At 35.3% G+C, this 115,343-nt stretch carries 107 protein-coding genes, 1 pseudogene and 1 riboswitch (2 of these 109 running past the window's edge); of the genes and pseudogenes, 32 read left to right on the top strand and 76 right to left on the bottom strand.

Features of this window, described 5'->3' with window-relative positions; all coding sequences use genetic code 11:
- The 6 genes from SPB_RS00885 to rapZ form a co-directional block, all read right to left on the bottom strand.
- Window positions 1–132 carry the start of a GntR family transcriptional regulator gene (locus tag SPB_RS00885; protein WP_003105407.1) on the bottom strand. The gene continues 600 nt to the left of window position 1, outside the view, so only the first 132 of its 732 coding nucleotides appear in the window; its start codon is at window positions 130–132; its stop codon lies beyond the left edge, outside the window.
- A 104-nt stretch (window positions 133–236) separates the two neighbouring features.
- Window positions 237–1,796: a zinc ABC transporter substrate-binding protein AdcA gene (locus SPB_RS00880; protein ID WP_003104443.1), complete on the bottom strand. Its 1,560-nt coding sequence runs from the start codon at window positions 1,794–1,796 to the stop codon at window positions 237–239.
- A gap of 160 nt (window positions 1,797–1,956) precedes the next feature.
- On the bottom strand, window positions 1,957–3,354 hold the full coding sequence (locus tag SPB_RS00875) for a C69 family dipeptidase (RefSeq protein WP_003105466.1): 1,398 nt from the start codon (window positions 3,352–3,354) through the stop codon (window positions 1,957–1,959).
- 80 nt (window positions 3,355–3,434) lie between these two features.
- A complete protein-coding gene (gene whiA / locus SPB_RS00870; protein WP_003103234.1) occupies window positions 3,435–4,346 on the bottom strand; it encodes a DNA-binding protein WhiA in 912 nt (303 codons plus the stop codon).
- Complete coding sequence (locus SPB_RS00865; RefSeq protein WP_003104267.1) at window positions 4,343–5,320, bottom strand: YvcK family protein; 978 nt, start codon at window positions 5,318–5,320, stop codon at window positions 4,343–4,345. Before SPB_RS00865 ends, whiA begins: the two co-directional genes overlap by 4 nt.
- Complete coding sequence (gene rapZ / locus SPB_RS00860; protein WP_003104863.1) at window positions 5,317–6,210, bottom strand: RNase adapter RapZ; 894 nt, start codon at window positions 6,208–6,210, stop codon at window positions 5,317–5,319. Before rapZ ends, SPB_RS00865 begins: the two co-directional genes overlap by 4 nt.
- Window positions 6,211–6,570: 360 nt before the next feature.
- Here rapZ and SPB_RS00855 point away from each other — a divergent pair, with 360 nt between their 5' ends.
- Complete coding sequence (locus SPB_RS00855) at window positions 6,571–7,008, top strand: nucleoside hydrolase (protein WP_003105888.1); 438 nt, start codon at window positions 6,571–6,573, stop codon at window positions 7,006–7,008.
- A 22-nt stretch (window positions 7,009–7,030) separates the two neighbouring features.
- On the opposite strand, the gene asnS is transcribed toward SPB_RS00855, so the two are convergent.
- The 3 genes from asnS to SPB_RS00840 form a co-directional block, all read right to left on the bottom strand.
- Entirely contained in the window at window positions 7,031–8,377 is a 1,347-nt protein-coding gene (asnS, locus tag SPB_RS00850; RefSeq protein WP_003105539.1) for an asparagine--tRNA ligase, read from the bottom strand.
- A gap of 24 nt (window positions 8,378–8,401) precedes the next feature.
- Window positions 8,402–9,601 (bottom strand): pyridoxal phosphate-dependent aminotransferase, encoded by a 1,200-nt coding sequence (locus SPB_RS00845; protein ID WP_003102759.1) that lies wholly within the window; start codon window positions 9,599–9,601, stop codon window positions 8,402–8,404.
- Between the two features lie 124 nt (window positions 9,602–9,725).
- Window positions 9,726–12,188, bottom strand: a complete 2,463-nt coding sequence (locus SPB_RS00840) for a bifunctional DnaQ family exonuclease/ATP-dependent helicase (protein ID WP_037621076.1) — start codon at window positions 12,186–12,188, stop codon at window positions 9,726–9,728.
- A 173-nt stretch (window positions 12,189–12,361) separates the two neighbouring features.
- On the opposite strand from SPB_RS00840, the gene SPB_RS00835 reads away from it, so the two are divergent.
- Window positions 12,362–12,997 carry an MBL fold metallo-hydrolase gene (locus SPB_RS00835; protein WP_003104512.1) on the top strand — a complete coding sequence of 212 codons (636 nt, stop codon included), beginning with the start codon at window positions 12,362–12,364 and terminating at the stop codon, window positions 12,995–12,997.
- Window positions 12,998–13,036: 39 nt separating this feature from the next.
- Here SPB_RS00835 and ftsX read toward each other — a convergent pair whose 3' ends face one another.
- From ftsX to SPB_RS00805, 6 genes are all read right to left on the bottom strand, one after another.
- Window positions 13,037–13,966, bottom strand: coding sequence for a permease-like cell division protein FtsX (ftsX, locus tag SPB_RS00830; RefSeq protein WP_003104828.1), 930 nt, complete (start codon window positions 13,964–13,966; stop codon window positions 13,037–13,039).
- Complete coding sequence (gene ftsE / locus SPB_RS00825) at window positions 13,959–14,651, bottom strand: cell division ATP-binding protein FtsE (RefSeq protein WP_003105787.1); 693 nt, start codon at window positions 14,649–14,651, stop codon at window positions 13,959–13,961. The genes ftsX and ftsE overlap by 8 nt, the downstream gene beginning before the upstream one ends.
- Window positions 14,652–14,680: 29 nt before the next feature.
- Window positions 14,681–15,782, bottom strand: a protein-coding gene (gene prfB, locus SPB_RS00820) for a peptide chain release factor 2 (protein WP_139058228.1) whose coding sequence is annotated in 2 segments (ribosomal slippage) — window positions 14,681–15,709 and window positions 15,711–15,782 — 1,101 coding nt in all. Because the reading frame shifts where the segments join, the coding sequence is not laid out codon by codon here.
- Window positions 15,783–15,830: 48 nt separating this feature from the next.
- A complete protein-coding gene (gene queG / locus SPB_RS00815; protein WP_003104278.1) occupies window positions 15,831–16,949 on the bottom strand; it encodes a tRNA epoxyqueuosine(34) reductase QueG in 1,119 nt (372 codons plus the stop codon).
- A gap of 122 nt (window positions 16,950–17,071) precedes the next feature.
- Complete coding sequence (locus tag SPB_RS00810) at window positions 17,072–18,988, bottom strand: fructose-bisphosphatase class III (RefSeq protein WP_003105441.1); 1,917 nt, start codon at window positions 18,986–18,988, stop codon at window positions 17,072–17,074.
- Between the two features lie 145 nt (window positions 18,989–19,133).
- Complete coding sequence (locus SPB_RS00805) at window positions 19,134–19,778, bottom strand: HAD family hydrolase (RefSeq protein WP_003102596.1); 645 nt, start codon at window positions 19,776–19,778, stop codon at window positions 19,134–19,136.
- Window positions 19,779–19,848: 70 nt separating this feature from the next.
- Between SPB_RS00805 and SPB_RS00800 the strand changes: the two genes are divergently transcribed.
- On the top strand, window positions 19,849–20,733 hold the full coding sequence (locus tag SPB_RS00800; RefSeq protein ID WP_003103829.1) for a metallophosphoesterase: 885 nt from the start codon (window positions 19,849–19,851) through the stop codon (window positions 20,731–20,733).
- Entirely contained in the window at window positions 20,723–21,097 is a 375-nt protein-coding gene (locus SPB_RS00795; protein WP_003104910.1) for a hypothetical protein, read from the top strand. Before SPB_RS00800 ends, SPB_RS00795 begins: the two co-directional genes overlap by 11 nt.
- A gap of 75 nt (window positions 21,098–21,172) precedes the next feature.
- On the opposite strand, the gene SPB_RS00790 is transcribed toward SPB_RS00795, so the two are convergent.
- The 4 genes from SPB_RS00790 to SPB_RS00775 all read right to left on the bottom strand — a co-directional run bounded on the left by SPB_RS00790 (window position 21,173) and on the right by SPB_RS00775 (window position 26,447).
- Window positions 21,173–21,916 carry a glycerophosphodiester phosphodiesterase gene (locus SPB_RS00790; RefSeq protein WP_003105867.1) on the bottom strand — a complete coding sequence of 248 codons (744 nt, stop codon included), beginning with the start codon at window positions 21,914–21,916 and terminating at the stop codon, window positions 21,173–21,175.
- Between the two features lie 290 nt (window positions 21,917–22,206).
- Window positions 22,207–24,891 carry a cation-translocating P-type ATPase gene (locus SPB_RS00785; protein WP_003103161.1) on the bottom strand — a complete coding sequence of 895 codons (2,685 nt, stop codon included), beginning with the start codon at window positions 24,889–24,891 and terminating at the stop codon, window positions 22,207–22,209.
- Window positions 24,892–25,121: 230 nt separating this feature from the next.
- Complete coding sequence (locus tag SPB_RS00780; protein WP_003103359.1) at window positions 25,122–26,039, bottom strand: cation diffusion facilitator family transporter; 918 nt, start codon at window positions 26,037–26,039, stop codon at window positions 25,122–25,124.
- Between the two features lie 21 nt (window positions 26,040–26,060).
- Window positions 26,061–26,447 carry a YwiB family protein gene (locus tag SPB_RS00775; protein WP_003103787.1) on the bottom strand — a complete coding sequence of 129 codons (387 nt, stop codon included), beginning with the start codon at window positions 26,445–26,447 and terminating at the stop codon, window positions 26,061–26,063.
- An 87-nt stretch (window positions 26,448–26,534) separates the two neighbouring features.
- On the opposite strand from SPB_RS00775, the gene SPB_RS00770 reads away from it, so the two are divergent.
- From SPB_RS00770 to SPB_RS00755, 4 genes are all read left to right on the top strand, one after another.
- Window positions 26,535–27,836, top strand: a complete 1,302-nt coding sequence (locus SPB_RS00770) for an HD domain-containing protein (RefSeq protein ID WP_013793757.1) — start codon at window positions 26,535–26,537, stop codon at window positions 27,834–27,836.
- Window positions 27,837–28,001: 165 nt separating this feature from the next.
- Window positions 28,002–28,811 (top strand): sugar-phosphatase, encoded by an 810-nt coding sequence (gene yidA / locus SPB_RS00765; protein ID WP_003102714.1) that lies wholly within the window; start codon window positions 28,002–28,004, stop codon window positions 28,809–28,811.
- Window positions 28,811–30,037 carry an aminoacyltransferase gene (locus SPB_RS00760; protein WP_003103860.1) on the top strand — a complete coding sequence of 409 codons (1,227 nt, stop codon included), beginning with the start codon at window positions 28,811–28,813 and terminating at the stop codon, window positions 30,035–30,037. Before yidA ends, SPB_RS00760 begins: the two co-directional genes overlap by 1 nt.
- On the top strand, window positions 30,037–31,269 hold the full coding sequence (locus SPB_RS00755) for an aminoacyltransferase (RefSeq protein WP_003104255.1): 1,233 nt from the start codon (window positions 30,037–30,039) through the stop codon (window positions 31,267–31,269). The genes SPB_RS00760 and SPB_RS00755 overlap by 1 nt, the downstream gene beginning before the upstream one ends.
- A 34-nt stretch (window positions 31,270–31,303) precedes the next feature.
- Here the strand turns inward: SPB_RS00755 and tpiA are convergent, their stop codons facing one another.
- From tpiA to ppc, 4 genes are all read right to left on the bottom strand, one after another.
- Entirely contained in the window at window positions 31,304–32,062 is a 759-nt protein-coding gene (gene tpiA / locus SPB_RS00750) for a triose-phosphate isomerase (protein WP_003104880.1), read from the bottom strand.
- Between the two features lie 213 nt (window positions 32,063–32,275).
- Window positions 32,276–33,472: an elongation factor Tu gene (tuf, locus tag SPB_RS00745; RefSeq protein ID WP_003102427.1), complete on the bottom strand. Its 1,197-nt coding sequence runs from the start codon at window positions 33,470–33,472 to the stop codon at window positions 32,276–32,278.
- 264 nt (window positions 33,473–33,736) lie between these two features.
- On the bottom strand, window positions 33,737–35,017 hold the full coding sequence (ftsW, locus tag SPB_RS00740) for a cell division peptidoglycan polymerase FtsW (RefSeq protein WP_003105476.1): 1,281 nt from the start codon (window positions 35,015–35,017) through the stop codon (window positions 33,737–33,739).
- A 139-nt stretch (window positions 35,018–35,156) separates the two neighbouring features.
- Window positions 35,157–37,973 (bottom strand): phosphoenolpyruvate carboxylase, encoded by a 2,817-nt coding sequence (gene ppc / locus SPB_RS00735; protein WP_003104241.1) that lies wholly within the window; start codon window positions 37,971–37,973, stop codon window positions 35,157–35,159.
- A 194-nt stretch (window positions 37,974–38,167) separates the two neighbouring features.
- Here ppc and pepF point away from each other — a divergent pair, with 194 nt between their 5' ends.
- Entirely contained in the window at window positions 38,168–39,958 is a 1,791-nt protein-coding gene (gene pepF, locus SPB_RS00730; protein ID WP_003105575.1) for an oligoendopeptidase F, read from the top strand.
- Window positions 39,959–39,991: 33 nt separating this feature from the next.
- Here the strand turns inward: pepF and SPB_RS00725 are convergent, their stop codons facing one another.
- Together SPB_RS00725 and SPB_RS00720 are read right to left on the bottom strand one after the other, a co-directional pair.
- Entirely contained in the window at window positions 39,992–40,366 is a 375-nt protein-coding gene (locus tag SPB_RS00725; RefSeq protein ID WP_003105997.1) for a DUF4430 domain-containing protein, read from the bottom strand.
- Window positions 40,350–40,853, bottom strand: a complete 504-nt coding sequence (locus SPB_RS00720) for an ECF transporter S component (RefSeq protein ID WP_003106399.1) — start codon at window positions 40,851–40,853, stop codon at window positions 40,350–40,352. The genes SPB_RS00725 and SPB_RS00720 overlap by 17 nt, the downstream gene beginning before the upstream one ends.
- 331 nt (window positions 40,854–41,184) lie before the next feature.
- Between SPB_RS00720 and SPB_RS00715 the strand changes: the two genes are divergently transcribed.
- The 5 genes from SPB_RS00715 (at window position 41,185) to SPB_RS00695 (ending at window position 44,378) form a co-directional block, all read left to right on the top strand.
- A complete protein-coding gene (locus tag SPB_RS00715; protein WP_003103465.1) occupies window positions 41,185–42,027 on the top strand; it encodes a glycoside hydrolase family 25 protein in 843 nt (280 codons plus the stop codon).
- A gap of 83 nt (window positions 42,028–42,110) precedes the next feature.
- Window positions 42,111–42,207: riboswitch (TPP riboswitch) on the top strand.
- A gap of 41 nt (window positions 42,208–42,248) precedes the next feature.
- Window positions 42,249–42,812: an energy-coupled thiamine transporter ThiT gene (gene thiT, locus SPB_RS00710; protein WP_003103174.1), complete on the top strand. Its 564-nt coding sequence runs from the start codon at window positions 42,249–42,251 to the stop codon at window positions 42,810–42,812.
- A gap of 75 nt (window positions 42,813–42,887) precedes the next feature.
- Window positions 42,888–43,361 carry an aminoacyl-tRNA deacylase gene (locus SPB_RS00705; RefSeq protein ID WP_003105631.1) on the top strand — a complete coding sequence of 158 codons (474 nt, stop codon included), beginning with the start codon at window positions 42,888–42,890 and terminating at the stop codon, window positions 43,359–43,361.
- Between the two features lie 2 nt (window positions 43,362–43,363).
- Window positions 43,364–43,729, top strand: coding sequence for a YccF domain-containing protein (locus SPB_RS00700; RefSeq protein WP_003104382.1), 366 nt, complete (start codon window positions 43,364–43,366; stop codon window positions 43,727–43,729).
- 16 nt (window positions 43,730–43,745) lie between these two features.
- Window positions 43,746–44,378, top strand: coding sequence for a histidine phosphatase family protein (locus tag SPB_RS00695; RefSeq protein ID WP_003103583.1), 633 nt, complete (start codon window positions 43,746–43,748; stop codon window positions 44,376–44,378).
- A 31-nt stretch (window positions 44,379–44,409) separates the two neighbouring features.
- Here the strand turns inward: SPB_RS00695 and SPB_RS00690 are convergent, their stop codons facing one another.
- On the bottom strand, window positions 44,410–45,312 hold the full coding sequence (locus SPB_RS00690) for an HAD family hydrolase (RefSeq protein ID WP_003102444.1): 903 nt from the start codon (window positions 45,310–45,312) through the stop codon (window positions 44,410–44,412).
- A gap of 173 nt (window positions 45,313–45,485) precedes the next feature.
- On the opposite strand from SPB_RS00690, the gene lysS reads away from it, so the two are divergent.
- The gene (gene lysS / locus SPB_RS00685) at window positions 45,486–46,976 is read left to right on the top strand and encodes a lysine--tRNA ligase (protein WP_037621072.1); all 1,491 of its coding nucleotides are present in this window, start codon (window positions 45,486–45,488) and stop codon (window positions 46,974–46,976) included.
- Window positions 46,977–47,095: 119 nt separating this feature from the next.
- Entirely contained in the window at window positions 47,096–50,134 is a 3,039-nt protein-coding gene (locus SPB_RS00680) for an ATP-binding protein (RefSeq protein WP_003104042.1), read from the top strand.
- Window positions 50,135–50,187: 53 nt separating this feature from the next.
- Here the strand turns inward: SPB_RS00680 and hutG are convergent, their stop codons facing one another.
- The 8 genes from hutG to hutU all read right to left on the bottom strand — a co-directional run bounded on the left by hutG (window position 50,188) and on the right by hutU (window position 60,339).
- Entirely contained in the window at window positions 50,188–51,198 is a 1,011-nt protein-coding gene (gene hutG / locus SPB_RS00675) for a formimidoylglutamase (protein WP_003105379.1), read from the bottom strand.
- 194 nt (window positions 51,199–51,392) lie between these two features.
- Complete coding sequence (gene hutH, locus SPB_RS00670) at window positions 51,393–52,934, bottom strand: histidine ammonia-lyase (protein WP_003104492.1); 1,542 nt, start codon at window positions 52,932–52,934, stop codon at window positions 51,393–51,395.
- Between the two features lie 25 nt (window positions 52,935–52,959).
- The gene (locus SPB_RS00665) at window positions 52,960–54,297 is read right to left on the bottom strand and encodes an APC family permease (RefSeq protein ID WP_003104568.1); all 1,338 of its coding nucleotides are present in this window, start codon (window positions 54,295–54,297) and stop codon (window positions 52,960–52,962) included.
- Window positions 54,298–54,322: 25 nt separating this feature from the next.
- Window positions 54,323–54,937, bottom strand: a complete 615-nt coding sequence (locus SPB_RS00660; RefSeq protein WP_003104208.1) for a HutD family protein — start codon at window positions 54,935–54,937, stop codon at window positions 54,323–54,325.
- Between the two features lie 11 nt (window positions 54,938–54,948).
- Window positions 54,949–56,622, bottom strand: a complete 1,674-nt coding sequence (locus tag SPB_RS00655; RefSeq protein WP_003103279.1) for a formate--tetrahydrofolate ligase — start codon at window positions 56,620–56,622, stop codon at window positions 54,949–54,951.
- An 11-nt stretch (window positions 56,623–56,633) separates the two neighbouring features.
- Window positions 56,634–57,260 carry a cyclodeaminase/cyclohydrolase family protein gene (locus tag SPB_RS00650; protein ID WP_003105769.1) on the bottom strand — a complete coding sequence of 209 codons (627 nt, stop codon included), beginning with the start codon at window positions 57,258–57,260 and terminating at the stop codon, window positions 56,634–56,636.
- Between the two features lie 13 nt (window positions 57,261–57,273).
- Window positions 57,274–58,173 (bottom strand): glutamate formimidoyltransferase, encoded by a 900-nt coding sequence (ftcD, locus tag SPB_RS00645; protein ID WP_003105782.1) that lies wholly within the window; start codon window positions 58,171–58,173, stop codon window positions 57,274–57,276.
- A gap of 132 nt (window positions 58,174–58,305) precedes the next feature.
- Window positions 58,306–60,339, bottom strand: coding sequence for a urocanate hydratase (hutU, locus tag SPB_RS00640; RefSeq protein WP_003103707.1), 2,034 nt, complete (start codon window positions 60,337–60,339; stop codon window positions 58,306–58,308).
- 206 nt (window positions 60,340–60,545) lie between these two features.
- Between hutU and hutI the strand changes: the two genes are divergently transcribed.
- Window positions 60,546–61,814, top strand: a complete 1,269-nt coding sequence (gene hutI / locus SPB_RS00635; RefSeq protein ID WP_003102583.1) for an imidazolonepropionase — start codon at window positions 60,546–60,548, stop codon at window positions 61,812–61,814.
- A 34-nt stretch (window positions 61,815–61,848) separates the two neighbouring features.
- Here the strand turns inward: hutI and SPB_RS00630 are convergent, their stop codons facing one another.
- Window positions 61,849–62,610 (bottom strand): TspO-related membrane protein, encoded by a 762-nt coding sequence (locus SPB_RS00630; protein WP_003105214.1) that lies wholly within the window; start codon window positions 62,608–62,610, stop codon window positions 61,849–61,851.
- A 123-nt stretch (window positions 62,611–62,733) separates the two neighbouring features.
- On the opposite strand from SPB_RS00630, the gene SPB_RS00625 reads away from it, so the two are divergent.
- Complete coding sequence (locus SPB_RS00625) at window positions 62,734–63,768, top strand: DNA glycosylase AlkZ-like family protein (RefSeq protein ID WP_003104362.1); 1,035 nt, start codon at window positions 62,734–62,736, stop codon at window positions 63,766–63,768.
- A gap of 25 nt (window positions 63,769–63,793) precedes the next feature.
- Complete coding sequence (locus tag SPB_RS11310) at window positions 63,794–63,934, top strand: hypothetical protein (protein ID WP_003103556.1); 141 nt, start codon at window positions 63,794–63,796, stop codon at window positions 63,932–63,934.
- 19 nt (window positions 63,935–63,953) lie between these two features.
- Here the strand turns inward: SPB_RS11310 and SPB_RS00615 are convergent, their stop codons facing one another.
- Complete coding sequence (locus tag SPB_RS00615) at window positions 63,954–65,603, bottom strand: peptide ABC transporter substrate-binding protein (protein ID WP_003103889.1); 1,650 nt, start codon at window positions 65,601–65,603, stop codon at window positions 63,954–63,956.
- Between the two features lie 204 nt (window positions 65,604–65,807).
- A complete protein-coding gene (locus tag SPB_RS00610) occupies window positions 65,808–66,020 on the bottom strand; it encodes a YdbC family protein (protein ID WP_003102937.1) in 213 nt (70 codons plus the stop codon).
- 121 nt (window positions 66,021–66,141) lie between these two features.
- On the opposite strand from SPB_RS00610, the gene SPB_RS00605 reads away from it, so the two are divergent.
- Window positions 66,142–66,453, top strand: coding sequence for a hypothetical protein (locus tag SPB_RS00605; protein WP_004234593.1), 312 nt, complete (start codon window positions 66,142–66,144; stop codon window positions 66,451–66,453).
- Window positions 66,454–66,479: 26 nt separating this feature from the next.
- Here the strand turns inward: SPB_RS00605 and SPB_RS00600 are convergent, their stop codons facing one another.
- Both SPB_RS00600 and SPB_RS00595 read right to left on the bottom strand, forming a co-directional pair.
- A complete protein-coding gene (locus SPB_RS00600; protein ID WP_003105933.1) occupies window positions 66,480–67,769 on the bottom strand; it encodes a peptidase U32 family protein in 1,290 nt (429 codons plus the stop codon).
- A 50-nt stretch (window positions 67,770–67,819) separates the two neighbouring features.
- Window positions 67,820–68,746, bottom strand: coding sequence for a peptidase U32 family protein (locus tag SPB_RS00595; RefSeq protein ID WP_003105218.1), 927 nt, complete (start codon window positions 68,744–68,746; stop codon window positions 67,820–67,822).
- A 156-nt stretch (window positions 68,747–68,902) separates the two neighbouring features.
- On the opposite strand from SPB_RS00595, the gene SPB_RS00590 reads away from it, so the two are divergent.
- Window positions 68,903–69,187, top strand: a complete 285-nt coding sequence (locus SPB_RS00590) for a DUF3270 domain-containing protein (protein WP_003103271.1) — start codon at window positions 68,903–68,905, stop codon at window positions 69,185–69,187.
- 29 nt (window positions 69,188–69,216) lie between these two features.
- Here the strand turns inward: SPB_RS00590 and SPB_RS00585 are convergent, their stop codons facing one another.
- From SPB_RS00585 to SPB_RS00515, 15 genes are all read right to left on the bottom strand, one after another.
- Window positions 69,217–69,747: a YtxH domain-containing protein gene (locus SPB_RS00585; protein WP_003102478.1), complete on the bottom strand. Its 531-nt coding sequence runs from the start codon at window positions 69,745–69,747 to the stop codon at window positions 69,217–69,219.
- On the bottom strand, window positions 69,740–70,147 hold the full coding sequence (locus SPB_RS00580) for a DUF948 domain-containing protein (protein WP_003105569.1): 408 nt from the start codon (window positions 70,145–70,147) through the stop codon (window positions 69,740–69,742). The genes SPB_RS00585 and SPB_RS00580 overlap by 8 nt, the downstream gene beginning before the upstream one ends.
- 15 nt (window positions 70,148–70,162) lie before the next feature.
- Window positions 70,163–70,942 (bottom strand): prolipoprotein diacylglyceryl transferase, encoded by a 780-nt coding sequence (lgt, locus tag SPB_RS00575; protein ID WP_003104954.1) that lies wholly within the window; start codon window positions 70,940–70,942, stop codon window positions 70,163–70,165.
- Complete coding sequence (gene hprK, locus SPB_RS00570; protein WP_003102519.1) at window positions 70,939–71,871, bottom strand: HPr(Ser) kinase/phosphatase; 933 nt, start codon at window positions 71,869–71,871, stop codon at window positions 70,939–70,941. The genes lgt and hprK overlap by 4 nt, the downstream gene beginning before the upstream one ends.
- A 190-nt stretch (window positions 71,872–72,061) precedes the next feature.
- Complete coding sequence (locus SPB_RS00565; protein ID WP_003103187.1) at window positions 72,062–72,334, bottom strand: PspC domain-containing protein; 273 nt, start codon at window positions 72,332–72,334, stop codon at window positions 72,062–72,064.
- Between the two features lie 60 nt (window positions 72,335–72,394).
- Entirely contained in the window at window positions 72,395–72,835 is a 441-nt protein-coding gene (locus SPB_RS00560; RefSeq protein ID WP_003104778.1) for a SprT family protein, read from the bottom strand.
- Window positions 72,822–74,954, bottom strand: a complete 2,133-nt coding sequence (locus tag SPB_RS00555) for a Tex family protein (protein WP_003105367.1) — start codon at window positions 74,952–74,954, stop codon at window positions 72,822–72,824. Before SPB_RS00555 ends, SPB_RS00560 begins: the two co-directional genes overlap by 14 nt.
- Window positions 74,955–75,057: 103 nt before the next feature.
- Window positions 75,058–75,711, bottom strand: coding sequence for a phosphate signaling complex protein PhoU (gene phoU / locus SPB_RS00550; protein ID WP_003102956.1), 654 nt, complete (start codon window positions 75,709–75,711; stop codon window positions 75,058–75,060).
- Window positions 75,712–75,726: 15 nt separating this feature from the next.
- Window positions 75,727–76,479, bottom strand: coding sequence for a phosphate ABC transporter ATP-binding protein PstB (pstB, locus tag SPB_RS00545; RefSeq protein ID WP_003103629.1), 753 nt, complete (start codon window positions 76,477–76,479; stop codon window positions 75,727–75,729).
- Window positions 76,479–77,297, bottom strand: coding sequence for a phosphate ABC transporter permease PstA (gene pstA / locus SPB_RS00540; RefSeq protein WP_003105386.1), 819 nt, complete (start codon window positions 77,295–77,297; stop codon window positions 76,479–76,481). The genes pstB and pstA overlap by 1 nt, the downstream gene beginning before the upstream one ends.
- Entirely contained in the window at window positions 77,290–78,153 is an 864-nt protein-coding gene (pstC, locus tag SPB_RS00535) for a phosphate ABC transporter permease subunit PstC (RefSeq protein ID WP_003104511.1), read from the bottom strand. Before pstC ends, pstA begins: the two co-directional genes overlap by 8 nt.
- 66 nt (window positions 78,154–78,219) lie before the next feature.
- Window positions 78,220–79,101 carry a substrate-binding domain-containing protein gene (locus SPB_RS00530; RefSeq protein WP_003104127.1) on the bottom strand — a complete coding sequence of 294 codons (882 nt, stop codon included), beginning with the start codon at window positions 79,099–79,101 and terminating at the stop codon, window positions 78,220–78,222.
- A gap of 159 nt (window positions 79,102–79,260) precedes the next feature.
- On the bottom strand, window positions 79,261–80,598 hold the full coding sequence (gene pnpS / locus SPB_RS00525) for a two-component system histidine kinase PnpS (RefSeq protein WP_003102343.1): 1,338 nt from the start codon (window positions 80,596–80,598) through the stop codon (window positions 79,261–79,263).
- Window positions 80,582–81,301: a response regulator transcription factor gene (locus SPB_RS00520; protein WP_003104099.1), complete on the bottom strand. Its 720-nt coding sequence runs from the start codon at window positions 81,299–81,301 to the stop codon at window positions 80,582–80,584. The genes pnpS and SPB_RS00520 overlap by 17 nt, the downstream gene beginning before the upstream one ends.
- A 171-nt stretch (window positions 81,302–81,472) precedes the next feature.
- Window positions 81,473–81,856 carry a VOC family protein gene (locus tag SPB_RS00515; protein ID WP_003104707.1) on the bottom strand — a complete coding sequence of 128 codons (384 nt, stop codon included), beginning with the start codon at window positions 81,854–81,856 and terminating at the stop codon, window positions 81,473–81,475.
- Window positions 81,857–82,047: 191 nt separating this feature from the next.
- Here SPB_RS00515 and SPB_RS11305 point away from each other — a divergent pair, with 191 nt between their 5' ends.
- The 4 genes from SPB_RS11305 (at window position 82,048) to SPB_RS00495 (ending at window position 85,460) form a co-directional block, all read left to right on the top strand.
- Window positions 82,048–82,206, top strand: coding sequence for an SPJ_0845 family protein (locus SPB_RS11305; RefSeq protein ID WP_003105237.1), 159 nt, complete (start codon window positions 82,048–82,050; stop codon window positions 82,204–82,206).
- Window positions 82,207–82,291: 85 nt separating this feature from the next.
- Window positions 82,292–83,197, top strand: a complete 906-nt coding sequence (locus SPB_RS00505; protein ID WP_003105936.1) for a permease — start codon at window positions 82,292–82,294, stop codon at window positions 83,195–83,197.
- Window positions 83,194–84,009, top strand: coding sequence for a TIGR03943 family putative permease subunit (locus tag SPB_RS00500; RefSeq protein WP_003103478.1), 816 nt, complete (start codon window positions 83,194–83,196; stop codon window positions 84,007–84,009). Before SPB_RS00505 ends, SPB_RS00500 begins: the two co-directional genes overlap by 4 nt.
- Window positions 84,010–84,104: 95 nt before the next feature.
- Window positions 84,105–85,460 carry an MFS transporter gene (locus SPB_RS00495; protein WP_003104312.1) on the top strand — a complete coding sequence of 452 codons (1,356 nt, stop codon included), beginning with the start codon at window positions 84,105–84,107 and terminating at the stop codon, window positions 85,458–85,460.
- 27 nt (window positions 85,461–85,487) lie between these two features.
- Here SPB_RS00495 and SPB_RS00490 read toward each other — a convergent pair whose 3' ends face one another.
- From SPB_RS00490 to yycF, 9 genes are all read right to left on the bottom strand, one after another.
- Window positions 85,488–85,976 carry a YkgJ family cysteine cluster protein gene (locus SPB_RS00490; RefSeq protein WP_372236788.1) on the bottom strand — a complete coding sequence of 163 codons (489 nt, stop codon included), beginning with the start codon at window positions 85,974–85,976 and terminating at the stop codon, window positions 85,488–85,490.
- 40 nt (window positions 85,977–86,016) lie between these two features.
- On the bottom strand, window positions 86,017–87,630 hold the full coding sequence (gene ftsY, locus SPB_RS00485) for a signal recognition particle-docking protein FtsY (RefSeq protein ID WP_003105727.1): 1,614 nt from the start codon (window positions 87,628–87,630) through the stop codon (window positions 86,017–86,019).
- Window positions 87,630–88,457 (bottom strand): Cof-type HAD-IIB family hydrolase, encoded by an 828-nt coding sequence (locus SPB_RS00480; RefSeq protein ID WP_003103220.1) that lies wholly within the window; start codon window positions 88,455–88,457, stop codon window positions 87,630–87,632. Before SPB_RS00480 ends, ftsY begins: the two co-directional genes overlap by 1 nt.
- On the bottom strand, window positions 88,450–89,256 hold the full coding sequence (locus tag SPB_RS00475; RefSeq protein ID WP_003105546.1) for a Cof-type HAD-IIB family hydrolase: 807 nt from the start codon (window positions 89,254–89,256) through the stop codon (window positions 88,450–88,452). The genes SPB_RS00480 and SPB_RS00475 overlap by 8 nt, the downstream gene beginning before the upstream one ends.
- A 16-nt stretch (window positions 89,257–89,272) precedes the next feature.
- The gene (gene smc / locus SPB_RS00470) at window positions 89,273–92,818 is read right to left on the bottom strand and encodes a chromosome segregation protein SMC (protein WP_003104847.1); all 3,546 of its coding nucleotides are present in this window, start codon (window positions 92,816–92,818) and stop codon (window positions 89,273–89,275) included.
- The gene (gene rnc, locus SPB_RS00465; protein WP_003103277.1) at window positions 92,819–93,511 is read right to left on the bottom strand and encodes a ribonuclease III; all 693 of its coding nucleotides are present in this window, start codon (window positions 93,509–93,511) and stop codon (window positions 92,819–92,821) included.
- A 97-nt stretch (window positions 93,512–93,608) separates the two neighbouring features.
- A complete protein-coding gene (locus tag SPB_RS00460; protein ID WP_037619792.1) occupies window positions 93,609–94,418 on the bottom strand; it encodes an exodeoxyribonuclease WalJ in 810 nt (269 codons plus the stop codon).
- Between the two features lie 4 nt (window positions 94,419–94,422).
- Entirely contained in the window at window positions 94,423–95,784 is a 1,362-nt protein-coding gene (gene vicK, locus SPB_RS00455; RefSeq protein ID WP_003103813.1) for a cell wall metabolism sensor histidine kinase VicK, read from the bottom strand.
- A complete protein-coding gene (gene yycF / locus SPB_RS00450; protein WP_003102576.1) occupies window positions 95,777–96,487 on the bottom strand; it encodes a response regulator YycF in 711 nt (236 codons plus the stop codon). Before yycF ends, vicK begins: the two co-directional genes overlap by 8 nt.
- A gap of 247 nt (window positions 96,488–96,734) precedes the next feature.
- Between yycF and SPB_RS00445 the strand changes: the two genes are divergently transcribed.
- The 4 genes from SPB_RS00445 to SPB_RS00430 are packed head-to-tail and all read left to right on the top strand — an operon-like array spanning window position 96,735 to window position 99,722.
- Window positions 96,735–97,514 carry an amino acid ABC transporter ATP-binding protein gene (locus SPB_RS00445; RefSeq protein WP_003102773.1) on the top strand — a complete coding sequence of 260 codons (780 nt, stop codon included), beginning with the start codon at window positions 96,735–96,737 and terminating at the stop codon, window positions 97,512–97,514.
- A 12-nt stretch (window positions 97,515–97,526) separates the two neighbouring features.
- Window positions 97,527–98,342 (top strand): transporter substrate-binding domain-containing protein, encoded by an 816-nt coding sequence (locus tag SPB_RS00440; RefSeq protein ID WP_003105408.1) that lies wholly within the window; start codon window positions 97,527–97,529, stop codon window positions 98,340–98,342.
- A gap of 13 nt (window positions 98,343–98,355) precedes the next feature.
- Complete coding sequence (locus tag SPB_RS00435; protein WP_003104614.1) at window positions 98,356–99,060, top strand: amino acid ABC transporter permease; 705 nt, start codon at window positions 98,356–98,358, stop codon at window positions 99,058–99,060.
- A 14-nt stretch (window positions 99,061–99,074) separates the two neighbouring features.
- On the top strand, window positions 99,075–99,722 hold the full coding sequence (locus SPB_RS00430) for an amino acid ABC transporter permease (RefSeq protein ID WP_003104005.1): 648 nt from the start codon (window positions 99,075–99,077) through the stop codon (window positions 99,720–99,722).
- 7 nt (window positions 99,723–99,729) lie between these two features.
- On the opposite strand, the gene SPB_RS00425 is transcribed toward SPB_RS00430, so the two are convergent.
- The 5 genes from SPB_RS00425 to dhaK all read right to left on the bottom strand — a co-directional run bounded on the left by SPB_RS00425 (window position 99,730) and on the right by dhaK (window position 103,610).
- Window positions 99,730–100,752 carry a DUF3114 domain-containing protein gene (locus SPB_RS00425; protein ID WP_003105201.1) on the bottom strand — a complete coding sequence of 341 codons (1,023 nt, stop codon included), beginning with the start codon at window positions 100,750–100,752 and terminating at the stop codon, window positions 99,730–99,732.
- A gap of 186 nt (window positions 100,753–100,938) precedes the next feature.
- Window positions 100,939–101,649, bottom strand: a complete 711-nt coding sequence (locus SPB_RS00420) for an MIP/aquaporin family protein (RefSeq protein WP_003106064.1) — start codon at window positions 101,647–101,649, stop codon at window positions 100,939–100,941.
- A 12-nt stretch (window positions 101,650–101,661) separates the two neighbouring features.
- The gene (gene dhaM, locus SPB_RS00415; protein ID WP_003104071.1) at window positions 101,662–102,036 is read right to left on the bottom strand and encodes a dihydroxyacetone kinase phosphoryl donor subunit DhaM; all 375 of its coding nucleotides are present in this window, start codon (window positions 102,034–102,036) and stop codon (window positions 101,662–101,664) included.
- Entirely contained in the window at window positions 102,036–102,611 is a 576-nt protein-coding gene (gene dhaL, locus SPB_RS00410; protein ID WP_003105739.1) for a dihydroxyacetone kinase subunit DhaL, read from the bottom strand. Before dhaL ends, dhaM begins: the two co-directional genes overlap by 1 nt.
- 9 nt (window positions 102,612–102,620) lie before the next feature.
- Window positions 102,621–103,610: a dihydroxyacetone kinase subunit DhaK gene (gene dhaK / locus SPB_RS00405; RefSeq protein ID WP_003102442.1), complete on the bottom strand. Its 990-nt coding sequence runs from the start codon at window positions 103,608–103,610 to the stop codon at window positions 102,621–102,623.
- A gap of 151 nt (window positions 103,611–103,761) precedes the next feature.
- Here dhaK and dhaS point away from each other — a divergent pair, with 151 nt between their 5' ends.
- Both dhaS and dhaQ read left to right on the top strand, forming a co-directional pair.
- The gene (gene dhaS, locus SPB_RS00400; protein ID WP_003103591.1) at window positions 103,762–104,301 is read left to right on the top strand and encodes a dihydroxyacetone kinase transcriptional activator DhaS; all 540 of its coding nucleotides are present in this window, start codon (window positions 103,762–103,764) and stop codon (window positions 104,299–104,301) included.
- 8 nt (window positions 104,302–104,309) lie between these two features.
- Entirely contained in the window at window positions 104,310–105,299 is a 990-nt protein-coding gene (gene dhaQ, locus SPB_RS00395) for a DhaKLM operon coactivator DhaQ (RefSeq protein ID WP_003105411.1), read from the top strand.
- Window positions 105,300–105,356: 57 nt separating this feature from the next.
- On the opposite strand, the pseudogene SPB_RS11620 reads toward dhaQ, so the two are convergent.
- From SPB_RS11620 to ccpA, 6 genes and pseudogenes are all read right to left on the bottom strand, one after another.
- Window positions 105,357–105,443 (bottom strand): annotated as a pseudogene (locus SPB_RS11620) (IS3 family transposase); the annotation flags it as partial.
- Window positions 105,444–105,998: 555 nt separating this feature from the next.
- Window positions 105,999–107,945 (bottom strand): threonine--tRNA ligase, encoded by a 1,947-nt coding sequence (thrS, locus tag SPB_RS00390; RefSeq protein WP_003102812.1) that lies wholly within the window; start codon window positions 107,943–107,945, stop codon window positions 105,999–106,001.
- Window positions 107,946–108,287: 342 nt separating this feature from the next.
- Window positions 108,288–109,619, bottom strand: a complete 1,332-nt coding sequence (locus tag SPB_RS00385) for a glycosyltransferase family 4 protein (protein ID WP_003103699.1) — start codon at window positions 109,617–109,619, stop codon at window positions 108,288–108,290.
- Between the two features lies 1 nt (window position 109,620).
- On the bottom strand, window positions 109,621–110,619 hold the full coding sequence (locus tag SPB_RS00380) for an LTA glycolipid anchor biosynthesis glycosyltransferase, IagA/BgsA family (protein WP_003104452.1): 999 nt from the start codon (window positions 110,617–110,619) through the stop codon (window positions 109,621–109,623).
- 72 nt (window positions 110,620–110,691) lie between these two features.
- Window positions 110,692–112,158, bottom strand: coding sequence for an alpha-amylase (locus tag SPB_RS00375; protein WP_003105718.1), 1,467 nt, complete (start codon window positions 112,156–112,158; stop codon window positions 110,692–110,694).
- 43 nt (window positions 112,159–112,201) lie between these two features.
- Window positions 112,202–113,203: a catabolite control protein A gene (gene ccpA / locus SPB_RS00370; protein ID WP_003102466.1), complete on the bottom strand. Its 1,002-nt coding sequence runs from the start codon at window positions 113,201–113,203 to the stop codon at window positions 112,202–112,204.
- 171 nt (window positions 113,204–113,374) lie between these two features.
- Between ccpA and SPB_RS00365 the strand changes: the two genes are divergently transcribed.
- The gene (locus SPB_RS00365) at window positions 113,375–114,460 is read left to right on the top strand and encodes a M24 family metallopeptidase (protein WP_003103188.1); all 1,086 of its coding nucleotides are present in this window, start codon (window positions 113,375–113,377) and stop codon (window positions 114,458–114,460) included.
- Between the two features lie 56 nt (window positions 114,461–114,516).
- Here SPB_RS00365 and SPB_RS00360 read toward each other — a convergent pair whose 3' ends face one another.
- Both SPB_RS00360 and SPB_RS00355 read right to left on the bottom strand, forming a co-directional pair.
- On the bottom strand, window positions 114,517–115,233 hold the full coding sequence (locus tag SPB_RS00360; RefSeq protein ID WP_003104285.1) for a CPBP family intramembrane glutamic endopeptidase: 717 nt from the start codon (window positions 115,231–115,233) through the stop codon (window positions 114,517–114,519).
- An 11-nt stretch (window positions 115,234–115,244) separates the two neighbouring features.
- Window positions 115,245–115,343: the end of a TetR/AcrR family transcriptional regulator gene (locus SPB_RS00355; RefSeq protein ID WP_003104899.1), read on the bottom strand. Its footprint extends 465 nt past the window's final position; the window shows 99 of its 564 coding nt (coding positions 466–564); its start codon lies off the right edge, out of view; its stop codon occupies window positions 115,245–115,247.

Below are 115,343 nucleotides of genomic sequence, written 5' to 3'. Positions count from 1 at the left end.
AATACGGCTGACTTGATAGGCTTCACTTAATTCTCGCTCAGACAATAACTTATCATTAGGTGACATTTGTTCTCTAATTTTTATTTCGAGAGTATCAACTAGTTGAAGATATAACGGTTTTTCCTTTTTCATATTTTTCCCCTTAACTTGTTATAACCACTTATAAGTATAATATAGTATATCCAATATGTCAACATAACAATTAAAAAAGATTGAGGTTCTCACCTCAATCTTTTTTAATGTGCATTTATTTCTTGTGCAATTTCGCGTCCAGATAAATCTGAAGGGTAATATGTTGGCCAATGTTCTAACTCTTTAAGAAGTTTATCTTGGCTTTCTCCACCCCAATAAATATGGAAATGTTCAGCTTTTTCTGGTGCAATTCCATGATCAGAGAATTGAACATATTTGAATTCACCAGCATCTGCTTCTTTAGCTTCAAACATGAAACGGACACCACGATTACCTTTTTCATAAGTCAGTACTTTTTTACCAGAATATTTATAAGTAAAAGTCTTCTTTTGACCATTACGATCAAATGTAATCGTTTTTTTCTTGCCGTCGATTTTGATATTATTGACATCAGTTTTGTAACCAACGTCATAATAGTCTTTATATTCTTTAACAGTCATTTCACCTTTAGATTTTTTTGCTTTATAATCCATAACTTGGTCTAAGGTGCCATCTTGTAAGAATGGATAGACTGATTGCCAGTCTCCAGACCAGTCACTCAATTTGCGGTCTTTAACAGCAGAATCTTTGAAGTAACCGTTATAAACTGATTTGCTTGTAACTTCTTCTGGTTGAATTTCTTTACCTTCACGTTTTGTTGTCAATTCCAATGCTTTTAAATTTTTACGCATAACAGAGAAATAATCTTTGCCATTTTTGATTTCTTTTTGAGTCAAACCTTCTAAAGGACTAAGTACAACCGCTTTAACACCAGCCTCATCTGCTAGAGTTTTAGCAACTTTATTAGAAGCATTTTCTTCAAAGTAAATGTATTTAATATTATACTTTTTGACGTATTTAGATAATTCGCCAATACGTTTCGCTGATGGTTCATTCTCTGCTGATACACCATTAATGGATACTTGATTCAATCCATAGTCAAGTGCTAAATAACCGAAGGCAGCATGCTGAGTAACAAAACTCTTAGTTTTTGCATTTCCTAATTGGCTAGCGTATTCTGAATCTAATTTTTTCAATTTAGCAATATAAGCATCGGCATTTTTCTTGAACGTTTCTGATTTATCAGGATATTTTTTAGAAAGTGATTCACGAATATTTTCGACTACAGTAATACTACGGTAAGGTGATAACCAAACGTGTGGATCAAAAGCATGACTATGTCCTTCTTCACCATGTTCTTCATGATCATTTTTATGTTTATCTTCACCTTCATGTTCATGTTCGTGCTCAGACTCTGAACCAGCTGCCAAAATCATATCGCCTGTTCCTTCAATATAATCTACATTTTTAGATTTGATTGATTTTTTAACTTCAGGAATCCATGTTTCCATATTGTCATCCATGTAAATAAAGGCACCTGAATCTTGAATTTTTTTAACATCCTTTGTAGATGGTTCGAAATCATGAGGTTCAGTTCCAGCTTTCATTAACATGGTGACTTCGCCATCATTACCAACTACACCTTTTGTGAATTCATATACTGGATAAAAAGTTGTTACAACTTTTACTTTGCTATCGTCAGCCTCTACTTGTTTGGCTTGACTTAATTGCCAAGCAGATGTTAGCCCGACAAAACTCATTAGCAATAGAACTTTCTTTTTCATGATTCCTCCTAAGTTTCTTTTTAATTAACTTCACCGGTACTTTACCAGTTAATAGTTCACCAGTTAATAATATCATAATGAAAATAATTTGCAAGTATTTTATTTATTTTTTCAAAAAATTAAAAAAGTTTAAAGGACAAATCTCCTTTAAACTTTGTCATTAATCACTTAAACTAAAACGGTTTGTCATTAAGTTACTTTCGTCGAAGAGTATTTTATTTAATAATTGTTGTGTTTCTATTTGAATATAATCACTCATTAATTGATTTTGTTCTGTCAAATCAAGCTTTTCACCACTAGCATATGCTTCTTCAATTTTATGAAGCATTTGGTGACCATAGCCCATTGTTTTCTCTTGATAATCTTCAAGTAAACTACTATGGTGAGCATAATGACTATCTGCAATAGCTGCAATCAAACGATTCATCCAATAAAAATTATTGGTATTGACATCTTCTTCCGTATTTTTAAAGTATTCTGGGAAGTCCGTTACCTGCGTATATAAAGGCACCATCGTATTAAAAGGCATTGCACCGTAGGCCATCCATTGGATAGCAGCAATTTCTTTTGGCATGTCTGGTCTAATTTGTAAGATAGCCGTTTGACTTGTTCGATTAATTCCAATCGGACGGAATGACTTCTGACTAATCTTATCTCCCTCAGGACCATATGGGTCATAGACAGTATCTTGATAATGACTACTAAGGACATATTTGATATCTTCAATTGTAATTTTACGATAGGGTTTTTGACACCATGGAATTGCAAAGCTACGAGGATTTTGTTCTATTTCTGGGTTCAAAAATTTTTGCATAATCCATGCACGGGGAGTGTTATAGTGACGGTCTTTATCACGTTGACTGCCAAATGCATATCGTGGATTAAAATGTTTATTTGAATATGTTAAATCAAGATTATTCTTTTTAATAAATTTTCTCAAATCATCAGAACAAAGATAGTCATCAGGATTATTAAATTCAAAATAATCGATTCCTAATTGATTAGGATTAGTTACATAAGCATCATCTGGTACTCGGCGAGCAATCCAGTGGTGACCACCAATTGTCTCTAGCCACCAGATTTCATCCGCATCTGAAAAGGCAACACCATTTGATTCGTAAGTCCCAAATTGACTTAATATTTGACCAAGTCTTAATACACCTTCACGCGCTGAATGGATGTAAGGAAGAACTAAAGTAAGCATGTCTTCTTCCCCTATACCAGATTCAACAAGAGGATCAGCACCTAAAACACGCGAATTAGTTGTGATTGTTTCAGTTGCACTCATCCCAATATTTTCTTCATTAACACCAGCTTCACCCCAAATACCATCTTTTCCTAAGGCATCTGGAACAGAACTATATGCCATTGGATTTTCTGGTAAATCAATTTCAAAACTTGATAACACAGATTTATAGTGTTTTGGTTGCATCTGACTTGTAATGTAAACCATTTTTTTGGGAGTAAAATCTCCATTTTGTGAATCTTCAGTTCTAGCAACCAAAGTTGAGCCGTCGTAGCTTACTCTTTTACCTACGAGAATTGTCGTACATCCCATTAAATATCTCCTTATATTCTATATTTTTCAATAATTTTAGTTAACTCAATAAATACATAAAAGAAAGAGCTTCCTCTTTCTTATAAATCTTCGGCTATTTTATTTATTTTTCTCAGTCGATGATTAACACCACTTTTAGACAGTGGAGAGTCTAAATTATCCGCAATTTGTTGGATTGAGTAATCTGGATGTTTAATACGAATCAATGCAATTTGTTGTAATTCAAGAGGAAGTGATTCCAATCCATTTGTATCCATAATTTTGATAATGTTATTGATTGTTTTCATACTAGCAGTGATTGTCTTTGCTATGTTTGCCGTCTCAGCATTATTAGCACGATTGATATCATTGCGAGCTTCTCTTAATAATTTTACTGATTCAAATTCTTCTTTACATGTCATAGCGCCAATAATTATCAAAAAGTCCATGATATCTTCTGCTTTTTGAAGATAAGTAACTGCACCACTTTTTCGTTCAATCGTTTTAGCATCAAGCATAAATTTTTGCATTAATTCTGCTAAATCTTGGGCATGATCAAAATAAACAGAATAAATTTCCAACTGATATTTCCCAGACTCTGGATCTCTTACTGTTCCAGCTGCTAGAAATGCTCCTTTAAGATAAGATCTTCCTAAATCATCATCAGTCAAGGTCTCAGATTCAATCCCAGTTTCAAGTCCAAAAAAAGAATCAGCTAACTTTAAATCAGCTAATATTTTATCAACCTCTTGATTGAGAAAAACAGTATAAACACGATTTTTCTTTAAATTAGTTTTTTGATGATATCGGATTTCAGGAAATATTCCATAACTTTTTTCAAATATAGAATAGATATAACGAGCAATTCTAGCATTTTCCGTTGTAATTGAAAGATGTAATCCCTGATTTGACAGCGTTAAGCTTCCCGACAATTTAATTATGGCAGATAATTCAATTTTATCTGATTCTGCCAATTGAATCAGTTCTTCTTTAACTTTGGTAGTGAAACTCATAGGCGTCGTTCCCTTACTAAGTTCATAATTTCTTCAACAACCAACTGACCATCATGAAAGGCACCGCCATTTTCCAAAGTAAGAAAATTTGAGGAAATAATTTTTTTTGCTTCCATTTTGAGACCTGCAAAGTCATGCTCAACTTGGATTAAATACTCATCAAATTTGTGGGTATCCATATAATCTTGAGGAACTTTTTCAATGTTTACAAGAATTGTATCAATTAAATCTTGACCTAAATGGCGATTTAAGACTGATACATGATCTGCATCTGAGAACTGTTCAGTTTCACCGTACTGGGTCATAATATTACAAATATAAACGACTTCTGCTTTTGTATTTCTTAATGCTTCATTAATTTCTGGAATGACAAGATTTGGTAAGATGGACGTAAATAGTGAACCAGGCCCAAGCACAATCATATCACTTGTCATAATTTCGTCGACTACTTTTCGACTTGCCTTTGGCTCATCATCATTGTATGTATTTGTAACATAAACATGGTCTATCATGCCTTTGTATTTGGCAATAGAGCTTTCGCCTATAACTTCATGACCATCTTTAAAGACCGCATGGAGTGTTAAGGCATGTTCACTGGAAGGATAAATTTTACCAGTTGTGTGAAAAAATTTAGAAAGAATTTGGATAGCATTGTAGGTTGAACCTTGCATTTCTGAAATTCCAGCAATAATCAGATTCCCTAAAGGATGACCAGCCAGGGGTCCGTCATTCTCATTGAAACGGTACTGAAAGACATTTTCATAAAATCGAGGCATATCACTCATGGCTACTAGTACATTTCTTAAATCACCTGGAGGTGTCTGTTGCATGGCATTGCGAATTTCTCCAGAAGACCCACCATCATCAGCCGCAGTTACTACAGCTGTAATATCGACATCTTCTGTTCTTAAACTATTGAGGATGACAGGTATTCCAGTTCCACCGCCAATAACAGTAATTTTGGGTTTTCTCATGATCTATTAACAGTTTCCTTACGTTTATTTCTATCTCTGTGACTTTCATTTACTGGCCACTTCTCTTCGATACTTTGGGCCAATCTATGAGCGAAAGCAACACTTCTATGCTGGCCTCCAGTACAACCAATAGCTACCGTAAGGACAGATTTACCTTCTTTTTTATAACCTGGCAAAATTGGTAATAATAAAGCTGTTAAATGATTGTAAAAATCTTCTGATTCGGGATGACCCATGACATAATCATAAACTTCCTGATCAAGTCCAGTTTTTTCACGCAATTGTGGTATGTAATGAGGATTTGGTAGGAAACGAACATCGAAGACCAAATCAGCATCTAGTGGTATGCCGTATTTGAAACCAAAACTCATTACTTCAACTCGGAAAGAGACTTGACTTGATTCATCAGAAAATTGTTCAGAAATAGTTTGTCGCAGTTGTCTTGGGGTTAATTCACTAGTGTCAACTACATTTTGACTTAAACTTTTTATTGGAGCTAATAACTCACGCTCAAGCTTGATACCATCTAGGACCCTACCTGTAGGTGCTAATGGGTGACTTCGACGCGTTTCTTTATAACGAGAAACTAATTCATTATCCGTTGCATCTAAGAAGAGTATGCGTAGATTGAGATTAGGATTTGTCTCGATAGCATCCAAAATCATATTAATTTCATTAAAGAAAAGTCGGCTTCGCATGTCGACAACTAAGGCAACACGTTTATTCTCATTTGTTTGCTCGATGATTTCTAAAAATTTAGGAACTAATGTTGGTGGCATATTATCAATTGTAAAATATCCTAAATCTTCAAATGATTGGATTGCAACTGTCTTACCTGCCCCACTCATCCCTGTGACAATAACGAGTTCAATTATCTTCTTGTCTAGCATTTCCAAAATCCTTTCTGATTACTTATATACTCTCTTTTATTATAACATATATCATTATAAAGCTTAACTGATTCTTTCGACCCAAAAATTATATTAAGCTCTCTTAATTATTCAAATTCATAAGAAATCCTTTTCAAATTTCATAAAAGACTATCTTAGCAGCCTTAGCCCCAGCCCCATTAACCAACATCGGCAAAACCTTAATGAAAATCTCGATTTAGGAAAAAAATGCTGGCATTTTATGACAATGTGCGGTGCTTTCGCAGTCAGTGGCAACACGTCTCTGGTCACTGACTACAAATACTATTGTGACGCGATGCAGTAGCCTATTTCTATCAAAATTTTGGCAAAAAAGTGGAGATGATTGCCCTCGACGGAACTAGAGAAATTGTGCTGACGCCAAAACATTTGGAATACATAAAACACATCAATCCTGAAATGGCAGAATTCATCCGCCTAATCACAGCTAAGCAATTTGTCTTTTACTGGGAACAAGAATATCGGATTGGAAGTATCATCAATGACCCTCTATCACTTTTTAAAACTCTCTTTCCAATCTGTCAAGGATTTAAAATATACACAGAAGTTGTCTTCGAAGACTTAGCTAATGGTCTATCAATTGTTGATCTAGATAATTTTCACCAAAATGAAGCAAATAGTATTATTTATACAGAAATTGACATCTTCCAATTTTGGCCAGAGTTTCTCACAATTACCCTCGAATGTGAGATAGAAAATTCAGAACACGATTTAGGACATTTCAAAAATTTTAAGATAATTTATTCTAGCAAAAAATAGCTGATAAAATCAGCTATTTTTATTATGGTTTAATACGGTGTAACATACGTGGGAATGGGATAGCTTCACGAATATGCTTAGTTCCAGCAACAAAAGTTACCATACGTTCAATACCAATACCAAAACCACCGTGAGGTACAGATCCATATTTACGTAAGTCAAGATAGAATTCGTATTCTGATTTATCCATTTCTAATGCATCCATTTTGGCAACAAGTGCTTCATAGTCATCTTCACGCATAGAACCACCAATGATTTCACCATAGCCTTCTGGTGCTAATAAGTCCGCACATAAAACACGTTCTGAGTTACCAGGAACTGGCTTCATATAGAAAGCTTTAAAGCTTGCTGGATAGTTAACTACGAAAGTCGGGACACCGAAGTAATTTGAAATCCAAGTTTCGTGTGGTGAACCAAAGTCATCACCATGCTCAACATGTTCATAGTCTGTATCTTCATCAGCTTCATGTTCTTGAAGAAGGCTAATGGCATCATCATAAGAAACACGTTTAAATGGTTCTGTAATATAACGTTTCAAAGCATCAATATCACGTTCCAAAATTTCAAGAGCGTGTGGTGCGCGCTCAATAACACCTTGAATTAAGGCTTTAACATAGGCTTCTTGTAAATCAAGTGATTCATCATGATTTAAGAATGAATATTCAGCATCCATCATCCAGAATTCAGTTAAATGACGACGTGTTTTAGATTTTTCAGCGCGGAAAACTGGACCAAAGTCAAAGACACGTCCTAAAGCCATTGCTCCTGCTTCAAGATATAATTGACCAGATTGGCTTAAGAATGCTGGTGTACCAAAATAGTCAGTTTCAAACAACTCAGTTGAATCCTCAGCAGCATTCCCTGATAAAATAGGGCTATCAAATTTAATAAAACCATTTTGATCAAAAAATTCATAAGTAGAGTAGATAATGGCATTACGAACTTGCATCACAGCCATCTGTTTACGAGAACGTAACCAGAGGTGCCGATTATCCATTAAGAAGTCTGTTCCGTGTTCTTTTGGTGTAATTGGGTAATCAACAGATTCACCAATCACTTCTAAGTCAGTTACATCTAACTCATATCCAAATTTTGAACGCTCGTCTTCTTTAACGGTACCAGTAACATAAACGGAAGTTTCCTGACTCAAACGTTTGATAGTGTCAAATTTAGCAGCACCTTCTTCTTCGCCAAATTTTTCAATGAAATTAGGCTTAAAAGCAACTGCTTGGAAAAAAGCAGTCCCGTCACGTAATTGTAGGAAAGCTAATTTCCCTTTACCAGATTTATTAGCAACCCAGGCACCGATTGTAATCTCTTGGCCGACATGTTTTTTAACATCAATAATTGATACAAGTTGTTTTGACATATTTTCTCTTTTCTTTTCGTATATTTATTTTTTAGAATGGCTGTGCTTAGACATAAAATCAGTCAATCTTTGCATAGCATCTTTTAAAGTTTCTAAATCTGTTGCATAGCTTAAGCGAATATTATCAGGAGCTCCAAAACCGGCTCCAGTCACCATGGCAACCCCAACCTCTTCTAAGATAGCATTTGTAAATTCGGTAACATCTGTATAACCTGTCATTTCCATTGCTTCTTTTACATTTGGAAATAGATAGAAAGCACCTTGTGGTTTGACAACCTTAAAGCCAGGAATGGCAGCTAATAATGGATAGATAATATTTAATCGTTCCTCAAAAGCTTTTCTCATTTCTCCAACCGGCGTTTGGTCCCCAGAAAAGGCCTCAATGGCAGCAAATTGTGCTGCAGTTGTCAGATTTGAAGTTGTTTGACCAAGAATTTTACCCATAGCAGCAATGATTTCTGGATCTCCAACAGCAAATCCGACACGCCAACCAGTCATGGCATATGATTTTGCAACCCCATTAACAGTTATGGTCTGACGACGAATAGCCTCAGATAAGGTTGAAATTGCTGTAAATTGATTACCATTATAGACAAGACGACCATAGATATCGTCAGCTAGGATAAGGATATCATTTTCCACTGCCCAATTTCCAATTGCTTCAAGCTCCTCTTTACTATAAATCATTCCCGTCGGATTAGAGGGAGAATTGATTAGGAGTACTTTTGTTTTCTTTGTTTTGACAGCTTCAAGTTGGTTAACAGTAACTTTGAAGTCATTTTCATCTAAGGCTTCCACAAAAATTGGTTGACCATTTACCATTTTTATCTGATCAGCATATGAAACCCAATATGGTGTCGGAATAATCACTTCATCACCAGGATTTAAAACAGCCATAAAGAAACTGTAAAGGATAAATTTAGCACCTGTACCAGCCACAATATTGTTGACCTTGACAGGGTATCCATAGAAATTTTCCATATAAATGGCAATAGCTTTTTTTAATTCAGGCATGCCACTAGCTGCTGTATAGAAACTAGCTTTCCCATTTTCAATGGATTCAATCGCTTTTGCTTGAATATTTTTAGGTGTTACAAAATCTGGTTCTCCAAGCGTCAAACTTAAGATGTCTTTACCTTGTGCTTTAAGCTCTTTTGCACGCGCACCTGCGGCCATTGTAACACTTTCTTCCATTTCTAAAACACGTTTAGATAACTTTGTCATTGTTTCTCCTTTATCACATGACAAGACTCTTAAAAATCAATGGTCAATCGTTATTTGGCTATTATCAGTCAAAATAAAATGATATTGTTTGGTTTTTCTAAAAAATAACATGTGATCTTTTCTATTATAGCAGAAAATGGGCCATTTCACCTAGGCACTTTTCAAATTTTTCATCAATAACAAGAAATTCTTGATCCAAACCTGCTAAAACTTCCGGACCATATGATTTAACAATAATTCGCTTATCCAAAATAAGCACACAGGATTTCTGATTATGTCGGCGCATTGTACGGCCAATTGCCTGTTTTAACTTGAGAATTGTCATCGGTAGGAAATAATCTCTAAAAGCATGTTTGCCTTTTGAACTAATATAATTACTCATTTTTTTGACAAATAAATCTTTAGGATTATCAAATGGCATCCGTGTAATAACTTCAATCATCCGGTCAGCATGGATAAAATCAACACCTTCCCAGAAAGCTCCCATGCCGAGTAAGATTGAGTGCTCCCCACGATCAAAACGACGTTTAATATTATAAGCTGAACCGTTTTTTTCCTGACTTAAATGAGGAACTTTCCATTGGTCTAACAGTTCAGAAACCATAAAGAGATGGTGTCGTGAATTAAAGAGGACCAAAATGGGATAATTCAAGGACCTTAAGTGATAGATGCGCTTAGCAATTTCTTGACTATAATCATGGTCTGAAAGCCCATCCAAAATTGGCATGTCCTGATCAATAATGACTAATTGGCTCTGCGATTTTTCCTTAACAATAATGTCATAAGAAAAAGAGTCAAATCCTAATAAGTCAGCCAGTGAAACTTGTGGACTAATCTGTAAAGTAGCTGAGATAAAATAGGTTTTAGTCGTTTCAGGAAGGAAATTTTTAAAATTAATAAACTGCTGATTGGTTGCATTAAGATAGGTTACCCGCTTGTCTTGATTGACCTTACTTGATAGCCAATAGTCCCCATCTTGATAGCGAAAAGCATCCGATAGTTCAATTAAGTCAGTATCACCAATTTCCTCGACCAAATCTTTCAAGGACTTAATTTGCTCCTTGGAAATTTCTATTTTTGGAGAATGGTAGAACTGACTGGTAAGTTGTGATAACTCAAAAGCAAGACTTTCGTAAAGACGTTTTTCCAGTAATGACCCAGTAAGATTGATTTTTTCCTGAATATCCAATAAAGTTTGGGTTAAATTAACTTGTTGTCTTGAAAGATGATCTAATTGTATCATCAAACCTTGCGCTTCATCAAAAACTAAGATTTTGCCTTTGGCAAAGTTCTTATCATCCTCTACACGATGTAAAAAATAGGCATGATTTGTGATCAGCAAATCGGCTTTTTTTGCCTTTTCATATGATTTTTGCCAATAATCGTAATCATAAAATGGGGATGATTGAGTCAACTGACCATCATGTTTGATAGCTTCAAAGTAAGCTTCATAGCGTTGTTTCTGCTTGATTTCATCCAAATCACCTGTTTTTGTTTCTAATAGCCAAACTATTAATTGCATCTTATAGCGATTTATCAAACGGTTATCATGAATTTCTTCTAAACTGGCTTTAAAAGTATCAAGTTTAATGTAATTACCTGGTCCTTTTAAACTGTGTGCTTTGATGTGGTATTGATCTATCAAAGATTGCAATTCCTTTGCCATCATCTGATCTTGCAGGATTTTAGTTGGGACACTTACCAAAACCTGATTACCATCTGCTTTAGCTAAGAGTGGTAACAAATAGCCATAGGTTTTGCCTATACCTGCTTGAGCTTGAATAAAACTAGCTTGAGGCTGATTAAAGGCGTCTTCAACTAAACTAGCAAACTGGTTTTGTAAAGGTCTATTCTCAAGACCCAATAAAGCTGTATTAATTTCAAACGACTGTGATAATTTTAAAGCATCAAGCGAAGGTTGATCCTTCCGAATAACTAAGTCATCGATTAATTGAAATTCCATGGCATCTAAGGGCTTAGCATGTTTGAGTCCTTCTTCTATGAGCAAATCTGATTCAAAAATAAGACTATCCGAGTAGCGAAGGATATATGCTAAACTTTCTTTTGGAAGAGATTTTATTTTATCTTGTAGAACTAAGAGTAAATTGGCTGTAGCCATTGCATCTGCAATTGCAGTATGAGCATCCGATAACTCTAAATTCAATTCTGTTGAGAGATAAGTTAAATTATATTTTTCCAAGTGTGGGAAAAAGACTTGGGCTAATTCCACAGTATCAACCCTAGGTGTTCGTAATTCAAAGCCTTCAAAAAACAATGCTTCCGCAAGTAAATTAGCATCAAACTTAACATTATGAGCAACAAAAATACAATCTTTAATCAAATCAAAGATAGTTCCTGCTATTTGTGAGAACTCAGGCGCACTTGCTAATTGTTGATCAGATATACCAGTCAATAATTTTATATGGTCAGATAAATCTTCATGCGGATTTACATCCGTTTGATAAGTGTTAGTAATCTTTCCACCTTCAACAATAACAATACCCACTTGAATAATTTTTGCTGCAGTTCCGGCACTCGTAGCTTCCAAATCAATCACAGCATATTTGGGATTTTTTTCTTTTGTCATAATACTAATATTATACCATGTTTTTATTAGCTCCATTAACATAGCGAGTTAAAGTTTTGAGATAAGAACTTCTAATGAGTGATTATCAAAGTATGCAACATTTTCTTATTAAAAATCTAAAAATTGATATCTTTTTCTTAGGTATTTTACCTTAAATTTGATACACTAAAAATATGAAGATAACAACGATAACAAACGAAATTGCAAGTGAAAACACTTATATCCTTGAGAATAAAAATTCTTTAATAATCATTGATCCAGGTAGTAATGGGCAAGATATTTTAAGTTCTATTGCCAGAATTGATAAACCTATAGCTGCAATATTGCTGACGCATACTCACTATGATCATATAATAAGTTTAGATTTAGTTCGAGCACACTATGACTGGCCATCAGTTTATGTATCACCTAAAGAAGCTTCTTGGTTATTCACACCGAAGGACAATCTCTCTGGTTTAATTCGTCATGCAGATATTCCAGATGTGATTACAAAACCTGCTGAAGAGTTATTCATTAGTGGTAAAAACTATCATGTCGATGACTTCAATTTCACTGTGCTAGAAACACCTGGCCATTCTATTGGAGGCGTGTCTTTTGTTTTTGATGAGGAAGAAATTGTCATCACTGGGGATGCTTTATTCTTTGAAAGTGTCGGACGGTCCGATTTACCAACAGGCGACTTCGACCAATTATCAAAATCTATTAAAGAAAAATTATTCACCTTACCAAACCACTATCAGGTCTTTCCAGGTCATGGTAAACCGACAACAATTGGCCATGAAAAAAATTTCAATCCATTCTTAAAGTAAAAACACTTCAGATTATTATCCGAAGTGTTTTTTTATTTATTAAAATTTAAGATACCGTCTCATAGATAAGACTGAACCAAGTGACCCAATAATAATCCCAATGACAAACAATGCACCAATCAAAATGTAGAGGTAATAATTAATTGGATACATTGATAATCCATTTAATTGTAGCTCAGGGGTAAATTGGCGATAGGCAAATACATATAAGAAGTAAATGATAACTGATGGAAGAATAGCTCCTAAAAATCCTACCCAAGCACCTTCAAAGAAGAATGGTCCGCGGATATAAGAATTTTTTGCTCCAACCAGACGCATAATTTCAATGTCTCGTTGACGACTCATAATAGTCATGCGGATTGTGTTAGAAATAAGGAAAATAGCAATTATGATCAATAAGCCAGTTCCCACAAGTCCCCATGTTTTGATAAAGTCTGAGAACTTAAATAGTTTTTCTGAGTTAACACCACCGTAGTCAACAGATTCAACACCAGTGATCGTTTTGATTTGCTCACTAGCTGACTTAACTTGTGTTGACTTTTTAGTCTCCACAATATAGATGTCTTGTAAGGGATTTGTATCTTTATCATACATTTTCCAAACATCACCCATAGTGTCTTGTAATTTTTTCAACTGTTCATCTTTACTTGAGAAAGTAACTTTATTAACACCAGGCACTTGCACAATTTGATCATATATTTCATGGTATTTGTCATTCTTGACTTGTTTACCAGCTGTATTTTGAATTATTTTAGCTGTATCAGTTGAATCAACATCTAAATAAGTATTAATTCGAATATTATTTTGAACACCAGATGCAACTCGCTGAATATTTAATAAAGTTGCAGCAAAGATACCAACTAAAGTTAAAGTAATTGCTACTGAACTAACTGCAGCAATGGTCATCCAAATATTACGTTTGAGATTCTTTATTGATTCCCAAATATGACGGAAAAAGTATCTAATCATCGTAACCGTATTCTCCTTCCTCATCATCGCGGACGATACGTCCATCTTCAATCGCAATTACGCGGTGACGAAGCGTGTTTACGATATGACTATTATGCGTTGCCATTAAAATTGTTGTCCCTTGAAGGTTAATTCTTTCAAGCAATTGCATGATTTCCCATGAAATTTCTGGGTCTAAGTTACCCGTTGGTTCATCAGCAATCAATAGTTTAGGATTATTGACAATTGCTCGCGCGATAGCAACACGTTGTTGCTCCCCACCAGATAATTGATTTGGGAAAGAACGCATCTTATGTTTCAAACCAACAAGTTCCAAAACCTCCGGAACTCGTTTTTTGATATTGCGACGTTTTTCACCAATAACTTCCATAGCATAAGCTATATTTTCAAAAACTGTTTTCCTTTCTAACAGTTTGTAGTCCTGGAAGACAACCCCAATATTACGACGAAGAATTGGAATATCTTTTTTCCGAAGTTTTGTTAAGTCAAATTCTCCAACATAAAGAGAGCCAGTTGACACTTTTTCTTCACGGTATAATAATTTGATGAAACTAGATTTACCTGCACCAGAAGGTCCAACCAAATAAACAAACTCACCTTGATCTACAGAAACTGTAAGATCACGCAAGGCTGTTGTTGATTTGCGATATTTCTTAGAAACATCCTTCATTTCAATTAAAGCCATTATTTTCTTCTTTCTATTTTTTTAGTATCTTAGTCATCATTCATACGCCACTTAAGGTAAGCATCAATGAAGCCATCAATGAAGCCATCCATTACTTTATCAACTTGAGCAACTTCAAAGCTAGTTCGATGATCTTTAACCATTGTATATGGCGTAAAGACATAAGAACGAATTTGGCTTCCCCAGGTAATCTCTTTTTTATCACCTTTCAAAGCATTAACTTCCTCAGCTTTTTTCTCTTGTTCTAATTGATATAGTTTGGCCTGCAACATCTTCATTGCTCGGTCTCTGTTTCCGTATTGCGTTCGGTCAACAGTTGAAGCAACCACAATTCCTGTTGGGATATGTGTCAAACGAACCCCAGTCGATACTTTGTTGACGTTCTGTCCACCGGCGCCACCCGAACGGAAGGTATCCATTTTAATATCATCATCACGGATATCCACTTCAATCGTGTCATCCAATTCAGGCATAACTTCAACGGAAGTAAATGAGGTGTGACGGCGCTTAGCTGAGTCAAAAGGTGAAATTCGAACTAAACGGTGAACACCCATTTCTGACTTGAGAAAGCCATAAGCATTTGGACCTTCAAAAGACAAAGTAACAGACTTGATACCTGCCTCATCACCAGCTTGGTAATCCAAAGTTTCCACTTTGAAGCCTTTAGCATTACCAAAACGGGTATACATTCGAAAGAGCATATCAGCCCAATCTTGAGCTTCCGTTCCACCTGACCCTGGATGAATTTCAAGAATGGCATTATTATGATCATAAGGCTCTGATAAGAGTAAGGTCATTTCATAACTTGATAAAATCTGATCAAGTTTTTCTAAACTTGCTTCTAATTCCTCTTGAAGTGAATCATCTTCATCTAACATTTCTAAATATAGTTCAGTCTCTTCAGACAAGTTCTGCATATCATGGTATGTATCAAACTTAACTTTTAACTCATTCAATTCTTGAGATGTCTTTTGAGCAGCAATATTATCATTCCAAAAATCAGGCTCAGACATTTGATTTTCTAAGAGCGCAATGTCTTCTTCCAGACGATCTAAGTCAAAGAGACCTCCTGAAGCTAGTCAACTTCTCTTTATTTTCTTCTATTTTTTGGCGTATTTCTGCCACTTCCATACGTTTACCTTCTTCTCTTTTTATCTTCCCTATTTTAACACACTGCCTTTAGAATTGCCATTTTGCACGAACTAATTCAAATTCTTTTTTAACCTGCTCATCCGTAATAGCAATAGTTGCCATAAAATCAATCATTACTGAATCAGGCTTCTTAACTATTTCACCCAGCGCCCAAATTGCCGTTGCCGTATGAATCGGATTATTATTCTTATCAATGATTTCCATTAATTTGACAATGGCTGTGCGGTCATGTCCATTAGCTAATGCGATAATGGCATTGCGTTGGAGAATGTTTTTACCACGCCAAGAGGCAGCTATCTGACCAAACTTTTCTTTGAAACCTTTGTTTGACAACTCCAAGAATGGAATTAGTTCTGGCAGTGCTAAATCCGGGTCAATATCACTTGCTAAGGGATTGGAAATCCCCTTATTATAAGGGCAAGAAATCTGACAAATATCACAACCATAAATGACTGTTTTAATTTTTTTACGAAACTCGAGGTCCATCATCCCTTTATCTTGCGTTTGAAAGGATAAACACCGTTTGGCATCCATGGTGCCGTCACCGATTAGACAAGAAGTCGGACAGGCATCTAAGCACCTTGTACAATCACCGCAGCCATAATCAACTTCTTGATCAGGTTCAATCTCTAAATTAGTGATTAATTCACCAAGATACATGTAAGAACCAAATTCTTTAGAAATAACTAAACCGTTTTTTCCAATAAAGCCAATTCCTGCTCTTTTAGCTACTGCCGTATCGACCAGTGCCCCAGTGTCAACCATACCTTTATACTCAAAATCTGCTGTCAAGGCTTCAATACCCTGAGCTAATTTTTCTAATTTATCAGCAAGGACATGATGGTAATCTATACCCCAAGAATTAGGCGTAATTTTACCTCTTTTATATTCTGTTTTCTGCGGAGCTATTGGTAATTTGTGGGGATAGGCAACTGCAATCGAAATAATCGTTTTTGCGGATTCCAAGGATAATTTTGGACGGATTCTTTCCTCGATATTTTTATGTTCAAAACCTGAGTTTCGTCCCTCTTCAATACTCAAGCGCAGCGATTTTTCCAAATAAGCAAAATCATCTGCACTTGTAAAACCAATTTTTGAAATCCCAATTTCTTGGGCTAATTGTTGAATTGCCACCTTAATTTCCATACTACTATCATAATCGAATTTTATAAAGAGTTCAAGACGAAGTGATTACGAATTATGACTTTTATTAAAAAGTTATAACAATAAAAAGGAAGTGGAGGTTAGTCACCCGTCTTCCTCTTTCTTTAGTATAAATCAAAGTGATGGAAAAGATAATCGAGCTCCGAAATTTCTTTCAAAATTGCTTTCCCGTTGTCTGTTTCTTTGACCAAGGTCCGTTGCGAAACTTCCTCAACCAGTCGCTTGATGAAAATGATATCACATTTACCCTCTAAGACATCTTCTACTGAAGAAAATGGTTTATGGGCGACTAATTCCAAGCCGTATGAATTAGAAATCAAGGTGTAGCCAGCAATTCCAGTTTTTTTCTGATAGCCTTTAGCCAGACCACCATCAATAATGATAATCCTACCATTTGCCTTAATTGGAATTTCACCAACTTTTTCTTTAACTGGCGTATGGCCATTAACAATATGAGCTGTTTCATCAAGACCAAATTCATTCAAGAGCCTCAAACAGATATCTTCTCTCTCTCGCAATTGATAATAAGCATTTTTTATTTCAACATGTGTTTCTTTGTCAGCTATATAATACCGTTCAAAGGTCGTCATTCTGTCTTTTCCAAAGAGTGAAGAGACTTCTCCACACCATAAGTACCAAAATAGATCTGTTTCAAAATCATCATGTTTACCTTTATTTTTATAGGATTTTATGACTTGTTTTTGGAAAAAGTTCATTAAATCTTTTCCACAGTAAACTTGATTCCCAAAACGCATGGACTTGAAATCACCATTTGAATGCATGGGCATACCGCCATGAAAAAGGAGATTATTATTGGTAACTTTATAAATGGAGCCATTTTCCATTAAGAAGTCGATTTGCTGATTTAAACGGTTTGAAGTCTGGAAACGATGCATTAATCCTGAAAGAATTCGTTCTTCTTCATCAGTTAATTGTTCAGGGCTTTCCCAATCTATCATCTGGTATGGGAATGACTGTAAGGGATAAGTTTTCCCTTTGATTTCAATTGTTTTTTCCTCACGATTAATCTTTGTAAAGAGGTTTGAGGCTTGCATATCAAAATCAGGGCGTCGTGCGATTAATTGGTGTTCTAGTTTAAATTGTAAGTTTGCAGTTGCTTGTTGTAATTTATTCAACATGACTTTATCCGACTCAGAAATATCGTCACCATCTAAAATCGGGTTAAAGACTTCCTCAGGTTCAAAATTCTTTTGCGAATACTCGATTAAGCTCCGCAAATTTATGCCATATCGATCTTCAATCAAAGCTATACTATTATATCTGGCAGCAATTCGGATTACATTAATCATACAAATTGTTGAGCCTGAAACTGCTCCAATCCATGTTATATCATGGTTTCCCCATTGGATATCAATTTTATTAAACTTTTGCAGACGGTCAATAATTAAATCTGGATATTTTCCACGGTCAAAAATATCACCTACAACATGTAAATGATCAATTGACAAATCTTGGATTAATGTTGCAAAAGCAATAAACAAGTCATCCAATTGATCTAATTCAATAACCTTTGAAATGATTGCATTATAGTAGGAAATTTTATTTTCATCTGGTTGTTCAACGATTAATAATTCTTCCATAATATAGGCATAATCAGCTGCCATCATTTTACGGACCTTAGATCGGGTATATTTTCCACCAATATATTTGACCAGTTGTAATAAATCTGGAAGAAAAAGGGTTAGTTCTTCTATGAGTCCATTTGAACTTAATACTTCTTGTCTAACTTCAATTTTTTCTTTTGGATAATAAATGTACTGGCAAAGAAATTCAATTTCCTCGTCTGTTCTATCAGTAAAACACTCAGCAACTTTCTTTTTTATAGACCCAGACCCATTTCTAAGCAGATAATCAAAAGCTTCATACTCACCATGCAAATCACTTAAAAAATGCTCTGTTCCTTTAGGAAGGTGACAAATAGCATCAAGGTTTATCATTTCTGTAACCAGTGATGACTTGCTTGGGAATTTTTCTTTCAACAATTGATAATAGTTAGACATTTTAAGTTATTTTTTCCTTTCGTTAGAAGTACTATTTTTGAAGTTAAAAAAGACTCCTAAAATCATTGTAAAACTTCTCAAAAAAAATGCCAACCAAAAAGTGTAAAGGCTTACAAAAAAATACTTCAATTAAGAAGTATTTTTATTATTTATCAGTTATTAATGAAATCAACTCTGAAATATTATCGATTATGTGATCCGCTTGATCCTGATCAATCCCATAGCGATAATCTTTAATGCCATATACCTGATACCCTGCGGCTTTTGCAGCAGAAATCCCCTTTTGACTATCCTCAATAACCCAGACTTCATACTTTGGTAAACCTAATAAGTGACCAACTTTCAGATAAATATCAGGGGCAGGTTTAGGATTGTCAACATCTTTAGCAGTTAAGACATAGTCAAAATAGTCTTTCAATTGGCAGGACGCGATAGCTCGCTGAACATCACTTGGACTAGAATTAGAAGCCAAAGCTAGTTTAATATTTTTCTCTGTCAATTGTTGCAATGTCTCTTTTATTTTTGGAAATAGAAGTTCAGTATAGGGAACTGGGTTATTTTTCTTAAATTCTTCATAATCATCACTTATTGCTTGAACTTGCGCTGCTTGAAAATGCTCACCCAAGAGTTGATGCCATACTTGTTGTAAATTGCCACCAATAAAATCTTTAGGTGACATATGACTAATGGAAATACCCTGACTGTCCAAGAATCGTTTGCGTCTTTCAAAATAATAAGGCTCCGTGTCGAATAATACACCATCCATATCAAATATAATTGCTTTGACCATAGCACAACCTCTCTTTTTAGTTATTTTATCATAAATAGCTATATTATGTGAATTTTGATAAAATGAAGTCATGAAGAAATTAGCTATTATGAGTGACTTACACATTGATATCAATCAATTTAGTCAAGAAGATATCGACTGTTTAAACCAAGTCCTACACGATCAAAATATTGACCATCTCCATTTAGCGGGAGATATTTCGAATCATTATGAACGACAAACTTTGCCTTTTTTTCAAGAAATTGATTCGCGTGTAACTATTAGTCACAATCTTGGCAATCATGACCTCTTAGATATAAATGAGGATAGAATTGAAGAGCTCGATTTTCAAGTAATTCCCTTATCCGGACAAGTTACACTCGTAGCTTTTCATGGTTGGTATGATTATTCATACTTCCCAGAAAGATCAATTGCAGAAAATATTACTTTTAAAAATACCTTTTGGTTTGATCGTCGTTTGAAACGACCTCTGTCAGATATTGATTTGACCCAAAGCTCTTGTCAAAATCTTGAAGAGACACTTGCTTCCTTATCAGGTGATATTATTATTAGTATGCATTTTGTCCCACATAGTGATTTTATTTTACAACATCCCAAACTCCTACCCTTCAATGCATTCTTAGGGAGTCAAAAATTTCACGACATCTTTCAAAAATACCAGGTTAAAACGGTCTATTTTGGTCACAATCACCATCGCATGGTTCCACAGCAAATTGATGATGTGACTTACCACTCTCGGCCGCTCGGCTATCAAAAGGAATGGAAGATCAGTAATGATTTTTTAGTTAAGCACCCTGACTTAATTCCTGAAGATTTTTCGAATTTAAATAAACGCTTCGCTGCTATTCGACGTCTACCTGAATTTGAGAATTTCCGCAAACAAGAATTAGCAAAGGAATTCCAGTCAGCTATGTCCATTTTTGAGATTGAGGATGAAAAAGATAATGATTATTAAACGGGAAACCCATTTTGCTAAAATTGGCACAAAAATTACAATTTACATTGGCAATACTTACACTGCAAAGCTTAAAAATAATCAAGAAATTAAGTGCAAAATTGATAAACAAGAAAAGCTGAAAGTGAAAGCTAGTCTGCAGAAAGCAAAAGTTGTCGACAATCAGGATCTAGTTATCATTCAAGACAATCCTCTTAACCTTCTTCTCTTCTGGCTTGGGGTAGCTACTATCTTAATAAGCCATTTATTTCTGTCATATAATTCATCGGTTCTATACTACATCAGTCTAGTTTCCATTTTGCTAATATTTGTTAGTTATTTATTACCTCAAGTAAAATTAACCATCAAAAAAACCAGTAGATGATCTAAAAAGAACCTCCTTATATAAACAGTATACATTGCTTTTTTATACTATCCATTATAAGAGGTTCTTTTCAATCTATTGGTTTTTGTTTTGCCAAGTTTGTCTTAGAGCCACTGCTAGCTCAGGAAAATCCGTCATAAATCCAGCCAGTTCGTACTTATAGGCCAGGTTCATTTGTTTTTCTTTATTTAAAGTCCAAGGTCGAACCGATTTGGAAAAACTTTTTGCAACTGTTAAATCATTTAAAAACCATAACTTATTTGGATGAATTGCACCCACAAATGGTGTTTTTCGCCCTAACCAAATGTGAAATGGGTTTTGTTTCATCAAAAAGGCTAATTCTATTCCAGGATCTTCCTGGGCCATTATTTCTAAGCTTTTGAAATTAAAACTACAGTATAGATAGTCAAATGGCCATTTTTGAGAGTGCATCACTTGAGCCACATCGTGTTCAATCCCCGGATAGTGGTATTTATCTGTTTTTATTTCAATATTTAGTGTTCCGCGGAAATCTTGTTCGACTAAAAAATGCAGGACCTCTTTTAAGGTTGAAATTCTTTCACGAAAATACTCTGAAGCAAACCAAGAACCAGCATCCAGTTCTTTTAATTGTGCCAATGTTAAATTTCTAACTAAACCAATTCCATTAGTTGTTCTGTCAACAGTTTCATCATGTATGACAACTAAATGATTATCCAGACTACGGTGGACATCTAACTCAATCCCGTCTGCCCCTACTCTTAATGCTTCATAAAAAGAAGCAAGTGTATTTTCAGGTCTATTTGATTTACTCCCACGATGGGCAAAAATTACTGTCATGATGACTCCTAATGTATATTCTAGTTTTAGTTTACCATATGATACCTTATTTAGTATTGCAAAAGCTCGCAAATACTGAATAAGGTGATTTGATAAATAATAGGTTCTTTATATGTCAATTGCAATTCAGGTAAATTTTCAACAGGTACAATATTTTTATAATCAAATACATCTACGAATGATTTATCAAACTGCTCATTACTTCTTATTGTTTTGTGGCTACTTATTCCTAGGTACAAATTTATATTAAAAGAAAAAACAGATTTTTAAAAAATCTGTTTTTTTATATATTAAATTGCTTTTTCGTCTTGTCCCATAGCGCGTTGAACAGCTTTTACAATTTCAACAAGAACAACCATTAATAATGAACCTGTAATGACAACTAACCATTGAGTCATACTAAGGTGTGAAACATGGAAAAATTTATTAAAACCAGGTACAACAACTGTCACCATTAGCATAATGAAGGCAGCTGGAATAGAGTAATTAAATAATTTATTCCTAAATAATCCAACTTTGAACATTGATTGGTAAACAGACTTAACATTATAAGCGTGTACCAATTGGATTAGTCCAAGAGTAACGTAAGCCATTGTTAGGGCATCAGCATGAATTTCTTTATTTGTAGCATGCTCTGGGAAGAACAAGGCAAATGCATAAACTCCTAAAACAAGCATTGTCTGGAAAGCACCTTGGTAAAGGATAGCTTCCTTAACACCACCGTCGAAGAAACTTGATTTACGTCCACGAGGTTTGTGTTTCATAACACCTGGTTCTGCTGGTTCAACACCTAAGGCAATGGCAGGTAATGTATCTGTAACTAAGTTAATCCAAAGTAAATGTACTGGTTGTAATACATCCCAACCAAATAATGTTGCCAAGAAGATTGTAAATACTTCGGCCATATTTGCTGAGAGCAAGTACTGAATTGTTTTTTGAATGTTTGAGAAGACTTTTCTTCCTTCTTCAACAGCAACAATAATTGTAGCAAAGTTATCATCAGCAAGGACCATGTCAGAAGCTCCTTTAGAAACTTCTGTACCAGTAATACCCATACCAATACCAATATCAGCTGTTTTAAGTGAAGGTGCATCATTAACCCCATCACCAGTCATGGCAACAACTTTACCTTCGTTTTGCCAAGCTTTTACAATACGTACTTTATGTTCCGGTGAAACACGCGCATAAACAGAATATTGCTTAAAGACTTTTTGGAATTCTTCATCAGAAATTTCATTCAGTTCAGCTCCAGTAAAGACGTGATCTTCATTGTCTGTTTCATTTATTATTCCTAGACGTTTAGCAATTGCTTCTGCAGTGTCTTGGTGGTCACCAGTAATCATAATTGGACGAATACCCGCATCTTTAGCAACCTTAACAGCTTCTGCAGCTTCTGGACGTTCAGGGTCAATCATCCCTACAAGTCCTGAGAAGACTAACTCAGATTCAACGACAGCTGATTCTAATGTTGGTACAGCTTCAGTGTACTTGTAAGCCATCATCAAGACACGAAGAGCTTGTTTAGCTAGGCTCTTGTTTGTATCAAGGATAGTTTGTTTATCTTGATCAGTAATTGGGCGAACTTGACCATTTTCCTCAATTTGAGTAACACGTTTTAATAATTGATCAGGTGCACCTTTAACTGCTACGAAATATTTGCCATCAGCTTCTTTATGAATTGTTGACATTAATTTTCTATCTGAATCAAATGGTAACTCAGCAACACGTGGTTCATTCATCATATAGTCACGAACATCAAAACTATGATCTAATCCATATTGTACTAAAGCTGTTTCTGTTGGGTCACCAATTAATTTACCAGTTTGGTCAATCTTTGTGTCATTTGCATAATTCATAACACGAAGAGTATTATTTTCAGCAGGAATTTCTTGAGCTGAATGTTGTAAACTACCATTTGTATAAATTTGCTCAACAGTCATTTGGTTCATTGTCAATGTACCAGTTTTATCTGAAGCAATGATTTCGGTTGAACCTAATGTTTCAACTGCTGGTAATTTACGAATAATGGCATTACGTTTGGCTAATACTTGTGTACCAAGGGAAAGTACAACAGTAACAATTGCAGGTAATCCTTCTGGAATAGCTGCAACCGCAAGTGCGACTGAGGTCATTAAACCTTCAAGCATTCCTTCACCACGCATGAATACACCAACGGCAAATGTCACTGCCGCAATAACCAAGATAGCATATGTCAAGATTTTAGATAAACTATCTAAGTTTTGTTTTAATGGTGTATCTGTTTCATCAGCATTTGCAAGCATACCTGCAATATGACCAACTTCAGTAAACATACCAGTGTTTGTAACAACACCTGTCCCACGACCATAAGTCACGTTTGAGTTTTGGTAACCCATATTGACGCGGTCACCAATACCCGCGTCAGCTACTACAGTAGCATTCAAATCTTTTTCTACGGGTACAGATTCACCAGTTAGGGCTGCTTCTTCAATCTTAAGCGAATTAGCTTCTAAGAATCTCATATCCGCAGGGACAACGTCACCAGCTTCTAAGAGAACAATATCACCGGGCACCAATTCTTTAGAATCAACTTCTACGACATGCCCATTACGACGAACACGAGCGATTGGGCTTGACATTGATTTCAGGGCTTCAATAGCGGCTTCAGCTTGACCTTCTTGGTAGACACCAAATGCGGCATTTAGGATAACAACAGCTAAAATGATAATAGCATCTGTTAAACCTTCTGCACCTTCAGTTACTACTGAAAGTATTGCGGCAACGATTAAAATAATAATCATTAAATCCTTGAATTGATCAATGAATTTCATAAATAGACTTCGTTTTTCACCCTCGTCTAATTCATTACGACCATATTCTACTAAACGTGTTTCCACTTGCTCTGTACTTAAACCTTCTCTGCTGGATTCTAGCAAGTTTAAGACAGATTCCTCTGACTCTACGTAAAAGGCTTGTTTCTTTTGTTCCTTCGACAAATTAGTCTCCTCCTTGGTCTCTCAAAAGTATCTAAAAAGACCTGTTTATTTCTTAAACAAGTCTCGCTGTTTCAGACTGTGCCGGAAATCGAAATTCCGTACTGACGACACAAGCCACGGTAAACCGTCTGCTACTCCCTTGAATTACGTCTATTATATTAAAAATCTTTGAAAAAAACAAGTGAAAACCCTGTAATTTTCAAAAATGCAGGGCTAATCGTCTGATGATTTTAAATAAAGGGACGACTGTAGTTTTCATCGAATTGGTCTAATTCTATATAAATATAGGCTTTTTTATCAGTTAATCCTTGCCGAATAGTTGCCTCAATTTGATTAATAAGGTGTGATGACTTAGTAATGTGATTTTCAGTCAATTCAATCTTGGCTGTAATCAAAATATCAATAGCACTTAAATGTATAGTCTTTATATCAATTACTCGCTGGACATCCGGATATTCAAAGGCAGACTCAATTATTTTCAAATCGGTATCTGTTACACTTTCACCAATTAATAAACCATAAAACTCTTTAGCTAGCAATACAGCTACTAGACAAAGCATAATTCCAATAAGTAATCCCGAGAAGGTATCATAGAAGCTATTATGAGTTACCATTGATAAAATTGTTCCTATAAAAGCCATTGCAAGTCCGACAACTGCACAAAAATCTTCCGCAAAAACAATTATTATTTCACTCTGACGACTTTCCCGAAGAAATTTTAGTATTGGTAAATTATCATTATTTAATTCTTTGATTTCTTTAAAAGCAACTCTCAAGCTACTTCCTTCAACAATAACCCCAAAAACAAGGACTATTAAAACTAAATAAGGATTTTCAATGGAGTGATTGCCTTCAGCAATTTTTTTTATAGCTTCCATAATACCAAGAGCTCCCCCACCAAAAAAGAGCATCATTGCCACAACTGTACTATAAAAATATTTGGCTCTTGTTTCCCCAAAAGGGTGGGTTGAAGAGGCTAAATTTTTTGACTTTTTATCACCAATTAAAAGTAGAACCTGATTTCCACAGTCAACTAAACTATGAATCGATTCATTCATCATCGCTGTTGAACCCGAAAAAAGAAAAGCAACAAACTTTGAAATTGCAACTACTAGATTAGCTAATAATGCAGCAGTAACACTGCCCATGCCATTATTTTTCTTTTTTTTTTAAGTCCATTCTATTTCTAAATGGTAATCCGCAAATTCTAATTGACTACTTTCTTGCAGAAGTTTATAAGATATATGTACTTTTTGTTGTAAGCTATCTAGAGTAAAGGAACTTGTATCAGTCAGAAATTGTTGAATCCCTACAGGCGTTGGCACAGCAATTAATGCTTGTTTACCATTTTTAAATTTCATGATCGATTGTGGTTTTGAAAAGCGACTAATCGTCATCTCCTCTGAATTAAATTTAATCACAACTTTCTCATCCTCAGCATTCTGATAGATAAGATAATTATGATTCCCTTTTTCTAAAAATTGGCATGGATACTCTTCTCTTATTTTCTCAACTTGATTATCGTATCTGATTGTGTTTTTTATTATGATTGTCATTCTTATCTTTCTACTCTTAAAACAATTTTTAATCAGTCTATTTTACCAATTTCTGTGTATTTTAGCAATTTTTGTTATAATAAACTTATGAACGAAAAAGTATTCAGAGATCCTGTCCATAACTATATTCACATCAATCAAAGAGTCATCTATGATCTCGTCAATTCTAGAGAATTTCAAAGACTCCGTCGTATAAAACAAGTTCCGACTACGGCCTTTACCTTCCACGGTGCAGAACATAGTCGTTTTTCACATTGCCTTGGTGTTTATGAAATTGCTCGACGCGTTACAGAAATCTTTGATGAGCGATATAGCGACGTTTGGAAATCCGAAGAATCGCTATTGACGATGACAGCTGCGCTACTCCATGATATTGGTCATGGTGCTTATTCTCACACCTTCGAGAAATTATTTGATACTGATCATGAGGCAATCACACAAGAAATAATTTGTAATCCAGATACAGAAATTAATCAGATATTAATCCGGGTTTCTCCGGAGTTTCCTGAAAAAGTAGCAAGTGTCATTAATCATACTTACCCAAATAAACAGGTCGTTCAATTAATTTCAAGTCAAATCGACTGTGATCGGATGGATTATCTCCTGAGGGACTCGTATTTCTCTGCAGCAAACTACGGCCAATTTGATTTAATGCGCATTTTACGAGTGATTAGACCAGTTTCAGATGGTATCGTCTTTGAAAAAAATGGTATGCATGCCGTGGAAGACTATATTGTTAGTCGTTTCCAAATGTATATGCAAGTCTATTTCCACCCTGCAAGTCGAGGTGTTGAACTCAACTTACAAAATTTATTAAAAAGAGCTAAAAAATTATTTTTGACTGATCAAGTCTATTTTGAAAAGACCGCTCCTGGTTTAATTCCTTTTTTAAGCGGTGATTTCATCCTAAGTGACTATTTGAAACTTGATGATGGTGTCATGAATACTTATTTCCAAAACTGGATGGCAAGTACTGATGATATTTTAGCCGATTTAGCTAGTCGCTTTATAAATCGTAAAATATTTAAATCAGTAACATTTGATAAAGACTCAGAAAAAGACTTAAAAAAACTAACTGAATTAGTCGAAGCTGTTGGCTTTGACCCTGAATATTACACTGGTGTTCATGTCAATTTTGATCTTCCATATGATATCTATCGACCAAGAACAAAAAATCCAAGAACTCAAATCGAGATGATACATAAGGATGGCACTCGTTCGGAATTATCACAGCTTTCACCTATTGTAAAGACTTTAACTGGTACCATTTACGGTGATCGCCGCTTCTATTTCCCAAAAGAAATGTTATTTACTGATGATTTATTTGCACCGATTAAACAAGAATTCAAATCATACATGGCAAATGAGCATTTCCAATTTCCAAATTAAAGGACAAGTCTGTCCTTTTTTATGTTGACAAAAATCTTTAATTTAAAACGTTTTCTTTGTCAATTTAACCTTGCAATTCGATGACAAATTCATTCATTTTTAGTATGATAGAAGGTAGATGTTTTTTTAACAATATAATTATTTAACAATTACAAGGAGAATTCCATGTCTGTAAAACTAGTTGCTGTTGATATCGATGGCACACTCATTACTGATGATCGCAAAATAACAAGTGAAGTCTATCAAGCTGTACAGGATGCTAAGAAAGAAGGTGTCCACGTCGTTATTGCGACTGGCAGACCAATTGCTGGGGTAACCCAACTATTGGAAGAATTAAATTTGAATCATCAAGGTGATTATGTAATTACTTTTAATGGTGGATTAGTTCAAGATGCTGCTACTGGTGCAGAAATCGTAAAAGAAACTATGTCTTACGAAGATTATTTGGATATTGAATTCCTAAGTAGAAAACTTGGGGTTCATATGCATGCTATCACAAAAGAGGGGATATACACTGCAAACAGAAACATTGGAAAATATACTGTTCACGAAGCAACCCTTGTTAACATGCCAATATTCTACAGAACTCCTGAAGAAATGCAAAATCGAGAAATTGTCAAAATGATGATGATTGATGAACCAGAAATCTTAGATGAGGCAATAAAAAATATTCCTGATAGTTTTTATGAGAAATATAATATCGTCAAATCAACTCCCTTTTATTTAGAATTTATGACAAAGTCTGTTAGTAAGGGAAATGCTATTATTCATCTAGCTAATAAACTAGGACTGGATATGAGCCAAACAATGGCTATTGGTGATGCCGAAAATGACCGTGCTATGTTGGAAGTTGTTGCAAATCCTGTTGTCATGGAAAATGGTGTCCCAGAATTGAAGAAAATAGCCAAACATATTACCAAATCAAATAATGAAAGCGGCGTAGCACATGCTATACGCGAGTGGGTTTTAAATTAATGTATACTTATAAAATTGGGATTTCTGAAAAAGAACATGATGAATTTTTGCTAAACAACAAACAATGTAATCTCTTACAAAGTTCTAATTGGGCTGGCATCAAATCAAATTGGTCGACAGAAAGAATCGGTTTTTATGAAGATGACCAATTAGTTGCTACTGCCTCACTCTTAATCAAGAACTTGCCGATGAATTTCACTTTAATTTATATTCCCCGTGGTCCAATCATGGATTACACTGATTATGAATTAGTCGATTTTGTCATCTCCTCATTAAAAGAATTCGGAAAAAGTAAACGAGCTATTTTTGTTAAATTTGACCCTTCGCTTTTCCTCACTCGTTACCTGGTTACAACAGACCCTGAAACTAATGAAGAAGAGGATGAAGTAACAATTACCCTCATTAAGTTTTTAACAAGATTAGGCGTCGAGTGGACAGGCCGTACCAGAGATATCGGTCAAACTATCCAACCTCGTATTCAAGCCAACATTCATGCCAAAAATGCAGATTTTCAATTACTTCCAAAGAAAACAAAACAGGCCATTCGTACTGCTCAAAATAAAGGGATTGATTTAACCATTGGTGGCCCAGAACTTTTGGAAGACTTTGCTACTTTAATGAAGAAAACCGAAGACCGCAAAGGAATTAATCTAAGAGGAATTGATTACTACCGCAAACTAATGGACACATACCCAGATGACTCTTATATCACAATGACTAGCTTAGATTTAGTGAAACGTCAGCGAGAATTAACAAATCAACTGGAACAAGCTAAGTTAGCAAAAAGTAAATTTACTGATAAAACAAAACCAGGAAAGATAAAAGAAACTGAAAATGCTATTGACCGTTTTACTGGTGAGATTAATTTCTTAAATGAGCATATTCAAACTGGTGTCACTACGGCTCCTTTAGCAGGTACCTTGACAATTGTTTACGGAAAGACTTCAGAAAATTTATATGCTGGTATGGATGAGACATTCAGAAATTATCAAGCTGCACTTTTAACTTGGTATGAAACTGGCCAGGAAGCATTTAAACGCGGCTGTGCTTGGCACAATCTGGGTGGTGTCGAAAACAACTTGGATGGTGGTTTATATCAATTTAAGTCAAAATTAAATCCGACCTTAGAAGAATTTGCTGGCGAATTTAATATTCCAGTCAGTCCACTCCATGGTCCAGCAATGTTAGCTTATAACCTACGAAAACAAATAAGGAGCAAACACTAATGGCATTAATTACTTTAACTGAAGAAATTTTCGAAAAATTCGCTGATTCAGTTGATCGTCGATTTTTTGAACAATCTATTAGTATGAAATCTCTACTTGAAAAACGAGGTCATCATACTGATCTGCTTGGTTTAAATGACAGTTCTGGAAAATTACAAATAGCCGCACTTATTTATTCAATACCAATGTTTGGTGGCAACCATATGGAAGTTCATTATGGCCCAATTTTCGAAGATAAAAAATACTTACACGATTTTCTTGTTGAACTTCGTGCTTTTGCTAAACAAAAGAAGGTTATGGAACTTGAAATAAAACCATACGAGGTCTTCCAAAAATTTGATGATCATGGTAATGCTATCAGTGAAGAGAACTTTTCAATAACTGACATTTTTAAAAAAGCTGGTTTTAAACACGAAGGTTTAACAAAAGGTTATGAGTCAATTGACTGGCATTACATCAAGGATTTATCTCAACTTACTGAAAAAGATTTAATAAAGTCTTTTAGTAAAAAAGGTAAACCATTAGTTAAAAAAGCCAAAACATTTGGAATAAAAATCCGTCCTTTGAAACGTGATGAATTACATCTCTTTAAAGATATCACTTCTTCTACTTCAGATCGTCGTGATTATAATGACAAATCACTTGAATACTATGAATATTTATTTGATAGTTTTGGAGAACATGCAGAATTTTTAGTAGCAACTTTAAATTTTCAAGAATACCATACTAATTTAGAAAAAGATCAAGCAAAATTACGTGTAAAATTAGATAAATTAGAACATGATTTAGAAATCAATCCTAATTCCGAGAAAAAACAAAACCAACATAAAGAAATTTCAAGTCAATTTCAAACCTTTGAAGTCCGAAAAAAAGAAGCTAAGGACTTTATAGAAAAATACCAAAATCAAGATGTCATCCTAGCTGGGTCTGTGTTCATTTTTACCAAACAAGAGCTAGTCTATTTCTTTAGTGGTTCTTACACTGAATTCAATAAATTCTATGCCCCCACTGTCTTACAAGAATATGCTATGTTGGAAGCAATTGATCGAGGAATTCCACGATATAATTTACTTGGTGTTGAAGGAAACTTTGATGGTAGCGATGGTGTGCTTGGGTTTAAACAGAACTTCAATGGTTTTGTGGAACGGGCTCCCGGAAAATTTACTTACTACCCTAATCCAATAAAGCACAAATCAATTTCCTTTGTGAAAACTATTTTAGGAAGAAAATAAAAAAAGCTCCAGTCAGATGACTGAAGTTTTTTTATTATTTTACGAAATCAAGTAAGGCTAAGAAGCTTTCTGCTTCAAGCGATGCTCCACCTACTAAAGCGCCATCAACATCAGGACAAGCCATATATGATGCAACGTTTTCAGGTTTAACAGAACCACCATATTGAACACGAACTTTATCTGCTACTGCTTGACCAAAGTCAGCCGCAACGACATCACGCACTGCTTTACACATATTTTGAGCATCATCTTGAGTTGCAGATTTACCAGTTCCAATAGCCCAGATTGGTTCATAAGCAATAACAAGTGAAGAAACTTGGTCTTCAGATAAGCCAGCAAGTGCTTTAGAAACTTGAGCACCTACAAATTCAACTGCTTTACCTTCTTCATAAGTTTCGAGTGTTTCACCGCAACAAATGATCGGAGTCAAACCGTTAGCAAAAATTGCTTTTGCTTTTTTATTGATATCTTCGTCAGTTTCGTGGAAATATTCACGACGTTCTGAATGTCCAATAACAACATAATCAGTACCCATTTCAGCTAATACTTTAGGGCTATTTTCACCAGTGAAGGCACCAGTATTTTCAAAATAAGAATTTTGAGCTGCAATCTTAAGTTCTGAACCTTTAGCAGCTTCAAGAACTGTTGCTAAATCAAGTGCAGGAGCTGCAATCCCAGCTTCAACTAATTCTGATGAAGGCAATTTAGACGCTACTGCTTCAATAAAAGCTTTAGCTTCTTCAGGATTTTTGTTCATTTTCCAGTTACCAGCAATAAATGGTTTACGTGACATTTCACATACCTCTTCTTTTTTTATTTACAATTATATTTTATCACATTTCACTATCTAATAAAAGAATTTGAGTGGAATTTAGGAATATATTCACAAGTTTTTTTCAGAAATTTTCTGAAAACATATTATTAACAAAAAAGAGCCTCCTAAGAGACTCTTTACAATTAAATTGTTGTCTGACAAATAATTGTTAATCTGGGAACTTAATTTTAATTAAGCTTCGATTTCTGAAACGATACCTGAACCAACAGTACGTCCACCCTCACGAATTGAGAATGTAGTACCTTGTTCTACGGCGATTGGGTGAATCAATTCAACTTGAATTGCCACGTTATCACCAGGCATAACCATTTCTGTACCTGCTGGAAGTTCGATAGAACCTGTTACGTCAGTAGTACGGAAGTAGAATTGTGGACGGTAGTTGTTGAAGAATGGAGTATGACGTCCACCTTCTTCTTTAGAAAGGATATATACTTCACCTTTAAATTTAGTATGTGGGTTGATTGAACCTGGTTTAGCAATAACTTGACCACGTTCGATTTCGTCACGTTGAACACCACGAAGAAGGATACCTACGTTGTCTCCTGCAAGACCTTCGTCAAGTTGTTTACGGAACATTTCAACACCAGTAACAACAGCTTTTTTAGTATCTTCTTTAAGACCAACGATTTCGATTTCATCGTTGACACGAACTGTACCACGGTCGATACGTCCTGAAGCTACTGTACCACGACCAGTGATTGAGAAAACATCTTCGACTGGAAGAAGTAATGGTTTGTCAGTGTCGCGTTCTGGTTCTGGAATATATTCATCAACAGTTTTCATCAATTCCATGATGATATCTTCATGTGCTGTATCGCCTTCAAGAGCTTTAAGAGCTGAACCTTGGATAACTGGTAGGTCATCACCTGGGAAGTCGTATTCTGTAAGAAGATCACGAATTTCCATTTCAACTAATTCAAGCAATTCTTCATCATCAACTAAGTCAACTTTGTTCATGAAGACGATAAGGTGTTTAACACCAACCTGACGTGAAAGAAGGATGTGCTCACGAGTTTGTGGCATTGGTCCGTCAGTTGAAGCAACTACAAGGATAGCTCCGTCCATTTGGGCAGCACCAGTGATCATGTTTTTAACATAGTCCGCGTGTCCTGGGGCATCGATATGCGCATAGTGACGTGATTCAGTTTCATACTCAACGTGTGCAGTGTTGATTGTGATTCCGCGTTCGCGTTCTTCTGGAGCAGCATCGATAGAAGCATAGTCTTTAGGTTGGTTAACTGAGCTTGGTAAGCGACGTGCAAGTACTGTTGTAATTGCAGCAGTTAAAGTAGTTTTACCATGGTCAACGTGTCCGATTGTACCAATGTTAACGTGGGGTTTACTACGATCGTATTTTTCTTTTGCCATTTTGGGAAAAGCCTCCAATAAAATATATTTTATAGATAGACGGTAGGCAATACAGTCTAACTTTACCTTACTATTGTAGCAAATTCTAAGGAAAAAGCAAGTATTTTATGTTTATAGCCTTTTCTTTATTTAGTTTGATGATGATAAGGTTGAATTTTATCTGACACACCAATATTTAAAGTGAATTACTCAAAGTTTTCTACAACTTTAATTTAGTTGTAATATCAAAACTAGCTGCAAAAAAATCCCCCCCTAAGGAAGATTTTATTTAAATTGATTTAAGTTAATCACATTTGTGTCAGCCTGTTCTTTGCGAATGGTTCTTCTGTATGATAGCTCCGCTTCTTTCATAATCTCATCTCGCTTCTCACTGGCATCAATATTTAGTACAAAGCCAATGGCTACCGAGAGGACTAACAAACTATTCCCTCCCTGAGAGAGAAATGGGAATGTAACCCCTGTAGAAGGAATTAGTCCTGAAATACCACCGATGTTAACAAAAACTTGCATCAAAATCATTCCACCAACACCCAAAGCCATCATTGAGTTAAAAGGATTTTTTGCCTTAATACCAACATTTAAAATTCTTAATATTAAGAAAAAGACAAGTGCAAGAATTAAGGTAGCACCTATTAAGCCTAGTTCCTCAATAACGATTGAGAAAACAAAGTCAGTTTGAGCTTCTGGTAGATAGCCACGTTTTTCAATTGAATTACCAAGACCAACGCCAAACCATCCACCATTACTCATGGCATAATAAGAATGAGCAAGTTGGTGTCCTGAACCCGTCAAATCATGGAAGGGGTTAAAGAAGGCACTGAAACGCTTAGCAACATAACCAAATACTGGAATCTTGGCAACTCTTTCAACACCAATCACTGAAATACTACCTAAGAAGATAGCTGAAGTTATTGTAATCAGCGTTAACAAAGCTGAGAACCACTTATAACCAATACCACTCACTGAAATCATCATAATTGTTGTCAAAACAATAATCGCAGCATTTCCTAAGTCGGGCTGAGCAGCTACCAATAGTATTAGCACCATCGAATAGACACGCCAATCCTTTAAGTCACTAAATTGGTTTGGCCACCATCGATTTCTCGTTAATGCCTGATAGTCATAAGTGGCTATTTCTTTTTGTCTTCTAGAAAATGTTGAGGCTAAATACCAAACGATAATAATTTTTAAATATTCCGCTGGCTGAAAACTAATTGGTCCTAAGACAATCCAACCATGGGCTCCATTTACCTCTTTAGTAAAGAAACGAGCCACAATTAATAAGAATACTTCAATCATCATAACTAAAGTTAGTACTTTAGAATTATTCAAAAAGTTTAGTTTGAGTTTATATATAAAGGATATCGCCGTTAATGACAAAAGCCAAAAAGCTCCTTGGTTTAAAACTGAGCGAAATGGGCTCAAATTATATTGAATTAAAGTCGCACTCGTAGTCGAGTATACCATAATCAGTCCTAGAACTGAAAGGATTAAGTAAGGCAGTAAAATTGAGTAATTTAACAGATGCCTTTTATCAATTTTCATAGTTTCCCCTGTTTATATCAGATAATCTTTAAGCATTATATCATCTTTCCCAAGCAAAAAAAAGAGAAAAAGAACTAGTTAGCAGACAGTTTTGAAATGTCGATACAATAACTAGTTCTCCTAAAAATACTTAAAGTTATCAGCCTGAATTACGGAGTCCAGTAGCAATTCCATTAATTGTTGTATGAATCAATTTCTCATAATCTTTGTCTAACTGGTTTTGACGAAGACGTTTAATTAATTCAATTTGGATATAATTCAAAACATTGAAGTATGGTAAGCGGAAATCTAAACTGTGTTTAAGAGAAGGATTGTCTTCTAATAAATCTTCATGCTGTTCAATTGATAAAATAACATTTTTGGTTAATTGCCACTCATCAAGAATTGCATGGTAAACATCCCTTACTTCCTCTTTTTCTGCTAGTTGGGCATATTGGAAAGCAATGTTCATGTTTGATTTTGATAAGACCATGTCTACATTTGATAAAAGTGAATGGAAAAATGGCCAATTTTCATACATGTCTTGTAACTTAGCTAAATTACCATCTTCTTGATCAATATAGTGTTTAAAGGCTGAACCTACACCGTACCAGCCAGGAAACATGATTCGGTTTTGAGACCAAGAGAAGACCCAAGGAATCGCGCGAAGCCCAGTGATTTCAGTAATTGTTTTACGAGCAGCTGGACGTGATCCAATATTTAAACTTGATACTTCTTTAATTGGACTTGCTTCAAAGAAATAGTCATAAAAATGAGGATTATCAAAAACCAACTCACGATAAACCTGATTACTATAATCAACAATGCCATCCATGCGAGAACGATATTCATCTATATCAGAAGAATTGGTAATCATTTTTGTGACCATCCGGTTGATTGATGCTGAAATTAACATTTCTAAATTATAATAGGCAACGTCTTTATTGCCATATTTGTTTTCAATAATTTCACCTTGCTCAGTCAAACGAATCCGATCCTTGATAGAACCAAAAGGCTGTGATGTTATGGCATCATATGAAGGACCACCACCACGACCAACCGTTCCACCACGACCATGGAAGAAGGTTATCTTAATGCCATGGTCTTGCCCAATTTGGGTTAATTCATTTTGTGCTTTATAAAGGGTCCATCCGGACGATAGGTAGCCCCCATCTTTATTACTGTCGGAATACCCAAGCATAATTTCTTGATAGTTATCTTTAGAAGCTATCCAGTTTTTAACAATCGGATAACTTAAAAATTCTTGCATAATGGCGTTAGAATTATCTAAGTCTTCAATTGTCTCGAAAAGAGGAACAATTTGAACCCGGGCACTATCTTTATCAACTAACCCAACTTCTTTCAACATAATCGCCAATTCAAACATATCTGAAACACTTTCTGTATGTGAAATGATATGTTGTTTGATAACTTCTTCACCCAATTTATCTTTTAAATAACGGGCTGTTTGATAGATCGCCAATTCTTTTTCTAATAACTCTGATTTGGCACTATTAGTTGAAGATAGTGTTCTCGGATCTTCAGTTAATTGTTTAAGCAACAATTGACATTTGTCAGTTTCAGACAAGTCACTGTAGTTTTGACAAATATTTGCAGATTCTAATAGTTCAGCAACACAAGCTTCTTGTACACTAGAATCCTGACGCATATCTATACTAGCTAAGAAGAAACCAAAGATGTCAACAGCTTGGATTAACTCATTCAAGTCACCACCAATGAGTGACCCGTCACCATTTTCAATCAAAGAAGATTCAATAAGAAGCAAATCTACTTTGAATTCTTCCGCGGTTGAGTATACTGGAACACGATTTTCTTTAATGTCATCAGATAAGATATCGATGCGCGATTGAACATAATCAGCAATTACTGAAGTATTTGATTCAGTTACCCCATCTGCTAGGTTTCTGAATTGACCTAGAGGCTGTTGATCAGTATTGTGACTCAAACTTAACATGGTTTGAATGACACGTGATTGAATATAATGGAATGCTTTACGATACGGTTCATTTTCTCGATAAATAGACTTATCACTAGACAAACGAGCTAATTCTTCCACTTCTGGACTGGTTTTAGTCAAAGTTGATGATAACGAGAAGCTTCGATACAAACATGTTAATTTTTCAATGTAATAGTTTAAAATAACTTCACTTTGCAGCGTAGCTGATAACCTTAAAGTATCGGCTGTTACAAAAGGATTGCCATCGCGGTCACCACCAATCCACATACCCATTGTGATTGGTTTTGGATTGCTTAAATCAAGTCCTTTTTCCTTAGCCAGTGCTTTATAATTACTAGTTAAGGTGGTGATAGCTTCAATCAATGATGAATTGTAATAAGCCATAACATTTGTAATTTCGTTTTTTACTTTTAATTTTTTCTCACGGATAATATCTGTTTCCATGATGATTTCAATATAACGACGTAAGTCACTTAACCATTTATCCTTATTAACAACGCCAGCTTTTACATCACGATAGGTACGTAAGAGGTCATGAATTTTATTGGTTAGTTCTAAAACGGTTTTACGTTGTACTTGTGTTGGGTGAGCTGTTAAAACAGGGACAACATTGACATGTTCTAAGATTTCTTGGGCTTTTTGATGCTCTGCCACATCCGTAATCGTTTGTGATAATTTACCAAGGTAATCACTATTGGTGTTATTTTGGTAATTGATTTCATAGGCAAGATCGACATCTTCTGAAATATTTATCAGTAGAGGTAAAATGGTGAAATAGCGTGAAATAATAACCATTTCATCATTGCTTAATTGTCCAATAATTTTTTCTAAATGAATATAATCCTGTTTTTCAGAAATACTTAGGATCTTTTCAATCTTTGAAAAAGCTTCATCACCAATCATGTGTCGTGTGATTGATTCCAAGGTCTCTTTTAGTATAGTTACTTCTTCTGCAATAAATTCATGGTTATTGCTACTTTCCAATTTTTTAACAGTCAATTTGCATCACTCCTTTTCTGCTACTACTCCTTTATCATACCACTTTTTAGTAAAAAAGTATGATTTAATTAAAATAATGTTTGTTTTTTACAAAAAAAATCCAATAATTTTCAATCATCGTTTGTTCTAGTACCTATATCATATAAATCTTAATTTTGCTATACTTATAGTAATAGTAAACAAAGGAGACCAAAATGGAATTAAAAAACCGTAGCCTATTTCCAGAAAATGAACTCTGGGATCTTACTGCTCTTTATAAAGACAGACAAGACTTTCTTTTAGCTATCGAAAAAGCTTTAGAAGACGTTAAACAATTTAAGCTTGATTTTGATGGGCACCTCGAAACTTATGAGGATTTTAACAGAGCTTTAATGGAGATTGAGCAAATTTATATCCAAATGAGTCATATCTCTACTTATGCCTTCATGCCACAGACAACTGATTTTTCAAGTGAAGAATTTGCTCAAATTGCGCAATCGGGTGATGATTTTATGACCAAAGCAAGTGTGGAACTTTCTTTCTTTGAGACTGCCCTTGCAAATGCTGATGAACAAGTGCTTGACCAATTAGAAGCGAACACATACTACAGTGCAACTATTCGTCAAGCAAAAGTTCAAAAGCAATTTCTACTCAGTCCAGATGTTGAAAAGGCATTAACTAATTTACGTGAGGTTCTTAATGCGCCTTATGATATCTATACCAAGATGCGTGCTGGTGACTTTGAAATGGATGATTTTGAAGTAGATGGCAAAATTTACAAAAATTCATTTGTCACTTATGAAAACTTCTATCAAAATCATGAAAATCACGACATCCGTGCCAAATCTTACGAATCTTTTTCTAAAGGTTTAGCAAAACATCAAAATGCCGCAGCCGCTGCATACTTAGCTAAAGTTAAATCTGAAAAATTGATCGCAGATATGAAAGGCTATCCTTCTGTTTTTGACTATTTATTAGCTGAGCAAGAAGTTGAACGTTCAATGTTTGATCGTCAGATTGATTTAATCATGTCTGACTTTGGTCCTGTTGCTCAAAAATTCTTGAAACACGTTGCCCAAGTTAATGGTCTTGACAAGATGACCTTTGCTGATTGGAAATTAGATATTGATAATGAACTTAACCCTCAAGTTTCCATTGATGATGCCTATGATTTAGTGATGAAATCAGTTGCCCCATTAGGAACTGAGTACCAAAAAGAGGTTGAACGTTATCAAGCTGAACGTTGGGTTGACTTTGCTGCTAATGCAAACAAAGATTCAGGTGGCTACGCTGCAGATCCATATAAGGTACATCCTTACGTTTTAATGAGTTGGACTGGTCGTATGTCCGATGTTTATACTCTAATCCATGAAATTGGTCATTCTGGTCAATTTATTTTCTCAGATAACAATCAAAGCTTCTTCAATACACATATGTCAACTTATTATGTTGAAGCTCCTTCAACTTTCAACGAGCTTTTATTGAGTGACTATTTAGAACATGCTTTTGAAGATCCGCGTCAAAAACGTTTTGCTTTAGCTCACCGTTTAACTGATACTTATTTCCATAACTTCATTACGCATTTACTTGAAGCAGCTTTCCAAAGAAAAGTTTATACTTTAATTGAAAATGGTGGCACCTTTGGTGCGGAACAATTAAATGCGATGATGAAGGAAGTTCTTAGTGAATTCTGGGGAGATGCCATTGAAATTGACGACTATGCCGCATTAACTTGGATGCGTCAAGCTCACTATTACATGGGCTTATATAGCTACACTTATTCTGCAGGGATGGTAATCTCAACTGCTGGCTATCTTAATCTAAAAAATAATGAAAACGGCGCTCAAGAATGGCTAAGGTTCTTGAAATCTGGTGGTAGCTTAACACCACTTGAAACCGCACTGCTAATTCATGCAGATATCTCAACTGATAAACCACTTCGTGATACTATTCAATTCTTAAGTGATACGGTTGATCAAGTCATTGCCTATAGCAATCAATTATAAAAAAGAGTCTGGGACATTTGTCTCAGACATTTTTTATTTCATTTTTTCTTGATAAAACTCCACTCGATCGCCATCATGAGCCTTGATTTTATCTGCTGCTTTGGTTGCTAACTTTTTATTAACTTTAAAGAACCAATAAGTTTTAGTTTTGGGATCTTGTTCAAATCCATCAATGGCAGTGATGAAACCAGATTTTTCTTTTACTTTATAATTAGCTTTCAAAACATCCATAATAGTATCACCTTTTTTGAAGGTAACTTTTTCACTAATTGTATCAGTATCTTCTTTTACAATTAATGTTAGATAATATTCTTTTTTAACTTGCTTTGGTGAATCGCTCTGCTGACTACAAGCAACTAAAAATAAGGAAAAAAGAATAAGGAAGAGGCTCTTATATTTTCTTGTCATGAAGTAATCTCCTAAAAATAGTAATAATAATCAGATAGAATAAAAAAGTTGAAACAGCATGCGCAATATCAAAAGGCATACCAATTAAAACATAAGACCAATATGGCATGCTATAAAGATAAGCAAAACATGAATCAATCATGACACCATATGCCAAAGCTAAAAAGGCGGCTAAGGTAGCTTGAATCAGTAATCCTTTTTTATGCCATTTTCTAGCAAGTGGGTAGATAATAAAATGCCACAGGCTAATCAATATCATGTATATTGTCATTTGCCAAAAAACCCAGGGACCAAACCCCAGTAAGAATGACGTTAAAAAGATTGTAATAACCATGATTAAAAGTGACTCATAAAAACCAAAGAATATGGCAAAGACTAAAAATAAAGCAGTCACTGGTTGAATATTAGGCAGTTGGCTAAAAGCCATTCGCAATACAAAAGCAAGGGCTGAAAATAGGGCAATTCTAGTGATTTGTTTACTGGTCATCATTTTTCTTTCTATCAGTTTTACTCTATTATGACAGATTTTAAGGAACTTGACTAGTCCAATTCAAAATAGAATGATAAGATGTAAGAATTAAATTAATGGCAGGTTATAAAATTCCTCAAATTTTCTCATTAACATAGTTTCATACTGTATATTACGAATAATTTATTATAGTTTCAAACTATTTGATTATCGATTTAAATTTTTAAATAAGGCTTTCATGACAGTAATTGCGTTTAGTTTTGAACATAATTGATTATAAAGTAAGATAATATAAGAAATTAGTTAGGAAATTTTGATTTTTTTTTTGCTTTAGGGTACAATATGACTAATGAGAAGAAGAATAAAGCCTATCGTTGTGCTAGTCTTCTTTATCTTTATTGCATTTCTTTTAATTATTGGAAAAAATCATTCAGACAAGACGAAAGAAAAGGAATTAAGTATTGCACAATCAAATATTCCAATAGTTACTAGCAAAACAGATAAAAAGACAGAAAGCACAATAGACAATGAAGAATTAATCTTGAATCCCATTGTTGATGTGTCGGGCTGGCAATTGCCAAGTGAAATCGATTATGATACCTTATCCGAAAATATTTCAGGTGCTATTGTGCGTGTTTTTGGGGGATCTCAAATAACCTCAAAAAACAATGCAGCTTATACCACTGGTATTGATAAATCTTTTAAAACACACATTAAAGAATTCAAGAAACGAAAAATCCCTGTTGCCGTATACAGTTACGCCTTAGGGTCAAGCACAAAAGAAATGCGAGCTGAAGCTAAAGCATTTTATAAAAATGCCTCCCCATATAATCCTACTTTCTACTGGATTGATGTAGAGGAAGTAACAATGAAGGATATGAACAAAGGTGTGAAAGCTTTCCGTCAGGAATTGGAAAGACTTGGTGCTGAGAATGTTGGTCTTTACATTGGTACATATTTTATGGCGGAACAAGAAATATCTACTGAAGGATTTGATGCAGTTTGGATTCCTACCTATGGGAGTGACTCTGGTTATTATGAAGCAGCTCCTGATACAAAGCTGGATTACGATCTCCACCAATATACATCACAAGGATATCTTCCGGGATTTGATAATCCATTAGACTTAAATCAAATAGCTGTTAATAAAGATACAAAATCTACTTATGAAAAATTATTTGGTAAAAAATAAAGACCTTTCGGTCTTTTTCTATATCTAAAGTCACAAACTTGACAAGTCTAACTCGAACATATTATAATGATTAAAAATAATAAATTTTCACAAAGGAGTGCTTTGGCTGAGATCGTTAAGACGAAATCCTAAAGACCTGATCTTGTTAATACAAGCGTAGGGATTGTGACCGTGATAATGTAATTATCAAGGCTCTTTTTGTGAATAAAAGGAGCTTTTTTATGTCTAAGAACACAAATCTCCGCTATTTAGTGGAAGCAGCAATTTTCGCAGCATTAGCTATGGCTTTATCTTTTATTCCAGATTTTTTCAGTTGGTTTAGTCCTTCTTATGGTGCTATTCCTGTAGTCTTGTTTTCACTTCGTCGTGGCCTAAAATATGGTGTCCTTGCAGGTCTAATATGGGGACTCCTTCACTTCGTCCTTGGAAAAGTTTATTATCTCAGTTTAAGCCAAGTATTTATTGAATACATTTTGGCCTTCATGTCAATGGGTGTGGCTGGTTTCTTCTCAAATCAATTAAAAGATTTGATTATTGCCAAAAACAAGATGGGTTCTATGACCGTTGCTTGTCTTGCAGCAACTACTGCTGTAGTTCTTCGCTATTTCTGGCACTTCCTAGCAGGCGTTATCTTCTGGGGTTCATATGCACCACCAAGAACTTCCGCTGTTTGGTATTCTTTCACAGTAAATGGCACTGCTAGTTTACTAACATTAATCGTAGTCGTTATTGCGATTGTTATTTTAATCCCAACCCAAAGTCAATTCTTTGCACCAAGGGATTAGGTCTTAACGCCAATCATAAAAAATGGTATAATAATATATTATACCGTTTTTTTATTGGTCTTAAAGGAAGGTCCTATGGCAAAAAAGGCAAAACTCAAAAAAACCTTAGTTGAACAAATTTTAGATAAAGCGAAAATCAGCTACCAAAGCTTAGCAATTAATGCCCTAAAAGGGGAGTTACCTGATGGGATTGAGAAAGCTGATGTTTTCAAAACCTTAGCCTTAGTTGGTGATAAAACTGGGCCAATTATTGGCATTTTGTCTATTACAAATCATTTGTCTGAGAAAAAATTAGCCAAGATTTCTGGAAACAAAAAGGTTTCAATGATTCCACAAAAAGATCTTCAAAAGACAACTGGTTACATTCATGGAGCTAACAATCCTGTTGGTATCCATCAAAAACATCCTTACCCAATTTTTTTCGACCAGTCCGCACTTGATAAAGGAAGCTTAATCGTTTCTGCTGGAGAGCTGGGCCGGTCTATTCAAGTGGATAGTCAACAATTGGCTGATTTTGTTGACGGTCACTTCGCTGATATTAAGGAGTAAAAATGAAATTTCTAGGAAATATTATCTGGTTTCTTTGTTCTGGTCTATGGGCTTGGTTGTCATGGACTTTCATCGGTCTACTATTTTCAATCACCATTGTTGGCTTACCTGTCGGAATACAATGCTTTAAAATTGCTAATTTTGGCTTGTTTCCCTTTGGGAAAGATATTGAAATTGGCCAATCTGGAACTAGTTTATTATTAAATCTGATTTGGATTATTTGTTTCGGCTGGCAATTAGCTGCTGTTCACTTAACCTCTGCCATTTTATTATGTATTAGTATAATTGGTATCCCATTTGCCGTTCAATCTTTGAAATTAGCAAAATTAAGCCTATTTCCTTTTGGGGCTAAGTTTATTTTGAATTAGGAGTTAGTTGAAGTTTATGAAGTTATATTTTGTGAGACATGGAAAAACTGAGTGGAATCTAGAAGGACGATTTCAAGGTGCATCTGGTGATTCGCCATTATTGGAAGAGTCATATGAAGAAATTAAAGCTCTAGGTCAAGTCCTTGCAAGTGTCGATTTTGATGCTATTTATTCTAGTGACTTAAATCGAGCAAAGCAGACAACAGAGTTATTATTAGAAAATGCTAATCAAGAATGTCCTATTATCTATACCAAATCTCTACGTGAATGGAAACTAGGTAAATTAGAAGGGACAAAAATTGCTACGATGACTGCTATTTATCCTCGTCAGATGGAAGCTTTCAGTAATAATTTAGCCAAATTTAATGCTAGTCAATTTGAAGCTGAATCAATTTATCAAACGACATTCAGAGTTAAAAAACTGATTCAAAGCTTTGAAGAAAAAGATTACCAGCATGTCTTATTAGTTGGACATGGAGCAAATTTGACAGCTTCAATACGTTCACTGCTTGGATTTGAACCGGCTTTATTAAGAGCTCAAGGTGGACTAGATAATGCTAGCCTGACTATTCTAGAAACTGATGATAATAAAAACTTTAATTGTTTATTATGGAATGATAAACCTTACTTAGATGATAAAATTCATTAAAAAAGATTGAAGACTTTTCTTCAATCTTTTTTTATTTAACATATTTCATGCGCAAGATTTTTTCTTGCTGTTTGTCTAGTCTTAATAAAATAACAACTTTATCAATACTCATATTACTTTCAAGTAATCGCTCTGCTGCCATCATTAATCCATTGTTTAAACCTAATTCGAGAATTGGATTTTTCTTATCATTGACGTCAAAAATGAATTTGTTATCAGGTAAGTCAAATAGGACTTTAACTGCGCCAAAGAGTTGTTCAAAGTTGTCGATAGCAACGTCAAAGACAGGTTTTGTTCCTGTCTTTAATTTTCTGCCACGATGGTTGAACCACATAGAATGCCAACCACCATTAAAGGCGCCCATAATGTCATTATCATAAGAATCTCCGACATATAAAGTAGTCGATGGATTCATATCAAATTGTTCTGCTGCTAAATTAAAAATTTCCTTTTCGGGTTTTTGAAAACCAGTAGCTTGACTAACAATGACCCGTTTTTGATCAACATAGTCATACAAACCTAACTTTTTCACTTTTTTCAATTGATGCTCAGTTGGACCATTAGTGATAATTCCCATCGGAACACCTTTAGATTTTAAGAAATCTAAAGTCATTCGCATTTCTTCAAGCATTGTAATATTTTCCAGTTCATCTTCATAAACAGCTTGAAAATGTTCTCCTTCAGTTTGACTGATTTCCTTGTAACCAAATTCAAGGAGAGTTTCTTTACAACGCCAAAACCTAAAGTACTCAGTTGTCCATTCACCAGCCATTACACGAGGAAAACCAATATCTGAGTAATGTCTAAAACGAATATAAGCTTGATTAATAACTGACATATCAAAATTTGGGAAACACTTTTCCATAGCCTGGCAATATGGCGCTTGTTGGTCATAGATAGTGTCGTCAACATCAAAAACAATTGCTGTAATCATGGGTCTCTTTTCTGTATTTTGTAATATAGGTCTCATTATACTATTTTCATGACCTATAATCAAATAGCTTTCCATTATAATGGTAGCTTTTCACGACTATTTTTATGGTGAAAGTGAGTGTATTCTGAATGCATTTGTGTTACAATAGGAGGGAAAACTTATTGGAGGAAACCATGTCTAACGAACACATCGAAGAATTAAATGATCAACAGATTGTCCGTCGTGAAAAAATGACGGCTTTAGCTGAACAAGGAATTGATCCATTCGGTAAGCGTTTCGAACGCACTGCCAATTCAGCACAATTAAAAGAAAAATACGCTGACAAATCTAAAGAAGAATTACATGATTTAAATGAAACTGCCATCGTTGCAGGTCGTCTTATGACAAAACGTGGCAAAGGAAAAGTAGGCTTTGCCCACTTACAAGACCGTGAAGGTCAAATCCAACTTTACGTCCGTAAAGATGCTGTTGGTGAAGAAAACTATGATATCTTTAAAAAAGCCGATTTAGGTGATTTTATTGGTGTTGAAGGTGAAGTTATGCGAACTGATATGGGTGAGTTGTCTATCAAAGCAACAAAATTAACTCATTTGTCTAAATCACTTCGTCCTTTACCTGAGAAATTCCACGGTTTAACAGATATTGAAACAATCTATCGTAAACGTCACTTGGATTTAATTTCGAATCGCGAAAGTTTTGATCGTTTTGTTACACGTTCAAAAATGATTTCAGAAATCCGTCGTTACTTGGATGGTATGGATTTCTTAGAAGTTGAAACACCTGTACTTCACAATGAAGCTGGTGGTGCTGCCGCTCGTCCATTTGTCACTCATCACAATGCACAAAACATTGATATGGTTCTTCGTATTGCAACAGAGCTTCACTTGAAACGCTTAATTGTTGGTGGTATGGAACGCGTTTATGAAATAGGTCGTATCTTCCGTAATGAAGGTATGGATGCTACACATAACCCTGAATTCACTTCAATTGAAGTTTATCAAGCCTATGCTGATTACCAAGACATCATGAACTTGACTGAAGGAATCATCCAACATGCAGCAAATGCTGTTAAAGGTGATGGACCAATTGACTATCAAGGAAATGAAATCTTAATTAATCAACCTTTCAAACGTGTTCATATGGTTGATGCCATTAAAGAAGTTACTGGAATTGATTTTTGGCCAGAAATGTCTATTGAAGATGCATTAGCTCTTGCCAAAGAAAAACATGTCCCACTTGAAAAACACTTTACAAGTGTTGGTCATATTATCAATGCTTTCTTTGAGGAATTTGTTGAAGAAACATTAATTCAACCTACCTTTGTCTTTGGACATCCAGTTGAAGTTTCTCCTTTAGCTAAGAAAAACCCTGAAGATGGTCGTTTCACAGACCGCTTTGAGTTATTTATTATGACTAAAGAGTATGCTAATGCATTCACGGAGTTGAATGATCCAATTGATCAACTTTCTCGTTTCGAAGCCCAAGCTCAAGCTAAAGAGCTTGGTGACGATGAAGCAACTGGTATTGACTATGACTTCGTTGAAGCACTTGAATATGGTATGCCACCGACTGGTGGTCTTGGAATTGGGATTGACAGATTATGTATGTTGTTAACAAACACTACTACTATCCGCGATGTTCTACTATTCCCAACAATGAAATAACAATGGAGCTAGTCTAAATAAGACTAGCTTTTTTTGTTAATCCAATTTTAATGGAACCTTGATTTATCTAACTATTTAGTATATATTGGTAGTATATTTTGAATGGAGGCGTTTACACTATGTCAGTACTAACACTTAATTTATTAGGCAACCCTTCTATTCTTCTTGATCAAAAAGAAATATTTTTTTCCTTCTCTAAAATTAATGCCTTGCTCTATTATATGGTGATTAACGGCAATGTTAATCGTGACCAAATTGCAGGAATCCTTTGGGAAGATAAAGATAATCAAACTGCTAAAAAAAATCTGCGTAATACAATTTATCAAGTTAATAAAATTTTGGGAGACGATTTTATTATCTGTCCTAGTCGTTCAATCCTAGCTTTCAACCCCGACTTAACTGTTGAATCTGATGTTACTGAGTTTTTAACAAACCCAAAACATCATCTTGATTTATATAAGGGGGATTTCTTACAAGGTTTCTACTTAAAATCGAATGAAACCTTCGACCTTTGGTTAACCAAAATGCGTTCTCATTGTGAACAGATGTTTATCAAATATTCTTATCAAAAAATTGAACAGATGTTAACGACTGCTCCTTTTGAAGAGGTTGAAGAGACAATCTTTCATTTAATAGCAATTGATGAATATGAAGAGAAAAATTACCAATTATTAATGCGTCTTTATCAACACCACCATCGTTTCGGAAAAGTGATTGAGATCTATTATAAAATGGTCAATTTATTAGATAAGGAACTAGGAATAGCACCCAGTGAAACTAGTCAACAAATCTATGAAGAAGTTGTTGCTAAAAACCGAAACAAAAGAAAAGTTACCCAGTTTCTCAAAACAACTAATCAATTTTATGGACGAATAAATGAAATCAAGGCGCTCGAAAATTATTTCGATAAGATCCTTGAAAGTTCTCAACCTCGAACAATGCTCTTAGTTGGTGGCACCGGCATTGGAAAAAGAACGGTTACTCGACAAGTCCTTTCAAATCAAACTAAAGAATTTCAAATTGTTACCTCTGAATGTTTCCGGGAGGATCGTCAAAATTCACTACGTCTCTGGCAAGAAATAACTGATGGTTTAGGAGATTTAGTTATCCAACACCAACTAATGACGATAAGTGAATGGAAAAATCGTATCCAGGATTTCTTTCCATCCCTACTTTCTAATAAAAGTGTCTTAATAAATCAATCAGAATTAGTTACTTTTATAATTGATTTGATTAAAGGAATCGCTGAACGAAAAGCAACTGTTATCCTAATTGAAGATATCCATTTTATGGACGCTGACGGAATCAACTTACTCCAAAACATTATCAATCATATCAAGAATTTACCTGTTGCTTTCGTCTTGACGAAACATATTGATTCTTCAAGAGAATTGGACGTGTTTATCAATCAATTGGTCTATAGAAAACAATTGGATCAACTTAAATTAAATCCCTTATCAGAGAAGGAAAGTTTAGCTTATCTTCACCAAAACCTAGACCATTTGAATTTAGGGGACCAAGATTTTCAAAAAATTCTCACCCTTAGTCAAGGTAACCCATTTTTCCTTTCAGAATACTGTGCGCAGCAATTGCAAGGCTATAAATTCCAAGCCTTAACCCCTGCAATGGAAGCAAAATTTTCTATTAAATTAGAACAGGTCAATAGCCAGGGAGCGGAGCTATTAAATTACCTCGCTTGTTTCCAAATGTCTGCTCCATTGACACTTTTGTCAGAGTTACTTACTCTACCTTACCAAGATTGTTTAGATATAGTTGAAGACTTATGCCATCAACAAATTCTTGAGGAAACCTATAGTGAACAAGAAGTCAATTGTCGTTTCCATCAGTCACTATTTGCCATTTACTGCTATGATCACTTAACAATTGCTAAACGCAGAATGATGCACGCGCAAATTGCTCAAAGTTTAGAAAATAGTATCCACCAACATCATGATCCCAGTCACCTCTTTAATGAGATTTCTTATCATTATAAATGTGCCAAACAACCAATTAAAGCCTTAGCTTTTCAATTGAATTATCTAGAATCTACCTTACAATTCCACCATGAACTGTTTCCAATTTACACCCAAACCAATGAGCAAATCAGTCCTTCTTGGAATGAGAAACATCAGCTCATCCAAAATCAATTTAATCTGATTCGTAAACAAATAGAAGAACTAAGATTACGTTATGAGAAAATCAAAGATTTCCAAGAGTCGATGATTAAGTTCCTCTATTTAGAAGGTTGCTACATGATTCGAGTCGGTCAGTATCAACAAGGAATTGCCAATATCCAAAGAGTAATTGCTTTCGCTAATGAGTGGCACCACACAGACTACTTACTTGAAGGATATCGCCAATTGATTTACTACTGTATCCAAGTAGAAAATATCCCCGAAATGAAGTATTATACTGATTTAGCACTTGATGCATCGGTAGAGGCAAATAACCATGAAGCTATCGCGATCAATCTTAGATTGCATGGCCTCTACTATCTGATGGTTGGAAGAATTGACGACGCTATTCACCAGATAAAAGAATCAATTAATTGCTTCAGTTTGACAGCTAGTCTCCAAAGTAAATATGCCATTCAAATTGCTGCTGCGCTAGACTATTTGGCAGAAATTAAGCAAATGCAAGGTAATCCCGATCAAGCCATGGCCTATCAACAAAAAGCAATCACATTGTCACAAAATAATTTAAATGAGCCATCTATTATCTCATTCTATATTGGTTTAGGAATTTCCTATTATTACAAACAGGATTTTGAAAATGCTGACCGAATCTTTATTCAATCCAAGGAAGCACTAAAATCATTGAGTTTTCCTTGGAAAGAAACGCAATTAGAAGTTTATTCCACTCTAATTAATTGTGCTAAAGGTGATTATCAGTCTTTAATTAATGTCATTAATAAACAAGATTGTTTGATTTCACGCTATTCAAATCCTCGAGATAAGGGCTATATTAATTATTTATTTGCAATTATTGCTTACAAACTACAACTGAAAATCATTTGTGATGACACCCTTCAGTCTCTTTTGCCACATGATTTCCAATATTATTATTCGACTGCAAAGACACATCTCAATCCATATCGAGACTGTCAATTAATCAAAGAACTAGATTCCCTTAACCAAAAAATCATCATAACTAAGTAAAAAACCTGATAAGTAGAATTAGAGTACTTAAACTCCTTCTACTTATTAGGTTATTATCTTATACTTTTAATGATTTGATGATTCTGTGCAAGAATCTGGGTAATGTAAAAAATAAAAGTTGCTGCTAAATTAGCTGTATGGTTATCGATATCATGCGGAGGAGAAACTTCGACTAGGTCAAAACCAATCAATTTACCACTTGCCGCTATGTGTTGCAAGACAATCAGAGCTAATTGAGGGTCTACACCTAAGGATTGAATCGCACTAACCCCAGGGGCATGACCAGCATTAATGCAGTCCATGTCTATGGTTAAATAGATATGTTCTTTATCTTTCAAAAAATCATCAACTGCCAGACAAACATCTTGGTAACCCATCATGTACATATCTTGGCCTGTTAAAAATTGGATAGCTTTTGATTTGGCAACAAAATCAAAAAGAAAAAGATTATTATTATGCTCTTGAATACCAAGCACCATATAGGGGAAAATCTGATGATTACTCAAAGTATAATCAAACATTTGTCTAAATCCTGTACCAGAATTTGGGCCAGTATGCTCATAAGGTCGAAGATCAAAATGAGCATCCATATTAATGACAGCCAACTCCTCCAGAGGGTCCATTGACTCTTTTAGTCCTAAATAATGGCCAAAGGCAGTTCCATGACCTCCGCCTAAAACGATGGGGACAATCTGTAATTCCCTCATTCGTTTCACAGCTGCCGCAAGCGCCATTTGCATATCCTCTAATGAATGGTTCGGTGCATCAATATCACCACAATCATATAAACGAACCGAATTACCAAAGTGCCAAGGTAACTTAGCTAACTGTGACCGAATGGCAATTGGACCTTCCCCGGCCCCAACCCGTCCATTATTGATATAGACACCTTTATCACTTTTAAATCCAATGATTCCAAAGGCAATTCCTTGTGCAGGGACCAAGTCCAGATTATTTAAATCAAGGAATGACATGAGCATTCCCCACTTAGCGTTATATAAATCTGTATCTTCAATCCCAGGTCTATAATATGAGTAACTTGTTGGGAAATAATTGCTTAACATTTCTTCCTCCTTAGACTATTAATTCTACCATCTATTATAAGGGTCATATTAATCAATATCAATAGTTATTTGTTAATCAGTGAGTTTATTATTGATAATTATAAGAAAAGGAAGAGTTTGGCAAAAACTCTTCCTTACTTAAGGATAAGCTATTTAATGGCAACTTAAAAAGACTTTAACTAATGGAATTAGAACTAGAATTGAATTGTAAGGTCTGCTTCTTTTTCAACTGCAGCTAAGAATTCTTTACTTTCGATAACTTCAGATGCTTTATTCAATTCATCATAGATTTCGATATCTTTATCAAATTCAATAAATTTAAGAGTTTTACGGAATACATCATACGCTGGTTGTGTACCTTTGCCAAGTTTTCCATTTTCTGGTTTAAGATCCAAGGCTTGGCAAGCAGCCATAATTTCTGTAGCAACAATGCGACGTGAATTCTTAAGAATTTCTCCTGCTTTGCGCGCAGCTATTGTACCCATACTTACAAAGTCTTCTTGGTTTTCACAAGATGGAATTGAATCCACACTAGCTGGATGAGCTAGAACCTTGTTTTCTGATGCAAGTGCAGCACAAGCATATTGGGTAATCATAAATCCTGAATTTAGTCCTGGGTGTTTAACTAAGAATGATGGTAATTTACTCAAACTTGTATTTACAAGACGTTCAACACGACGTTCTGAAACATTACCAATTTCTGAAATAGCAATTCCAAGGAAATCAAATGGTTGAGCCATTGGTTCACCATGGAAGTTACCACCTGAAATAACGTGTCCATCTTTACAGATGATTGGGTTATCAGTAACTGAGTTAATTTCAATTTCCACTTTTTCTTTTACATAAGCAATTGAATCTTTGCTTGCGCCATGAATTTGTGGGATACAACGTAATGTGTAAGGGTCTTGTACGTGATTTTGCGTAGCTTCAGATATATTCTTACTGCCTTCAATTAGATTACGGATATTACGAGCTGTAGCAAGTTGTCCGCTTTGAGGGCGAATTGTATGCAATCTTTCTTCGAATGGACTGTTAATACCATTGTGTACTTCTAGAGAAAGTGCGCCAGCGATATCTGAAAGTTTTAACAATTGAATGGCATCATAAGTTGCAAGAGCACCAATTGCTGTCAATACTGTTGTACCATTGATTAGGGCAAGTCCTTCTTTGGCAGCCAGTTGAATAGGTTCGATACCTGCTTTTTTCAAAGCTTCTTTACCTGGCAATAATTCACCTTTATAGTATGCTTTACCTAAACCTAGGATTGGTAATACCATGTGAGCAAGTGGAGCCAAGTCACCGGAAGCTCCAAGTGAACCTTTTTCAGGAATATAAGGATGAACGCCTTTATTTAAAAGTTCAAGTAATTTTTCAATTGTTGAAAGACGAATTCCAGAGAATCCTTTAACTAATGAGTTAATACGGATTAACATGATGGCACGAACAGTATCTTCTGGTAATGGATCGCCAAAACCTGATGAGTGAGTTCTAATTAAGTTTTCTTGTAATTGAGTTGCATCTTCTGGTGAGATAGAAACGTTACATAGAGAACCAAAACCTGTTGTTACACCGTAAACAACTCTTTTTTCTCTTACAATATCATCGACAATTTTACGTGATTCAGTCACTTCTTTTTTGGCATTTTCGTCAATTTGACATTGTTGACCTTCACGCGCAACAGTTACCACATCTTCTAGTGTTAAACTTTCACCATCTAAATTCAAAATTTTTGTCATTTGATAAAATCCTCTATCTTTCTAATTAATCTGTTGTTTTTGGAGTATTTGTTGCCTGTTTACGTCCATGCATAAAGTAGTAAATAGTACTTGAAATAATGACACCAATAATACCATAAACAACATTCATTGGGTTATCACCAATAATCATTAATAAACTAATTACAACTGCAACAATTGGAATAACTGGACCAAAAGGAACACGGAATGTTAGATCAGCATTTGGTTCAAGTTTACGCATTTTATTTACAGCTAGTGCAGTTGGAATATATTGGAAGAAACGGAATACTACAGAAAGTGTAGCTAATGTTTCAAATGATCCTGACAACAAGAGAGCAATTGCAATACCACTGGAAATTGCAATGGCAACAACTGGAGCCGCATTTTTATTTTCTTTAGCAATACCTGCTGGTAATAGGCCTTCATTTGCAATAGCTGCACCATAACGTGGAACCATGATGGATTCTCCCATATTCAAACCAGTAATTGAAATAAGGGCACCAATTGAAACCATCCATGCTCCGGCAGGGCCAATCATTTTAACAAAAGCATCTTGTACTGGTGCATTTGTACCCATGATACCACCACCTAACATAGCGATAGTTCCACCAATGATAAGCATATAAAGAATAGATACAATTGAGATTGAGCTTAAGATAGCACGGGGCACATTTTTTTCTGGGTTGCGCATTTCACCAGCAACAATTGAAAGTGTTTCAAATCCAATGAAGCCATAGAAAATATAGACTGCTGTTCCTGACACGGCACTCATCAAACTTTGTCCATCTTCTAATTGAACAAATGGGGTAAAATGACCAACTCCATTTTTAAAGAAGAAGAGAGTGCAAACTGCAAAGGCAACAATTGGAATTAATTTTGCAATAGTTGCTGTAATGGTTAAAATTTTTGATGTTTTCAAACCTGCAATATTCATTAAAGAAAGAAGAATAACTAAACCAATACTAAGGGGTACGTTCATGCCTTCACATGCAGGGAAAGTGATAATAAACATTTTTGCAAAACCAGCTGCCATAGCAGCCCAAGCAAAGATGGTTACTGCCCAGCCTAGAATACCAACATTAAAGCCGATGAAATCACCAAAGGCACGTTTTGAATATTGGAAAGCCCCACCATTTTTTCCAAAATAACCGGAAACTTCTGCAAAACATACTGCAAGCATAATTGTTAATACGGCTGTCCCAGCCATTACTAGAATTGAAGCTGGACCTAAGCCTTTATAGATACTTTGTGGAAGTAAGAAAATTCCTGAACCAATTACAGCATTGATACCATATAAGGTTGCTCCACTAAGTGAGAATTTTGCGTCTTCCCGTTCTTGCACGCTAAGTTTATTTGAATCCATAATATTGCTCCTCCTTAAAGAGCCTTTAATCATGCAAACTAAATCCATCTCTGTCTGATAACCCCGCCCAAACCGCTATCATCTGGCCAACTTCTTGATAGGGAGATAAATTTATCTTTATTGAGTTATTTGTGGAATTTTTTTCTACAATTAATAAATGATTTGCTTGTAATATTCCTTCACACATATTTTCAATTTGAAAATGAAGATCATTTAATGCATAAATGAATTGAATAGGATTATTTTCACAAATTGGATCATTATTGCGAGCGATAGCCATCATTTGGCCGACATAATTATTATTATATATTAAATTATAGTCTGTGCATTCTCCTCTGCTAATTATTTTTTCGTTTCCTTCAAAATAATAACTTTCAAAAACTCGTAATAGTTTTTCCGCTTGTTGATCTTTTAGTGAAAGTTTAATTGGCTTATCTAAGCTCATTATTAAACGATGATATCCAGATAAATCGGAAAACTCAGATTGTGCTAATTCAACTGTTGCAGTTGATAAGCGGTAATCAAATTGTCGACTTTGATAATCACCAGTTTCAGGAAAGATAAACAATTGTTTCGTTTTCCCCCCTGACCAGATTGAGTTATGGAAATCAACTTCACTTAGAATTTTAATTTGTATCATATTATTATTCTCTAGAATAATCCAGTGATATTGCCCTCATCATCAATATCAATTTTTTCACTTGCAGGTACTTTCGGAAGACCTGGCATAGTCATAACTGCACCAGTAAGAGCAACGATAAAGCCAGCTCCTGCAGATACTTTTAAATTAGAGATTTTAACTGTAAAATCTTTAGGGGCACCTAGTTTTTTTGCGTCATCTGAGAATGAATATTGAGTTTTAGCCATACAGATTGGATAATTTCCAAACCCTAATCGTTCTAAATCATTCATTTCTCGTTTGGCAGCTGGTGTTAATGAAATTCCGTTACCACCATAAATTTTGGTAACAATTTTAGTTAATTTTGTTTCAATGCTATCTGTTTCGTCGTAAACAAATGAGAAGGTATTTTCTTTTTCTGCTAAGGCAACTACTTTTTCAGCTAGCTCAGCACCACCTGAACCGCCATTTGCCCATACATCTGAAATAACAACATCAACATTACGTTTTTCACATGCATCATAAACTGCTTGTAATTCTGCTTCAGTATCAAGTGGGAATTTATTGATAGCTACAACAACTGGTAATCCATATACTTCTTGAATATTTTCCAAATGTTTATCTAAGTTTGGTAGACCACCTAGAACAGCTTGAACATTTTCTGTTCCTAAATCTGTTTTTGCAACTCCTCCATGCATTTTTAGAGCACGAATTGTCGCAACTAAAACAACTGCTGCAGGTCTAATTCCTGAGAGACGACATTTTATATCAATGAATTTTTCAGCACCTAAGTCAGCCCCAAATCCTGCTTCAGTAACTGCGTAGTCTGCATATTTGAGAGCTAATTTAGTTGCTAAAACACTGTTACAGCCATGTGCAATATTGGCAAATGGGCCACCATGGATTAATGCTGGTGTATGTTCGAGAGTTTGCACGATATTTGGATGAATTGCTTCTTTAAGTAAAGCTGCCATTGCACCTTCTGCTTTTAAGTCATGTGCAGTAACCGGTTCCCCTTGGAAGTTGTAACCAATAATTATTTTACCTAAGCGTTCTTTCAAATCTGAAATTGTTTCTGACAAACAAAGAATGGCCATAATTTCAGAAGCTACAGTAATGTCGTAACCATCTTCACGAGGAACACCATTTACTTTACCTTGAAGTCCATTTACAATATGACGCAATTGACGATCATTCATATCTACAACACGTTTCCATGTGATACGACGTGAATCAATACCTAATGTATTGCCATGATGAATATGGTTATCAATTAAGGCAGCTAACAGGTTATTGGCTATTCCAATAGCATGAAAATCACCTGTAAAGTGTAAGTTAATGTCTTCCATTGGAACGACCTGAGCATGACCTCCTCCAGCTGCACCACCTTTAACACCAAATACAGGCCCTAAAGATGGTTCTCTAAGAGCAATCACAGCCTTTTTACCAATGTGTGACAAGGCATCTACTAAACCAACTGAGGTTGTTGTTTTACCTTCACCTGCAGGTGTTGGTGAGATGGCAGTCACTAAAATTAACTTACCATCTTTTTTATCATTCAATGTAGCTAATTGTCTGGCATCAATTTTTGCCTTATATTTACCATAGAGGGTTAAGGCATCCTCTTTAATACCAATTGATTGGGCCACATCAGTAATCGGACACATTTCAACTGAATTTGCAATTTCAATATCTGATTGCACCATTTTTTCTCCTTTTATAAACTATTTAATACCTCTGTATAAATCTTGTCGGATAATTGAGAGCCTTCATCTAAGATACTTTGTCCCTTTGCTTTATAGTTTTCAACAAACTCTGTATCTTTTATCCCTGTAAGGTTTATGAGAACATTTAACCATGCTCCTTGTAGGCCTGCTTTTAGATTCAAGGCCGCAACACCCAAGTCACTTGCTGCATTAGTATTTGAGTGCCCAACAGCTTTTTCAGTTACTTTAATAGCTTCTAACATTTGTTCCATCATTGTAAATGGTGATTTAGTAGCTTCTTTTAAAGCATTTTGCATAGCCTGTCTGCGAGCTAATTTGTCATCATCTGTTTCTTTAGGCATATCAAAGACGGCTGATACAAGATTAAATGCTTCTGTATCTTTATCAATAGCAACTAAGAGGTCCATTTGTAATTGACTAGATGCTTCATGAATTGTTTTGATTAACGCTTCCTCATCAGCATATTTTTTCTTTCCAAGTGTTAGTTCACAAACCATTTTGGTTAAAGAAATACCATTTGCAGCTGAAAGAGCTGCCGCAGAGCCTCCTCCAGGAGCTGGGGCATCAGATCCCAAGACCTGGGCAAATTCAAAGAGAGATAAATCGACTAATTTCATGATTCTTACCTCATTAACCTAATAAATGGTTTTCTAATATTTGTTTATGGTAGTCAAAGTCTTCGACTTGAAGATAATATTCCGCAACATCAACTAGTGCTTTAGCTGGTGCCAACCCAATGATTTCAGATCCAATAATATTAACACCGTAGCGACGAGCTTCAAATTTAATAGTTTCGAATGTTCGATAGAGTGAACATTTTTCAAAGTTAACCATATTCATAGATACTTGTGCAATGTTTCGGTCTTCAAGCATAAGACCAATACCTTTACAATATTTATAACCACCTGAAGATCCACGAATAATCTTAGCTATACTTTTTGCAACGTCTACATTATCTGTATCAAGGTTAACGTTAAATGCTACCAATGGCATGCGAGCTCCAATAGCTGTTACTCCAGCTGTTGGGTGGATTTTACGGTCACCAAAATCTGGTCTCCAATCTTCTTCTAACAATTTTTCAGGCATACCTTCAAATTGTCCTTTGCGAACTTTTGCCAAATTTTGACGTTCTGGTCGGCTTGCAGAATCTTCATAAAGGAAAATTGGAATGTTAAGTTCAGTATTAACACGCTCCGCAACTTTTTTCGAAATATCAACACATTCTTCAGTTGTAATTTCTTTAATTGGAACAAATGGACAAACATCTGTTGCGCCCATACGTGGATGTTCACCATGATGTTTTGTCATATCAATATTTTCACTTGCAAATTTAATCAACTGGAATGCTACTTCTTGTATTGATTCTTCATCACCAACCAAGGTAAATACACTACGGTTGTGACTGGCATCTGAAGAATAATCTAACAAAGTAACCCCAGCCACACTTTTTGCAGTTTTCACAAGACCATCTATGACTTCCTGGTTACGGCCCTCTGAAAAGTTAGGAATACACTCAACGATTTTTGACATTTTTTCCTCCTCTAGTCAAAGTTATTTCTTTTTATAAAACGGATTTTTGTTACCGTTTACATTTATTGGTAAATTAATATCTATTTGAAAACCTAGCAATTAATCAACTATTTTACTAGGTTCCCCTATAGATTATTGTTTAAATAATTTTGCGACTGTGTCTTTAATTAAGTCTTCGTCAGTTAAGAAAGGGATTGTGATATGGTCAGTACCTTCGTGAAGACGATTGTATTCAATTGCTGTTTCAATAGCATGATCATTTCTTGCCCAATTACGTCTTGCAACACCACCCATAGTGTCCCAAGCGATAGCAGATTTAATAATTTCATCAATCCGTTCACTACCATCCAAGACAAGCCCAAATCCACCATTAATAGCTTTACCAATACCAGTACCACCACCATTGTGGAGAGCAACTAGACTCATACCGCGCGCAGCATTACCAGCATAACATTGAACAGCCATGTCAGCACATACATTTGAACCATCTTTAATATTTGATGTTTCACGGAATGGCGAATCAGTACCAGATACGTCATGGTGGTCACGACCAATCATAACAGGACCAATTTTACCTTCACGTACCATTTCATTAAATTTGAGAGCAATATTAACACGACCCATACAATCTTGATAAAGAATACGTGCTTGTGTTCCAACAACTAATTGGTTCTTTTCAGCATCGCGAATCCAGTTGTAATTATCACGGTCTTGGTAACGACGGTCAGGATTAATTGCTTCCATAGCAGCATGGTCAGTGGCAACTAAGTCTTCATGTTTACCACTCAAGCAGCACCAACGGAATGGACCATAACCATAGTCAAATAACATTGGGCCCATGATATCTTCAACATATGATGGCCAAATGAAGCCGTCTTTATCATCACGGCCATTCTTAGAAATCTCCATAACACCAGAATCAAAAACAGATTTCATGAAGGCATTACCATAGTCAAAGAAGTAAGTACCATTACTTGTTAATTCTTTGATAGCATTGAAATGACGACCCAATGTTTCATTAACCTTTTCAATGAATTTATCTTTATCTTCAGCTAAAAGTTTCGTCCTTTCATCAAATGTAATACCTGCAGGGCAGTAACCACCATCATAGACATTATGACAAGAAGTTTGATCTGATAACAAGTCAACGTGGATATGCTCTTTATTGATATATTCTAGCAAGTCAACAATGTTACCGTGAAAAGCAATTGAAGTTGTTTCTTTTGCTTCTTGGGCTTTTTGGGCCAATTGCATAGCTTCCTCAGGACTTTCTGCGATTTGGCTGACCCAACCCTGTGAATGACGAGTTTCGATACGTGAAGCGTCTACTTCCGCAATAATTGCGACTGCTTTAGCAATTTCAGCAGCTTTACCTTGTGCACCACTCATACCACCTAGACCTGAAGAAATAAACAATTTACCAGTCAAATCACCATCATCTGGAACCCCTAATTTTAGGCGACCAGCATTTAGTAATGTATTAAATGTGCCATGGACAATCCCTTGAGGGCCAATGTACATCCATCCACCTGCTGTCATTTGACCGTAATTGGTAACACCCATTTCTTCTGCAATTTCCCAATCTTTCATATTATCATATTCACCAACAAGTAAACCATTAGTAATAATAACACGAGGAGCTTCTGGTTTAGATTTGAATAATCCTAATGGGTGACCTGATTCGACAACAAGTGTTTGTTGATCAGTCATTACTTCAAGATATTTTTTTATCAAATTGTATTGTAACCAGTTGGCACAAACTGAACCAGTTTCACCATAAGTTACTAATTCATATGGGTATAATGCAATTTCAAAAGAAAGGTTATTATCAATCATTACTTGCATCGCTTTGGCAGCTGTGCAATTTCCTTTATACTCATCAATTGGTTTGCCATGGATTCTTTCATTTGGACGCCATCTGTATGCATAGATACGACCTCGAGTTTTTAATTCTTCAAGAAATTCTGGAATAACTTCTTCATGGAATTTTTTAGGGACATAACGTAAGGCATTTTTCAGTGCTGTTTCAGTTTGTTCCTGAGTTAAACGGAACCCTCTGTCAGGAGCACGACGGATACCTTCTTCAAATACTGTTTTTTCTGGCAATACATCATCCAGTTTTACAGTCATAGCAGCAGCAATTTCAGCTTCACTATAAGTTGTCATAGAAAAACCTCCTTAGTTTTTTCATCTCTTTGATGTTTTATTTTCACTTGTAGTGTAAAATACTATCGTCGACGAAATGTCACTTTTTGAGATATTTTAACAAATAACTTAATTTTTTTATTTTTTTATTTTTTTGACAAAAATTAGACGGTTTCCAACTACTATTTAGATGATAGATAAATAATAGAGTAAAAGGAGAATAAAATATGTCTGCTGATTTACTGTTAGTTCATTTTGATCAAGTCTTTTGCCCTCAAGATATGGGGCATCCATTATATGGTGATCAAATGAAAAATGCTCAAATATTAGACGATGGCTATATTGCTATCAAAGATGGGAAAATATTAGCTGTTGGCTCAGGACAGCCAGATTCAGATTTAATTGGTCCAGCGACTAAAGTTAAATCATATGAAGGGAAAATTGCCACACCAGGTTTAATTGATTGCCATACTCATTTAGTTTATGGTGGAAGTCGTGAACATGAATTTTCCAAAAAATTGAATGGCGTCTCTTACTTAGAAATTCTTGCCCAAGGCGGAGGGATCCTAAGTACGGTTAAAGCAACCCGTGAAGCTGACTTTGATAATCTCTATCAAAAATCGGCTCAATTATTAGACTACATGTTATTACATGGAACTACTACTGTCGAAGCAAAAAGTGGCTATGGTTTAAACTGGGAAACTGAAGAACGTCAATTACAAGTTGTTAAACAATTAAATGCTGACCATCAAATAGACTTGGTTTCAACCTTTATGGCAGCCCATGCGATTCCAACTGAGTACAAAGGGCATTCAAAAGATTATTTAGATCATATTATTAATGAGATGCTTCCTAAAGTTAAAGATGAAAACTTAGCTGAATTCTGTGATATCTTTTGTGAAAAAGGTGTATTTACGGCTGATGAATCTCGTTATTTACTGTCCAAAGCAAAAGAACTTGGCTTTAAATTGCGTATCCATGCTGATGAAATTGAATCAATTGGCGGTGTTGATGTTGCTGCTGAGCTTGAAGCAGTTTCAGCAGAACACTTAATGATGGCGACTGATCAAGGAATCGAAAAGATGGCAAAAGCAAAAGTCATTGGAAATCTTTTACCAGCTACTACCTTTAGCTTAATGGAAGATACTTATGCACCTGCTAAAAAAATGATTGATGCAGGAATGGCTATCACTTTATCAACAGATAGTAATCCTGGTTCTTGTCCAACTGCCAATTTACAATTCGTTATGCAATTAGGCTGCTTTATGATGCGACTCACGCCAATTGAAGTTCTAAATTCAGTTACTATTAATGCTGCTTATTCTGTAAATAGACAAGAAACAATCGGAAGTTTTGACGAAGGCAAAATAGCTGATATTGCGATCTTTAGTGCCAATAATATTGATTATCCATTCTACTTCTTTGCCACAAATCTCATCCATCATGTTTATAAAAATGGTAAACTTGTTGTTAAAGAAGGTCATATTACAAAATAAAAAAAGCTTTTACGGTTTTCCGTAAAGGCTTTTTTTATGGTTTTTTGATGATTTGATAAGATTGATAAATGAAGACCAAAGCTAATATAACACTAACTGCAATAGCAATGACAGCCATAATCATCTGTTCGGGTGAGGCACTATTATTATGGTTAGCAGTGTAAATGAAATAGGCTGCCCAAGATATGGCTAATAGGATAAATGGATTTTTATCTTTTCTCACTAGGAAGATAGCTAGAGCACTAATAACAATTAATACCAATCCCGAAACCAAGGCATTTGGTGCCTGTACCCCAAATTGCGTTTTTTTGAAGAAAGCAGCTATATTAACTAAGCTAGCAATAATTAACCAACCAGTATAAATCCCAAAGGTAAACTTAGACAGTGATAAACCATCATCAAGTTTTCCTAAATAATGACTGATAACCAGTAAAAGTAAAGCATAGATAATAATGGCAATTGTAGAAAGACCTATCAAATCGTTGGTAAATAAAATTGTCCATAAGATATTAAAAATAAATGTTCCCATCAAAAATGGATAAATAAGATCTATTTCTTCCTTGATTTTATAGCTCCATTTGAAATAATAAATGATCAATAAGAGAAATAATAAACCATAAATCACTGACCAAATAGAAAAAGCTTGGCTACTAGGGGTCAAAAAATTATGATATTTATCAGATAAATCTTTCTGACTCATCCCTGTTAAAAAGCCGATGGCTGACAGAAAATTAAAGACGAGTGTCAGAATATAAGCAACAAAAAGTGACTTTATTCTATTTGCTTCTTTTTTCATAGTAAAACCTCCTTTTTTCATATTATAAAATAATTTCTAATAAATTACTTAATTTTAACATGATATAAAAGTGCCCCCAGGCAATTATGGTACAATGAAAGGAAAAACAGTTAAGGAGAAAAAATGCTTGAATTAAGTCGCCAAGAGATAATTAGTCAACGATTATATAATAATGGATTAGTGGAAAAACTTAAATCTATTGATCATCTCTTAAGCAAATCCCTAGGCATCCAAGCTCAGTATATCAATCATGCCCTATTCAATATTTCAACTCGCCTTGACCCTGATAGTTTTCATTCCTTTTCAGAATTAGAAAAAAAGAGTATCTTAGCATGGGGACAACGGCAAACCTATCATTTTTATCAAAAGGAAACTTGGCAAGACATTGTAATTTCCCTAGCAGAACAAGAACTTTGGCCAAAAAAATTACTGACAGAAGCTGGCATTAACCTGGAACTTGTCAGCCAAATTCTTGAAGATTATCTGATTGATAAAAGAACTCGGCAAGAGGTTCTCGATTTTTTTGGACCAGATCACAAAGTCCTCTTTCAATGGAGTGCCCTTTTTCTTCTTCATTCCCGACAAGGCCAACTCTATCATACCTGGACCACCCAAAATGACCGCTTTGTCCACTGGCACCAATTAAACCAGACAACTCCTGCTCCTTTTCAAATGGAATTGCTACTGCACCGCTATTTTATCTTTTATGGACCAGCGACTTTAGCTGATGCCGCTCATTTTTTTGGTATTAAGCAAAGCCATTTAGCTAATATACCACTAAGCAATTTACAAGCAACCACCTATCAAGGGAAGAACTACTACTTTGATAGCTATCATGAGCAAGTCAGTCTGCCAGAAATTGTCGTCCTGGGAAAATTCGATCCTTTGTTGATTGCTTACGCCAATAAAGATTTGCTCATTGACCAGGATATGCAAGCAAAAGTTTGGAAAAAAGCCGGACAAATTTCAGCTATTATATTGAAGAAAGGTAAATTAGTTGCAACTTGGACCTTTTCAAATAAAAAAAGTGACATTAGTTTTACTGTGGAAGTTCAGGGTAAGTTACTTAAAAAAGATAAAAAGCAAATTGAATCTGTCTTTAAGACCTATTGTCGTCAAATGAAAAAACAGCTCAAATCTATAAGCTATCTTAACTAATGTTATAATAGTAAAGGAGGAAATAATGAAAAAAGAATATATTAGTTATTTATCTGGCACAATTTTTTTAATCTACGGACTAGTCAGCCATAAACTGATTTTTACAGTCTTAGCAATAGCCTTACTTATTATTGGTTATGCTGATCATCTCAAAACAAAAAAATAACTCCGAAGAGTTATTTTTTTTATTTTGTTTTATAAGCATGTGTGAAGTCAACATCAAGTCCAGTTGAGTTACGAACTAATCCTTTAATATTAGGGTTTTGAAGACCTTCATTGGCAAGATAATATAGCGGGCTATAGTGAGCACCCTCATATAAAGCTTTTTCTGCCGCTTTGTAATCATCTGCTGCTGCATCTTTATCCAAAGCATTCGTAGTTAATGCACTCTCATAAGCAGCATCATACTCAGGGCTCTTAATTTTACCATAGTTGTAGTCAGAATTTGATGTGAATAATCCATAGAAGGTTGATCCTTCAGGATAATCACCACCCCAACTAACAAAAGCTATCTCAAAGTTTTGTTCTGAAGTATCTTTAAGACGTTGTTTGAAGGTTACAAATTTTTCTTCAAGTGTCAATCCAGGTAGATTTTTCTCCCAAGATTCTTTGATGTAATCCACAGCAGCCTTCTTCATAGGATTATCTGAATCAGCTAACATGGTCAAGGTTAATTTTTCAGTTCCAAGTTCTGCTAATCCTTCTTTAAAAAGTTTTGCTGCTTTTTCTTTATCATATGTGTAAGGTTGTGCAGTGTATTCACCTAAATCTTTACCATTGGTTAATTTTTCTAAACCAGTCGGTGCTAGAGAGCTTGCCGCTTTAGAACCTGTATCTGCAGCAGCTTTAACTAATCCTTCACGGTCAGTAGCGAGGTTAAGTGCTTGACGGATTTTTTGATTAGTTAATGCTTTCACAGAACCAGTTTCATTATAAGCTAAGTAATCTGCACGGGCTTCTGGAATTTTGATGTTGTCTTTATTATTTTTATTAGCATTGTAGATTGCTGATGTTCCAGAAATATTTGCAAAGTCTAATTGACCTTGTTTGTACATTTGAACCGCAGTATCTGGTTTTTTAATAGCTTGTACTTTTACAGTTTTGGTTTTAACATTTTTGGCATCCCAGTAATATTTGTTTTTTATTAGTTTAAAGCTACCACTAGTCCCATTCCAATCTTTGACAACATATGGCCCAGAATATAATTGTTTTTCAGAACTTGTACCATATTCTTTGCCTGCTTTTTCAACAAATTTCTTTTGTTGTGGCATAAAGTTTGAGAATGATAAGAGACTTTCAAACTGTGGTGCGGGAGTGTCCAAAGTAAAGATAATTTTATTACCATCAGCCTTAACACCCAATTTAGTGAGATCTTTTTCCTCACCTGCGATGATTTTATCAGCATTTTGTAAGTGAGCATCCGTTGTTAAATAAGCATATTCTGACGCAGTCTTAGGATCAACCATACGTTGCCATGTATAGACAAAGTCATCGGCAGTCATTTTGCTACCGTCCGACCATTTTAAGTCGTCACGCAAAGTAGCTGTATAAGTCTTACCATCTTTTGAGATATCGACTTTAGTAGCTAAATCTGGAACAAGTTTACCATCTTTACCGACGCGAAGTAAGCTACTACCAGAATTCCCAATCGCCATCGCTGAGTAGCGGTCAGTATTTTTGGAAATATCTAGTGTAATAATTTCAGTAGGTGTATACCAATTGATGGTATTTTTATCTCCAGATTTTGATGCAGAGTTTGAGTTACCACACGCTGCTAAAGTTGAGACCGTTACTAAAACGAGTCCAGCCGTTGTTAATGTTTTCCATGCTTTCATATCCCTATTCTCCTAATTGAATACTCAACTTAATCTTTAAGTTATGATTTACATGATATCACAAATATTCTGAATTGACAAACAATTTCAAATATTTTCTAAAAATTAGATTGAATTACATATTTACTCATTATTCGTGTAATTTTTAATCACTTATTAGCATAGAGTGAATAAAAATAAGACACCTTATGGAGGTGTCCTATCTTATTTTGTAAATTCTTTGACCAAAAGATTAAATTCTTCATTGGTCAGGGTAACCCCTTTACCCATTTTGGTATGATCTGGGCTCCAAGTTCGAATATCCCATTTTGCTGGTGCACCATTAAATGATACACGATTTAGTTCTTTAGTCCAGCCTTTATCATTCTCAGATAAAGTAATTAAATGTTCTTCAATTTCAAAAGTAAATTCAGCCATTTTTCCTCCTAATAAATAATTCGAAAAAAAGAGAAAAATTTCTATCTCTTTTCTTTAAAAAATAACAATTTTGCGATAAAATACTATAAAACTATTCTAACAATTTATAAGGAAAATGGCTATGAAATCTCTTGCAAATATAATAAAGTCATCCCTTTATGATTTTATTGACGGACACTCCCATTACCCCCACCAACAGGACAAACAAAAACCTATTTCACTTCAGTCAAATAAAAATATAGCTACTATTAACGAGGCTATGGAAAGCAATACTCCCGTTCATCTTATTTGCTCAGAAAAGGACCTAACAGGTCTGATTACCAAATACAATAAAGAAATAGGACAGCTCATCTTAAAAAACAATAATGTGACACAAATAGTCACCATTTCTGAAATTAAAAAAATATCCATACTACCAAAAAACAAAGCATGAAAACTCCTCTTCATAGAGGAGTTTTGTTATGCTCTTACTGTTTGGCTAGTGCCATCTTTTTTATAAAGATTGACTAATCCTTCTTTACAGGCACGAATCATATCACCTGCTTGAACAGCCTGTGGCAATTTAATTGTTAGTAATGCCATTGGATTTGGTGCACGATTAATTTTGTTACCTTGATCATCATGTAAATCAACTACTTCTGTTTCAAAATGTCTGAATCCTGGACCATAAAACTCAATTTTGTCCCCTTCATGAATAACATTACGTTGACGGATTGTTGCTAGCATGGTTGATGAATCAAATGAGACTACTTCTCCAACAAATTTATATTGTGGAATTTTACGGCGAGCTCCAAATAACTGTTCATTCTCAGTTGGCGTTCCATAATAAAAACCTGTTGCCAATTCGCGCTGAGCTACTTTCCATAGTTCATCAATCAATTCATCTTTAATGGCAAAGAATTTTTCTGGACTTTCCATATAAGCATCGACTGCTGCCTTATAACAATTGGTAACAGTTGATACATAGTGAATTGATTTCATGCGACCTTCAATTTTAAGGCTATCAACCCCATTCTCAATTAAATCAGGAATATGGTCAATCATACACATATCAACTGATGACATTGAATAATCTTCAGGAATTTCACCTTTTAAAGAACGTCTTTCAGAACCAAAAGGCAATTCATAAAGATCATATTTCCAACGGCAAGATTGTGAGCAACCACCACGGTTCGCATCGCGGTGACTCATGTGGTTAGAAAGGACACAACGTCCTGAATAAGAAATACACATTGCTCCGTGAACAAAGGCTTCAATCTCTACCTCTGTACGTTTTCTAATCTCAGCTAACTCAGCCATATTTACTTCACGAGCTAAAACAACACGTGTTAAGCCCATTTCTTTCCAAAACTCAAATGTTTCATAGTTTGTTGATGAAGCTTGAGTTGACAAATGAATTTCTAAACCTGGTGCTTCCGTTGAACAGATAACTATTAAAGCAGGGTCTGATACAATAACGGCATCTAAGCCCATATCTCTTAATTGACGGAACCATTCACCTGCTCCTGCTTCATTACCTTCATGTGTAACCATATTGGCTGCAACATAGACTTTAGCATCATGAGCGTGAGCATAATCAATTCCTTCTTGCAATTCTTCCATAGAAAAATTACCGGCACGACTACGTAAACCGTAAGCTTGTCCACCGACAAAAACTGCATCTGCACCATAATCAATAGCAACTTTTAATTTTTCTAAAGTTCCAGCTGGTGAAAGGACCTCTGGACGTTTTTTTTCTGTATTTGACATTTTTTATCCTTTTTTCTCTCGACTGTTGAGCATCAGCAATTCTTCAAAAATTACTTAACCGTTTTCGGATCAAACTCATAAAATCCGGTATCTAAGTCACGACCTTTTGGATGAAGTCTTTTAAGTTCTTGATCAAGTTCTTCTGCTTTTTCTTGGCTAAATCCTCCAGCCAAAATTAGCTCGCGCGCCTCAATAAAGAGTTTAGTAATAGCTAAGAAGTTATCACCCGGACAGTATATCCCATCCAATTTCCAATTATTTAAGTTATGGCTGTGCAGTTCTTCCAATTTGGTCATCATATCAATGTCATTGTTGATAAAGATGTGCGTCCCATGGTTGTCCTGATAAATGGAATAATGGCTCTCGGGATCACCGGGTTCAGCAAGGAATAATCCGCGTTCTCTGGTTGTTTCATCATCAATATGAGTGAAATTATAGTAATTTTCGATCAGTGGACGTTTTGAATGGTGTATAACCGAGGCTCCATAAACTAATACTTCAGCTGGAAATTCAACATTTTCAGCTAAGGTAAATAATTCTGCTGAAGGGATTTCACGAGCTAATACAGTTTCTACTGCTCCATGTTGCCCCCAAAAATTGACCTGACGACTTGATGTCACGAAGACAGACGTGTCATAAATTAACTTAAAGTTATAGCCATCACGCTTATTAACATAAATGAGTCCAGCATCACCAACCACCAAGTAATCAACTTGAATTTCTTTCATTAAATCTAGGAAAGGTTTAATGGCATCCATCATTCCTTGGTGTATCAGTGCGTTACAGGCCACAGTCAATTCTTTTCCTGCCGCATGCACGATTGTTGCAATTTCTCGTAATTCATCATAAGTGAAGTTATGAGGAAGTCTTAATCCGTAATCTTTTTCTCCAACATAAATACGGTCTACCCCAAGTGATAACAATGCTTTAACGTGTTCAATACTTTCAGCTGTTGCTGTAATAATTATTTTTTTCATATAAAGATTATTATATCAAATTTTGGAGGCCTTGGAAGCATATTTCTTGTCAATTCTTGAAAACTGTGCTTTCATTTTTTAATTTTCAAAAAAGAGATGACAAATTGGAGAATTTGTGATAAAATGACTTAGTATCTCGAAGGAAAGGAGAGGACTATGCCATCACCATTAAGAAAAGAAGAGCATTTTGAACAATTACAGGATTATCAGAATGAAACTCCGAAATTTCAAGAATTTCAAGAACTTAATGCACCTAGTGCTAAATTAGAAGAATTATTCTTTTTTGCTGCGATTGCAATTTTTAGTTTAGTCACTGTCTTATTTGCATTTGTCCTACTCGCATTAAACTTTTCTCCGATATGGGCATTTTTGTTCTCAGGTTTAATTAGCTTTAGTATCACAAATGTTCTCAAAAAATCTGTTAAAAATCTTATCAAATAAAAAAAGTTTTGGGAAAACCCAAAACTTTTTTATATTTCTGAATGTAACTCTTCTTCTTCACGTTCAGACTTAGCTGATGCATCTATAATTTCTTCTGAAAAAACATCTGTATCTGAAATCAAATCTTCTGAAGTGTTCATCACTGGAGCTTCCTCATTGATATCAGAATAATCAATGATTACATCTTCTTCATTAAGAACAACATCTTCAGTAGTCATTGTTTGATCATCTGTCATATCTTTTTCTTCTGTAAATTGTTGGCTTGTCTTATTAACAAATTGATTTGTTTTTTGTTTAACTGCTTCCATTACTTGTTCAGGAGTAATCTCACCAGTTTCAAATTTATGTTTATAATCATTAAATGTTTCTTTTGCAAGGTTAGTATATTCAGTACCTTTTTCTTTTGCCATTTGATGATACTCTTCTGGGTTTTCTTTATAAGCATCGTATGCCTGTTCAGCACGGCTTTTAATTTCTTTTCCTTTTTCTGTTGATAAGAAATAGGCAGTTGCAAGTCCAGTTGCAGTACCAATAACTAATGATTTAAGTAGATTACTCATAACTTTTCTCCTTTTTACCAAATACTTTTGAGGCCATTTTACCTACCATGGCAGTTTTACTAACTTTAGAAACACCACTTGTTGCTGAGCTAGCATGTTGTCCCAAAGTTCTTGCATGAACATTTAAATCAGAAACACTTTCTGATAAATCTGCAATGGCAACAAATAAGGGATCAATTGTTGATACTTTACCATTGACATCTTCAACTAAAACATTTGCTTTAGCTAAGATTTCATTAGTTTGATAAAGAGTTACATTGACATCACTGGTTAAAACAGAAATTGTCTTCTTCGTTTCGTCAATTGTTTCTGATACCTTTTTAAGAACAATAATTAAAAAGATTACGAGTGCAACAAATGCAAGTGCGATGATAATTAATGCAATACCTACTAAATCCATATTTTCTCCTTTAGCTTATTCCTGATAGAAAGGAATATTTTTTTGTGCTCTTCTTTTGATAACAAAAGCAAGACCAATTACAATAATAATAATTGAAACAATTTGTGAAACTCGGATACCTAAGAACATTAGACTATCCGTTCTCATGCCTTCTATAACAAGTCGACCACAACCATACCAGATGAGATAAAAAGCAAAGATTTCACCTTCTAAGAGAAACTTAGGTTTTCTTCTCAAAACAATGATAAAGATAAATCCAAATAAATTCCATAATGACTCAAATAAAAAGGTTGGAATTCGGTAACTTCCGTCTATAAACATTTGTTGTTTTATGAAGTTTGGTAAATAATTTAAACTTTTTACTGCTTTGCCATAAGCTTCTTGATTTACAAAATTACCCCAGCGACCAATAGCCTGCGCAATCATTACACCAGGAACTGTAACATCCAAAAATCTTATGGGATCAATAGCTTTATTATAGGTGTAAAAATACAAGACGATGGCACCTGTGATTAAACCACCGTAGATAGCAATCCCGCCATTCCAAATGGCAAAAATTTCATTCAGGTGCTGAGAATAATATGACCATTCAAAGGCAACATAATAAATTCGTGCACCAAGAATAGATAGTGGAAAGGCAATCAAAATAAAGTCAATAATATCGTCACTAGGCAATTTTTTGTGTGGAGCTTCTTTTGAAGCTAAGTAGACTCCTAACAGCAAACCCATCATGATACAAATCGCGTACCAATGAACGGCAAATGGACCAATTTTAAATGCTATTGGGTCAATCATTGGTTTTCCTCATTCTGACTAATCAAATTCGTTAATCTTTCTTCAAAAGTTTTAGTCGCATCAAATCCCATTTGTTTAGCACGATAGTTCATCGCAGCTGCTTCAATAACAACAGAGACATTTCGCCCAGTTTTAACTGGAATTCTAATTCGTGGAATTTTAACGCCGGCAAAATCAACATCTTCATTACCATTGCCAAGACGATCAAATATTTTCCCTGCTTCAAAATTTTCTAAATAAATAGCCAACTGAACTTGTGAAGAATCTTTAACAGCACTAGCTCCATAAAGTGACATAATGTCAATAATGCCAACACCTCGAATTTCGAGAAGATGTCGTAAAATCTCAGCAGGCTCCCCCCAAAGTGTCTCTTCGTCTTTCGCATAGACATCTACTCGGTCATCAGCAACTAAACGATGACCCCGCTTTACCAATTCCAAACCAGTTTCGCTTTTACCTATACCAGAGTCCCCTTGTATCAGAACACCCATACCATAAATGTCCATCAAAACACCGTGAACACTTGTTCGTTCTGCTAATGATTCCCCTAAGAAATAAGAGATTTCACCTAATAATCGACTAGTAGATGTTTTACTTTTTAAAAGAACAATATTTTCCTCTTTAGCTGCTTGAATCATTTCATCAGGTATTGGTAAATCTCTAGAAACGATCACAGCTGGTGTTTCTTTTTTAAACATCTCTCTTAAAACTGAATAACGGTTATGAGAAGTCATTTTTGTCAAATATGACCATTCCTTCATCCCAAAAATCTGAATGCGTTCAGGTGCATAATAATCAAAATAACCGGTCATTTCAAGCCCTGGTCTTGATATGTCGGATGTTGTGATTTCTTTTTCAAATAATTCATCGGTGCCATAAATAATTTCAAAACGAACCTTATTAATGAGCATCTTAACTGTAACTGACATAATTTCTCCTTTTTTATATTATATCATACTTGAATTGTAAACCCTTTAATAGAGTCACTTTAAAGTATCATAAATATAAAATTTTAGAGAAAAAGACTTCATGTCAGTCATAAAGTCCTTCTTCAAATCAATAGGTTGTCTCTTTAATTCATTATTCCCCTGTTCAAAAATAATAAGTTAAAGAAAATTCTTACCAGAACCAACCATCATCTTCATCGTCAACCACTTCGGCATCCTTACGACGTCTTGGCCCATTATTACGTTTTTTAGCAATTAGATCCTCTTTATAAGGCAAAAAGATAGCTAATAAAATGTAAATAACAAATCCAAAGCCAGTTGAATAAATTAGCAGGGCTGCAAAAACGCGTGCAATTGCTAAATCCCAACCATATTTATCAGCTAAGCCAGCAACAACACCTGCAACCAACCTGTTTTTGCGCTGTTTGTAAAAAACTGTATCCATTGCGCACTCCTCCTTTGCTGATTTTCTTCTATATTATAATACCTATTGATGATAAATAAATCAGTCTTTTGACTGATTTATTTTGACTATTTTTCCTTGACAAAAGCCGCAAACATATTTTCGCGTGTTAATCTGTCGTCTTCTTGTAAAATGATGCCCACAAGACTTACATATATAATGAATTTTATTGAGTTTTTGACTAATTGGGGCATAGCGCAAACCATCGACCTGGGCTAATAGATCTTTAAAATCTTGGTCTCGATGTCGGAAACCTTTTTTGGCCATATAGAGATGGTAGTGACAGAGCTCATGCCTAACAATTTTCCGAAAAATCTCAGGACCAAATTCTTCATAAAGATTAAGATTAAAATCTAAGTGACCATCATTGGGGAAAAATCTTCCACCTGTTGTTTTTAAACGATTATTCCAATGGGCCTCGTGTTCGAAGCTTTGTCCAAAATCCTCTTTGGAAACCTGCTTTACATAATCAGTTAGATTCATTTGGCGCTAATAAACTAAGGTTAACTTTGTGACGGTCAAGATCAATTTTAGAAACCCATACAGTCACCAAATCACCTACGGAAACTACCTGACTTGGGTGATTTACAAATGTCTTACTCATTTCGGAAATATGAATTAAGCCATCTTCATGGACACCAACATCTACAAAAGCACCAAAATCGACAACATTGCGAACAGTCCCTTCCAGTTTTTGACCAATTCTTAAATCTTTTAAATCTAAAACATCTTGACGTAATACTGGCGTTTGGAATTCATCCCGAAGGTCTCTTCCTGGTTTGAGTAAATCACTGATAATATCTTTCAATGTCTCAAAACCAATTGACAACTTCTCAGCCATCTCCTTCTTATTCACTGCTTTTAATTTGTCTTTTGCTTGGTCGTCTAATCCCTTAATATCTAATTCTTTAAATAATTGCTTAACAGCTGCATAGGATTCTGGGTGAACCCCTGTATTGTCGAGGACATTTTCACCATTTGGAATCCGCAAAAAACCAGCAGCTTGCTCAAATGCCTTTGCCCCTAGACGTGGAACTTTCTTAATAGCCTCACGGGAAAGTATACGTCCATTTTCCTCACGGTACTTAACGATATTTTCAGAGATTGTTTTATTAAGTCCAGAAACATGAGACAAAAGCACTGAACTGGCTGTATTGATATTAACTCCAACTTGGTTAACCACGGTATCAACGACGAAATCCAAATTATCCGTTAATTTTTTCTGGCTAACATCATGCTGATATTGACCGACACCAATTGACTTAGGATCAATTTTTACTAATTCTGCTAATGGGTCTTGCAATCGCCTTGCGATTGAAATGGCAGAGCGTTTTTCGACCGTTAATTCTGGAAATTCATGTCTTGCTAGTTCAGACGCTGAATAAACAGAAGCACCGCTTTCATTCACGATGACATATGAAGTACTTGGAAAGTCCTTAAGAATTTCAGCTACAAAAGCTTCGCTTTCACGGCTAGCCGTGCCATTTCCAATCGCAATAATTTCAATTTGGTAGGTTTGAATTAATTCAGCTAATTCTTTTTTTGCAAGTTGAATTTTTGCTTGTCCAGCAGGTGGTACTGGGTAAATGACGTGAGTTGTAATTAATTTACCAGTTTGATCGACAACTGCTAATTTAGCACCAGTTCTAAAGGCTGGGTCAAAACCTAAAACCATTTTCCCTTTTAATGGAGAAACTAACAAAAGGTTTCTTAAATTCTCTGAAAATAATTGAATAGCACCGTCTTCAGCAGCCTCTGTTAATTCACTGCGAATCCGACGTTCCATGGTAGGAATAATTTTTTTCTTTAAGGCTTGTGAGATGAGATCTTCAATATAAGGATTTTTCTGCTTGAAACGGACACTGAAAAAACGCAACATTTTATCAATGTTATGTTCAAAGGAAACTTTGAGCACACCAAGTTTTTCACCACGGTTTAATGCAAGTGTCCGATAGCCTTGCATTTTGGAAACTTTATCAGAAAAATCATAATAAATTTGAAAGACATTTTTATCATCAAGTGATTGGTCTTTTAATTGCGAAACAAGCTGACTATAATTCCAAATTTCGTTATAAGTCCATGAGCGCAGCTTAGCATCTTCTGACATTGCCTCAACTAAAATATCAATAGCTCCTGACAAAGCTTTTTCTGCAGTAGGAAAGGCTTCATTTGTATATTTTTCAGCCTCTACTTCTAACTGGTCAGCATCTTGTAAGATGAGACGAGCCAGTGGGAACAATCCAGCTTCACGAGCAATTGTTGCTTTGGTCCTTCTTTTCTCTTTGTAAGGCAAGTAGAGTTCTTCAACATCAGCTAGTTTATCTGCTGATTCAATAGCTGCTCTAAGTTGATCAGATAGTTTGCCCTGCTCAGCAATTTTTGCCAAAACAGTTTCTTTTCGATTTTTTAAGGCTGTTAAAGATTTTTCAGTATCAATAATAGCTTTAATGGCAACTTCATCCAAATTACCCGTCACTTCTTTTCGATAACGTGCAATAAATGGAATGGTATTTCCTTCAGCTGTTAAATCTAAAACGTCTTGAATTTGTTTTATTGAGATTGCTAATTGCTCAGCAATTGTTTCGATAATTTTATTTTCCATAATAAGTATATTATACCATAAAATGGCTATTTAATGGGCTTTTGGCATGTTATTTTAGTTAGTCATTAACAATAAAATAAGATGCCTAGGGCACCTTATTTTATTAGTTTAATTCGACAATTTCGCCTGTTTCTAAATAAACCAAACGTTCGCAAATATTTGAAATATAATCAGCAAAACGTTCAATATGACCCATCATGTAAAGGTATTCTGCTCCGTTACGAATTGAAGTTTCTTGCCCTTTCATTTCAGTCATGATTTCCTTAGACGTTTTATAATATAATTCATCAATAGCTTCATCTTGTTTAGCAATTTCAATTGCTTTTTCAATTTTACGTTTAGGAAAAGCAGCTAATAAGTCTGATAACATTTTCAGTGCTTTTTGACCGGCATCGTGAATTTGTTCTTCGATTGTATCTAAGGTATCGACTTCTTTCAAACGAATAATTGATTTTGAAATCCCAGCCATATGGTCACCCATACGTTCTAAATCAGAACAAGCTGACATGATTGTAATTACAAAACGAAGATCTGTTACTTGTGGTTGTTGTAAGGCTAAAATACGTGCACAAGACATCTCAACATCAATTTGTGCTTGGTTAATCAATTTATCATCTTCAATGATTTTTTCAGCCATTTCTTTATCTTTTGCTGCTAATGCTAATAATGCTTTAGAAGCTGATTCAATAACTGCTTGACCCAATCCTAAAAATTGTTGCTCTAAAAGTTGAAGTTCTAATTCAAATTGCTCTCTCATGTAAAAGTCCTTTCTCTAACCGAAGCGTCCAGAAATGTAGTCTTCTGTACGTTTATCTTTAGGATTTGTGAAAATTTCTAATGTATCACCGAATTCACAGATTTCGCCAGTTAGGAAGAAAGCTGTTTTATCTGAGATACGTGAAGCTTGTTGCATGTTATGAGTTACAATAATGATGGTATAATCCTTTTTCAAGTTTTGCACAAGATCTTCAATTTTCAAAGTTGAAATTGGGTCTAATGCTGATGTAGGTTCATCCATTAAAAGAACATCAGGTTCTACTGCCAAGGCACGTGCGATACAGATACGTTGTTGTTGACCACCAGAAAGTGACATTGCATTCTTTTTAAGATCATCTTTAACTTCTTCCCAAATCGCTGCGCCCTTAAGACTTTTTTCGACAATTGCATCAAGTTGAGCTTTATCTTTAACACCATGTGTTCTAGGGCCGTAGGCTACGTTATCATAAATAGACATCGCGAATGGATTTGGTTGTTGGAAAACCATTCCGACACGTTTACGTAAGCTATTCAAATTCATATCTTTTCCATAGATATTTTTGTCATCTAAAAGAATGTCTCCTTCGATACGACAACTAGGAATCAAATCATTCATACGGTTCAAAGTTTTCAAAAATGTTGATTTACCACACCCTGAAGGGCCAATCAAGGCTGTAATTTTCCCTTCTGGTAATTCAATATTAACATTTTTAAGGGCATGAAAATCCCCATAATATAATTCAAGGTTTTTTACGGAAAAAGTTCCCATTATTTAGATGCTCCTTTCACAAGGCGACGAGATAAAATTGTAGAGATAGCATTTATAATCAATACTGTAATAATTAAAATAACACCAGTGGCATATGCTTCTTTAACATGAAGACCTTCACTAGATAACATATACATATGTAAAGCGAGTGAACGTCCAGAAGACATAATAGATGTTGGTGCATTAGTTGAAGTCCCTAATGTATACATAAGAGCTGCCGTTTCACCAACGATACGACCAACTGCCAAAATAACACCTGCTAAAATACCTGGCATGGCAACTGGTAAGACAATTTTGAAAACAGTTCTCAATTTCCCAGCTCCAAGCCCAAAACTGGCTTGACGCATGCTATCACTTACAGACATCAAAGCTTCTTCTGTAGCTCTGATAATAACTGGAAGAACCATAATAACTGATGTCAAAATCCCTGACAATAATGAATATTGGAACTTCATAAAGACAACAAAGAAAAGCATCCCGAATAGACCAAATACAATTGATGGAATCCCAGCTAATGTATCGGCAGCAATACGAATCAGTTTAACCCATATTGAGCCTTTTTTAGCATACTCGACTAAGTAGAATCCTGCAAATACACCAATTGGCAATGCAATCAAAAGTGAGCCAAATACTAAAATTAAAGTAGAAACAATTGCTGGCATCAGTGAGACATTATCACTAGTGTATTTCCATTCAAATAGTGAAGGAGTAATATTTGGTAAACCATTAACCAAGATAAATCCTACGATTAGAAAAAGTGATCCAAATGTAAGTAAGGTAAAAAGGTAAACTAAAGTTTTTAAAATATATTTACTCATTTACTGATTTTCCTTTCATATAAGAGAACCACGCATTAATTAGAAGGATAAAGATAAATAATACAGCAGAAGTCGCAATCAATGCTTCTCTATGTTGACCAGAAGCATAAGCCATTTCTAACACGATATTTGTTGTCATTGTTCGAGTGCCTTCAAATAATCCTGTTGGAATAACTGGTTGATTCCCAGCGACAAGAATAACAGCCATTGTTTCCCCAATTGCACGACCAATACCTAAAATTATTGCTGAAAAAATACCTGATTTAGCAGCTGGAACAATAACACTAAAAATAGTGCGTTCATGACTTGCTCCTAAAGCAACACTTCCAGAATAAAAAGTTGCAGGTACTGTTCGAATAGCTGATTCAGTCAAACTAATGATAGTTGGTAAAATCATAATACCTAACAACAATGATGCTGTGATAACGGACATCCCGTTTCCAGCAAATGTTCTAATCCAAGGAACCATTAATTGTAAACCAAAGAAACCATAAACAATTGATGGAATTGCAGCCATCATATTGACTGCACCTTTTAGGAAACCATAGATTGGTTTTGGGCAGTAATAAACCATAAAGACAGACGTAAAAATTCCAGTAGGCACACCGACAATAATAGCTCCTATGGTGATTAATAATGAACCAACAATCATTGGTAAAATACCAAAGCTAGAAGGTGTATTTGAAGGAGACCAATTTGAGCCAAATAAGAATTTAGCAACACCGTATTTTCCGATAAATGGTAGTCCATTCATAAATATGAAGATACAGATTAATGATATAGCAACAATTGACATCGCTGCACTAAGGAAGAATAGAATTCTGAAGAATTCTTCTTTGAACGCTTGTTTTTTCACGCGCTATCCTTTCTAAATGAATGAAAGCAAGGGGGACAAAGGTGTCCCCCTTACACTTTCTTAGACTTATTTTGCTTTATCCCAGCTAGTTACTTTACCAGTAAATACGTCTGTGATAGATTTCATGCTGATTTCTTCTGCTTTGTTGTCTTTGTTAACAACAACTGCAATTCCATCAAGTGCGATAGCATCATGTTTTAAGTCTTTGCCTTCTTCAGGAGTAAGTTCACGAGACACCATACCAATGTCAGCTGTTTTTTCTTTAGCAGCTGTGATACCTGCTGAAGATCCATTAGCAGTGATATCGATTGTTACATCTGGATTTTCTTCTTTGTATGCTTCAACTAGTTTTTCCATAAGTGGTGTAACTGAAGTTGAACCAACTACTGAAAGTTTACCTGACATTTTTTGTGAAGTGTATTCTTTCATATCATCTTTAGCTTCAACAAATTTATTATCTGTTACAACTGCTTGACCTTGTTTAGAATGAATGAATGCTACGAAGTCTTTTCCTAAAGCTGATAAGCTGTCGTTGTAAACAATGTTGAATGGACGTTGAAGTGGGTAGTCGCCATCTTTAACTGTTTTAGAGCTTGCTTCCACTCCGTCAACTTTAAGTGCTTTTACATTATCATTAAGTGAACCAAGTGAGATATATCCTACAGCATCTTTATTACCAGATACTGCTGAGATAACACCTTCTGTACTGTTTTGAACAACTGCTGATTTAGAAGTGTTATCAGTTTCTTTATCACCATCTTTTTTCAAAATACCAGTAATTTCAGTAAATGCTCCACGTGTTCCTGAACCATCTTCACGAGTGATGACTTCAATTTTTCCACCTGATGCTGATGTATCAGAAGATTTTGAATCGTTGTTGCCACAAGCAACTAAGCCAAGACTAGACAAACCGAGAACTGCGAGAGTAATCATTTTTTGAATTTTCATAAGTTTCACCTTTTAAAATATATTTTTTTACTTCTTGTAGATTTGCTACATGTTTAGTATACCAATGCTTTGTAAAGGTTTATCCCCTATTTTTGTAAAGATTTTGTAAAAGTTTATATTTCTAAAATATATTTCCTAAACATTAAAAAAAGAAGTCTTTTAGGCTTCTTTTTTCTCTGAAATAATACTTGATGGTAAGGTTAGGGTAAAGATACTTCCCTGACCAAGCTGACTAGAAACACTAATTTTACCAGATAAGATTTGACTAAGTTCTTTCACTATTGAAAGACCTAGACCAGTTCCACCACTTTGGCGACTGCGTCCTTTATTAACTCTGTAAAAACGTTCAAATATCCGTTCGATTTCTAACTGACTAATACCAATTCCCGTGTCCTTGACACATATTGTGATATTGTCTTTTGTTTCTCTAGTAATAACCATTATATCCCCGCCATCCTCAGTATAACGAATGGCATTTGATAGAAGATTTAAAATAATCTGAGACAAAAGGTATTTATCCGATTCAATGATAACATTAGCTTCTAAATCATATTTCAAATGTAAATGTTTTTGCTGCAATTGATGTTTTAAGCTATTGCCAATATACTGGAGAAATTCATTCAAGTCGATATCAGTTTTCTGTAATTGAGTCTTTTTAACCTTCGAGAGCGTCAGCATATGCTCAACAATGTGTTCTAAGCGCAAGCTTTCATTATAAATAATATCCAAGAATTCTTTTTTTAAAACTTCTTCATCTTGCGGCATTGACTTGATGGTCTCCGCAAAACCTTTAATAGAAGTTACCGGTGTTCTTAATTCATGAGAAGCATTTGAGATAAAATCCATGTTCAATTTTTCGTAATTCCGAATCATTGTTAAATCATAGAGTAAAACTAAAACTTGCTCAGTCTCTTGAACATCATTTAGAATTGGAACGACTGTCACTTCTAAAATCAAATCACCTTCATGAAATCCACGAAGTTCTTTTTTTATGGTTTTGGTGCTTAAAAATGTCTGTTTAACTAAAGACTTGATATCCGTTCGGCTAATATCATCTAAAACCTTAAAATCGATTTTTGTATCTGGAAAATAGTTAGGCAAGGATTTACTATGTATAACGATATTTTTTTTTCGATCAACCAAAAACATGCCCATTGTTAGGTGGGATAGCAAAGCTTGAAGGTTTTCAGACATACCTTTGATGCTTGCTTTTTGTTGCTCTGTTTGATTTCGAAAATTTCGTAAAATATGGTTTAGTTCCTGAATTGTCTCATCTGAAGAATAATTGTAATACCTTAAAGTATAGGCATTCTCTACTAATTCATCTAAGTCATTTTGAGTGTCGTGCATATTTCTTATTGCGAATACTGATATCAAAATCAAGAGGATAATAAAACTAATCCAAACTTGCTTATTTCCATAGTCGAAATAGATAAAAAAACAAAAGAGCCATAATAATATATTCGTGATTGCTAGGATACTAAGACTTTTTCTCATCCTTTAACTCCTTAAATTTATAACCGTAACCACGAATGGTTTTGATAAACTTAGGATTTTTCGGATCATCTTCAACTTTTTCTCTCAGTTTACCAATGTGGACATCGACTAATCGTGTTTCCTGACCAAAATCATAACCCCAAATTCGTTCAAGCAATCGTTCTCTTGTTAAGGTCATATTAGGATGCTTTATTAAATAAAGTAATAATTCATATTCTTTTGGTGTCAGGTTTAACATGTCATTATCTTTATAGACTTCATGACGATCAGGAAAAACCCGTAGCCCATTAACGACCCATTGCTCATCACTCAAATCATTATCATCAGTTTGATCTTTTTCTGTTCTACGAAGTATAGCTTTTACTCTTGCAATTAACTCTCTTGGGCTAAATGGTTTGGTTAGGTAGTCATCAGCACCCAATTCTAGGGCTAATACTTTGTCAAATTCATCCCCTTTAGCTGAAACCATCATAATAGGGGTTGTGATTCCTTTTGCTCGAATTCTTTTACAAACTTCTATCCCATCTAATTGAGGAAGCATGATGTCTAGTAAGATAAAGTCAAAGTGTTCAGTCTCTGCTAATTTTAAAGCTGACCGACCATCACCGACTAATTCTGTCTGATAGCCTTCTTTGGCCAAATGATAATCTAATAAACGAAGAATATGTTCCTCGTCATCCACTAGTAAAACATGTTTTTTCATTACTTTCTCCTATGAAATTAATTATATCACATTTCTCAGAAAACATAATTAAATCTAGAATTGAGATCAAAAGTAAAAAATCTGTATTCAACTTCCAAATTTATATAAAAAATACTTTCCAAAGCATAATGAACTTTGACAAGTATTCTTCCCTATTAATATAAGTTATGTTCAGATTGTTAATTCAATAATGTTTCCTTCTGGATCATTAATAACCGCCTCATAATAACCGTCACCTGTTGTACGCGGACCATTTTGAATAGGAAAACCTTGGTCTTGCATGTAGTAAGCAAACTCATCAACTGCTTCTTTCGAACCTAAAGCCAATGCTAAATGTGCAAAGCCAAATTGTTCATGGTTTTGGTCAGCAAGATTAGTTTTATTCATTATTTCTAAGCGAGCACCTGACGCAAATGTTAAAAAGTATGAATAAAATCCAGTTTTAGGGTTATGATAAAGACTTGTAGAACTTGCTTCAAAATAACGGCAATAAAATTCTTTCATTGCTTCCATATCTTTAACCCATAGTCCGATGTGTTCAATTTTAACTTGCATATTTTTTCTCCTTTTCTTCTTAAGTTAAGTATAAGACTTTCGTGGTAAAATAACTTGTATAAAAGAAGCTAATACTGATACTATTATCTTATTATAATTCTCTCTTCAATTAAGAATTATGATTTATCTTTTCATTTCCCTTTAAATGATAGTATAATAGTGGTATATCTATAAAGAAAGTTGGTAGAAAAATGGCAATTACACATAAAAAAAATGACGAATTAGAAAAAATGATGTCAGGTTTTGCAAGTATTCCAAGTTTTGACAAACCAATAGATGTCGATGCTGAAGGCAAAATCATTCCTGCAACCAAAGAAGAAAATAATAAAAAAGAGGTTGACAAACTATGAGTTATCAGTCAGGAAGTCCACTGACTTCTCTTTTTTTGCTGATATCTTACTTAAATCATGATGTTTTTAGAAAGGGGGAGAGATAATGCAAATCTTTTCATCTCTTCCACCAGATATTCTTCAATGGTCGGCTATCTTTTTGTCGATTATCATTGAGGCCTTACCTTTTGTTTTGCTAGGAACTATTCTTTCTGGTTTTATTGAGGTTTACATTACCCCAGATATTGTCCAACGCTACTTGCCAAGGCAGAAATTTCTGAGAATCCTTTTTGGGACCTTGATTGGTTTTGTTTTCCCATCTTGTGAATGCGGCATAATCCCAATCATCAATCGTTTCCTCGAAAAAAAGGTCCCTTCCTATACTGCAATACCCTTCTTAGCAACTGCACCAATTATCAATCCGATAGTGCTCTTCGCAACCTATTCAGCTTTTGGAAATTCCTTACGCTTTTTATTACTGCGTTTACTAGGAGCAATCATTGTCGCTATTTGTTTAGGAGTCTTGTTAGCTTATTTCGTGGATGATGATATTCTAAAGGAATCGGCTGAGCCAGCTCACTTACATGATTACAGCCAGGAAAAATGGTCTAAAAAACTATATTTTGCCTTAGCTCACGCCATAGATGAATTCTTCGACACGGGACGTTATCTTGTTTTCGGTACATTAATTGCCTCTGGCATGCAAATCTTTGTTCCTACTCGGATTTTAACAAGCATTGGGCACAATCCGCTCACTGCCATTCTAACGATGATGCTTCTTGCATTCATCCTTTCTCTTTGCAGTGAGGCAGATGCCTTCATCGGTGCTTCCTTGTTAACCACCTTTGGTTTTTCCCCCGTATTAGCCTTTTTGCTAATTGGACCTATGGTTGATATCAAAAATTTGATGATGATGGTAAAAGCCTTTAAGAAAAAATTCATTATCCAATTTATCTCCGTCTCTGCTTCGGTTATTATCCTATATTGTTTATTAGTGGGAGTGATGTCATGATCAGATTTTTAGTCTTAGCAGCTTATTTTGAACTAACCATGTACTTAGAATTATCCGGAAAATTGGATCAGTACATCAATATTCGCTATTCTTATTTAGCTTATATATCAATGGTCCTATCTTTTCTGTTGGCCACTGTTCAACTCTATACTTGGATGAAAAATATTAAAGTTCACAGTCATCTGCACGGGAAAATGGCTAAGCTGACAAGTCCTTTGATTCTAGTCTTACCAGTTCTGGTTGGACTTTTGATTCCAACGGTCAGTCTTGATTCAACAACTGTTTCAGCTAAAGGCTATACTTTTCCACTAGCAGCTGGAACGTCAAAAAATGGAATAAGTGATGATGGAACAACTGTTCAATATTTAAAACCCGATACCAGTCTCTACTTTACCAAATCAGCCTACCAACGGGAAATGAAAAAAGAGATGAAAAAGTATCAGGGAAATCAACCTCTACAGATTACCAGTCAGAACTATATGGAAATAATGGAACTAATTTATCTCTATCCAGATGAATTTAGTGATCGTGATATTTCTTATACTGGTTTTGTTTACAACGAACCTGGTCATAAAGACTACCAATTTCTGTTCAGATTTGGTATTATACATTGTATAGCTGACTCGGGTGTCTATGGTTTATTAACGACTGGAAATCAGGTTTCCTATCCAAACAATACTTGGTTAAACTTAAAAGGTCATATCCAAACTGAGTACAACAAAGATTTACAACAGACCTTACCTGTTTTACATATTACAGAAGTCCAGCAAGTCAACAAGCCTGATAACCCATACGTATATCGTATTTTTTAACCAATCCTTTTGAAAAGTCATTTCGACGGACCTACTGCTTGAAATGACTTTTCTTTTGTCAAAAATCACAAAACAAGAATAGAAATGGAGAATCTATGCCATCCAAAGAAAAAACTGTATCTAGAGAAACCTTTTTTGCTATAGTAGCAATTGCTATGATTGGCTTTTCAGGTATTTTGTCCGAAACTAGCATGAATGTTACCTTCTCTAAATTAATGACTGTATATGATCAGCCTTTAACTAATTTACAATGGATAACAACTTTATATTTACTATCAGTCGCCATTATGACTACTGTATCAGCCAGTCTTAAACGTAATTTTGGCGAACGTCAAATTTTCTTCACAGCTTCTAGTATGTTAATTGTCGGAACAATTCTTGCCCCTGCTACAAATTCATTTGTGATTATGCTCATTGCTCGAGTCATCCAAGGCCTAGCAACGGGAATGATTATGCCTCAAATGTTTAATATTATTTTAGAACGGGTTCCTGAACGCAAATTTGGAACTTACATGGGGCTTGGAGGTTTAATCATTAGTTTGGCACCAGCTTTCGGACCATCCTATGGTGGCTTTATGATAAGTCATTTTGCTTGGCAATGGATTTTTATCTGTATTCTCCCTTTTCCAATTATTGCTAGCTTTTTAGCCTTCAAATATCTTGAAAATTCTCCTAAGGGTGAGAAATTGTCCTTTGACTACCTTTCTTTTATATCATTAGCTGTTGCTCTGACCTTAGCACTTCTTGTAATCACTAGCCTAGAGTCCGGACATCTAAATCCTTTCTACTTAATTGGATTTATGATTAGCTTACTTTTCTTCATCTACCGAAGTTTACATAGTCCAAAAGCGTTTTTAGATATCCGGATATTAACATTACCTTCTGTAACTTTTGGATTAATCCCATTCTTTATATTTCAATTAATAAATTTAGGAATTAATTTCATAACCCCAAATTTTATTGTCTTGGATAAGATTGCTTCTTCTTCTCAAGCAGGGATGGTTCTTTTGCCAGGTACCTTATTAGGAGCTCTTCTAGCCCCAATCCTTGGTAAACTATATGATACAAAGGGTCCTAAAATTTCTCTTTACTTAGGAAATAGCTTACTCATAATTTCTTTAATCTTTATGACAATGACAACAAAAACTTTTTCAACCCTGGCTTTCACTTTCATTTATATCATTTTTACAATTGGACGAAATATGGGATTTAACAATACACTAGCTACAGCTATCAAAAAATTGCCAAATGAAAAAAATGCTGATGCAACAGCTATTTTTCAAATGATGCAACAATTTGCAGGTGCGTTAGGCACTGCCCTAGCTTCAATCATTGCTAATAGCCATGCTAATTTTACTTTAGGAGTTCAAAATGTTTATCTCCTATTTACAGCATTTGCTTTAATAAGTTTATTTAGCTATTTTGGTATGTTCAAAGCATTAGCAAAATAAAAAAAACTTCCAGGATTGGAAGTTTTTTTAGATTCTATCTTTTAATTTCTCCACAAATAGATAAGCTGCTGGGCAGATTAAGGTATTTTTTAGAGTTAATTGATTAATTTGATAGATTTTTTTGCGGTCTGTATGAGGGAATTCTCGACAGGCTTTTGGACGAACATCATATATACTACAGAGATTATCATCCCCTAAGAAGGGACAGGGCATCGACTGAAATATTTTATCCCCGTCTTCGTCCACTTGTAAAAACATGTTCTCAAAAGCTGGCATCTTCATTTTGAAATGTTTTGAAATGCGTTGAATATCTGCTTCTGTAAAGAGTGGCCCTAAACTTTTACAACAATTAGCACACTTGGTACAATCAATTTCTTGAAAAACCTCTTGATGTACTTCTTGAACAATTTTATCCAAGTTCTTAGGTGCTTTCTTTTTTAAGGTCGCTAAGAATTTGCGGTGTTCTGCCTGTTTTTGTTGGGCTAAATTTTTATACTTTTCCAAGTCAATACTCATACTTGACATGTTTTCTCCTCTTTTTATAGACTATCTTTGCCTAAATAATATCACCCAGTAAACCCTTCATGAATTCTTCAGAGTCGAATTGACCTATATCATCGATTTTTTCTCCAAAGCCGATGAACTTAACAGGAATATCCAATTCTTGTCTGATGGCTAAAACGACGCCACCTTTTGCTGAGCCATCAATTTTTGTCAAGATAAGGCCAGTAAGTGACATGATTTTTGAAAACTCTTTTGCTTGGCTAAGCGCATTTTGTCCTGTTGAGGCATCTAAGGCTAACAAGGTTTCGTGAGGAGCATCTGGGATAACGCGTTTGATAATGCGACCCATTTTTTCCAGTTCAGCCATCAGATTTTCTTTGTTTTGCAATCGACCTGCGGTATCAATTAATAATATATCAACATTTTCAGAAACTGCTCGTTCAACACCGTCAAAAACGACGGAAGCAGGATCAGCTTTTTCTGGTCCCATAACTACTGGTACATCAACGCGTCGTCCCCATTCTGCTAACTGAGCAACTGCACCAGCACGGAAAGTATCTGCTGCTACTAACATTACTTTTTTGCCTTCATTTTTATACTTGTATGCGAGTTTCCCAATTGAAGTTGTTTTACCTACACCATTAACCCCTACAAGAAGCATAACTGTTAGTCCTTTTTGGTAGTTAACAGCTTCATTATAGACGCCATCTTTTTCATAGATATCAACTAATTTTTGAACAATGACACGACGAAGATCTTCTGGCTTTTTAGCATTTTCTAATTTCACTTCCTGACGAAGCTCATCAGTCAGCCTAGTTGCCACTGATACACCAACATCAGATAAAATGAGCATTTCTTCTAATTCTTCAAAAAATTCTTCATCTACTCTTCTGAAATTTGCAAAGAAAGCATTTAATCGAGCTGTAAAACCAGTTCTCGTTTTAGCTAGTGACCGGTCATACTTATCTTGGTCACTTTCATTTAGCTCGGCGACAATAACTGGTTCAACTTCTGTAATGACGGGATCAGCTTTAGGTTGAATTCTTCCTTCACGGATATCTTCTTCAAAAGCTGCCTTGCGTTTGTAGTATTCTACCATCATTTGAATGCTAGAAGCTGAAGGCTGAACTGATTGTGACGCTATCATTTCGGAATCTACTCTTTCAGACTCAGATTCACTTCTTGTCATATCTGGTTCATCATCAAGAGCTAAATTTTGGTCATCAGAAGATAAGTCTTCATCTTGATTATTTTCAGTCATTGCTGGACTGTCATCACTCTTTGTCATTTCTTCTTCATGAGCCATGTTCACTTGATTAGTATCCAGTTCAGGTGTTTCGACAATTTCTTGAATATCTAATTTTTCTTCATAGTCATCGCTGTCTTCAATAATCTCCACAGACTCATTATCTAGATTTGCTGATAAATCTGGTTCATCATCAAAGACCTCAAAGTCGTCATCATTGTCACCATCATAGAAAGGAACATCTGTTTCCAAAGGGTTTTCCGATTCACTCTCATCTTCGAAAGGTTTCTCATCAGACATTTCCATCGGAAAAACTTCTTCTAACTGCTCCTCGTCAACCTGTTCAATCTTTTCTTGTTCAGTATCAAGGTTTTGATTTTCTTCTTTTTTATGTCCGAATAGACGATCAAATAATCCCATTAGTCTACCTCATTTAATATGTACTTGTGAATTGCTTGTGCAACACCAGACTGATCATTTGTTAAAGTTGTGACGTCATCTGCAACTTTTTTTGCTTGGGACGTCGCGTTAGCCATTGCAATACCGAGGCCAGCCCACTTAAGCATGGATAAATCATTGGCTTCATCACCCATAGCCATCACATTCTTTGCCTCTAAGCCGAGGTGTTGGCACAAAAGGTTTAGACCAAAGGCTTTATTAATTCCTTTGGGCATGACTTCAAAAATGATATCACGTGATTTAAAGGATTCGTAATTTCCAAACAAGTCTTGATTTGCTTTAGCTAATTGTTGATCCAAATAAGTCGCGTCTGTAACTGTTACAATTTTATTATAAACAATCTTTTTAGACAAATCTTCAATCGAGTCAATTTCAATAAAAGATAATAAAGGGTTGGCTAGGTAATATTGGGAATGACACCCATCCGAGCTTGGAATACTATAGACCGTTCCTTCACTTAAAATATCAGTCGGTAAACCAATTCTATCTAGTTCCTGATGAATCACTTTGACATCGGACAAAGCTAAAGCACTCTTGTCTAAAATCAATCCCGTATTTTTTTGAACCAGTCCGCCATTAAAGGTAATTGAATAATCTTCTTCATTGACTAAATCAAGCTCTTCAAGTAGATTACCAATAGCTTTTAGGGGACGACCAGTTGTAATCACAACTTTGACGCCTTTGTCACGCACAGCTTTCAATGCTTCTTTATTAGCATCTGTTACTGTTTTTTCAGTGGTAAATAAGGTTCCATCTAAATCCAAGGCTAAAATTTTAATATCAAACATCTCTAACCAACCCTTCTAAATAGCTCAAAACAGAAGCATCATTACAATGACCAATCACTTCTTGACTAATTGCTTTTATTTCTGGTCTAGCATTTTCTGTGGCAATAGCTGTGCCCACATACTCGAGCATTTGAAAATCATTGAGATTATCTCCAAACGCCATGACTTGATTGGCTTCAATTCCCAATGCTTTACACAAATGCTCCATCCCAAAACCTTTATTAACTTCTGTTAAAATCACATCAATCGATTCAAAACCAGTCGTCACAGCTGTAATATATGGTAATTCTCGATCTAACCAATCACTACCATCTAAAACTGTATCACCTGAAAAAGTTGTCGTAATCTTATAAATGGCATCATCATCCATTTCATCAAAATCTGAGATAATTTTAACATTTTCATAGTAATGATAAATTTTATCAATATATGCTTGGCCCGCACCTTTTAAAATATAAGCCGCTTTTTGACCTGAAAAAGTCAAACCTGCCCCAGTATAATGAGGATTAATCAATATTTTCTTAGAAATTTCAATATACTGCTCTTTGGTTAAAAAGTCGGAGAAGATAACTTGACCTTGGTATTGAACAACTGAACCATTTTCAGCAATAACAGCAATCTTATCCAGATGTTCTTTAAATAATTCATCAATGGCTAATACTGACCGGCCACTTGCCACAGTAAAAATAATTCCTTTTTCAGCAAGTTTTGGAAGCAAATTTGCTAAACGGTCCTTATCATAAGTACCATCTTCTTTTAAAAAAGTTCCATCCATATCTGTTGCTACTAATTTTATCATGTTCCCCTACTTCTATTTATGATAAGAATCCTAGATTTTCTGATTCCTTTAATTTAACAGAAACAACTTTTGAGACTCCTGATTCTTGCATGGTAATACCATAGATACTGTCTGCTGCAGCCATTGTTCCCTTACGGTGTGTCACGACAATAAATTGACTATTCTTGTCAAAACGGTTAAGGTAGTCCCCAAAACGCTTAACATTAGCTTCATCTAAGGCTGCCTCAACTTCATCCAAAATTACAAAGGGAATTGTCTTAACTCGTATAATGGCAAATAGCAGTGCTAAGGCTGAAAGTGCCTTCTCACCACCAGACATAAGGTTCAAGGATTGAATCTTCTTACCTGGAGGTTGCACGGAAATCTCTACCCCAGCAGTCAACAAGTCTCCATCTGTTAGAACCAAATCAGCCGTTCCTCCGCCAAACATTTGACTAAAAGTCTCTTTGAAGCTTTCTCTAATAGCCTCAAAGGTAACTTTAAAGCGAGCTTTCACTTCATTATCCATGTTGCCAATTGTTCCTAACAACATATCTTTAGCTCGATTTAAATCAGCTTTTTGAGTATTTAAAAATTCTAGACGTTCTGCCACTTCGTCATATTGTTCAATAGCATCTAGGTTTATTGGACCTAACTGTTTAATTTTCTTCTGAAGTTGTTTGAGATTTTCTTTTGCCAAGTTAGCATCTTCCACGGCTCTACAGTCTTTTTGAGCATCCTCCAGTGTCATTTGGAAATCTTCAACCAGTGCTTTGGCATGACTCCGTAAGCGATCTGATACCTGTTCCACTTCAGCTTCTAGTTTTGTTTGTTTGCGGATAAAGTCCTCATTTTGGAACTGTAATTTGGTTAATGAATCTTCTAGTTCCTCTAATAATGCAGCATAATCTTCATTTTCAAAACGTAACTGAACTAATCTTTCTTCTACGCCTTGTTTGCTTTCTGCCAATTTTACAAGTTTCGTTTCGAAACTTGGTAATTGGTCAATATGTTCTTGTGAAACATGCAGTGTTAAAAGATCCTCTTGCTGACTTATATGATCTTGTGTAGATTGAATCCTATTTACTAGAGATTCCAAATTACTTCTTTCAAAACGTTGCTCATTAAGCAAATCACGTTCCTTAAGGCGTTTTTGAGATAAATCTTCCATAATCTGATTTTTCTTATCAGCAATAGCATCCTTGTTGGACTTGATATCATCAATATCTAGATTTAATTTTTCTTTTTGTTTAGCCAATTCAACTAACTTCTCTTCAAGAATCAATTTCTCATCTTGATTTTTTGCCAATTGTGACGTTTGATCATTAGTATCAAGCACCTCAAGTAAGGCACTAGCATCTTCAAAACGTTCTTTAACCTGTTGATAAAAGAGATTTGCTTTTTGTTCAGCAAGTCGAGCTTGCTCACCTCTTGTCTTGAATTCTTCAAGTTGAGCTTGTTTTGCTTGCAATTGTTGGAGCAATCCAGCAACCACTTTTTCTTGGTTTTTTAGATCCTGATTTATGGCCAATAGCTCTGCTGAGACCTGATCTAATTCTGGCTGAATGAAAGTTGAATTACTCTGTCTGTTAGCCCCCCCTGAGAAGGACCCCCCTGGACGTAATTCCGTTCCGTCTAAAGTAACAATTCGCACTTTATAATTTAACTTTTTAGCTGCGCTATTGGCATGGTCAATCGTGTCAAAAATAGCTGTGACATTAAGTAAATTTTTGATAATTGCATCTAGTTTCGAATCATAAGAAACGAGGCTTTGTGCTGTTCCAATAAATCCTGGACTAGTTTCTAGTTGCTTCTGGAAATTATCGGCTAAGTAACGTGCCTTAATTGTAGTTAAAGGTAAAAAGGTTGCTCTACCCTGGCGATTTTGTTTTAAATAAGCAATGGCATTTTTAGCAGATACTTCATTTTCAACAATAATATGCTGACTACTTGCACCTAAAGCCACTTCCATAGCTGTTTGGTAATCTTTATCAAAATTGAGATGTTCACTGACAGCTCCTAAAATGCCACCTATTTGTTTTGCATTCTGGAGAACTGCTCGCACGCCTGCATAAAATTGACTATGACTTCTTTGAATCGACTCTAAACTGGTTTGGCGAGCTTCTTTTGCCTTTTTCTGATCTAATATATCAAATAATTTATTTTGAGCAAGCTGATAATTTCCTTGTTCTTGACCAACTTTCTGATCTAAATCTTGATAGTTTTTTAATAGTTTTGCAACTTCTTGTTGACTTGCTTGAAATTCTTCAAATGCTTGTTTTTTTTCAACTATTAAAAGATCAACTTTCTGACTAGTCTCTTGATACTCTTTATCCTGATTAGCTTTCGTTAATTTTTCTTGCTCAATGTTGTTCACTAATAAACTAAGCTTATTTGATATGTCTGCCTCATCTTGCATCAGCTTGACATAGTCTTCTCTTAAGTCCTCTATAACTTGGTCAGGATCAGTTGAAAAGCGAGCCATCTCTTCAGTTAAACGGACAACTTCTTGACTAAGTTGACTAAGTTGAACACTGACATTTTCTAAACCAAGTGTTTTTTCAGATTCCTGGTTTTGCAAAGTAAGCAATTCTTCTTTAAGTTGTTTGATTCGACTACTAGCTTCTTCTTTTTTCTCACTTTTTTGACTTTTTTCAAGTTTAATTAATTCAATCTGACGTTCCAAATCAGACAAAGCTTTCGTTAACTCCAGTAATTGACCTTGTTTCAAGTCCATTTCTTGAGCAACTGTTTGTCTTTTTGTCTTTAGGCTTTGATTTTCATTTTCAAGCTTTTCTCGATGTTGGTGATAAGCAGTCATATCTTGCTTGATTGCTGACAATTCTTCTTCTTTGGTAGTTAATAGTACTTTATCCAGAGCAATATCACTGACTAAGATATCCAATTGGAGTTGACTTCTATCTTCATCTAAAAGAATAAACTCTTTAGCCGTTTTTGCTTGTTTTTCTAAAGGTGTAATTTGAGTTTCTAACTCATAGACAATATCATCAAGGCGGTCAAGATTATCTTGCGTTTGATTTAACTTACTTTCAGTTTCTTTTTTACGTGTTTTATATTTTAAGACTCCCGCAGCTTCTTCAAAAATAGCTCGTCTTTCTTCAGCTTTACTATTAAAAATTTCTTCAACACGTCCTTGTGAGATGATTGAAAAGGAATCTTTACCCAAACCTGTATCCATAAATAAATCATGAATATCACGGAGTCTAACTTTTTTACCATCTATTAGATAATCACTATCCCCGTTACGATAGATGTGACGTTCAACTCGAATTTCCTTATTCGCATCCTTGATAAATTGATCTGAATTATCTAAAATCACTGCCACTTCAGCAAAATTCAAGGCATTACGACTCTCTGTCCCAGCAAAAATAATATCTGGCATCTTACCACCACGAAGACTCTTGGCACTTGATTCACCCAAAGCCCATCTAAGACTTTCAGTAACATTACTCTTGCCAGAACCATTCGGACCAACTACTGCTGTAACACCTTTATCAAATTCAATTTTTGTCTTATCAGCAAAGGATTTAAACCCTTGCATTTCAATTCTTCTTAAAAACATTTATTCCTCTTTTAACTGCTCAAGAGCATTCTTAGCGGCAGCTTGTTCAGCTAATTTTTTTGATTTGCCTTTTCCTTGACTCAAGGTTTTTTCATTCGAAAGGACAGCTACTTCAAATACTTTATCATGAGCTGGTCCTTCTTCACTGATAACCTGATAATCAATGATAATATCACCTTGAGATTGTAAAAGTTCTTGTAAATTTGTTTTATAATCCATAACCTGTTCAAAGGTTCCTTTTTCAACTTGTGGAATCATTACTTGGTATAAGAATTTACGAACTTTTTCAACACCCTTATCTAATAAGAGAGCCCCTAAAAACGCTTCAAAGAGATCCCCTAAGATAGTATCGCGATTTCGTCCACCGGATTTTTCTTCTCCTTTGCCCAGTTTGATGTAATTATCAAAAGTGCAGAATCGCGAGAAGCCAGCTAAACTTTCTTCGCGTACGATCATTGATCTTTGTTTTGACATATCTCCTTCAGCTTTATTAGGATATTTTTCAAAAAGATATTCTGAAATAATCAATTGAAGAACAGCGTCTCCTAAAAATTCCAAACGTTCATTATGTGAAATGTTTAGGAGGCGGTGCTCATTTGCATAAGAGGTGTGTGTAAAGGCAGTTTCCAGTAAGTTTCTATCAGCAAAAGTAATATCAAATGAATCTTTTAGTAAGACTTCTAGCTTTTTCATAATTTCTCCTTTTCATTTGTCTACACAGAGACTAGTCTATTATACCAAAAAAATCAGCTAGAAGCTTGATCTAACTGATTTTATAATTTATTCTATTCTAGATATCTGTCAAAGGACTAGCCGTATCAGGGGAGGTATCGTAGACTTTGAAATCAGAACCGACAGCTAAGTCTGCCATAGCTAGTTGATTTTCCATCGTCATATGAGCCAACTCTTTGATATTATTTTCTTTACTCAAATGTCCAAGATAAATCTTCTTAGTAGCATTTCCCATACTTCGTATCATAGCTTGTGCACCATCTTCGTTAGATAAATGCCCTCTATCAGATAATATACGTTGTTTTAAGCTCCAAGGATAGCCACCAGATCTTAAAATTTCGATGTCATGATTTGATTCAATCAAGTAACCATCAGCATTTTCAATAATTCCCGACATGCGATCCGAGACATAACCAGTATCAGTCAACATGACAAAGGATTTGTTATCCTTCATAAAACGATAAAACTGCGGATCATGGGCATCATGACTAACTCCAAAACTTTCAATATCAATATCACCAAAAGTCATGACTTTATCCCGATCAAAGATATGTTTGTGTTCGGAATCAATTTTGCCAATCATATTGCGGTCATCAATTATTTTCCAAGTATTTTGATTAGCATAGATATCTAAATGATATTTTCTAGCCAATACCCCGACACCTTTAATATGGTCAGAATGTTCATGTGTAATCAAGATAGCATCTAAATCTTCAGGTTTCCGATCAATCTCAGCTAAGAGACTTGTCATTTTTTTACCAGTGAGTCCTGCATCGACCAAAATCTTTTGCTTTGGTGTTTCCAAGTAAAAACTGTTTCCTGTTGAACCAGAGGCTAATATACTATATTTAAATCCAAAATTCTCCATAAATTTAGTCGATTTCGTCCTCCCATTCATCAACATCATCATACATAACAGCTTCTTTATCATATGGTAAGACTATTGTAAAAGTTGAACCTTTACTATACTCACTTTTAGCCCAAATAAAGCCTTGATGCTGTTTAATTATCTCTTTTGCAATTGATAAGCCCAGACCAGTCCCACCTTGCGCGCGACTTCTTGCTTTATCCACCCGATAAAAGCGGTCAAAAATAAGAGGTAAATCTTTTTTCGGAATACCCAATCCTTGATCAGAAATGGAAATAATGAGCTGATTATCAGTTGTTTTCATTTTAACTGTAATTTTACCACCATCAGGTGAATATTTAATAGCATTATTCAAAATGTTTTCAACGACTTGAGTCATCTTATCATTATCAATTTCAACCCAAATTGAGTTAATTGGATAATCTCGAATAATCTCATAACTTTTACCTGAAATGGTATTTTGGTTTTTGACCAAATCAAAACGATTCAAGATAGAAGTCATAAAGGCAGTGAAATTGGTCATCTCAACCGTCAAACGAGTCGCCTGATTATCAATTCTTGATAAGTTCAAGAGATCAGTTATCATTCGCATCATCCGGTTTGTTTCATCTAATGAAACCTTGATGAAACTTGGAGCAATATCTTCTTTTATGGCACCTTCATCCAATGCTTCCAAATAAGATTTTACAGACGTGAGCGGTGTCCGCAATTCATGACTTACGTTAGAAACAAATAAGCGTCGTTCACGTTCTTCTTTTTCTTGCTCTGTTGTATCATGGATTACAACAACTAAACCAGAAATAAAGCCACTCTCTCTTCTATTCAAAGCAAAACGTAACCTTAACGAATTAAATTCTCCAGTTTCATCACGACGACTAATTGTAACAATTGGTGTTTTAGAAACTAACTCCCGATATGTATAGGGTTCATCAGCATCTAACAAATCCGTAATATTCTTTTTAAGTGCTTGCTCTTTGGTCATGTTAAGCTGATTTTGAGCCGTTTCATTGATCATCAAAATCTGACCAGAACGGTCGGTCGCTAAGACTCCATCGGTCATATAAGCCAAAATCGACGCTAAACGATTTTTTTCTTGGGCCAAATTCTCATGGGTTAACCGAAAAACATCTGATAAATCATTTAATTGCTCAGATAAATCCATTAATTCCATATCAGCACGCAAGTTAATATCGTCTGTATAGCGTCCATTGATTAAGTCTCTAATTTTTTGACTCATCTGTTTAATGATTTTTGCATTACGATAATCACGAACTGCCAAATGTACAAAGTAAATGGCAACAAAAATCAAAAGTAAGAGAATCGATAGTTCAAATAAGGATAAATTTCCTATAATATTATTAGTCATGTGCCTTCATATAATAGCCAACACCACGTCTTGTCAAAATGTATTCAGGACGGCTAGGCGTATCTTCAATTTTTTCTCTCAAACGACGAACAGTTACATCGACAGTTCGAACATCGCCAAAATAATCATAACCCCAAACCGTTTCAAGCAGGTGCTCACGAGTCATAACTTGACCAATGTGATTTGCTAAATGATGCAACAATTCAAATTCACGATGGGTAAGCTCAACTTCATTACCATATTTTTTGGCAACAAAGGCATCCGGAAGAATTTGTAAATTTCCGATAGTTAATTCTTGTGTACCAGAGATAGCATTTTCCTCTGCGACTGCTGTTTCAATCGTCTCAGTTCTTCGTAAATGAGCTTTTACACGGGCTAATAATTCACGATTTGAAAAAGGTTTGGTCACATAGTCATCTGCACCGATTTCAAGCCCAATAACTTTATCAAATTCACTATCTTTAGCAGAAAGCATAATAATAGGGATATGACTTGTTTTGCGAATTTCCTTAGCTACTTCAAGACCATCCAACTCAGGAAGCATTAAGTCGAGAATAACTAAGTCAGGTTTTTCTTCTTCAAAAGCAGTTACAGCTTCACGCCCATCAAAGGCAGTAATTGTATCATACCCTTCTTTTGTTAAATTGAATTTGATGATATCTGAAATTGGCTTTTCATCATCGACAATCAGAACTTTTTTCATTAAATAACTCCTACATTTTATTTTTTAATTGCCAAAAGCTTGATACTATTGGCCTCTTCATATTCATATCTATATGATTATACCAAATTTCAACTATAAAAGACAATTGCAGCTATCAGATTACAGAAAATAGTACTGTAATCTAAATATTCTAAAAATTTTGACATGGTTGGCTAATTATGATAAAATTACCTCAATACTTTTTATGTCAGAAAATCTGACATAATCAAAAACAGAAGGAGACATTATGGCACTAATTGAATTCAAAAATGTTGAAAAATATTATGGAGACTACCATGCGTTAAAAAATATTAACCTGAGTATTGAAAGTGGCCAGGTGGTCGTTCTTCTTGGTCCGTCAGGCTCCGGAAAATCTACATTGATTAGAACAATCAATGGCTTAGAAAAAATTGAATCTGGTAGTTTAGTTGTAAATAACAAAGAAATTGCAAGTAAAACTGCCAAGGAATTGGTCGAGTTACGTAAGGAAGTCGGAATGGTCTTTCAACACTTCAATTTATATCCTCACAAAACAGTTTTGGAGAATGTTACCTTAGCTCCCATAAAGGTTTTAGGTTTACCTAAAAAACAAGCTCTTGAACTTGCAGAAAAGTATCTCACCTTTGTTAACATGTGGGATCGTAAAGATTCCTACCCTTCGATGTTATCAGGTGGTCAAAAACAACGTATCGCAATTGCTCGAGGATTAGCAATGCAACCTGAATTACTCTTGTTTGATGAACCAACTTCAGCGCTTGACCCAGAAACTATTGGGGATGTACTTGCTGTTATGCAAAACTTGGCTTCTGGTGGGATGAATATGATTGTCGTGACCCATGAAATGGGATTTGCTAGAGAAGTTGCGGACCGTATAATTTTTATGGCTGATGGGGAGGTTTTAGAAGACACTACTGATGTCGCTGGCTTCTTTGATCATCCGAAAGAGCCTCGGGCGCAGCAATTCTTAAGCAAAATTATCAATCATACTAGTGATCGTATTCCGGCTAAGAAAATATCAAAACCTTAAGGAGGTAGTTAGATGAGTAAATTGAAAAAATTACTGGCTCTACTCCTTTTTGTTCTATTGAGTATCTCCAGTCTTCAACAAGTGAATGCCGACAGCAACAAATGGTTGTCTTCTAAGGAAATCAAGAAGATCCAAAAAGCAGGAATTATTCGAGTTGGTGTTAAACAAGACGTTCCAAACTTTGGCTACTACAGTCCAGACACTGGTAAGTATGAGGGGATGGAAGTCGAGATTGCTAAAGATATTGCTAAATCATTAGGTGTCAAAGCTGAATTTACGGCGGTTACAGCACAAACTCGTGAGGCCTTATTAGATAATGGACAATTGGATATGATTATTGCAACCTATACAATTACTCCTGAACGCCAAGCAAACTACTCTTTTTCCAAACCATATTATTTAGATGAAGTCGGTTTCTTAGTCAACAAGTCTGATGGCTTTAAATCAATCAAGTCACTAAATAATAAAACGATTGGTGTTGCTCAAGGATCAACCACTAAAGTAGCTATTGAAGAATTTGGCAAAGCAAACAATCTTCATTTCAAATTTGTTCAATTAGGATCTTACCCAGAACTAGCTATCTCTTTATATTCAACAAGAATTAGTGCTTTTTCTGTTGATAAATCAATCTTAACTGGTTATCAAAGTAAGCAAACACAAATTTTATCCGATGGTTTTAACCAACAGGCCTATGGTATTGCAAGTACTAAAGCAAATAAAAACCTTACCAATTACATTAATGACTTAATTAGTAACTGGCAAAAAGATGGCCATCTTAAAGCTATTTATAAAAAGCACCATTTAAAACCAGCTAAGGCTGACAAATAAGAAAGGAGCACTTATGGCTATTTTAACAGTAGTAACCAGTCCCTTTGCCCTTTCAAGATGGCAAAGTTTCTTTCAAAATTTAGATATTTTCTTCAAAGCCTTTTTATACACACTTGGCATGTCCATTGGCGCACTTCTCTTAGCCTTAATTTTAGGAACCATTTTTGGAGCTATGTCTACCTCAAAAAGAAAAAGCTTTCGAACTATCGCGCGTATCTACGTTGAACTATATCAAAATACACCTTTATTGGTTCAATTAGTCTTCGTCTTTTACGGACTTGCCATTATTACGCACGGGCACCTTATGATTTCGACGTTTATGACCGCTGTGCTCTGTGTCGGGATTTATCATGGCGCATATATCGCAGAAGTTATTCGTTCAGGAATTGAATCTGTGCCTCGGGGTCAAATCGAAGCGGCATTGTCTCAGGGATTTACATATGAACAAACGATGAGCCTAATCGTTTTGCCACAGGCCTTAAGAACTATCTTACCCCCAATGACCAACCAAGTGGTCAACCTGATTAAAAATACCTCAATTGTTGCCATCATTTCCGGTGCAGATATTATGTTCACTGCTAAAGCATGGGCATATGATACAACTAACTACGTCCCAGCATTTGCTGGAGCTGCTATTTTATACTTCATCTTATGTTATCCCTTAGCTCACTGGGCGCGTCATAAAGAAGAAGAAAACAAGAAAACTTATTCAGTATAATAGGAGGAAAGCAAATGTCAGAATTATTTTCAGGTGCCAACCTTACTTTTATCTTGAAAGGTTTTGCCCTAACACTCTATATTTCATTCGTTTCAATTATCTTATCAACCATCTTTGGAACAATTCTCGCAATCATGCGAAATGGAAAGAATAAGTTATTTAAAGTCATTTCTGGAATCTATATTGAATTTGTCAGAAATGTTCCTAACTTACTTTGGATTTTTATCATCTTCTTAGTTTTTCAAATGAAATCAACACCTGCCGGTATTACTTCCTTTACGGTTTTCACCTCAGCTGCTTTAGCAGAGATTGTCCGTGGCGGTTTAAATGGTGTAGACAATGGACAAACTGAAGCTGGACTGTCACAAGGTTTGAAGCCGTCGCAAGTTTTCCTTCTGATTGTCTTTCCACAAGCCATTCGCAAAATGTTACCAGCAATCATTTCTCAATTTGTCACTGTTATCAAAGACACATCGCTCTTGTATTCAGTAATTGCGATACAAGAACTATTTGGTAAGAGTCAAATTTTAATGGGGAAATTCTTCCAGGCTAAAGAAGTCTTCGCATTGTATGCTTTGGTTACGGGAATTTACTTTATAATCAATTTTATCATTTCAACACTATCAAGACGCCTAGCCAAGAAATGGGCACAGGCAAACTAAAAAAGGATCATTGGATCCTTTTTTTATCTTTAAAATTCACTAATTTAAGAAATCTTATTTTCCACTTATAGTACTGACTTTGTTTTTTCACATAACGATAAGGACTTCTACCTTTATAACCATAATATCCTTTGCCATTAAAATAGGACTGATCAAATTCGTCTGCTGCCCGATCATACCATCGTTTAACAATTAGCTTTGGAGAACGATATCCTTTTGAAATATCACGTCTAAATTGAGGATCATGTCGTCTGATTGGGTCAACATCTAAATCCCAGTGTCGTAAACCTTCTGTTCCATAATTAAAACTAGCACCATTAACTACACCACGTTCTGTAACTAATTCTGCGTCTGTTTCGTTAAGAAAGTTACCAAAACTGTCCAGAATAAATTCCGTATGGAATTTCATTAAAAGCTTAATATTATAGGAAATTTCATCATCCGGGAAAATCACTTGTCCATCTTCAAATTTCAATTTATTATGCAAACGTGACGATTCTTTAAAAGAATAATCGACTTGCTTTCGCCAAATAAAAGGCCCTCGTTTTTTTCTTAAATAAGAGGCCAGAGCTTGGGCATCAGTCATACCTTCTTTTTTGAAATTATTTCTTACATACTGAGCTTGCTGACTTGAGATGATATATCTAAACTGGTGAAGTCCTTTTTCTAATTTTCCTGGCTTACCAATACTACGTTCTGGAAAGGCCTGATTAACTTGCGCAGCAAACTCTTCCCAAAAATAATGATTGGGTTCTAAATCAGGATGGAAATGTTGCAGAATAGTCTTGGTTTCTTCGATTTGACCAGTCAGTTCTTTAGGAAGCTTGGCAATAGCCAAAACAAATTGTAAAACAAATTTGGGATTTTTATCAGTTTTATGAATGTTCCAATAAGTTAGAAAGAGAGGAGAGCCGATTCGGTAATCAATTCCGGGAAAATCATTAACTAAAGCTAAATCCTTTTTTGTCCAACCAATAGATGCCAAAAAGCGTAACTGCTGATAACGTTTTTCAATTGGTTTAATTGCCATAGAACTCCTCCTCCCAAAATGTTTTTTTCTATTATAGCTTATTTCCTAAAAAATCACACATGAAAAGAAAAAGAGTGGACAGAAATCAGTAATTCTGAGAATTTTGATTTTGTCGTCCCAATTAACACCTGCTTCTTATATAAAATTCTAAAAAAAGCTGAGACTCTGACCCCAGCTTTTTTTGAATTATATCATTCCTAAAATAACATTATATAGTAAGGCACCTAAAACCCCACCAACAATTGGGCCAAGAACAGGAATCCATGAATAACCCCAATCTGAATCGCCTTTATTTGGGATTGGTAAGATAGCATGGGCAATACGTGGACCTAGGTCACGAGCTGGGTTGATTGCATAACCAGTTGTGCCACCCAAACCAAATCCGACAACCATAACTACGAAACCAACAATCATAGCACCAAAACCTGATGATAATTTATTTGGACCTAAAGCCATTACAGTGATGACTAGAATAGCAGTTCCTAGTGCTTCACCTAAGAAGTTTGACCATGTGTGACGAATGGCTGGTGCAGTAGCAAAACAACCTAGAATGCTTGCTGAATCTGGTGTTTCTTTCCAGTGAGGATAATAGTGTAAGAACAAAAGAATTGCGCCACAGATAGCTCCAAGCATTTGTGCAATTAAGTAAATTGGAACTTGTCCCCAAGGAAGTGCACCAATTGAAGCCATTGCTAAAGTTACAGCAGGATTTAAATGAGCCCCACTCATGAAGCCAGTCATGTAAACAGCAATAGTTACAGCAAGTCCCCAGCCAAGAACAATAACGACCCAACCACTGTTTTGTGCTTTTGTTTTATTCAAAACTACGCCGGAAACGACACCATCACCTAAGAGAACTAAGACCATAGTTCCTAGGAATTCACCTATAAAGTTCATTATTAACTCCTCTTATTTTTTAATTTCTAATTCACATAATTGTTCCAAAACACCTGCTTTATCAACACCTGCTTGAATTAAAGCAGCTGCAGTGTAGGCCCCTTCAACAACCGGAACAGACATAATTTGAATTTTTTTGTCAGAAAAATCAATCGCCATTTCCAAATTCATTCTGGCAGAACCTAAATCGAAGAAAGCTAGTAAATCATTAGCTGAGTTATCATCAATGATTTCCTGTACTTGTTCAAAGCTTGTACCAATTTCACCGTCCTCATTACCACCAACGTAGGTAATTGAAACATCCTTAGCAACTTGCTCAAGTAAATCGACAATCCCTTGCGCCAAATTTTTTGAATGGGATACAATGATAATTCCTAATTCAGACATTATTCAACCTCCGCTTCTAACATGGCTTTGAAAAGTAGTGAAGACGAACAAGCCCCTGGATCAATATGACCAACCGACCGTTCACCGACATAAGAGGCACGCCCCTTAGTTGCCTTGATATCCTTAGTTGCTTCTAATGCCTGATCAATCACCTCTTGACTCAAATTGCCAGCTTTAAGCGCATCGACTACTGGCGACCACATGTCGACCATGGTTTTTTCCCCAACTTCAGCCTTACCTCTTTTTTGTATCATAGCTAAGCCTTCCGACAAGATTTCTGCTAAAGGCAGATTTTGGTCGGCTTTAGCCATTCCCATAAAGGCAGAGCCATATAAGGGGCCGGAAGCCCCGCCGACTTTACTCAAAAGTTGCATTGCCACCATTTTGAATAAGTCTTGACTGCTCTCAAATTCCTTGCTTTCAAGTTCAGCCACAACAGCCGCCATGCCACGCGCCATATTACCACCATGGTCACCATCACCAATTGGTGTGTCTAATTGACTGAGGTAGTCTTTGTTATCATTAATTTTATTGTTGAAATTACTTATCCATTTTTTTACTTTTAATAAGTCCATAGGCACTCCTTACCAAGCTACAGTTTCTACGGGGGCAGCTAATGCGTCAATCCACTCAACGTCTTCAAATTTAATTAAGGTTAGTGACAAGCCTGCCATATCAATAGCAGTCATGTAATTGCCTATCTTCTTGAAGTTAATTTCGAGGCCTTTTTCTGATAAGATGTGAGCAACATCATTAGCAAAAACATATTGTTCCATTAAAGGTGTAGCTCCTAATCCATTGATTAAAAGTCCAAAAGATTGTCCTTCTTGAATATCAAAATCAGAACTCAATTTATCAAGTAATTCTTTAGCTAATACATTTGAAGCTTGTAATTTTTCTTTTTTGTATCCTGGTTCACCATGAATACCTACACCATATTCAAATTCATCATCTTCTAAAACAAAACCTGGTTTGCCAACTTCTGGTACAGTTGCTCCTGATAGTGCTAAACCAATTGTTTTGATATTAGGAACTAGTTTATCAGCAATTGCTTTAACTTCCTCAAGTGATTTTCCATTTTCGGCAGCATATCCTAATATTTTATGGACTAAAATTGTTCCTGCAACACCACGACGTCCTTGCGTATAAAGACTGTCTTCTACGGCAATATCATCATCGACAATGACGCTGGCTACTTTAATATCTTCCATTTCAGCCATTTCTTGAGCCATTTCAAAATTCATGATATCACCAGAATAGTTTTTAATAACCATGAAAACACCGGCACCTTCATCAGCTGCTTTAATTGCTTCTAAAATTTGGTCTGGGGTTGGTGAAGTAAAAACTGCTCCACAGATTGCTGCTGAAAGCATCCCTTTTCCAACAAAACCAGCATGAGATGGTTCATGACCTGATCCACCACCTGAAATAATAGCAACTTTACCATTTTTTTCGGCTTTACGTACAATAACATCAAAGCCTTCTAAACGTGTTACTAGATCGCCATGCATATAGGATAAACCTTTAAGCATATCATCAACAATTTGACTTGCGTCATTCATGATTTTTTTCACGAGATTACCTCCAAAATTTTGTTTACGCTTTCATTTTAACTGTTCTTTGATTTTTTTAAAAGGGACAATTAAATAAATTTGTCCATATTCTTTTGTAATGGCTTTTGATAAGCTATAATTATAGAGATGATAATGATAGAAAGGGAATCTTATGGCAACGTCACTGATCACAAAAAAACGAATCGCCAAAGCCTTCAAAAAGGAATTAGAATATAAACCTTTTGATAAGATATCCGTCGTTGATATCATGGACCGTGCTGGGATTCGTAGACAAACTTTCTATAATCATTTTATTGATAAATTTGAGCTCTTAGATTGGATTTTTGAGACTGAACTGCATGAACATATCACCAATAATCTCAATTATATTACTGGTTTTCAGTTGTTAGATGAACTTTTATTCTACTTTGAACAAAACAAATTATTTTACGCACAACTCTTTGCAATCAAAGATCAAAATGATTTTTACAGTTATTTCGGCAACTATTGTCTAATTCTAATTGAAAAAATCATTTCTGAAATTGAACAAAAAGAAAATTTGTCCATTGCAAGTGACTATCATGAATTTCTCAAATATTATCATGGTCGAGCATTGGCTAATATCATTAAAACCTATGTCACCACAAATGACTTTTATCCACAAACTAAGTATATCAAAGAAATAATCACACTTTCTTTAAAAGGAAACTAGGAGGACCTATGGTCACAATACTTAATCATTATGATGAAATGATTTCCCAGTATATGAGTGGTGTCCTTGCCTCACATCCTCATCTGGCGAAATTAAAAGGTCTACCTGTCATTTATAACAGACACCAAGACCCATCAATTATACCAATTCTATCTGGAGGCGGCTCAGGTCATGAGCCTGCACATACTGGCTTTGTCGGCAACGGCATGCTTACTGCTGCTATCTACGGTCAATTGTTCACTCCGCCTAAAGCTCAAGATATCTTGGAAGCTCTGCGATTCTTAAATAAAGGAAAAGGCGTTTTTGTTATCATCAAAAACTTTGAAGCTGATATTCGTGAATTTCATGCTGCTATCAAGTCTGCGCGAGAAGAAGGTATTCTGGTAAAATACATCGTTTCTCATGATGATATTTCCGTTGATCCAAAAATGAATTTCCGGATGCGTCATCGGGGTCTTGCCGGAACAATCCTCTTGCATAAAATACTTGGGCAAGCTGCTTTAAATGGAGCCAGTTTAGAAGAGATTGAGAACCTTGCTTTTGAATTGGCGACTGAAATTGCGACGATTGGCTTTGCTACAAAATCAGCATTCATGCCTAATGCAACACTTCCTCTTTTTGATTTAAAAGAGAATCAAATTTCCTATGGGATTGGCATTCACGGTGAAGAAGGTTATCGCAAGGTCGACTTTTCATCTTCTGAACAATTAGCTGTCGAAATTATCAACAAGTTACAAATCAAATTTCATTGGCAAGAAAATGAGCACTTTATACTTTTAGTCAATAATCTAGGTACTGCTACAGATTTAGAACAAGGTATTTTCTTAAATGATATCATTCAACTTTTAGATGTAGAAGGACTCCAGCTCCCCTTCATTAAGAGTGGCAAATATATGACCAGTCTTGATCTGACTGGAGTATCAGTGACTCTTTGCCGGATTAAAGACCAAAAATGGCTTGAGTACTTACAAGCACCTTGTAATGCATACGCTTGGTAAGGCTGAAAACCACTCCTAGCCATTCCTACTGACCCAAAAAAAGTTGGACATTATATTTTAAGTTGAGGATTTAGTTCTGTACTGCATAGGACGAAGTCCTTTTAATTTTACTTTGATCCATTTATTGTTGTAATAATTTATAAAGCTTGTTCTTTAATAATCCGACCCTCAACAGGTATACCTGTGATTTGAGCTACTTAATTAAGATGAGCATCCTAGGCTGTTTTATCTAAACCCAAAGTCTCGTCCTGAGCTGATATTGCTTGGCCTTCTTTCACCACCGTCAATATCTTGACTTGCTTACGTTTTATCTTTACAGATTTATCTACTGCTGCTTCATATGCATTTAACTACTGCGCTCTCTATCTCTCACAGAAGATATGTCTGCTCGCTTAATGGAGAATGTACTTCCTTAACCTCAAATGAAAATACCATTTCACCTGATTCAAATCCCCAGGAACAGCCTTGGTTATGTCATAAATGGGATAGAAATCAGACACAAAAGACCTAATATTAATAAAGTAACCTTAATTTTTATAAAACAAAAGTCCCCCTATTACTAAATTGCTAATAATTATCATAACTTTCCTTTTTTCTTCAATAGACTTTCTCCTATTTTTTATTTTAAATAATGTAAATTATTATATTTCTTTCATAAAACATAAAAAAGAAACCCATCAATAGGGTCTCTTTTTTATATTATTCTGATACTGGACGAGATTTGCGAGCAATATCAGCTAATATATTGTCAACAAATTCTTCGATGCTTTCAGTATGTGTTGCCTTACTTCCGTAGCGACGGACATTAACAGCTTTATCTTCCATCTCTTTATCCCCTACGATTAATTGGTAAGGAATTTTACTTGTTTGTGAAGCACGGATTTTGTATTGCATTTTTTCATTACGATCATCAACATCAGCACGAATTCCACGATCACGAAGAGTTTTAGCAACTTCCCAAGCATAGTCAATATGAGCTTCGTTGGAAATTGGAATAACAGTCACTTGATGAGGTGCTAACCATGTTGGGAAAGCTCCTTTATAAGTTTCAATTAGGATTGCAGTAAAGCGTTCCATAGTTGAAATAACACCACGGTGAATCATCACTGGTCGATGTTCTTCTCCATCAGCACCTATATACTTAAGATCAAAACGTTCAGGCAACAAGAAGTCTAACTGAATAGTAGATAAGGTTTCTTCATTCCCAAGGGCTGTTTTAACTTGTATATCAAGTTTAGGACCATAGAAGGCTGCTTCACCTTCTGCTTCAAAGTAGTCAACACCCATCTCATCAAGAGCTGCCTTTAACATAGCTTGAGCATTTTCCCACATCTCATCATTATCATAGTATTTATGAGTATCTTTAGGGTCACGGTATGACAAACGGAAACGGTAATCTGTTAAATTAAAATCTTCATAAACATCGATAATTAATTGAAGTGCACGTTGGAATTCTTCCTGGATTTGCTCTGGTGTGACGAATAGGTGTCCGTCATTAAGAGTCATCTCACGCACACGTTGAAGTCCTGATAGTGCACCTGACTTCTCGTAGCGGTGCATCATCCCAAGCTCAGCGATTCGAATTGGCAACTCACGGTAAGAATGTACATGGTTTTTATAAACCTGAATATGGTGAGGGCAGTTCATTGGACGAAGCACAAACTCTTCACCATCGCCCATGTCCATTGTTGGGAACATGTCTTCTTGGTAGTGCTCCCAGTGTCCAGAAGTTTTGTAAAGTTCAACTGAGGCCATTGGTGGTGTGTAAACGTGTTGGTAACCTGAAGCTAGTTCTTTGTCTGTGATATAACGTTCAAGGGTCCGACGGATAGTTGCACCATTTGGCAACCAGAATGGTAGACCTTGACCGACCTCTTGGCTAATCATGAATAAATCAAGCTCTTTACCAAGTTTTCTATGGTCACGTTCTTTGGCTTCTTCTAAACGAGTCAGGTAAGCTTTAAGGTCTTTTTTATCAAACCAAGCAGTCCCATAAACACGTTGCATCATAGCATTATCACTATTACCACGCCAGTAAGCACCCGCAACATTGAGAAGGTGGAAGACTTGAATACGTCCTGTGGATGGCACATGAGGGCCACGGCATAAGTCTACAAACTCTCCTTGACGGTAAATAGTGAGGCCTGCTGCGTCATCAGCGTGTTCACTGATCAATTCAACTTTATAAGGATCGTCTTTAAAGATATCTAGTGCTTCATCTTTTGATACTTCTTCACGAATACATGGGAAGTTTTCTTTGACAATTTTTTTCATTTCTTCTTCAATACGAGGGAGATCTTCATTAGAAATTTGACCAGCTTGGTTGTCAGTATCATAATAGAAACCTTCAGTGATCGCTGGACCTACACCTAAGTGAATTTCTGGGAAGAGACGTTTTGCAGCTTGCGCAAATAAATGAGCTGCCGAGTGTCGAAGAACACTAAAAGCATCTTCGTGATCAGGAGTTACAATTTCAATTGATCCATCCTCAGTAATAGGACGAACTGTATCAATTAATTGTCCATTAAATTTTCCTGCTAAAGCTTTCTTTGCTAATGAATTTGAAATTGATTGGGCAATCTCAAATGTTGTTACGCCAGTTTCAAATTCACGGACTGCACCATCTGGAAACGAAATCTTAATCATCATTTTCTCCTTATATTCTTTAATTTAATATTAGCTATCTTAATGACCACCCCTACTTTATATAAAAATAGAAAAAACCACATCCTAAAAAGGACGCGGTTGCGTGGTTCCACCTTCATTCATCCAAGACAAAAACTATCTTGAACCTCTGATTGGTTATAAGGGAACCACCCTTTTATGTTTGCATAAAATCATGGAAGGAGTATTAAATTAGAATATGTGCTCTTTTCACCACCCAGCACTCGCTTATTATAAACTCTAATATAACATGTCTTCAAAATTATTATATCAATTTTTTCAAATAATACAAGGTCTATATATGATTTTTATTGGTTTAGTTCATTAGTCCAAGAAATCTCGTATTGCATTTACTAATTTTAGTGGTGCCTTGACGACTTTTGCTGGAGTCAGAACTGGGTTCTTTACTCCTCGCTTGGGTAAAAAGGCAACTCCCGAAACCAATTTCAAGGGTTCACGTTTTTCACGATTCATATAAAGTGATAACTTTTTACTATCTTTTGATGATTTACCAATAATCGTGTCTAAATAGAAAGTATAAATAGATTGTCCAAAGTGTTCAGATGAAATCTCAAAGCGTTTCTCTGCTAGTAAGGTCTGATCAATATCTGGAGTTTCAATTATCGCATCTATAATAGCATCTGCCAGTTCATCTTCATGATAATATAAGGTTCCAAACATCTTATCAGAAATCAAATCATCCAAATAAGGATTGCCATGAGCAATAATTGGCTTGCCACTTGCTAAACTTTCAATATAGGTTAATCCCTGTGTCTCACTTGTTGAGGCACTAACAAAGAAATCACAAGCCTTATAGTAATGAGCTACTTTTTCATGTGGGACCATACCTGTAAAAATAATATAGTCAATTAAATCCAGCTCTTCAGATAATAATTGAAGGTCCTCCAAATATGGACCACTTCCAACAATAACTAATTTGACTTTTTTGTTTTCCTTGATAACATTTGGTAACTGTCTAATAATAGCTTGGATATTTTTCTCGTAAGAGATACGAGAGAGACTTAATAAAAATGTCTCATCTGAAGCAATTCCTAAATCCCTTTTTAACTGATTCACATCATCTTGGCTAATATCTTCACGGACATAATTTTCCAAATGTATCCCTGTAGGAATGACCCGTTTTGGGATTTTTACCTCGTAACCATCTAGCAAATTTAATACAATCGGACTGGGACAAACAACTCCATCTAAATCCTTCAAATACCCTTTTAAAATGGGTTTAATCATACTTGGTCGAATTAATTTACCATTTGCGATGTAGCCAACATAATCTTCATACTGCGTATGATATGTATGAACAACGGGAATTCTTAAAGCTTTGCCAACCATTTTACCTAATAATCCCAAACTAAATTCAGTTTGCGTATGGATAATATCTAGGTCATACTGCTTTGCTATTTTATAAGAAGAAATCAAACCACGGTAAACAACACGACGATCTGTAAAAGACACAAAAGGAACGCTAGGAAGCCGAATAACGGTCGGATCCTCAAAGCGTTTAACATTCTTATCTGTTGTTGTAAAGACATAAACTTCATGCCCTTGTTTTTCCAGCTCATCCTTTAAGGTTCGAATGCTGGTTGCTACACCTGATACTTGTGGGAAATAGGTGTCTGTAAATAGACCTACACGCATCTTACAACTCCATTACTTTTTGGTACGCCGCGACTAATTGAGCCGCAACTTTTTCGATGCTACGACTTTCAGCGACTTGATATCCTTTTTGAGTCTTATCAACTTGACCAGAAAAAATTCTTTCTAAGCCTTCAACAAATCCATCCACATCACTAGCCAGTTCAGCACACTCTTGATCAATCCAACCACTATAAACAGGGATATCACGTACTAAAATGTTTTGTTTACTAGCCAGTGCCTCAAGAACAACAATGCCTTCCGTTTCTTCACGACTTGGGAAGAAAAAGGCATCCGCTGCTGTCATTGCTCCTTCATACACATCACCTTTAATGTAGCCAGGAAAGAGAAGATTCTGAGGGTGGTTATGCTCAACTAACTGACGAACCTCTGCTGGTATAATCCACTTATTTGTTTCCCCAAACCAAATAAAGCGAACATCTGGCATTTTTTGGGCCACCCGAACAAAATCATCAATACCTTTGCGAAGAAAATATAATCCTGCCCCAATAACAACTTTTTGACCTTTTTCAATTTTGAAATAGTCCCTAAAAGCTGCTTCCTTATCAGGATTTGCTCCATAATGACGCAAATCAATCCCATTTGAAATAGGAAAAATCGGTTGTTTGATGCCATAACTTTCAATCAAGGATTTGGAATACTCAGTTGGTGTAATAATAGCATCTGCATTTTTATAAAATAAACATAAATATTTTTTAAATAGTGGTGAAATGGTATTCGAAAAAATGAAGGAATTTCTAAAATCTTCCTCGGTTGAATGACCATGCATGATCACCTTTTTGCCTAAACGTTTGGCTTTTTTCATTAATAGCCAACTGTTAATACCATAGGTATTAATATGAACTAGATCATAATTATCGTCTGGATTTGTAGTATAGTCTTGTCCGACTAATGACAAAGCACGAGCTTGGTGTTTAATAGCCCGGCCAATGCCAGACTTACTTAAGTATTTTTCTGCTTCTAGATATAGTAAGACTCTCATAACCTCTATTATAGCTTATTTTAGCTGATTTGACACTAATAAGAAAAAAATCAGCCAAAAGGCTGACTTATTTTATTTTATTTTGTCCTTAGGTACCCATGCTGAAACAGAGCCTGCTTGGGCATGAAAATCTGCCCATCCATTTTCATCAATGGTCATTTCTTCGGAACTATTACCCATATAATCAACAAAAGTTTGGCCGGCATAGAGTTGACCAACTTCCATATGTTTCCAACCTTTATCGCCATTACTTACGACTACTGCTAAAGCAGACTGATGCTCGTCATCACCGAGTCTTGTCCAACCAATACAATTAGCGTGGTCGAAATAGTCAACTTCTTGTCCATAAGCAAATTCTTTCCTTAAGAAGGCTAATTTATCAAGGTCATTTTTAAAGGAAGGTTGACCAAAGTCATCACCTTCAATACCATAGTAATCTCCATAAAAGACACATGGCAAACCATCTTGACGAAGCATAACTAAGGAATAAGCAATCGGTTTAAACCAGTCTTCAATATTACTTTGTAATGATTGCCCTTTTTGTGTATCATGATTTTCTACAAAAGTGATTGCATGCATGGGATGAGTTTGAACCAAAGAACCATCAAAAATCTGACGCATATCGAAATTATTTCCTGCTTGACATGCTTGGTAAAAATTCATATGCAAGGCAACATCAAAGAGATCAAATTTATAGTCAATTAATTCAAGATAATGTTCTGTCGCATCAAAATCATCTTTCCAATATTCACCAAAGATATAAAAATTCTCATCAATCTCTGCTTGAATAAAGGTAATGAATTCTTTCATGAAGGAAGCATCAATGTGTTTAATAGCATCCAATCTGAAACCTTTAACTTGCGATTCACTGATGTACCATTTTGTCCAGTCTTTAAGGTGTTGTCTAACCTCAGGGTGTTTAAAATCAATATCATTAAACATGAGGTAATCAAAATTCCCTTTTTCATTGTCAACCGTTTCTTGATCTGCCCAACCTTTATTGTCACCAGCTATTAAGTAAATACCTGTTTCATTATTTCTTGCATCATAATCTAAACCAGAAAAATGATACCAATGCCATTTGAAGTTGTTATACTTATTTTCACGACCTGGGAAATTAAATCCTGTCCAGCCTTCTATTTCATATGGTTCAGAAATTGGTTCTTGACGATTTTCAGGATTCATCTTCAAAACGTAAAATGTCTCTTTTTGATCGGCATTTGCCTTATGATTTAAGACTACATCGGCAATTGGCTGAATTCCGGCTTTATTTAATTCTGAGACTAAAGAAAGATACTCTTCTTTGCTACCATATTTAGTTGGAACTGTCCCATTTTGATCAAACTCACCTAAGTCAAAAAGGTCATATATACCATATCCAACATCATTTGTACCAGTTCCTTTGAAAGCTGGTGGTAACCATATCTTGCTGATTCCTAATTTTTGTAATTCAGGAATTGAAGCTTGTAGTTTTTGCCAATGCTTACTATCTGCTGGTAAATACCATTCAAAAGCTTGCATAATTAAATCATTTGTCATAGAGATCCTTTTCTAAAAAAATCTACCTTTGCAGGTAGATTTACTATTTTGTTGTACCACGACGTTTGATACCATGGTTTAGGAGAATTTCTTTTTCTTCCAAATCTTCTTTGTTCATGATTTTTGTCAACATACGCATGCTGACAGCTCCTAAATCATACACAGGTTGACTGATTGAAGAAAGATTTGGTCTTGTATAGTCAACAACTGGTGAATCGTTACTTGTAATAATTTCAAAGTCCTCAGGAACATTTTTCCCTGCTGCAAATAAACCATTAAGTAAGCCTGCTGCTAATTCATCTTCTCCAACATAAGCTGCTGTAGCACCTGAATTGATTACGCGTTGAGCTAATTCAAAACCTTCTTTATAAGAATAATTAGCTTCAAAAACTAATCCTTCTTTATAGTCCAACTTATTCTTTCTAAGTCCTTCTTTATAGCCTAGTAATCTCACTTTTCCATTGATATCATCGATTAGTGGTCCAGACACAAAAGCAATTTTTTTGTGATTTTCTACTAAAATATCAATTACATTGGAAACTGCCAATTTATAATCAATATTAACACTTGGTAACTGATGTTCCAAGTCAACTGTTCCAGCTAGAACGATTGGTGTACGTGAACGAGAAAATTCTGCACGAATTTTCTCTGTTAAATGGTGACCCATAAAGATAATACCATCTACTTGTTTTGCAAATAGAGTGTTAACAACACTTACCTCTTTATCATCATCTTCATCACTTGATGCAAGGACAATATTATACTTGTACATTGCAGCAATATCATCAATCCCTTTTGCTAAAATTGAAAAATAACTATTGGCAATATTTGGAATTACCACACCTACTGTAGTTGTTTTTTTACTTGCTAGTCCTCGGGCAACTGCATTAGGACGATAATCTAAACGGTCTATAACTTCCAACACTTTTTTGCGTGTATTTTCTTTAACGTTTTTATTTCCGTTGACAACACGACTTACTGTTGCCATAGAAACACCTGCTTCGCGAGCAACGTCATAAATCGTAATTGTATCATCTGTGTTCATTGTTTTATCTTCCTTTCTACTTGAAAATTACGCTTTCAAAACTAATTCTAGCATGTTTTGGAAACACTTTCAAGTAAAAATGATACAATTTGAAAACTTTTTCAATATTCAAAGGAAAGCTTGCAATTTTGCACTATTTTTGAAAAAATAGAGATAGAAAGAAGGTATACCATGACTAAATTAGATAAGATACGTCATTTTATCAAAGAATCAGAGGCTGAAGTTGCAGTCTTTTCAGACCCTGTTACAGTAAATTATCTTTCTGGCTTTGATTGTGACCCTCATGAAAGACAAATGTTCTTATTTGTTTTTCATGATAAAGAACCACTCCTATTTGTACCTGCATTAGAAGTTGCTCGAGCAAAGTCAATTGTTTCATTTACTGTTCAAGGTTATTTAGATGCAGAAAATCCTTGGGAAAAGATTAAAGTAGCCTTACCAATTAAAGATGCAAAACGTATTTATGCGGAATTTGATCATTTAAATGTAACAAAATTCCAAGGTTTACAGACTGTTTTCTCTGGTCAATTTGATAATTTGAGTCCAATTATCCAAAGAATGCGTTTAATTAAATCTAAAGATGAAATTGAAAAGATGCTAGTTGCTGGTGACTTTGCCGATAAGGCAGTCCAAGTTGGTTTTGAAAACATTTCATTAAATGTTACAGAAACTGATATTATTGCCCAAATTGAATTTGAAATGAAAAAGCAAGGTATCAATAAAATGAGTTTCGATACTATGGTTTTAACAGGTGATAACGCAGCTAATCCACATGGTATTCCAGGTACCAACAAAATTGAAAATAATGCTTTGCTTTTATTTGACCTGGGTGTTGAAACTTTAGGATATACCAGTGATATGACAAGAACAGTAGCTGTCGGAAAACCTGATCAATTCAAAGTCGATATCTACAATCTTTGTTTAGAGGCACAATTAACCGCACAAGAATTTATTAAGCCAGGTGTCACTGCTGCTCAAGTCGATGCTGCTGCACGTGATGTAATCGAAAGAGCAGGTTACGGTGAGTACTTTAATCATCGCCTTGGACATGGTTTAGGAATGGATGTCCATGAATTCCCATCAATCATGGAAGGTAATGACATGGTTGTTGAAGAAGGCATGTGCTTCTCAGTCGAACCTGGCATTTACATTCCAGGAAAAGTTGGTGTCCGCATTGAGGATTGTGGCTATGTCACAAAAGATGGCTTCCAACCATTTACTAAAACTCCAAAAGAACTCCTTTATTTTGAAGGATAAAAAGATTGGTTAGATGCTTTTATCTAACATAAAACCCAGTCCTAACGGACTGGGTTTTATTTCTTTTCAATGGAAGGTAATTTCCCATAACTAATTCGATGTAAATAGATGGCATAAGCAAGTAAAATTAGACACTGTGTAATAACAATAATAATTGCTAGTGTATCAATCTCGTTTCCTGTGATAATGCCAAAGTAATCATGAATAGCATGCCAGATAATTACCGTCAGTAGACTCTTTTCAATAACAACAATATAGGCTGCTACAAGTCCAAATAAGAAGGCAAAGACAATCTGAAAACAAACATAAATGATACTGCTCCCACCTGCTAAATTAGCCATGTGGAGTAGTCCAAATAAAAGACTGGAACCCATTATTCCAAAAGTAATACTTTTAGTTGATAGTAGCCGTAGGATAATTGCTCTAAAAAAGAGTTCCTCACTGATTCCAACAAAAATAGTAAAAGCTAATAGGACTAAAAAATAAGTTGCGGGATGGTCAAACTTGGGTATCGCAATTAATGTACAGATTTCAATTAAAATGATAGGTAAATAATATAATTTAATTTTCGGTGAGCTAGCAAAAAAATAATGCTTTTTTATCTTACGGTAGATTAAATAGCCTACAACTACTGCGATGAAAAAACAAAAAGCTTCTACCATATAAACTTTAGTTGGGTCAGTAATATGTTTGAGTTGAATTAGAACACCTGCAATTGTTGGAAATATTACCATCAATAGGGCGAAGCCAATACTCTTAAAAATTTGTTTCATGATTTATCCTCTTATTTCAGAACTGAAAGCAAGCCTTGAAAATTTTGTTGAAGTATTTCTTCAATTTCTGAATGATCAAGATCTACTTGGTTAGTATATGCAAATGTTGC

This window comes from Streptococcus parauberis NCFD 2020 (assembly GCF_000187935.1).
In the GTDB taxonomy this organism is placed as follows: domain Bacteria; phylum Bacillota; class Bacilli; order Lactobacillales; family Streptococcaceae; genus Streptococcus; species Streptococcus parauberis.
Note: the sequence above shows the minus strand (reverse complement) of the source record. Positions and strands in the feature narration are given on the sequence as shown.

Coding starts and splice junctions, on each gene's coding strand:
- SPB_RS00880 (WP_003104443.1), bottom strand. CDS start 1,796: ATGAAAAAGAAAGTTCTATTGCTAATGAGTTTTGTCGGGCTAACATCT.
- SPB_RS00875 (WP_003105466.1), bottom strand. CDS start 3,354: ATGGGATGTACGACAATTCTCGTAGGTAAAAGAGTAAGCTACGACGGC.
- whiA (WP_003103234.1), bottom strand. CDS start 4,346: ATGAGTTTCACTACCAAAGTTAAAGAAGAACTGATTCAATTGGCAGAA.
- SPB_RS00865 (WP_003104267.1), bottom strand. CDS start 5,320: ATGAGAAAACCCAAAATTACTGTTATTGGCGGTGGAACTGGAATACCT.
- rapZ (WP_003104863.1), bottom strand. CDS start 6,210: ATGCTAGACAAGAAGATAATTGAACTCGTTATTGTCACAGGGATGAGT.
- SPB_RS00855 (WP_003105888.1), top strand. CDS start 6,571: ATGATTGCCCTCGACGGAACTAGAGAAATTGTGCTGACGCCAAAACAT.
- asnS (WP_003105539.1), bottom strand. CDS start 8,377: ATGTCAAAACAACTTGTATCAATTATTGATGTTAAAAAACATGTCGGC.
- SPB_RS00845 (WP_003102759.1), bottom strand. CDS start 9,601: ATGACAAAGTTATCTAAACGTGTTTTAGAAATGGAAGAAAGTGTTACA.
- SPB_RS00840 (WP_037621076.1), bottom strand. CDS start 12,188: ATGACAAAAGAAAAAAATCCCAAATATGCTGTGATTGATTTGGAAGCT.
- SPB_RS00835 (WP_003104512.1), top strand. CDS start 12,362: ATGAAGATAACAACGATAACAAACGAAATTGCAAGTGAAAACACTTAT.
- ftsX (WP_003104828.1), bottom strand. CDS start 13,966: ATGATTAGATACTTTTTCCGTCATATTTGGGAATCAATAAAGAATCTC.
- ftsE (WP_003105787.1), bottom strand. CDS start 14,651: ATGGCTTTAATTGAAATGAAGGATGTTTCTAAGAAATATCGCAAATCA.
- queG (WP_003104278.1), bottom strand. CDS start 16,949: ATGGAAATTAAGGTGGCAATTCAACAATTAGCCCAAGAAATTGGGATT.
- SPB_RS00810 (WP_003105441.1), bottom strand. CDS start 18,988: ATGTCTAACTATTATCAATTGTTGAAAGAAAAATTCCCAAGCAAGTCA.
- SPB_RS00805 (WP_003102596.1), bottom strand. CDS start 19,778: ATGGTCAAAGCAATTATATTTGATATGGATGGTGTATTATTCGACACG.
- SPB_RS00800 (WP_003103829.1), top strand. CDS start 19,849: ATGAAGAAATTAGCTATTATGAGTGACTTACACATTGATATCAATCAA.
- SPB_RS00795 (WP_003104910.1), top strand. CDS start 20,723: ATGATTATTAAACGGGAAACCCATTTTGCTAAAATTGGCACAAAAATT.
- SPB_RS00790 (WP_003105867.1), bottom strand. CDS start 21,916: ATGACAGTAATTTTTGCCCATCGTGGGAGTAAATCAAATAGACCTGAA.
- SPB_RS00780 (WP_003103359.1), bottom strand. CDS start 26,039: ATGGGCAGTGTTACTGCTGCATTATTAGCTAATCTAGTAGTTGCAATT.
- SPB_RS00775 (WP_003103787.1), bottom strand. CDS start 26,447: ATGACAATCATAATAAAAAACACAATCAGATACGATAATCAAGTTGAG.
- SPB_RS00770 (WP_013793757.1), top strand. CDS start 26,535: ATGAACGAAAAAGTATTCAGAGATCCTGTCCATAACTATATTCACATC.
- yidA (WP_003102714.1), top strand. CDS start 28,002: ATGTCTGTAAAACTAGTTGCTGTTGATATCGATGGCACACTCATTACT.
- SPB_RS00760 (WP_003103860.1), top strand. CDS start 28,811: ATGTATACTTATAAAATTGGGATTTCTGAAAAAGAACATGATGAATTT.
- SPB_RS00755 (WP_003104255.1), top strand. CDS start 30,037: ATGGCATTAATTACTTTAACTGAAGAAATTTTCGAAAAATTCGCTGAT.
- tpiA (WP_003104880.1), bottom strand. CDS start 32,062: ATGTCACGTAAACCATTTATTGCTGGTAACTGGAAAATGAACAAAAAT.
- tuf (WP_003102427.1), bottom strand. CDS start 33,472: ATGGCAAAAGAAAAATACGATCGTAGTAAACCCCACGTTAACATTGGT.
- ftsW (WP_003105476.1), bottom strand. CDS start 35,017: ATGAAAATTGATAAAAGGCATCTGTTAAATTACTCAATTTTACTGCCT.
- pepF (WP_003105575.1), top strand. CDS start 38,168: ATGGAATTAAAAAACCGTAGCCTATTTCCAGAAAATGAACTCTGGGAT.
- SPB_RS00725 (WP_003105997.1), bottom strand. CDS start 40,366: ATGACAAGAAAATATAAGAGCCTCTTCCTTATTCTTTTTTCCTTATTT.
- SPB_RS00720 (WP_003106399.1), bottom strand. CDS start 40,853: ATGACCAGTAAACAAATCACTAGAATTGCCCTATTTTCAGCCCTTGCT.
- SPB_RS00715 (WP_003103465.1), top strand. CDS start 41,185: ATGAGAAGAAGAATAAAGCCTATCGTTGTGCTAGTCTTCTTTATCTTT.
- thiT (WP_003103174.1), top strand. CDS start 42,249: ATGTCTAAGAACACAAATCTCCGCTATTTAGTGGAAGCAGCAATTTTC.
- SPB_RS00705 (WP_003105631.1), top strand. CDS start 42,888: ATGGCAAAAAAGGCAAAACTCAAAAAAACCTTAGTTGAACAAATTTTA.
- SPB_RS00700 (WP_003104382.1), top strand. CDS start 43,364: ATGAAATTTCTAGGAAATATTATCTGGTTTCTTTGTTCTGGTCTATGG.
- SPB_RS00695 (WP_003103583.1), top strand. CDS start 43,746: ATGAAGTTATATTTTGTGAGACATGGAAAAACTGAGTGGAATCTAGAA.
- SPB_RS00690 (WP_003102444.1), bottom strand. CDS start 45,312: ATGATTACAGCAATTGTTTTTGATGTTGACGACACTATCTATGACCAA.
- lysS (WP_037621072.1), top strand. CDS start 45,486: ATGTCTAACGAACACATCGAAGAATTAAATGATCAACAGATTGTCCGT.
- SPB_RS00680 (WP_003104042.1), top strand. CDS start 47,096: ATGTCAGTACTAACACTTAATTTATTAGGCAACCCTTCTATTCTTCTT.
- hutG (WP_003105379.1), bottom strand. CDS start 51,198: ATGTTAAGCAATTATTTCCCAACAAGTTACTCATATTATAGACCTGGG.
- hutH (WP_003104492.1), bottom strand. CDS start 52,934: ATGACAAAAATTTTGAATTTAGATGGTGAAAGTTTAACACTAGAAGAT.
- SPB_RS00665 (WP_003104568.1), bottom strand. CDS start 54,297: ATGGATTCAAATAAACTTAGCGTGCAAGAACGGGAAGACGCAAAATTC.
- SPB_RS00660 (WP_003104208.1), bottom strand. CDS start 54,937: ATGATACAAATTAAAATTCTAAGTGAAGTTGATTTCCATAACTCAATC.
- SPB_RS00655 (WP_003103279.1), bottom strand. CDS start 56,622: ATGGTGCAATCAGATATTGAAATTGCAAATTCAGTTGAAATGTGTCCG.
- SPB_RS00650 (WP_003105769.1), bottom strand. CDS start 57,260: ATGAAATTAGTCGATTTATCTCTCTTTGAATTTGCCCAGGTCTTGGGA.
- ftcD (WP_003105782.1), bottom strand. CDS start 58,173: ATGTCAAAAATCGTTGAGTGTATTCCTAACTTTTCAGAGGGCCGTAAC.
- hutU (WP_003103707.1), bottom strand. CDS start 60,339: ATGACAACTTATAGTGAAGCTGAAATTGCTGCTGCTATGACTGTAAAA.
- hutI (WP_003102583.1), top strand. CDS start 60,546: ATGTCTGCTGATTTACTGTTAGTTCATTTTGATCAAGTCTTTTGCCCT.
- SPB_RS00630 (WP_003105214.1), bottom strand. CDS start 62,610: ATGAAAAAAGAAGCAAATAGAATAAAGTCACTTTTTGTTGCTTATATT.
- SPB_RS00625 (WP_003104362.1), top strand. CDS start 62,734: ATGCTTGAATTAAGTCGCCAAGAGATAATTAGTCAACGATTATATAAT.
- SPB_RS11310 (WP_003103556.1), top strand. CDS start 63,794: ATGAAAAAAGAATATATTAGTTATTTATCTGGCACAATTTTTTTAATC.
- SPB_RS00615 (WP_003103889.1), bottom strand. CDS start 65,603: ATGAAAGCATGGAAAACATTAACAACGGCTGGACTCGTTTTAGTAACG.
- SPB_RS00610 (WP_003102937.1), bottom strand. CDS start 66,020: ATGGCTGAATTTACTTTTGAAATTGAAGAACATTTAATTACTTTATCT.
- SPB_RS00605 (WP_004234593.1), top strand. CDS start 66,142: ATGAAATCTCTTGCAAATATAATAAAGTCATCCCTTTATGATTTTATT.
- SPB_RS00600 (WP_003105933.1), bottom strand. CDS start 67,769: ATGTCAAATACAGAAAAAAAACGTCCAGAGGTCCTTTCACCAGCTGGA.
- SPB_RS00595 (WP_003105218.1), bottom strand. CDS start 68,746: ATGAAAAAAATAATTATTACAGCAACAGCTGAAAGTATTGAACACGTT.
- SPB_RS00590 (WP_003103271.1), top strand. CDS start 68,903: ATGCCATCACCATTAAGAAAAGAAGAGCATTTTGAACAATTACAGGAT.
- SPB_RS00585 (WP_003102478.1), bottom strand. CDS start 69,747: ATGAGTAATCTACTTAAATCATTAGTTATTGGTACTGCAACTGGACTT.
- SPB_RS00580 (WP_003105569.1), bottom strand. CDS start 70,147: ATGGATTTAGTAGGTATTGCATTAATTATCATCGCACTTGCATTTGTT.
- lgt (WP_003104954.1), bottom strand. CDS start 70,942: ATGATTGACCCAATAGCATTTAAAATTGGTCCATTTGCCGTTCATTGG.
- hprK (WP_003102519.1), bottom strand. CDS start 71,871: ATGTCAGTTACAGTTAAGATGCTCATTAATAAGGTTCGTTTTGAAATT.
- SPB_RS00565 (WP_003103187.1), bottom strand. CDS start 72,334: ATGGATACAGTTTTTTACAAACAGCGCAAAAACAGGTTGGTTGCAGGT.
- SPB_RS00560 (WP_003104778.1), bottom strand. CDS start 72,835: ATGAATCTAACTGATTATGTAAAGCAGGTTTCCAAAGAGGATTTTGGA.
- SPB_RS00555 (WP_003105367.1), bottom strand. CDS start 74,954: ATGGAAAATAAAATTATCGAAACAATTGCTGAGCAATTAGCAATCTCA.
- phoU (WP_003102956.1), bottom strand. CDS start 75,711: ATGAGAGAGCAATTTGAATTAGAACTTCAACTTTTAGAGCAACAATTT.
- pstB (WP_003103629.1), bottom strand. CDS start 76,479: ATGGGAACTTTTTCCGTAAAAAACCTTGAATTATATTATGGGGATTTT.
- pstA (WP_003105386.1), bottom strand. CDS start 77,297: ATGAGTAAATATATTTTAAAAACTTTAGTTTACCTTTTTACCTTACTT.
- SPB_RS00530 (WP_003104127.1), bottom strand. CDS start 79,101: ATGAAAATTCAAAAAATGATTACTCTCGCAGTTCTCGGTTTGTCTAGT.
- pnpS (WP_003102343.1), bottom strand. CDS start 80,598: ATGAGAAAAAGTCTTAGTATCCTAGCAATCACGAATATATTATTATGG.
- SPB_RS00520 (WP_003104099.1), bottom strand. CDS start 81,301: ATGAAAAAACATGTTTTACTAGTGGATGACGAGGAACATATTCTTCGT.
- SPB_RS00515 (WP_003104707.1), bottom strand. CDS start 81,856: ATGCAAGTTAAAATTGAACACATCGGACTATGGGTTAAAGATATGGAA.
- SPB_RS11305 (WP_003105237.1), top strand. CDS start 82,048: ATGGCAATTACACATAAAAAAAATGACGAATTAGAAAAAATGATGTCA.
- SPB_RS00505 (WP_003105936.1), top strand. CDS start 82,292: ATGCAAATCTTTTCATCTCTTCCACCAGATATTCTTCAATGGTCGGCT.
- SPB_RS00500 (WP_003103478.1), top strand. CDS start 83,194: ATGATCAGATTTTTAGTCTTAGCAGCTTATTTTGAACTAACCATGTAC.
- SPB_RS00495 (WP_003104312.1), top strand. CDS start 84,105: ATGCCATCCAAAGAAAAAACTGTATCTAGAGAAACCTTTTTTGCTATA.
- SPB_RS00490 (WP_372236788.1), bottom strand. CDS start 85,976: ATGAGTATTGACTTGGAAAAGTATAAAAATTTAGCCCAACAAAAACAG.
- ftsY (WP_003105727.1), bottom strand. CDS start 87,630: ATGGGATTATTTGATCGTCTATTCGGACATAAAAAAGAAGAAAATCAA.
- SPB_RS00480 (WP_003103220.1), bottom strand. CDS start 88,457: ATGTTTGATATTAAAATTTTAGCCTTGGATTTAGATGGAACCTTATTT.
- SPB_RS00475 (WP_003105546.1), bottom strand. CDS start 89,256: ATGATAAAATTAGTAGCAACAGATATGGATGGAACTTTTTTAAAAGAA.
- smc (WP_003104847.1), bottom strand. CDS start 92,818: ATGTTTTTAAGAAGAATTGAAATGCAAGGGTTTAAATCCTTTGCTGAT.
- rnc (WP_003103277.1), bottom strand. CDS start 93,511: ATGAAAAAGCTAGAAGTCTTACTAAAAGATTCATTTGATATTACTTTT.
- SPB_RS00460 (WP_037619792.1), bottom strand. CDS start 94,418: ATGGAGAATTTTGGATTTAAATATAGTATATTAGCCTCTGGTTCAACA.
- vicK (WP_003103813.1), bottom strand. CDS start 95,784: ATGACTAATAATATTATAGGAAATTTATCCTTATTTGAACTATCGATT.
- yycF (WP_003102576.1), bottom strand. CDS start 96,487: ATGAAAAAAGTTCTGATTGTCGATGATGAAAAGCCAATTTCAGATATC.
- SPB_RS00445 (WP_003102773.1), top strand. CDS start 96,735: ATGGCACTAATTGAATTCAAAAATGTTGAAAAATATTATGGAGACTAC.
- SPB_RS00440 (WP_003105408.1), top strand. CDS start 97,527: ATGAGTAAATTGAAAAAATTACTGGCTCTACTCCTTTTTGTTCTATTG.
- SPB_RS00435 (WP_003104614.1), top strand. CDS start 98,356: ATGGCTATTTTAACAGTAGTAACCAGTCCCTTTGCCCTTTCAAGATGG.
- SPB_RS00430 (WP_003104005.1), top strand. CDS start 99,075: ATGTCAGAATTATTTTCAGGTGCCAACCTTACTTTTATCTTGAAAGGT.
- SPB_RS00425 (WP_003105201.1), bottom strand. CDS start 100,752: ATGGCAATTAAACCAATTGAAAAACGTTATCAGCAGTTACGCTTTTTG.
- SPB_RS00420 (WP_003106064.1), bottom strand. CDS start 101,649: ATGAACTTTATAGGTGAATTCCTAGGAACTATGGTCTTAGTTCTCTTA.
- dhaM (WP_003104071.1), bottom strand. CDS start 102,036: ATGTCTGAATTAGGAATTATCATTGTATCCCATTCAAAAAATTTGGCG.
- dhaL (WP_003105739.1), bottom strand. CDS start 102,611: ATGGACTTATTAAAAGTAAAAAAATGGATAAGTAATTTCAACAATAAA.
- dhaS (WP_003103591.1), top strand. CDS start 103,762: ATGGCAACGTCACTGATCACAAAAAAACGAATCGCCAAAGCCTTCAAA.
- dhaQ (WP_003105411.1), top strand. CDS start 104,310: ATGGTCACAATACTTAATCATTATGATGAAATGATTTCCCAGTATATG.
- thrS (WP_003102812.1), bottom strand. CDS start 107,945: ATGATTAAGATTTCGTTTCCAGATGGTGCAGTCCGTGAATTTGAAACT.
- SPB_RS00385 (WP_003103699.1), bottom strand. CDS start 109,619: ATGCGTGTAGGTCTATTTACAGACACCTATTTCCCACAAGTATCAGGT.
- SPB_RS00380 (WP_003104452.1), bottom strand. CDS start 110,619: ATGAGAGTCTTACTATATCTAGAAGCAGAAAAATACTTAAGTAAGTCT.
- SPB_RS00375 (WP_003105718.1), bottom strand. CDS start 112,158: ATGACAAATGATTTAATTATGCAAGCTTTTGAATGGTATTTACCAGCA.
- ccpA (WP_003102466.1), bottom strand. CDS start 113,203: ATGAACACAGATGATACAATTACGATTTATGACGTTGCTCGCGAAGCA.
- SPB_RS00365 (WP_003103188.1), top strand. CDS start 113,375: ATGACTAAATTAGATAAGATACGTCATTTTATCAAAGAATCAGAGGCT.
- SPB_RS00360 (WP_003104285.1), bottom strand. CDS start 115,233: ATGAAACAAATTTTTAAGAGTATTGGCTTCGCCCTATTGATGGTAATA.